The organism is Ornithinibacillus xuwenensis (genome assembly GCF_039614845.1).
Taxonomy (GTDB): Bacteria; Bacillota; Bacilli; order Bacillales; family Amphibacillaceae; genus Ornithinibacillus; species Ornithinibacillus xuwenensis.
The window spans coordinates 1-115,343 of sequence record NZ_JBDIML010000005.1; the positions used below are offsets into that span (position 1 = coordinate 1).

General features: G+C 36.6%; 117 protein-coding genes, 5 riboswitches and 1 other annotated feature (1 of these 123 running past the window's edge). Of the genes, 37 read left to right on the forward strand and 80 right to left on the reverse strand.

Translation table 11 applies throughout. From position 1 onward, the window contains the following. On the forward strand, positions 1–181 hold a 181-nt coding region (locus tag ABC228_RS14100), incomplete at its 5' end, for a hypothetical protein (RefSeq protein WP_345825797.1). 319 nt (positions 182–500) lie between these two features. After that, positions 501–1,262 (forward strand): hypothetical protein, encoded by a 762-nt coding sequence (locus tag ABC228_RS14105; RefSeq protein WP_345825798.1) that lies wholly within the window; start codon positions 501–503, stop codon positions 1,260–1,262. A gap of 42 nt (positions 1,263–1,304) precedes the next feature. Here ABC228_RS14105 and leuS read toward each other — a convergent pair whose 3' ends face one another. Then, complete coding sequence (gene leuS / locus ABC228_RS14110) at positions 1,305–3,716, reverse strand: leucine--tRNA ligase (protein ID WP_345825799.1); 2,412 nt, start codon at positions 3,714–3,716, stop codon at positions 1,305–1,307. A gap of 50 nt (positions 3,717–3,766) precedes the next feature. Beyond that, positions 3,767–3,978, reverse strand: a binding site (T-box leader). Between the two features lie 183 nt (positions 3,979–4,161). Here leuS and mnmM point away from each other — a divergent pair. Together mnmM and ABC228_RS14120 are read left to right on the forward strand one after the other, a co-directional pair. After that, positions 4,162–4,725 (forward strand): tRNA 5-(aminomethyl)-2-thiouridylate-methyltransferase MnmM, encoded by a 564-nt coding sequence (mnmM, locus tag ABC228_RS14115; RefSeq protein WP_345825800.1) that lies wholly within the window; start codon positions 4,162–4,164, stop codon positions 4,723–4,725. A gap of 28 nt (positions 4,726–4,753) precedes the next feature. Further along, the gene (locus tag ABC228_RS14120; protein WP_345825801.1) at positions 4,754–5,278 is read left to right on the forward strand and encodes a gamma carbonic anhydrase; all 525 of its coding nucleotides are present in this window, start codon (positions 4,754–4,756) and stop codon (positions 5,276–5,278) included. 50 nt (positions 5,279–5,328) lie between these two features. On the opposite strand, the gene metK is transcribed toward ABC228_RS14120, so the two are convergent. Next, positions 5,329–6,531: a methionine adenosyltransferase gene (metK, locus tag ABC228_RS14125; RefSeq protein WP_345825802.1), complete on the reverse strand. Its 1,203-nt coding sequence runs from the start codon at positions 6,529–6,531 to the stop codon at positions 5,329–5,331. A gap of 118 nt (positions 6,532–6,649) precedes the next feature. Beyond that, positions 6,650–6,757, reverse strand: a riboswitch (SAM riboswitch). Between the two features lie 214 nt (positions 6,758–6,971). Between metK and pckA the strand changes: the two genes are divergently transcribed. The 4 genes from pckA to ABC228_RS14145 all read left to right on the forward strand — a co-directional run bounded on the left by pckA (position 6,972) and on the right by ABC228_RS14145 (position 11,397). Next, entirely contained in the window at positions 6,972–8,564 is a 1,593-nt protein-coding gene (gene pckA, locus ABC228_RS14130; protein WP_345825803.1) for a phosphoenolpyruvate carboxykinase (ATP), read from the forward strand. A 217-nt stretch (positions 8,565–8,781) separates the two neighbouring features. After that, a complete protein-coding gene (locus tag ABC228_RS14135; RefSeq protein WP_345825804.1) occupies positions 8,782–9,774 on the forward strand; it encodes an ABC transporter substrate-binding protein in 993 nt (330 codons plus the stop codon). 12 nt (positions 9,775–9,786) lie between these two features. Then, the gene (locus ABC228_RS14140; RefSeq protein WP_345825805.1) at positions 9,787–10,563 is read left to right on the forward strand and encodes an ABC transporter ATP-binding protein; all 777 of its coding nucleotides are present in this window, start codon (positions 9,787–9,789) and stop codon (positions 10,561–10,563) included. 27 nt (positions 10,564–10,590) lie between these two features. Further along, on the forward strand, positions 10,591–11,397 hold the full coding sequence (locus ABC228_RS14145) for an ABC transporter permease (protein ID WP_345825806.1): 807 nt from the start codon (positions 10,591–10,593) through the stop codon (positions 11,395–11,397). A gap of 114 nt (positions 11,398–11,511) precedes the next feature. Here the strand turns inward: ABC228_RS14145 and ABC228_RS14150 are convergent, their stop codons facing one another. From ABC228_RS14150 to ABC228_RS14190, 9 genes are all read right to left on the reverse strand, one after another. Then, a complete protein-coding gene (locus tag ABC228_RS14150; protein ID WP_345825807.1) occupies positions 11,512–12,525 on the reverse strand; it encodes a DUF3231 family protein in 1,014 nt (337 codons plus the stop codon). A 152-nt stretch (positions 12,526–12,677) separates the two neighbouring features. Continuing rightward, positions 12,678–13,148 (reverse strand): RNA deprotection pyrophosphohydrolase, encoded by a 471-nt coding sequence (gene ytkD / locus ABC228_RS14155; RefSeq protein ID WP_345825808.1) that lies wholly within the window; start codon positions 13,146–13,148, stop codon positions 12,678–12,680. 30 nt (positions 13,149–13,178) lie between these two features. Next, complete coding sequence (locus tag ABC228_RS14160; RefSeq protein ID WP_345825809.1) at positions 13,179–13,730, reverse strand: hypothetical protein; 552 nt, start codon at positions 13,728–13,730, stop codon at positions 13,179–13,181. A gap of 105 nt (positions 13,731–13,835) precedes the next feature. Then, entirely contained in the window at positions 13,836–14,156 is a 321-nt protein-coding gene (locus ABC228_RS14165; RefSeq protein ID WP_345825810.1) for a hydrolase, read from the reverse strand. A 110-nt stretch (positions 14,157–14,266) separates the two neighbouring features. Then, complete coding sequence (locus ABC228_RS14170; protein ID WP_345825811.1) at positions 14,267–15,721, reverse strand: o-succinylbenzoate--CoA ligase; 1,455 nt, start codon at positions 15,719–15,721, stop codon at positions 14,267–14,269. A gap of 96 nt (positions 15,722–15,817) precedes the next feature. Next, on the reverse strand, positions 15,818–16,636 hold the full coding sequence (menB, locus tag ABC228_RS14175; RefSeq protein ID WP_345825812.1) for a 1,4-dihydroxy-2-naphthoyl-CoA synthase: 819 nt from the start codon (positions 16,634–16,636) through the stop codon (positions 15,818–15,820). A 17-nt stretch (positions 16,637–16,653) separates the two neighbouring features. After that, positions 16,654–17,463 (reverse strand): 2-succinyl-6-hydroxy-2,4-cyclohexadiene-1-carboxylate synthase, encoded by an 810-nt coding sequence (gene menH, locus ABC228_RS14180; protein ID WP_345825813.1) that lies wholly within the window; start codon positions 17,461–17,463, stop codon positions 16,654–16,656. Next, positions 17,454–19,205 (reverse strand): 2-succinyl-5-enolpyruvyl-6-hydroxy-3-cyclohexene-1-carboxylic-acid synthase, encoded by a 1,752-nt coding sequence (menD, locus tag ABC228_RS14185; protein WP_345825814.1) that lies wholly within the window; start codon positions 19,203–19,205, stop codon positions 17,454–17,456. The genes menH and menD overlap by 10 nt, the downstream gene beginning before the upstream one ends. 4 nt (positions 19,206–19,209) lie before the next feature. Beyond that, positions 19,210–20,592 carry an isochorismate synthase gene (locus ABC228_RS14190; RefSeq protein WP_345825815.1) on the reverse strand — a complete coding sequence of 461 codons (1,383 nt, stop codon included), beginning with the start codon at positions 20,590–20,592 and terminating at the stop codon, positions 19,210–19,212. 206 nt (positions 20,593–20,798) lie between these two features. Here ABC228_RS14190 and ABC228_RS14195 point away from each other — a divergent pair, with 206 nt between their 5' ends. Both ABC228_RS14195 and ABC228_RS14200 read left to right on the forward strand, forming a co-directional pair. Then, positions 20,799–21,734: a 1,4-dihydroxy-2-naphthoate polyprenyltransferase gene (locus ABC228_RS14195; protein ID WP_345825816.1), complete on the forward strand. Its 936-nt coding sequence runs from the start codon at positions 20,799–20,801 to the stop codon at positions 21,732–21,734. A gap of 41 nt (positions 21,735–21,775) precedes the next feature. Then, complete coding sequence (locus ABC228_RS14200) at positions 21,776–22,162, forward strand: PaaI family thioesterase (RefSeq protein WP_345825817.1); 387 nt, start codon at positions 21,776–21,778, stop codon at positions 22,160–22,162. A 35-nt stretch (positions 22,163–22,197) separates the two neighbouring features. Here ABC228_RS14200 and ABC228_RS14205 read toward each other — a convergent pair whose 3' ends face one another. From ABC228_RS14205 to ABC228_RS14215, 3 genes are all read right to left on the reverse strand, one after another. Beyond that, positions 22,198–22,785 carry an ECF transporter S component gene (locus ABC228_RS14205; protein WP_345826014.1) on the reverse strand — a complete coding sequence of 196 codons (588 nt, stop codon included), beginning with the start codon at positions 22,783–22,785 and terminating at the stop codon, positions 22,198–22,200. Between the two features lie 158 nt (positions 22,786–22,943). Then, a riboswitch (FMN riboswitch) is annotated at positions 22,944–23,088 on the reverse strand. A 119-nt stretch (positions 23,089–23,207) separates the two neighbouring features. Beyond that, positions 23,208–27,584 carry a S8 family serine peptidase gene (locus ABC228_RS14210; protein ID WP_345825818.1) on the reverse strand — a complete coding sequence of 1,459 codons (4,377 nt, stop codon included), beginning with the start codon at positions 27,582–27,584 and terminating at the stop codon, positions 23,208–23,210. A 590-nt stretch (positions 27,585–28,174) separates the two neighbouring features. Then, positions 28,175–29,233, reverse strand: a complete 1,059-nt coding sequence (locus ABC228_RS14215) for a M20/M25/M40 family metallo-hydrolase (protein WP_345825819.1) — start codon at positions 29,231–29,233, stop codon at positions 28,175–28,177. Positions 29,234–29,363: 130 nt separating this feature from the next. On the opposite strand from ABC228_RS14215, the gene ABC228_RS14220 reads away from it, so the two are divergent. The 4 genes from ABC228_RS14220 to ABC228_RS14235 all read left to right on the forward strand — a co-directional run bounded on the left by ABC228_RS14220 (position 29,364) and on the right by ABC228_RS14235 (position 33,041). Then, positions 29,364–29,918 carry a thioredoxin family protein gene (locus tag ABC228_RS14220; RefSeq protein ID WP_345825820.1) on the forward strand — a complete coding sequence of 185 codons (555 nt, stop codon included), beginning with the start codon at positions 29,364–29,366 and terminating at the stop codon, positions 29,916–29,918. Positions 29,919–30,017: 99 nt separating this feature from the next. Beyond that, on the forward strand, positions 30,018–31,013 hold the full coding sequence (locus tag ABC228_RS14225; RefSeq protein WP_345825821.1) for a potassium channel family protein: 996 nt from the start codon (positions 30,018–30,020) through the stop codon (positions 31,011–31,013). An 84-nt stretch (positions 31,014–31,097) separates the two neighbouring features. Continuing rightward, positions 31,098–31,481, forward strand: coding sequence for a S1 domain-containing post-transcriptional regulator GSP13 (yugI, locus tag ABC228_RS14230; protein ID WP_345825822.1), 384 nt, complete (start codon positions 31,098–31,100; stop codon positions 31,479–31,481). 210 nt (positions 31,482–31,691) lie between these two features. Further along, entirely contained in the window at positions 31,692–33,041 is a 1,350-nt protein-coding gene (locus ABC228_RS14235; protein ID WP_345825823.1) for a glucose-6-phosphate isomerase, read from the forward strand. Between the two features lie 48 nt (positions 33,042–33,089). Here the strand turns inward: ABC228_RS14235 and ABC228_RS14240 are convergent, their stop codons facing one another. Continuing rightward, a complete protein-coding gene (locus tag ABC228_RS14240) occupies positions 33,090–34,694 on the reverse strand; it encodes a hypothetical protein (RefSeq protein WP_345825824.1) in 1,605 nt (534 codons plus the stop codon). Further along, positions 34,672–35,238, reverse strand: coding sequence for an RNA polymerase sigma factor (locus ABC228_RS14245; RefSeq protein WP_345825825.1), 567 nt, complete (start codon positions 35,236–35,238; stop codon positions 34,672–34,674). Before ABC228_RS14245 ends, ABC228_RS14240 begins: the two co-directional genes overlap by 23 nt. Before the next feature lie 244 nt (positions 35,239–35,482). Here ABC228_RS14245 and ABC228_RS14250 point away from each other — a divergent pair, with 244 nt between their 5' ends. After that, entirely contained in the window at positions 35,483–36,649 is a 1,167-nt protein-coding gene (locus ABC228_RS14250) for a MalY/PatB family protein (RefSeq protein ID WP_345825826.1), read from the forward strand. Between the two features lie 46 nt (positions 36,650–36,695). Here ABC228_RS14250 and ABC228_RS14255 read toward each other — a convergent pair whose 3' ends face one another. Next, on the reverse strand, positions 36,696–37,274 hold the full coding sequence (locus ABC228_RS14255) for a superoxide dismutase family protein (RefSeq protein ID WP_345825827.1): 579 nt from the start codon (positions 37,272–37,274) through the stop codon (positions 36,696–36,698). A 152-nt stretch (positions 37,275–37,426) separates the two neighbouring features. Beyond that, positions 37,427–37,618 carry a hypothetical protein gene (locus ABC228_RS14260; protein ID WP_345825828.1) on the reverse strand — a complete coding sequence of 64 codons (192 nt, stop codon included), beginning with the start codon at positions 37,616–37,618 and terminating at the stop codon, positions 37,427–37,429. A 122-nt stretch (positions 37,619–37,740) separates the two neighbouring features. On the opposite strand from ABC228_RS14260, the gene kapB reads away from it, so the two are divergent. Further along, positions 37,741–38,136, forward strand: a complete 396-nt coding sequence (gene kapB, locus ABC228_RS14265; protein ID WP_345825829.1) for a kinase-associated lipoprotein KapB — start codon at positions 37,741–37,743, stop codon at positions 38,134–38,136. 68 nt (positions 38,137–38,204) lie between these two features. Here the strand turns inward: kapB and ABC228_RS14270 are convergent, their stop codons facing one another. Then, entirely contained in the window at positions 38,205–38,468 is a 264-nt protein-coding gene (locus ABC228_RS14270) for a phosphocarrier protein HPr (protein ID WP_345825830.1), read from the reverse strand. Between the two features lie 211 nt (positions 38,469–38,679). Here ABC228_RS14270 and deoD point away from each other — a divergent pair, with 211 nt between their 5' ends. The 3 genes from deoD (at position 38,680) to ABC228_RS14285 (ending at position 40,757) form a co-directional block, all read left to right on the forward strand. Continuing rightward, a complete protein-coding gene (gene deoD, locus ABC228_RS14275) occupies positions 38,680–39,387 on the forward strand; it encodes a purine-nucleoside phosphorylase (protein WP_345825831.1) in 708 nt (235 codons plus the stop codon). A 154-nt stretch (positions 39,388–39,541) separates the two neighbouring features. After that, a complete protein-coding gene (locus ABC228_RS14280; RefSeq protein WP_345825832.1) occupies positions 39,542–40,138 on the forward strand; it encodes a biotin transporter BioY in 597 nt (198 codons plus the stop codon). Between the two features lie 145 nt (positions 40,139–40,283). Further along, entirely contained in the window at positions 40,284–40,757 is a 474-nt protein-coding gene (locus ABC228_RS14285) for a divergent PAP2 family protein (protein ID WP_345825833.1), read from the forward strand. A 33-nt stretch (positions 40,758–40,790) separates the two neighbouring features. On the opposite strand, the gene ABC228_RS14290 is transcribed toward ABC228_RS14285, so the two are convergent. The 3 genes from ABC228_RS14290 to ABC228_RS14300 form a co-directional block, all read right to left on the reverse strand. Then, positions 40,791–41,483: a 3D domain-containing protein gene (locus ABC228_RS14290; RefSeq protein WP_345825834.1), complete on the reverse strand. Its 693-nt coding sequence runs from the start codon at positions 41,481–41,483 to the stop codon at positions 40,791–40,793. Between the two features lie 88 nt (positions 41,484–41,571). Beyond that, positions 41,572–41,883, reverse strand: coding sequence for a YuiB family protein (locus ABC228_RS14295; RefSeq protein WP_345825835.1), 312 nt, complete (start codon positions 41,881–41,883; stop codon positions 41,572–41,574). Between the two features lie 128 nt (positions 41,884–42,011). Then, on the reverse strand, positions 42,012–43,232 hold the full coding sequence (locus ABC228_RS14300; protein WP_345825836.1) for an NAD(P)/FAD-dependent oxidoreductase: 1,221 nt from the start codon (positions 43,230–43,232) through the stop codon (positions 42,012–42,014). Positions 43,233–43,518: 286 nt separating this feature from the next. Here ABC228_RS14300 and ABC228_RS14305 point away from each other — a divergent pair, with 286 nt between their 5' ends. Further along, positions 43,519–44,505 (forward strand): NAD(P)/FAD-dependent oxidoreductase, encoded by a 987-nt coding sequence (locus ABC228_RS14305; RefSeq protein WP_345825837.1) that lies wholly within the window; start codon positions 43,519–43,521, stop codon positions 44,503–44,505. A gap of 84 nt (positions 44,506–44,589) precedes the next feature. On the opposite strand, the gene ABC228_RS14310 is transcribed toward ABC228_RS14305, so the two are convergent. The 3 genes from ABC228_RS14310 to ABC228_RS14320 form a co-directional block, all read right to left on the reverse strand. Next, positions 44,590–44,946 carry a HesB/IscA family protein gene (locus tag ABC228_RS14310; protein ID WP_345825838.1) on the reverse strand — a complete coding sequence of 119 codons (357 nt, stop codon included), beginning with the start codon at positions 44,944–44,946 and terminating at the stop codon, positions 44,590–44,592. Between the two features lie 78 nt (positions 44,947–45,024). Beyond that, the gene (gene dapF, locus ABC228_RS14315; protein WP_345825839.1) at positions 45,025–45,882 is read right to left on the reverse strand and encodes a diaminopimelate epimerase; all 858 of its coding nucleotides are present in this window, start codon (positions 45,880–45,882) and stop codon (positions 45,025–45,027) included. 9 nt (positions 45,883–45,891) lie between these two features. Beyond that, positions 45,892–46,230 (reverse strand): YuzD family protein, encoded by a 339-nt coding sequence (locus ABC228_RS14320; RefSeq protein ID WP_345825840.1) that lies wholly within the window; start codon positions 46,228–46,230, stop codon positions 45,892–45,894. 242 nt (positions 46,231–46,472) lie between these two features. Between ABC228_RS14320 and ABC228_RS14325 the strand changes: the two genes are divergently transcribed. Then, on the forward strand, positions 46,473–46,697 hold the full coding sequence (locus tag ABC228_RS14325) for a NifU family protein (RefSeq protein WP_212922088.1): 225 nt from the start codon (positions 46,473–46,475) through the stop codon (positions 46,695–46,697). Positions 46,698–46,741: 44 nt separating this feature from the next. Here ABC228_RS14325 and ABC228_RS14330 read toward each other — a convergent pair whose 3' ends face one another. Continuing rightward, positions 46,742–47,722 carry a protein kinase family protein gene (locus ABC228_RS14330; protein ID WP_345825841.1) on the reverse strand — a complete coding sequence of 327 codons (981 nt, stop codon included), beginning with the start codon at positions 47,720–47,722 and terminating at the stop codon, positions 46,742–46,744. Between the two features lie 85 nt (positions 47,723–47,807). Between ABC228_RS14330 and ABC228_RS14335 the strand changes: the two genes are divergently transcribed. Continuing rightward, positions 47,808–48,308 carry a phosphatidylglycerophosphatase A family protein gene (locus ABC228_RS14335; RefSeq protein ID WP_345825842.1) on the forward strand — a complete coding sequence of 167 codons (501 nt, stop codon included), beginning with the start codon at positions 47,808–47,810 and terminating at the stop codon, positions 48,306–48,308. A gap of 44 nt (positions 48,309–48,352) precedes the next feature. On the opposite strand, the gene ABC228_RS14340 is transcribed toward ABC228_RS14335, so the two are convergent. From ABC228_RS14340 to hepT, 3 genes are read right to left on the reverse strand one after another with little or no spacing between them, the layout of a single operon-like run. Further along, positions 48,353–49,120: a TIGR01457 family HAD-type hydrolase gene (locus ABC228_RS14340; RefSeq protein WP_345825843.1), complete on the reverse strand. Its 768-nt coding sequence runs from the start codon at positions 49,118–49,120 to the stop codon at positions 48,353–48,355. 35 nt (positions 49,121–49,155) lie between these two features. After that, positions 49,156–49,782, reverse strand: a complete 627-nt coding sequence (locus tag ABC228_RS14345) for a helix-turn-helix transcriptional regulator (protein WP_345825844.1) — start codon at positions 49,780–49,782, stop codon at positions 49,156–49,158. 21 nt (positions 49,783–49,803) lie between these two features. Next, positions 49,804–50,244 carry a type VII toxin-antitoxin system HepT family RNase toxin gene (gene hepT, locus ABC228_RS14350; protein ID WP_345825845.1) on the reverse strand — a complete coding sequence of 147 codons (441 nt, stop codon included), beginning with the start codon at positions 50,242–50,244 and terminating at the stop codon, positions 49,804–49,806. 206 nt (positions 50,245–50,450) lie between these two features. Here hepT and ABC228_RS14355 point away from each other — a divergent pair, with 206 nt between their 5' ends. Further along, positions 50,451–50,732 (forward strand): hypothetical protein, encoded by a 282-nt coding sequence (locus tag ABC228_RS14355; RefSeq protein ID WP_345825846.1) that lies wholly within the window; start codon positions 50,451–50,453, stop codon positions 50,730–50,732. Between the two features lie 26 nt (positions 50,733–50,758). Here the strand turns inward: ABC228_RS14355 and ABC228_RS14360 are convergent, their stop codons facing one another. Next, positions 50,759–51,031, reverse strand: a complete 273-nt coding sequence (locus ABC228_RS14360) for a YutD family protein (RefSeq protein WP_345825847.1) — start codon at positions 51,029–51,031, stop codon at positions 50,759–50,761. A gap of 144 nt (positions 51,032–51,175) precedes the next feature. Here ABC228_RS14360 and ABC228_RS14365 point away from each other — a divergent pair, with 144 nt between their 5' ends. Further along, the gene (locus tag ABC228_RS14365; protein ID WP_345825848.1) at positions 51,176–51,745 is read left to right on the forward strand and encodes a YhcN/YlaJ family sporulation lipoprotein; all 570 of its coding nucleotides are present in this window, start codon (positions 51,176–51,178) and stop codon (positions 51,743–51,745) included. A gap of 40 nt (positions 51,746–51,785) precedes the next feature. Next, positions 51,786–52,754, forward strand: coding sequence for a M23 family metallopeptidase (locus tag ABC228_RS14370; RefSeq protein WP_345825849.1), 969 nt, complete (start codon positions 51,786–51,788; stop codon positions 52,752–52,754). Between the two features lie 46 nt (positions 52,755–52,800). Here ABC228_RS14370 and ABC228_RS14375 read toward each other — a convergent pair whose 3' ends face one another. The 16 genes from ABC228_RS14375 to ABC228_RS14450 form a co-directional block, all read right to left on the reverse strand. Further along, positions 52,801–52,902, reverse strand: coding sequence for a methionine/alanine import family NSS transporter small subunit (locus tag ABC228_RS14375; protein WP_345825850.1), 102 nt, complete (start codon positions 52,900–52,902; stop codon positions 52,801–52,803). 1 nt (position 52,903) lies between these two features. Further along, positions 52,904–54,448 (reverse strand): sodium-dependent transporter, encoded by a 1,545-nt coding sequence (locus ABC228_RS14380; RefSeq protein ID WP_345825851.1) that lies wholly within the window; start codon positions 54,446–54,448, stop codon positions 52,904–52,906. A 245-nt stretch (positions 54,449–54,693) separates the two neighbouring features. Further along, positions 54,694–56,229 (reverse strand): Na+/H+ antiporter NhaC family protein, encoded by a 1,536-nt coding sequence (locus ABC228_RS14385; RefSeq protein ID WP_345825852.1) that lies wholly within the window; start codon positions 56,227–56,229, stop codon positions 54,694–54,696. 139 nt (positions 56,230–56,368) lie between these two features. Next, positions 56,369–56,544: riboswitch (Lysine riboswitch) on the reverse strand. A gap of 48 nt (positions 56,545–56,592) precedes the next feature. Next, a complete protein-coding gene (yunB, locus tag ABC228_RS14390; protein ID WP_345825853.1) occupies positions 56,593–57,369 on the reverse strand; it encodes a sporulation protein YunB in 777 nt (258 codons plus the stop codon). A gap of 66 nt (positions 57,370–57,435) precedes the next feature. Next, positions 57,436–58,521, reverse strand: a complete 1,086-nt coding sequence (locus ABC228_RS14395) for an HD domain-containing phosphohydrolase (protein ID WP_345825854.1) — start codon at positions 58,519–58,521, stop codon at positions 57,436–57,438. Positions 58,522–58,677: 156 nt separating this feature from the next. After that, the gene (locus ABC228_RS14400) at positions 58,678–58,980 is read right to left on the reverse strand and encodes a YunC family protein (protein WP_345825855.1); all 303 of its coding nucleotides are present in this window, start codon (positions 58,978–58,980) and stop codon (positions 58,678–58,680) included. 76 nt (positions 58,981–59,056) lie between these two features. Then, positions 59,057–60,466 carry a bifunctional metallophosphatase/5'-nucleotidase gene (locus tag ABC228_RS14405; RefSeq protein WP_345825856.1) on the reverse strand — a complete coding sequence of 470 codons (1,410 nt, stop codon included), beginning with the start codon at positions 60,464–60,466 and terminating at the stop codon, positions 59,057–59,059. A gap of 12 nt (positions 60,467–60,478) precedes the next feature. Then, positions 60,479–61,294 carry a sulfite exporter TauE/SafE family protein gene (locus ABC228_RS14410; RefSeq protein WP_345825857.1) on the reverse strand — a complete coding sequence of 272 codons (816 nt, stop codon included), beginning with the start codon at positions 61,292–61,294 and terminating at the stop codon, positions 60,479–60,481. 236 nt (positions 61,295–61,530) lie between these two features. After that, positions 61,531–62,532: a DoxX family membrane protein gene (locus ABC228_RS14415; RefSeq protein ID WP_345825858.1), complete on the reverse strand. Its 1,002-nt coding sequence runs from the start codon at positions 62,530–62,532 to the stop codon at positions 61,531–61,533. A gap of 222 nt (positions 62,533–62,754) precedes the next feature. Next, positions 62,755–64,152, reverse strand: a complete 1,398-nt coding sequence (gene sufB, locus ABC228_RS14420; RefSeq protein WP_345825859.1) for a Fe-S cluster assembly protein SufB — start codon at positions 64,150–64,152, stop codon at positions 62,755–62,757. Positions 64,153–64,193: 41 nt separating this feature from the next. Further along, positions 64,194–64,625: a Fe-S cluster assembly sulfur transfer protein SufU gene (gene sufU / locus ABC228_RS14425; protein ID WP_345825860.1), complete on the reverse strand. Its 432-nt coding sequence runs from the start codon at positions 64,623–64,625 to the stop codon at positions 64,194–64,196. After that, positions 64,615–65,835, reverse strand: a complete 1,221-nt coding sequence (locus ABC228_RS14430) for a cysteine desulfurase (protein WP_345825861.1) — start codon at positions 65,833–65,835, stop codon at positions 64,615–64,617. Before ABC228_RS14430 ends, sufU begins: the two co-directional genes overlap by 11 nt. Beyond that, the gene (sufD, locus tag ABC228_RS14435) at positions 65,835–67,142 is read right to left on the reverse strand and encodes a Fe-S cluster assembly protein SufD (RefSeq protein ID WP_345825862.1); all 1,308 of its coding nucleotides are present in this window, start codon (positions 67,140–67,142) and stop codon (positions 65,835–65,837) included. Before sufD ends, ABC228_RS14430 begins: the two co-directional genes overlap by 1 nt. Before the next feature lie 17 nt (positions 67,143–67,159). Then, positions 67,160–67,945 (reverse strand): Fe-S cluster assembly ATPase SufC, encoded by a 786-nt coding sequence (sufC, locus tag ABC228_RS14440; RefSeq protein ID WP_345825863.1) that lies wholly within the window; start codon positions 67,943–67,945, stop codon positions 67,160–67,162. A gap of 218 nt (positions 67,946–68,163) precedes the next feature. Further along, positions 68,164–68,334 carry a YuzK family famiily protein gene (locus tag ABC228_RS14445; RefSeq protein WP_345825864.1) on the reverse strand — a complete coding sequence of 57 codons (171 nt, stop codon included), beginning with the start codon at positions 68,332–68,334 and terminating at the stop codon, positions 68,164–68,166. A gap of 292 nt (positions 68,335–68,626) precedes the next feature. Next, on the reverse strand, positions 68,627–71,743 hold the full coding sequence (locus tag ABC228_RS14450) for an OmpL47-type beta-barrel domain-containing protein (RefSeq protein WP_345825865.1): 3,117 nt from the start codon (positions 71,741–71,743) through the stop codon (positions 68,627–68,629). A 212-nt stretch (positions 71,744–71,955) separates the two neighbouring features. Between ABC228_RS14450 and ABC228_RS14455 the strand changes: the two genes are divergently transcribed. Further along, on the forward strand, positions 71,956–73,530 hold the full coding sequence (locus ABC228_RS14455; RefSeq protein ID WP_345825866.1) for an alpha/beta hydrolase: 1,575 nt from the start codon (positions 71,956–71,958) through the stop codon (positions 73,528–73,530). A gap of 108 nt (positions 73,531–73,638) precedes the next feature. Here the strand turns inward: ABC228_RS14455 and ABC228_RS14460 are convergent, their stop codons facing one another. From ABC228_RS14460 to ABC228_RS14490, 7 genes are all read right to left on the reverse strand, one after another. Then, positions 73,639–74,454: a MetQ/NlpA family ABC transporter substrate-binding protein gene (locus ABC228_RS14460; RefSeq protein WP_345825867.1), complete on the reverse strand. Its 816-nt coding sequence runs from the start codon at positions 74,452–74,454 to the stop codon at positions 73,639–73,641. Between the two features lie 90 nt (positions 74,455–74,544). After that, the gene (locus tag ABC228_RS14465) at positions 74,545–75,213 is read right to left on the reverse strand and encodes a methionine ABC transporter permease (protein WP_345825868.1); all 669 of its coding nucleotides are present in this window, start codon (positions 75,211–75,213) and stop codon (positions 74,545–74,547) included. After that, a complete protein-coding gene (locus ABC228_RS14470) occupies positions 75,206–76,228 on the reverse strand; it encodes a methionine ABC transporter ATP-binding protein (RefSeq protein ID WP_345825869.1) in 1,023 nt (340 codons plus the stop codon). The genes ABC228_RS14465 and ABC228_RS14470 overlap by 8 nt, the downstream gene beginning before the upstream one ends. Before the next feature lie 97 nt (positions 76,229–76,325). Next, a riboswitch (SAM riboswitch) is annotated at positions 76,326–76,438 on the reverse strand. Between the two features lie 80 nt (positions 76,439–76,518). Continuing rightward, positions 76,519–76,833, reverse strand: a complete 315-nt coding sequence (locus ABC228_RS14475; RefSeq protein WP_345825870.1) for a thioredoxin family protein — start codon at positions 76,831–76,833, stop codon at positions 76,519–76,521. Between the two features lie 19 nt (positions 76,834–76,852). Further along, complete coding sequence (locus tag ABC228_RS14480) at positions 76,853–77,206, reverse strand: toprim domain-containing protein (protein ID WP_345825871.1); 354 nt, start codon at positions 77,204–77,206, stop codon at positions 76,853–76,855. 138 nt (positions 77,207–77,344) lie between these two features. Continuing rightward, positions 77,345–77,728 (reverse strand): glycine cleavage system protein GcvH, encoded by a 384-nt coding sequence (gcvH, locus tag ABC228_RS14485; RefSeq protein WP_345825872.1) that lies wholly within the window; start codon positions 77,726–77,728, stop codon positions 77,345–77,347. Between the two features lie 70 nt (positions 77,729–77,798). After that, positions 77,799–78,161 carry an arsenate reductase family protein gene (locus ABC228_RS14490; RefSeq protein ID WP_345825873.1) on the reverse strand — a complete coding sequence of 121 codons (363 nt, stop codon included), beginning with the start codon at positions 78,159–78,161 and terminating at the stop codon, positions 77,799–77,801. A gap of 135 nt (positions 78,162–78,296) precedes the next feature. On the opposite strand from ABC228_RS14490, the gene ABC228_RS14495 reads away from it, so the two are divergent. Next, on the forward strand, positions 78,297–78,842 hold the full coding sequence (locus ABC228_RS14495) for a VanZ family protein (RefSeq protein ID WP_345825874.1): 546 nt from the start codon (positions 78,297–78,299) through the stop codon (positions 78,840–78,842). A 39-nt stretch (positions 78,843–78,881) separates the two neighbouring features. Here the strand turns inward: ABC228_RS14495 and ABC228_RS14500 are convergent, their stop codons facing one another. The 3 genes from ABC228_RS14500 to ABC228_RS14510 are packed head-to-tail and all read right to left on the reverse strand — an operon-like array spanning position 78,882 to position 84,312. Continuing rightward, positions 78,882–80,666 (reverse strand): acyl-CoA dehydrogenase family protein, encoded by a 1,785-nt coding sequence (locus ABC228_RS14500; RefSeq protein ID WP_345825875.1) that lies wholly within the window; start codon positions 80,664–80,666, stop codon positions 78,882–78,884. 52 nt (positions 80,667–80,718) lie between these two features. Further along, positions 80,719–81,894 (reverse strand): acetyl-CoA C-acetyltransferase, encoded by a 1,176-nt coding sequence (locus ABC228_RS14505; RefSeq protein WP_345825876.1) that lies wholly within the window; start codon positions 81,892–81,894, stop codon positions 80,719–80,721. An 18-nt stretch (positions 81,895–81,912) separates the two neighbouring features. Further along, positions 81,913–84,312, reverse strand: coding sequence for a 3-hydroxyacyl-CoA dehydrogenase/enoyl-CoA hydratase family protein (locus tag ABC228_RS14510; RefSeq protein ID WP_345825877.1), 2,400 nt, complete (start codon positions 84,310–84,312; stop codon positions 81,913–81,915). Positions 84,313–84,828: 516 nt separating this feature from the next. Here ABC228_RS14510 and ABC228_RS14515 point away from each other — a divergent pair. Genes ABC228_RS14515 through crcB form a run of 5 tightly spaced genes read left to right on the forward strand, consistent with a single transcriptional unit; the run spans position 84,829 to position 87,594 of the window. Then, complete coding sequence (locus ABC228_RS14515; RefSeq protein ID WP_345825878.1) at positions 84,829–85,587, forward strand: metal ABC transporter ATP-binding protein; 759 nt, start codon at positions 84,829–84,831, stop codon at positions 85,585–85,587. Positions 85,588–85,602: 15 nt separating this feature from the next. After that, on the forward strand, positions 85,603–86,454 hold the full coding sequence (locus tag ABC228_RS14520) for a metal ABC transporter permease (protein ID WP_345825879.1): 852 nt from the start codon (positions 85,603–85,605) through the stop codon (positions 86,452–86,454). Next, a complete protein-coding gene (locus tag ABC228_RS14525) occupies positions 86,451–86,864 on the forward strand; it encodes a Fur family transcriptional regulator (RefSeq protein WP_345825881.1) in 414 nt (137 codons plus the stop codon). The genes ABC228_RS14520 and ABC228_RS14525 overlap by 4 nt, the downstream gene beginning before the upstream one ends. Beyond that, on the forward strand, positions 86,849–87,247 hold the full coding sequence (locus tag ABC228_RS14530; protein ID WP_345825882.1) for a fluoride efflux transporter FluC: 399 nt from the start codon (positions 86,849–86,851) through the stop codon (positions 87,245–87,247). Before ABC228_RS14525 ends, ABC228_RS14530 begins: the two co-directional genes overlap by 16 nt. After that, positions 87,244–87,594: a fluoride efflux transporter CrcB gene (gene crcB, locus ABC228_RS14535; protein WP_345825883.1), complete on the forward strand. Its 351-nt coding sequence runs from the start codon at positions 87,244–87,246 to the stop codon at positions 87,592–87,594. The genes ABC228_RS14530 and crcB overlap by 4 nt, the downstream gene beginning before the upstream one ends. On the opposite strand, the gene ABC228_RS14540 is transcribed toward crcB, so the two are convergent. The 8 genes from ABC228_RS14540 to ABC228_RS14575 all read right to left on the reverse strand — a co-directional run bounded on the left by ABC228_RS14540 (position 87,583) and on the right by ABC228_RS14575 (position 95,988). Next, positions 87,583–87,897: a DMT family transporter gene (locus tag ABC228_RS14540; RefSeq protein WP_345825884.1), complete on the reverse strand. Its 315-nt coding sequence runs from the start codon at positions 87,895–87,897 to the stop codon at positions 87,583–87,585. The two genes, crcB and ABC228_RS14540, sit on opposite strands and share 12 nt — an antisense overlap. Further along, a complete protein-coding gene (locus tag ABC228_RS14545; protein WP_345825885.1) occupies positions 87,897–88,238 on the reverse strand; it encodes a DMT family transporter in 342 nt (113 codons plus the stop codon). Before ABC228_RS14545 ends, ABC228_RS14540 begins: the two co-directional genes overlap by 1 nt. A 53-nt stretch (positions 88,239–88,291) precedes the next feature. Continuing rightward, positions 88,292–88,381, reverse strand: a riboswitch (guanidine-I (ykkC/yxkD leader). A gap of 43 nt (positions 88,382–88,424) precedes the next feature. After that, positions 88,425–89,594: a hypothetical protein gene (locus ABC228_RS14550; RefSeq protein ID WP_345825886.1), complete on the reverse strand. Its 1,170-nt coding sequence runs from the start codon at positions 89,592–89,594 to the stop codon at positions 88,425–88,427. A gap of 55 nt (positions 89,595–89,649) precedes the next feature. Further along, the gene (locus ABC228_RS14555) at positions 89,650–90,849 is read right to left on the reverse strand and encodes a hypothetical protein (protein ID WP_345825887.1); all 1,200 of its coding nucleotides are present in this window, start codon (positions 90,847–90,849) and stop codon (positions 89,650–89,652) included. A 22-nt stretch (positions 90,850–90,871) separates the two neighbouring features. Then, the gene (locus ABC228_RS14560; RefSeq protein WP_345825888.1) at positions 90,872–92,071 is read right to left on the reverse strand and encodes a hypothetical protein; all 1,200 of its coding nucleotides are present in this window, start codon (positions 92,069–92,071) and stop codon (positions 90,872–90,874) included. Beyond that, positions 92,061–93,281: a DUF58 domain-containing protein gene (locus ABC228_RS14565; RefSeq protein ID WP_345825889.1), complete on the reverse strand. Its 1,221-nt coding sequence runs from the start codon at positions 93,279–93,281 to the stop codon at positions 92,061–92,063. Before ABC228_RS14565 ends, ABC228_RS14560 begins: the two co-directional genes overlap by 11 nt. Further along, a complete protein-coding gene (locus ABC228_RS14570) occupies positions 93,278–94,222 on the reverse strand; it encodes an AAA family ATPase (RefSeq protein WP_345825890.1) in 945 nt (314 codons plus the stop codon). Before ABC228_RS14570 ends, ABC228_RS14565 begins: the two co-directional genes overlap by 4 nt. A gap of 482 nt (positions 94,223–94,704) precedes the next feature. After that, positions 94,705–95,988: a hemolysin family protein gene (locus ABC228_RS14575; RefSeq protein WP_345825891.1), complete on the reverse strand. Its 1,284-nt coding sequence runs from the start codon at positions 95,986–95,988 to the stop codon at positions 94,705–94,707. Positions 95,989–96,295: 307 nt separating this feature from the next. Between ABC228_RS14575 and ABC228_RS14580 the strand changes: the two genes are divergently transcribed. Further along, on the forward strand, positions 96,296–96,883 hold the full coding sequence (locus tag ABC228_RS14580) for a YitT family protein (RefSeq protein WP_345825892.1): 588 nt from the start codon (positions 96,296–96,298) through the stop codon (positions 96,881–96,883). An 11-nt stretch (positions 96,884–96,894) separates the two neighbouring features. Here ABC228_RS14580 and ABC228_RS14585 read toward each other — a convergent pair whose 3' ends face one another. Then, positions 96,895–98,403: a BCCT family transporter gene (locus tag ABC228_RS14585; RefSeq protein WP_345825893.1), complete on the reverse strand. Its 1,509-nt coding sequence runs from the start codon at positions 98,401–98,403 to the stop codon at positions 96,895–96,897. Between the two features lie 238 nt (positions 98,404–98,641). On the opposite strand from ABC228_RS14585, the gene ABC228_RS14590 reads away from it, so the two are divergent. Then, entirely contained in the window at positions 98,642–99,394 is a 753-nt protein-coding gene (locus tag ABC228_RS14590) for an SAM-dependent methyltransferase (protein WP_345825894.1), read from the forward strand. 39 nt (positions 99,395–99,433) lie between these two features. Here the strand turns inward: ABC228_RS14590 and ABC228_RS14595 are convergent, their stop codons facing one another. The 4 genes from ABC228_RS14595 to aceB all read right to left on the reverse strand — a co-directional run bounded on the left by ABC228_RS14595 (position 99,434) and on the right by aceB (position 104,521). Beyond that, positions 99,434–100,021 carry a nitroreductase family protein gene (locus ABC228_RS14595; protein ID WP_345825895.1) on the reverse strand — a complete coding sequence of 196 codons (588 nt, stop codon included), beginning with the start codon at positions 100,019–100,021 and terminating at the stop codon, positions 99,434–99,436. A gap of 173 nt (positions 100,022–100,194) precedes the next feature. Further along, complete coding sequence (locus ABC228_RS14600; RefSeq protein ID WP_345825896.1) at positions 100,195–101,397, reverse strand: C40 family peptidase; 1,203 nt, start codon at positions 101,395–101,397, stop codon at positions 100,195–100,197. Positions 101,398–101,639: 242 nt separating this feature from the next. Next, a complete protein-coding gene (gene aceA, locus ABC228_RS14605) occupies positions 101,640–102,917 on the reverse strand; it encodes an isocitrate lyase (protein WP_345825897.1) in 1,278 nt (425 codons plus the stop codon). A gap of 2 nt (positions 102,918–102,919) precedes the next feature. Further along, on the reverse strand, positions 102,920–104,521 hold the full coding sequence (aceB, locus tag ABC228_RS14610) for a malate synthase A (RefSeq protein WP_345825898.1): 1,602 nt from the start codon (positions 104,519–104,521) through the stop codon (positions 102,920–102,922). Positions 104,522–104,860: 339 nt separating this feature from the next. Between aceB and ABC228_RS14615 the strand changes: the two genes are divergently transcribed. Continuing rightward, complete coding sequence (locus ABC228_RS14615; RefSeq protein ID WP_345825899.1) at positions 104,861–105,889, forward strand: aromatic acid exporter family protein; 1,029 nt, start codon at positions 104,861–104,863, stop codon at positions 105,887–105,889. Between the two features lie 27 nt (positions 105,890–105,916). Here ABC228_RS14615 and ABC228_RS14620 read toward each other — a convergent pair whose 3' ends face one another. The 5 genes from ABC228_RS14620 to ABC228_RS14640 form a co-directional block, all read right to left on the reverse strand. Continuing rightward, positions 105,917–106,750, reverse strand: a complete 834-nt coding sequence (locus tag ABC228_RS14620) for an undecaprenyl-diphosphate phosphatase (RefSeq protein WP_345825900.1) — start codon at positions 106,748–106,750, stop codon at positions 105,917–105,919. A gap of 15 nt (positions 106,751–106,765) precedes the next feature. Then, positions 106,766–107,374: a DedA family protein gene (locus ABC228_RS14625; protein WP_345825901.1), complete on the reverse strand. Its 609-nt coding sequence runs from the start codon at positions 107,372–107,374 to the stop codon at positions 106,766–106,768. A gap of 162 nt (positions 107,375–107,536) precedes the next feature. After that, entirely contained in the window at positions 107,537–107,902 is a 366-nt protein-coding gene (locus ABC228_RS14630; protein WP_345825902.1) for a PilZ domain-containing protein, read from the reverse strand. A gap of 128 nt (positions 107,903–108,030) precedes the next feature. Next, positions 108,031–109,020: an LLM class flavin-dependent oxidoreductase gene (locus ABC228_RS14635; RefSeq protein ID WP_345825903.1), complete on the reverse strand. Its 990-nt coding sequence runs from the start codon at positions 109,018–109,020 to the stop codon at positions 108,031–108,033. Between the two features lie 45 nt (positions 109,021–109,065). Further along, positions 109,066–109,644: a DUF1836 domain-containing protein gene (locus ABC228_RS14640; protein WP_345825904.1), complete on the reverse strand. Its 579-nt coding sequence runs from the start codon at positions 109,642–109,644 to the stop codon at positions 109,066–109,068. Positions 109,645–109,771: 127 nt separating this feature from the next. Here ABC228_RS14640 and trhA point away from each other — a divergent pair, with 127 nt between their 5' ends. Beyond that, complete coding sequence (gene trhA / locus ABC228_RS14645; protein ID WP_345825905.1) at positions 109,772–110,419, forward strand: PAQR family membrane homeostasis protein TrhA; 648 nt, start codon at positions 109,772–109,774, stop codon at positions 110,417–110,419. A gap of 95 nt (positions 110,420–110,514) precedes the next feature. Here trhA and ABC228_RS14650 read toward each other — a convergent pair whose 3' ends face one another. The 5 genes from ABC228_RS14650 to ABC228_RS14670 form a co-directional block, all read right to left on the reverse strand. Then, positions 110,515–111,069, reverse strand: a complete 555-nt coding sequence (locus ABC228_RS14650; RefSeq protein ID WP_345825906.1) for a DUF3231 family protein — start codon at positions 111,067–111,069, stop codon at positions 110,515–110,517. A 169-nt stretch (positions 111,070–111,238) separates the two neighbouring features. Next, complete coding sequence (locus tag ABC228_RS14655; protein ID WP_345825907.1) at positions 111,239–112,084, reverse strand: AraC family transcriptional regulator; 846 nt, start codon at positions 112,082–112,084, stop codon at positions 111,239–111,241. A 258-nt stretch (positions 112,085–112,342) separates the two neighbouring features. Then, a complete protein-coding gene (locus ABC228_RS14660; RefSeq protein ID WP_345825908.1) occupies positions 112,343–113,398 on the reverse strand; it encodes a M42 family metallopeptidase in 1,056 nt (351 codons plus the stop codon). A 108-nt stretch (positions 113,399–113,506) separates the two neighbouring features. Then, on the reverse strand, positions 113,507–113,896 hold the full coding sequence (locus ABC228_RS14665; RefSeq protein ID WP_345825909.1) for a rhodanese-like domain-containing protein: 390 nt from the start codon (positions 113,894–113,896) through the stop codon (positions 113,507–113,509). Positions 113,897–113,927: 31 nt separating this feature from the next. After that, the gene (locus ABC228_RS14670; RefSeq protein ID WP_345825910.1) at positions 113,928–114,233 is read right to left on the reverse strand and encodes a rhodanese-like domain-containing protein; all 306 of its coding nucleotides are present in this window, start codon (positions 114,231–114,233) and stop codon (positions 113,928–113,930) included. A gap of 196 nt (positions 114,234–114,429) precedes the next feature. Between ABC228_RS14670 and ABC228_RS14675 the strand changes: the two genes are divergently transcribed. Further along, positions 114,430–114,819: a DUF1259 domain-containing protein gene (locus ABC228_RS14675; protein ID WP_345825911.1), complete on the forward strand. Its 390-nt coding sequence runs from the start codon at positions 114,430–114,432 to the stop codon at positions 114,817–114,819. Between the two features lie 61 nt (positions 114,820–114,880). Here ABC228_RS14675 and ABC228_RS14680 read toward each other — a convergent pair whose 3' ends face one another. Then, positions 114,881–115,343, reverse strand: partial view of a hypothetical protein gene (locus tag ABC228_RS14680; protein ID WP_345825912.1) — the final stretch only. Its footprint extends 476 nt past the window's final position; 463 of the gene's 939 nt are visible here — the last part of the coding sequence; its start codon lies off the right edge, out of view — the gene reads right to left on this strand; its stop codon occupies positions 114,881–114,883.

Here is a 115,343-nt window from a genome sequence, read left to right on the forward strand (position 1 = left end):
GTTGTTTCTTAGCAAAGAAGCGCTAGCTTCTGTATTTCTTTTATCGAAAAAACAGGGTATGTTTTTTCTTGACATACTGGTTGTTTTGTTCAGTTTTCAAGGAGCAAAATCTTCATTGTTGTTTTTTGCGACAACTTTTATATCATATCACGCTGTCTGCATTATGTCAACAATTATTTAGTGAAATATTAATCTTTTAAATCAGCTGACGTATCAGCGACATCTATTAATATAACATGTACACATGATTATGTCAACCGAAATTAATCTTATCTGTTGCAGACAAAATGTAATTGCTGAACAGCAAAATCCATATTACACTCCTCATCCATAATAGTCAATAGGATTAGCAGCGGTTCCTTTTTCCATTATATCCACTTTAATCCAGTTTCCGCTTTAGTATATTCCATGTTGCTAAAACTGTTACTACAACAATACTTGTATAGCTTTTCTGTTTACGGCACAACCTATCCATAATAACAAGAAAAAGAGGAGATTTCATGAAAAAAGTAACCTTTTCAACGCTTATAGCATTTCTTTTCATTAGCTTTGGTACGTTTTCTATTTATGCATTAGAAAAGGAGCAAAACTCGGAGCTGCAAGTCATTAAAACATATGAAGAGGATGTTACTGGAGATGGATTAAAAGAAGTGATAGAACTAAAAGGAGTCCTCTTCTCGCCTGACTCAACCTACTATCGTGATATAGTTGCTGTCATCACATCCTCTGAAAACCAGATCTGGGAAATTCCATATATGGGGGGATATGAACCAACGTTAACGTTTATTGATTTAAACCATGACAAAGTAAATGATATATTCTTTCAAAGCGCCACTGGCGGAAGTGGTGGATTATATCAATATCACTTGCATACCTTAATTCAAAATAAGTTATCAGAAATTCCTTTGCCTGAGCAACCATTTGTAAAAGGAAAATTCCTTGATGACTTTAAGGTGGAGGTAACTATATCACCTGATATGGAACCATCCATCGTTGATGTTTCCAATCGAGCAGATGATTATGTCCGCTTAGGTATTTATAGTAAAGACGGAAAATTACTTAAAGAAACCTCTGCAATGGTAGATCCTATAGCTTTTTTTGAACCAAAATTGATTAGCAAAAGTAAAGGCTATGGTCTAAAAAGTTATCAACAGGTTAGTGGTGCTTATCACGCAGACCAATTAGGAACAGTAGAATCAATCTGGTATTTCGACCGTGATAAATGGATTCTTCTCCAAACGAGATGGATGCCAAGCAATTAATAATATAGAAAAGAAGGAATCCTGATCAGGATTCCTTCTATATTAATTAGCAACGATATTAACTAGCTTGCCTGGAACTACAACCACTTTCCGTACTGTCTTACCTTCGATCCATTCCTGTACAGAATCTTCTTCGAGTGCCATCTTTTCCAATTCTTCTTTTGAAATATCCTTTGCCACAGTTAGTTTGGCTCGGACTTTACCCATTACTTGCACAACAATCTCAACTTCATCTTCCACCAATTTTGACGCATCATAGGTTGGCCATTCTGTATAACTAATCGTTTCACCATACCCTAGACGACTCCACAATTCTTCTGCGATATGTGGTGCAACAGGAGAAAGTAACTTCACGAATCCTTCCACATATTCTTTTGGTAACTTCTCAGCTTTATACCCTTCATTTATAAATACCATCATTTGTGAAATACCCGTATTAAAATGAAGCTGTTCAAAATCCTCTGATACTTTTTTCACTGTCTCATGATAAACCTTTTCAAGAGCATTATCATTATCAGAAGTAATTTTATCTGACAGACTTCCATCTTCATTTACAAATAGTCGCCATACACGATCAAGGAAACGTCGTGCACCGTCTAATCCATTTGTCGACCAAGCTACAGATGCATCCAATGGTCCCATAAACATTTCGTATAGACGAAGTGTGTCCGCTCCATGAGAAGCAATGATATCATCAGGATTTACTACATTCCCTTTTGATTTACTCATTTTTTCATTACCTTCACCAAGAATCATCCCTTGATTGAAAAGCTTCATAAACGGCTCTTTTGTAGGAACAACTCCAATATCATACAAGAACTTATGCCAGAACCTTGCATATAGCAAGTGAAGTACTGCATGCTCTGCTCCACCGATATAAATATCAATTGGAAGCCATTTTTCAAGCAATGCAGAATCTGCTAATTTCTCAGTATTCTTTGGATCAATATAGCGCAAGAAATACCAGCAACTCCCTGCCCATTGTGGCATTGTGTTTGTTTCACGTCGACCTTTTTTACCTGTCACTGGATCACTGATATTAACCCAATCACTATTTGCTAGTGGTGATTCACCGGTACCGGATGGTTTAATTTCCGTCATGATTGGTAGCTCAAGTGGTAGTTCATTCTCCGGAACAGCGGTCATCGACCCATCTTCCCAATGAATTACAGGAATTGGTTCTCCCCAATAACGTTGTCTTGAGAATAGCCAGTCGCGCAAACGATAGGTCACTTTCTTCCTACCTCTTCCATTTTCCTCAAGCCACACAATCATTTTTGTAATTGCTTCTTCTTTATTAAAACCATTTAGAAAATCAGAATTCACATGCTCGCCATCACCTGTATAAGCCTCTTTCGATACATCTCCGCCAGCAACTACTTCGATAATTGGCAATTCGAATTTTGTTGCAAACTCATAATCTCTTTCATCATGTGCTGGAACTGCCATAATAGAACCTGTACCGTAGGACATTAATACATAATCAGCAATCCAGATTGACATTTTCTCTTTTGTAACAGGGTTGATTGCATAGGAACCACTAAAAACTCCTGTTTTATCCTTCGCCAGATCCGTTCGCTCTAAATCTGATTTGGTTTGCACTTCATCAAGATACTTTTCTACCGCTTCTTTTTGCTCTGGCGTCACTATTTTCTCAACTAGTGGATGCTCTGGAGCAAGAACAGCGTAAGTTGCACCAAATAGTGTATCTGGTCTTGTTGTAAACACAGTAAATTTCTCGTCATGACCATCAATATTGAAGACTACTTCTGCACCTTCAGAACGTCCAATCCAATTGCGTTGCATATCCTTAATACTTTCAGGCCAATCCAACTCTTCCAAATCATCAAGTAATCTATCTGCGTAAGCAGTAATTTTCAACATCCATTGTTTCATTGGCTTACGAACAACCGGGTGCCCACCACGCTCACTTTTACCATCAATTACTTCCTCGTTAGCCAATACAGTGCCAAGAGCTGGGCACCAGTTAACAGCCACTTCATCAATATAAGCTAATCCTTTTTCATATAGCTTGGTAAAAATCCATTGGGTCCATTTATAGTAATTTGGATCAGTCGTATTGATTTCTCGATCCCAGTCATATGAAAAACCTAGCTCTTGGATTTGTCTCTTAAATGTATTGATATTTTTTTGGGTAAACTCACTCGGACTGTTTCCTGTGTCTAACGCATACTGTTCAGCAGGAAGCCCGAATGCGTCCCACCCGATTGGGTGTAGCACTTCATATCCTTGCATTCTTTTCATACGGGAGAGAATGTCTGTTGCTGTATATCCTTCTGGGTGACCAACATGAAGTCCTGCTCCAGATGGATATGGAAACATATCCAACGCATAAAATTTCTTCTTATCTGAAGAAGTATCGGTCTTGAATGTTTTATTCTCAAGCCAGTGTTTTTGCCACTTCTTTTCAATTTCATCATGTTTAAAACTCATGATTATTCCTCCTTTTCAAAAGTTAAAATAAAAAAAGCCTCTCATCCCAATGAAGGGACGAGAAGCTGTATTTCCCGCGGTACCACCCAAATTAACGATTATTCGTTCACTTGTATCCTTAACGCGGATTAACGACAAGGACTACTTTCGTTCACCCTTGTAACTTAAAGGCGAGTTCGCAACTGACCAGGGGCAATTCTCACCAACCATTGCCTCTCTTAGCCTGTGTCCAGTAACTACTACTCCTTCGCATCGCTTTTCGATTATTTAAATTGAATTGTAATGAATACTACTAGCTTTGTCAAGATATTCCTGCTTTATAATATAAATTGGTTCTTCTTATCAGATAATGCTTTAAACATAATGACCATCACTTTTAAGTTCCGTAATCTGTTTTAACATGCTATCCTTAAAAAAGATTGAATTTGTCTAAGGAGAAACTCACATGAAAAGTATATTAAAATATTCCCATCATTTATTAGAAGAAATTGTTAAACCCGGTGAAACCGTTATTGATGCAACATGTGGAAATGGCAATGATACATTATTTTTAAGTAAACTTGTTGGGGAACAAGGAGAAGTCCTTGCTTTCGATATTCAAGAACAAGCAATTGATCATACAGATCAACTGTTAATGGAAAATAATTGTACGAATGTTTCGCTTGTTCTAGATAGTCATGCAAATCTCGAAAATTATTTATCAGCTGATTTAGAAGGAAAAATTGGTGGTGCGATTTTCAATCTAGGTTATCTTCCTAAAAGTGATAAATCTATTATTACTAAGGGAAATTCTACTATAGCTGCCATTCATGCAATTTTAAAATACTTAAAACCAAATGGTCGAATCATCCTTGTTGTTTATTATGGGCACGAAGGTGGAGATGTAGAAAGAAATGACATAATGAAGCATGTAATCTCACTTGACCAAAAGAAATACAGTGTTTTGCAGTACGGTTTTATTAATCAAAAAAATAATCCCCCATTTATTATTGCAATTCATAAAAAATAATTTCGATTACTTTTTAGGAGGAGTATACATGATACATCATTATAAAAATGTTTCTCCATCTATTCATCCAACGGCTTTCATAGCAAAAGATGCGGTCATTGTTGGTGACGTTACGATTGGAGAAGAATCTAGTATTTGGTTTAAGACGGTCATTCGGGGTGATGTTGCACCAACTCGAATTGGAAAAAGAGTAAGTATTCAAGACTTATCCATGCTTCACCAAAGCCCGAGTAACACACTTCTTATTGAAGACGATGTGACAGTTGGGCATCAAGTGACCCTACATTCCGCCATTGTTCGAAAAAATGCATTAGTCGGAATGGGATCGATTATTTTGGACGGTGCAGAAATAGGTGAGTCTGCATTCGTTGGTGCTGGCAGTCTTGTTCCTCCAGGCAAAAAAATCCCACCACATACATTGGCTATTGGGCGTCCTGCAAAGGTAGTAAGAGAATTAACTGATGAGGATTATAAAGAGATGGAGCGCGTACGGAAATCCTATGTTGATAAAGGCCAGTATTATAAAAAACACACAAGTCTCGGGATAGAATAAAACTTATTCAACAAAAAAAGTCACGATTTTTTATCTCGTGACTTTTTAATTTACTTTTGATTTGTAAATGATAATAGTTCATTAACTTTATCGGTTTTTTCCCACGGGAATTCTACATCCGTTCTACCAAAATGACCATAAGCAGCAGTTTCTTTATAAATCGGACGTTGTAAATCTAACATGCGAATGATTCCGGCTGGCCTTAAATCAAAAATATCGCGGACAGCTTTTACTAACGCTTCTTCATTTACAACACCGGTACCAAATGTGTTAATGGAAATAGAAACTGGCTCCGCAACGCCAATCGCATAAGCGAGCTGTACCTCACAAGAGTCTGCTAGTTTTGCTGCTACAATGTTTTTCGCAACGTAACGGGCCGCATACGCAGCTGAACGGTCTACTTTAGTTGCATCCTTACCACTGAATGCACCCCCACCATGACGAGCATATCCACCATAGGTATCCACAATGATTTTTCTACCGGTTAAACCAGCATCGCCTTGTGGGCCACCTATCACAAATCGACCTGTTGGATTAATAAAATACTTTGTCTCTTCATCCAATAGGTTTGTAGGAACAACTGGTTTTATCACATGTTCCAATAAGTCTTTCTCAATTTGTTCTAATGTTATATCTTGATGATGCTGGGTTGAGATTACAATCGTATCCACACGAACTGGTTGATCCTGTTCGTCATATTCAATCGTAACCTGTGTTTTTCCATCTGGGCGAAGATATGCAAGTGTTTCATCTTTTCTTACATCTGCCAATCGCTTCGAAAGTTTATGTGCTAATGATATTGGTAAAGGCATTAACTCTTTTGTTTCATTACAAGCAAATCCAAACATCAAGCCTTGGTCACCAGCACCAATCGCATCAATCTCTCCCTCGGTCAATTTTCCTTGACGGGCTTCTAATGCTTGATTCACCCCACCAGCAATATCCGGTGATTGTTCATCAATTGCTGTTAAAACTGCACAAGTATCAGCATCAAAGCCATATTTTGCACGGGTATACCCAATGTCCTTTATGGTCTGTCTCACAACTGCAGGAATATCAACATAAGTTGACGTGGTGATTTCACCAGCAACTAATACCAGTCCTGTTGTTACAGTTGTTTCACAAGCAACACGTGCTGCTGGATCCTTTGATAAGATTTCATCTAAAATTGCATCGGAAATTTGGTCGCAAATTTTGTCCGGATGCCCTTCTGTTACTGACTCCGAAGTAAATAATCGTCGATTTTTAGCCATTAGGCTAAATCCTCCCTTTATATAGTGGTACGGAACTCCATATCTATCAGTATTATATCCCAATCAACAAAAAAAAGCCTTTCCTTCGTTCCTGAGGAAAGGGGTTTTCAGCCTTTCGCTCTTATTGTTCAAGGAATTTTCCTTGCATCAGGTTAGCACCTTTTCACATGGTGTGATGGTTGCCGGGCTTCATTGGGTCTGTCCCTCCGCCGACTCTGAATAAGAGAGTATCCGCTCATAGTTTAGGTTAACCGAATTAATTGTCCAATGTCAACTCATATTATCGCTGTCACATATAGTAAAAAAGATAATAAAATAAAAAATAATAATTAGTATACACCATTATTTTAAATGTGTTATACTAATGGAAGATTTCAGATGCTTTTGTTATGGAAAGGAAGTCTTTCCTAAATATTCCATCATAAAGGAAGGTAATTATAATGAATACGGTAATGAAAACTTCATTATTAGAAGAGCTTTTATCACAACAAAATATTCAAAACAATTTATCTGTTGCTAGTTTAGTTGAGAAAATTCTATCGAGAAAAGAAGGAACTTTAACTGATACCGGAGCTGTTCTTGCGACAACCGGAAAATATACTGGTCGTTCTCCAAAGGACAAATTTATTATCAGAGATTCTATATCCGAAGATAAAGTTGATTGGGGAAATGTAAACCAACCAATCGATGAAGCAGTATTTGAAAAATTATATGCAAAAGTTATCGCTCACTTAAAGGAAAAAGATGAGGTCTTTGTTTTTAATGGTTTCGCTGGTGCTGATAAAAACTACCGATTACCAATTCAAGTTATCAATGAGTTTGCTTGGCATAATTTATTTGCCCGACAATTATTTATTCGTCCTACTGAAGAAGAGTTAACAGCTCATCAACCATCATTTACAGTAATTTCTGCTCCTTCGTTTAAGGCAGAACCAAGTATCGATGGGACAAATTCAGAAGCCTTCATACTTGTTTCATTTAAACATAAAGTAATATTAATTGGTGGTACAGAATACGCTGGAGAAATTAAGAAATCCATATTCTCGATTATGAACTACTTATTACCTGAACAAAACATTCTTTCCATGCATTGCTCAGCAAACGTTGGAAATGAAGGAGATGTAGCATTATTTTTTGGACTATCAGGTACGGGTAAAACCACCTTATCAGCAGATCCATATCGCCGGCTAGTTGGTGATGACGAGCATGCATGGAGTTCTAGAGGTGTATTTAATATAGAGGGCGGCTGCTATGCTAAATGTATTAATTTATCAGAAGAGAAAGAGCCACAAATCTTTAATGCCATCAGATTTGGTTCAGTACTAGAAAATGTTGTGATGGACGATAAATCTCGTATTCCAAACTATGAAAATACATCTTTAACCGAAAATACGAGAGCTGCCTATCCATTAGAGCATATCGATAATATTGTAAACCCAAGTATCGCGGGACATCCGAATACGATTATTTTTCTTACAGCAGACGCATCTGGTACATTACCACCAATTAGTAAGTTAACCAGAGAGCAAGCAATGTACCACTTCCTTAGCGGATATACAAGTAAACTTGCTGGAACAGAAAGAGGAGTAACAGAACCTGAAGCTACTTTCTCAGCCTGCTTCGGTGCACCATTCCTTCCATTAGCACCGGCTACGTATGCGAAAATGCTTGGAGAAAAAATTGACCAGTACGATACAAATGTTTTCTTGATCAATACCGGATGGACTGGCGGTTCTTATGGTATTGGAAGTCGTATTAAGCTTTCTTATACAAGAGCAATGGTCCACGCAGCACTTGAAGGAGAGCTGAACCATGTTGAAACAACCAAAGATGAGATCTTCGGATTAGACATACCTACTCAAGTAGCAGGGGTACCTGATGAAATATTAGTTCCTAAAAATACATGGCGTGACAAACAGGCTTATGAAGAGCAAGCAAAGGAACTTGCACTTAAGTTCCATGAGAATTTCAAGAAATTTTCAGATGCCAGCGCGGAAATTGCTAAAGCTGGTCCAACCTATCAAAATCGATAAGCTACCATTATCATGTCCTCATCCCAAGAGGGTTTATATATTAAATGCAGCAACAATTAGCTGCCATCAATAGTTGAATTTTCAACACCCGACCTATTATTAGGTCGGTTTTTTTATATTCCACCCTTCACCCTATCTTAAACTAGGCATTCACACATTTTTTCACATTGCATAAAATGTTTAGACAAAATATCTGATATTGAAAGGATCGAGCATCATGAGAAAAATAAAACATCTTTCGTTTGTATCATGTGTTGTGCTTATTTTTCTATCCGCATGTGGATCTAGTGAAAATACAACCATTAAAGTAGGAGAAGTAACACGTTCCTTATTTTATGCACCACAATATGTTGCAATAGAGAAAGGCTTCTTTGAAGAAGAAGGTTTAGATGTTGAACTTCAAACGACTTGGGGCGGAGATAAAACGATGACAGCTTTGTTATCAGACGGCGTTGACGTTGCACTAGTTGGATCAGAAACGTCTATCTATGTTTATGCACAGGATTCTAATGATTTCGCAGTGAATTTTGCTCAGCTTACCCAGACTGACGGTACATTTCTAGTTGCAAAGGAGCCTCATCCCAATTTTGAATGGGAGGATTTAGCAGGAACAAATTTCCTTGGCCAACGAAAAGGCGGTATGCCTCAAATGGTTGGTGAGTATGTACTAAAACAACACGGTATTAATCCCCAAAATGATTTAAGCCTACACCAAAATATTGAATTCGCGAATATTCCAGGAGCATTTTTATCTGGTGATTATGAGTATGTACAATTATTTGAACCAACTGCCAGCGTTTTTGAAAAAGAAGGAAATGGGCATGTTGTCGCATCATTTGGTGAAGAGTCTGGCCATGTTCCATATACCGTATTTATGTCAAAGCAAAGCTATCTTGAAGCTAACAAAGAAAATATTGAAAAGTTCACAAGCGCGATTTACAAAGCCCAGCAATGGGTTCAAGAGACCGATTCTGCTGAAATAGCAGAAACCATTCAAGGCTATTTTGAAGATGTTGATTTGGATATTTTGACATCATCAATTGAGCGATACAAAAGCCAAGGCTCCTTTGCCACCGACCCAATTCTAGATGAGGAAGAATGGAATAACTTAAAAGCAATCATGGAGGAAGCCGGAGAATTGCCTGAGGGAAACATTTCCTATGATGAATTAGTAAATACAGAGATAGCTGAAGATGTCATCAATAACTAAGGAGGGAAAACATTGTCATTTCTAACCTTAGAGAACGTCACCCATCATTATTTTTCAAAAAACAGTTATACAAAAGCATTGGATGACATTTCCTTCTCCGTTAAGGAAGGAGAATTCATTGCATTACTTGGTCCAAGTGGTTGCGGGAAATCAACGATTCTCTCCATTGTATCTGGTATTATGAAGCAAACCTCTGGTAGTGTGTTGCTAAACGATAATCCAATTGAAAAATCTGGTATAGGGATTGGCTATATGCTACAGCAAGATTACCTATTCCCCTGGAAAACGATATTAGATAATGTATTAATTGGCCCTACCATTCAAGATACGCTAAGTGCTGAAATAAGAGAAAAGGCAATTGAGCTTTTAGAGGAAGTTGGTCTTCAGAAAGTAGCTAAACAATATCCAAGTTCCCTCTCTGGTGGTATGCGACAACGAGTTGCACTTGTTCGTACACTCATTACAGATCCGAAAATTCTATTATTAGATGAACCATTTTCAGCACTTGATTACCAGACAAAATTAAAACTAGAGGATCTAGTGTTCAAACTACTTCATGCATACCATAAAACCGCGATTTTAGTTACCCATGATATCGGAGAGGCAATCGCTATGAGTGATCGTATTATTGTAATGAGCGCTAACCCTGGCGCCATTGCAAAATCATTCGAAGTTCCTATTGAGCTACGAAACGAAATGCCTTTTCTCGTTCGCAGACATCCAAAATACCAATCAATTTTTGATAAGGTCTGGGAGGAATTAAATAAAAATGAAACCACATTTGTATAAATTTTTCTCGGGGAAGGGGGAGTTGCAATGTCCGGAAAAGAAGACCACTTTTTATTGGAAGCGCATAAGCGAAAGTTAAAACGAGAAAAACGAATTGTTTGGATATGGCAGGTAGTTATTTTAGTAGCTTTTTTCGGAATATGGGAATTGGCAAGCAAGCTGAACTGGGTTGATCCATTACTATTTAGCTCCCCTTCCAAAGTATACAATGTACTAATTGATAAATTGTCAGACGGATCGATCCTTTCCCATGCACAGATAACCTTATTCGAAACAGTTCTCGGGTTCATTATAGGTACAATCTTAGGGATTATCATTGCCTCTATCCTATGGTCATCCACCAGACTCTCAAATATAATGGATCCTTATCTTGTCATTCTTAATGCAATGCCTAAAGTTGCACTAGGGCCAATTATTATTGTGGCATTAGGTCCAGGTTATATTTCTATCATTGCAATGGGAGCTATCATTTCGGTCATTATCACAACCATTGTCGTATACACAGGGTTTAGGGAAGTGGACCCTAATTATGAGAAGGTATTAAAAAGCTTTGGTGCTACTAGATGGCAACGTTTTAAATCTGCCGTCTTTCCAGCTACACTCCCTGTTATGATTTCAACTTTAAAGGTTAATGTTGGATTATCCTGGGTAGGTGTCATCGTAGGAGAGTTTTTGGTTTCAAAAGAGGGATTGGGTTATTTAATTGTATATGGATTCCAGGTATTTGACTTCACATTAGTCATGGCTAGCCTAATTCTAATCGCATTATTTGCTGCTGTTATGTACAAAATTGTCGAGCAAATCGAAGGATGGTTAATTCGCCATACCACTTAATGAATTAATCTTTAAAGTAATATCCTTACCTTTCAATCAAAATCAAATATAAACACGTACAGTTTCATAGCATAACTCCTGTACGTGTTTTTTAGTTGTATTATCTCTCGAATTTTAACCTTTTGCCAATTTTTTATGATTCGGAATTTGTGGGGGCTGTTCAAGCCATCGATTCTTGATCATGATATTTACACCGTCACTTGAATATTGTGCCACCTCAGCAGCTAAACGAACATAATCCGTTTGAATATCGGTCCGTAAGCTTGCAGCTGAACCAGTAGCATAATTTGAAATACTTGATGCTATCAGTAAGGATGAATGAAACATGATTAGTTTATCCGAAAAGGGCGCAATTGTAGAATCTGTAATATCAAGAGCCCAAGGCATTGGAGAAGGCAGGTCATCATCTGTCAATAATGTAGCAAATAGCTTAATATGTTTTTTAGCAATATCCTTGCCTGTCGTACAATAGTTACGTACTTTTTTAGACTTCGCAACCTGGGCAAAACCTGCTAATAGAGCATTTCCTAATGCATTAGTCTCTATATTCGCCTCAACATGGGTAATTTCTATAACATTTAATGGTCTCTTATTATTGTTTAGCTTCATGATTCCTTTAAGGTACTTTTTCTCATCAATTACATCCACTGATTTTACAGGTGAAACGTAGGGGGGTCTTACAAATATCCCCAATGATAATAATAAATTAGCTGATTTATTATATAAATCCGTGGAACCCTGAATGGCTTGGCTTAAAAAATTACGCACCTCTGAATTTGCAGCAGTTGATAGTGCCACACCATAAATAGATAATCCGATTTTTGCCATGTTTTTGAGGTAATATAAATAAAATTCATCAGAAAATAATCGAGGAGCAGTAGGACTAACATCTTCATCTGTTAACCCAATAGGAATTGGTTGATTATCCTTTTTTAAAATATCTTTGCTCCATTGCAAATTTTTTTCAGATGATGCAAGTGCGTAATCAACTACTGATTTAATGTCTGCGTTATTTACGTTCGCAGCAAAATATTTTAGAACACATACTGCCATAGAATTATTCTGATAGCTACTCCAAACTACTGATAATTCAGAGGAAGTTAGCCTAGTATTGTGGTTCTCTTCCATAGATGCTCCTCCTAATCATTGTTACTATTAATATTCACACTACTAGGAAATCTATTCTAATTCTTCATTCTGCTATTAACTTCATGCTGAATTTTAATTTTAAAAATCAAATAAAACACTTCAAATCTGAAGTGTTTTATTAGTCTCTATACCTATTCTATTATTTCCTTGACCCTTGCTAGACTATGGACTAGAACATCATCCTTCATAATAAAACTAAATCGTTTATTATGCTTCACGTTCTTTGGTATTTCTTCTAATAATATTGGTCCATTTGTCTCAAAATAAGTATCTTGCTTCTCTATCATTTGAATGTCTGCAAAATAAACATTTTTTACAACGTGACTAGCCTTTCCCGCAACATGATATTGCCCAACATAGCGAATCGTTTCAATCACGGCACCGGTCTCTTCCATTACTTCACGATGAGCCGCTTGTTCAGCACTTTCTCCCTCTTCGACTTTTCCACCTGGAAATTCGATCCCACGATCCTTGTGTTTGGTTAAAAGCCATCTATCCTTATACCGACAAATAACCCAAACATGCCTTGGATCCTTTGAGAAAGGATGATTGCTGTAGGAGAATGTAATTTCATTATGATAATAATCTCGAAATATAAACATGTGTCAGCTACCTTTAATTCTATTTCTACATCATTGATGTGATATCTCCGTTATTTTCCATGCTTGGTCATCAAAAGTAAATTCTAATCCAATTGTATAATGACCATATGGACCAGATTTATTTTCTTGCGTAACCAAGACTTTATTCCTATCTAATTGTACCACATCATAGTCATTCTGTTTAATAAACCAAGGGGGCGTTTCCGTAGGGACAATATAAAGCCCGTCATTTTCTTCATAAAAATAGTAATCAACATAAGGTTTAGCAACCTTTTTTGTCGTAATTTTTTCAAACTCATGAAATAAAGACTCTTTTGAAGAATGATTTTCCACCCGATAATTCATATCAATATCCTGTAAGATGGTATTCATGAAGGCATCTGTTAATTGCACTATCTCTTGTTGCGTAATCTTTCTCTCAACTTTTTCTTGGGTGGTATCATCAGACACATCTACACTCACTTGTTGAACCTGCTGCTCCTTAGCAAGCGTATTATGTTCCGCTGGAGAGGGTAGTATAAGTGCAAAAAACATGTAAGATCCAACTAATAATAGAACAAGCCAACTAATCATCGACTTCATGTTATTCTACCTCCTAGTTACTTCTATTAATACTATTCCCTCTACTCTACTATTACTAAACCAAATAAAAAGGAATAAGATATATTATCCTATTCCAAAAGATTCTTACATATGATTATCTCCTAAAATTCCAATGCTATTGATAAATTGCTTTGTGGTTTCGTCACCTAATTCATGCAAAATTCTGTATGCCTCTACCATTTCAGCATCATAATCATCATTGGATTTGTCATTATGATAGGGCATAATTGGCACATGAGAACGAAAAAAAGTTCGATTCGCATCAACAGCCATATTATCTAGTTTAGCACGTAGCATCACAACCTCATCATCGGTTGCATAAATGGTAAAGCTATCGTTATTATCATACTTTATCTGAGATATTTCACCGCTACCGACATTTACATAATATTTTTTTCTTTCCATAACACACCTCCTATCTTTAATTTGTCTAAAAATAGTAAAAGAATGTATGGTTGAACCATTTGAGATAAAGTACAAAAAAAGCTTCAGCCGGAGTTAGCTGAAGTTTTCTCTTATCTATGGATATAATCTAGAAGCTTACTTCGAACAAGCTTATTAGAAGCATTTCTCGGTAAACTACTGACAAAGTATATTTCCTTTGGCAGCTTATATTTTGCAAGTTTTCCCTTGGCATATTCGATAATAGCAGCTTTGGTAATAGCCTCTTCATTAACTACTACGAAGGCAGCTGGAACTTGTCCCCAAACTTTATCCTCGATTCCAATAACCGCGACCTCCTGTAGGCCAACAAATCCAGATAAAACACTTTCTATTTCGGATGGATATATGTTCTCACCACCAGATATTATCAGATCCTTCCGCCGATCGACAACATATAAGAATCCTTCCTCATCTACATAACCAAGGTCTCCTGTATACAGCCAACCATCTTTAAAAGCATTCTTTGTTGCTTTTTGGTTATTATAATATCCACCTGTTACCATTGGTCCCTTTACAGTGATCTCACCAATTTCATTTGGCACGTTTCCGCTGATTCGTAATTGAGCAGGGAATAATGGTTTTCCAGCAGAGCCAATTTTCACTAAGGCATCAGAAGGACTCAGTGTAACGATTTGAGAAGAAGTTTCCGTCATGCCATATGATTGAAAAACTGGAATATGCTTCTCATTCGCTTTTTCTAATAGTGGCTTTGGTGCAGGTCCTCCTCCAAGCAGCATGCATCGGAAGTAACCAGGGAAACGATTCTCCCCTAATAGATTTATCAATCGTTGCATCATGACCGTTACAACAGATGCAATCGTAACCCCTCTATTTAGTATGGCGTCTAATACGACTTGTTCATTAAATTTCTCAACTATATATACCGGCATTCCATAAATTACACTTTTTAAAAAGATGGATAAGCCTCCAACATGAAAATAGGGCAACACAGCTAACCACTTATCCTTTTCAGAAAGTCCTAGGTTTAATGCCGAGCTAATAGCGCTCCACCAATGATTTCCATATGTATGGATTACCCCTTTTGGAAAGCCTGTCGTACCTGAAGTGTAAATAATAGTAATTGGATCGTCCAAGTCAAATTCCGATAAAAGGGCAATATCTTGTCTACTCTCTTCTTCAACCTCTTGAAAACTCTTGACGATATTTACTTTTAAGTCTTTCGCAGAGTCTAATAAGTCATCTGCTGTAATCAGAACCTCTACTTCTGCATCATGAAGCTGATAATTAATTTCATCAGAGGTTAACCTTGTATTAAATAATACAGCTACAGCACCTAGATAACTTAATGCATGAATCGCTACAATCATACTCGAATTATTATTCGATAGTATACCTACATGGCTCCCTTTCCTAATTCCATAAGAAGCGAGTCTTTGAGCAAATTCTTGACTTCTATTCTTCAGTTCAAGAAATGTTATTACCGTACCATCGACCTGTTCGATTGCAGGTTTATTTGGAGCAAGAAAGGCTTGCTTTGATAACCAATGTGGAATAATTTCTGCCACGAAAACACCTCACTGTTGCATCATAAAATCTATCTAATCAAAACGATAAAACCTTTGCTCAAAAAAAGCAAAGGTTTTATCTTCAAGCTATGCAAATCACGGAAAACGCGGGAATTGATCGAAGTCTGGCTTTCTTTTTTCTTTGAAAGCATCTCTACCTTCTTTTGCTTCATCTGTTGTGTAGTAAAGAAGTGTAGCATCTCCACCCATTTGTTGCAGGCCAGCAAGTCCATCTGTATCCGCATTAAAGGAAGCCTTTAGGAAACGAAGTGCAGTAGGAGATTTTTCTAAGATTTCCTCACACCATTGAAGTGTTTCTGCCTCTAGTTGATCCAGTGGTACAACTTTGTTAACCAAGCCCATTTCATAAGCTTCATCAGCATTATATTGGCGACATAAGAACCAGATTTCACGGGCACGTTTATGACCAATAATTCTAGCTAAATAACCTGCTCCATAGCCAGCATCAAAGCTACCCACTTTCGGGCCAGTTTGTCCAAAAATCGCATTATCTGCTGCAATCGTTAAATCGCATACGACATGAAGAACATGTCCCCCACCAATTGCATAACCAGATACCATCGCAATTACAGGTTTTGGTATTGTACGAATTAATCGTTGTAGATCTAAAACATTTAAACGAGGGATTTGGTCATTCCCAACATAGCCACCATGTCCACGAACAGATTGGTCACCACCAGAACAAAATGCTTTGTCACCAGCACCAGCTAAAACAATTACACCAACAGATGAATCGTCACGCGCATCAGCAAATGCATCGATCATTTCATTTACAGTTAATGGCGTAAACGCATTCCGTTTTTCTGGTCTATTAATGGTCACCTTTGCGATACCATTATATTTTTCATAAATAATTTCTTCGTAGTCTCGAACTTTTTCCCATTGTACAGTCATGGAAATCCTCCTTTAATCTATGTATTGGAAACTTCTAAAATAAACTCCTCTACCATTTTACCAAAAATCTCAGTTTGTTCCACATGAATTGCATGGCCTGTGTTCGAAATAATCTTCAGCGTACTATTCTGAAGACGCTTCTGCATCCGTTTATTAATCGCTACAAACTTTTGATCTAGTTCTCCAACAAGTAATAAGACTGGAGTATTTAGGTTCGATAGCTTCGCCCACCAGCTAGGCTGACTCCCCGTCCCCATCGATCGTAAGGAGAGTGCTAACCCTTCTTCTGTTTGGGATAATCTTTCCTTGCGTATACGCTCCTGTATAGAAGGTTGTAACTGCTTTTGTGATGTGAATAACGGAATGTTCTCCCAATAGTCAATAAACAGTTCAAGTCCTTCTTGTTCAATTTTAGTTGCTAGTAGCTCATCTTGCTTTATTCTTTCCTCTCGCTCCTCCACCAACTCTAATCCCGGAGAGGCGCTTTCTAATACTAATGATTGTAGCTGATGTTGATAGAGCATCGCGTAGGTTAATGCTATTCTCCCTCCCATGGAGTAGCCCACTAAATGGAAGGTTTCAACCTGGTTCTCCGCTAAGATAGCATGTATATCCTCACAGCATTGCTCCATAGTGATCGGTGATCCTGTAACTGTTTTTCCATGACCTGGCAAATCAATTAATATAATCTTGAATGTTGATTGATATTGTTGTAAATAATGTGACCAAGTATCCGTACTCCCAGTAAATCCATGTAATAATACGATGGTTTCCCCTTCGCCATATATTTCATACCAATAGTCTATATTACTTCGCTTTATTCGCAATGCATCACCGTCTTTACGATTTCTGCTTCAATTGCTTCCCAAAGCTCACGATGCCATTGTAGATTTTCGTTTCGGTCTGTTTTCACTTCAATAACCGATAATCCCTCTTCCTGATAGCATTCCAATAACACATCATTCAAATCATCAGCCTGTTGAGGAGTGTGGTAGGAACCACCATACATTTCTATCGCTTTTTGAAAATCAATATTTAGCGGCGTTCCAAATAGCGCCTCAAAATGCTTTTCACTTGTAGCTTGTGGTAGGAATGAAAAAATTCCTCCACCATTATTATTAATCACTAAAATGGTAATATTGATATGATAATGCTTAGCAGCTAGTAATCCGTTTAAATCATGGAAAAAAGACAGATCACCAAGCAATAATGTCACAGGAATACCGGAGGAAGCAGCTCCAATACCACTGGAGACCATTCCATCAATTCCGTTAGCACCACGATTTGCTAATAACTTAATGGATTTGGAAGTAGATAGCAGAAATGTGTCTACATCCCGAATCGCCATACTATTTCCCACATAGAGACTACTCTTATCCGGGATCACTTCTAGTAATCGCCTGACAGCTTCCCCTTCTGTTAGCGTTGTATCTGATGCATGTAATGTGTACTGTTTAGCAATGCTATTTAGCTTATTCCATAATGGTAGCCATTCACCATCCCTAATGGTATCTGTTGCACTAGCTTCAATTAGATCAGAGCATAATAAGATAGGATCAGCAAAAATAAATTCAGTAGAATTGCCCACTGGCTCCCGGTATCCTAAATGATTTTCCACAACATATTGCTGTGCACCTGGATTCTCTTTCACATAAAATAAATATGCTTTGGAAACCGGCATTGCACCAAATCGGATGATATAATCAGGCTTTAATAAATTCCTTATCTCTTGATTACGTAAAAAAGCATCATAGCCCTCTATTATATTAGCTTTAGAATGACTTCCAGTTCGAATCTGTGAAAGTGGATCAGCTAAAATTGGCAAGCCCCATTTCTCAGCTAAGAGTGTGATAACCTCTCCTAATTCTTCATCAATTTGTGGACCACAAACAATGACACCCTTTTTAGTTGATTGTAATTTTTCCGATAACTGCTTCACAAGCGCCTCTGGCAATTTCTTTCTTCCATCATGCCAAACATGATAAGGGTCAGCGAGAGGTTCACCCCAAAGATTCTCAATTGAGAAATCAGGGATCAACGGCTCTCGAAAAGGGAAGTTCAAGTGAACAGGACCAGAATTCCCTGACATCGCTTCATGTATAGCTCTTGCAGCCTTTGTTCTCACATAGTTTATCATTGTTCCGGTTGACTCCGGTAAAGCCATTTCGTGAAAATCCTTTACATAATCACCATAAAGCTTTAGTTGATCAATAGCCTGTGGAGCACCAACATCTCTTAGCTCATGAGGCCGATCAGCTGTTAACGCAATTAATGGAACTCTGCTTTGATAGGCTTCGATAATTGCCGGAAAATAATTAGCTGCGGCCGTACCGGAAGAGCATACAAGCGCAACTGGTCGATTGGTTTGCTTCGCCAATCCAAGCCCAAAAAATCCTGCTGATCGCTCATCAATAATAACCCATTCTTTAATATCTGGATGCTCAGCAAATGTCATTGCCAGTGGTGTTGATCTTGATCCAGGAGAGATAACAACATCGGTTAATCCGCTTTTGGCAAGCTCGTCCACAAAGTTTGCAATATATCTAGTAAGTGCTTCAGTGTGATTCATACATTTATCCCCCTAGAACAGTTAGCATCGGTAAGAATTTTAAGCTTGTTTCTTCATATTCTTCTTCAGGATCAGAGTCTTTTACGACACCACATCCAGCAAAAAGCGACGCTTCATTGCCTTGAAGTAAGCCTGATCGAATTGCTACAGCAAACTCTCCATTTTGATTGCTATCTAACCACCCTATTGGCGCACCATACCAACCTCTATCTAGCAACTCATTTTCACGAATAAAGGAAACTGCTTTTTCGCGTGGCTCTCCACCGAGCGCAGGCGTTGGATGTAACTTCTCGATTACATTAAAAATACTATAATCATCTTTTAATATACCGTGAACTGGTGTATATAAATGCTGTAGGTTCCTGAGCTTATATAAGACAGGAGTTTCCGGAATTTGTATACTGCTACAAAGTGATTGAATGGATCCCTTTATCATTTGCACAACATAATTGTGTTCCTCTAAATTTTTCTTATCATGTAATAATTGATAACCGAATTTCTCATCTTCGGTTTGATTTAGCCCTCTTGGCGCAGTTCCTGCAAGACATGTTGAAAGTAATTGGCTTTCTTCAACCTTCACTAGTCGCTCAGGTGTTGCACCAATAAAACAATCTCCAGCTTGTTCATACGCAAATACATAGCTTGTTGGTTGGCTTTCCATCAAGCTTGCTAAAACCGCTGTAACATTAGCTTCTTCCGTAAGCTTTAGACGTAATTCTCTTGCAAGAACAATCTTATCTGCCTTCCCAGAAGATATATACTGTGTAGCCTTGCCGACCGTATTTTTCCATTGGTGTGGTTGAATTTCTTCTCTCGCCTTCACCTGTATATCATGTAACGTAGTGTCTGCATGAGATAGAAGAATTTCTTCTTTTTCTAATATATAACGAGCTATTTCACTCGGATTATCCACTTTGTTGACCATTACAGTGTACGTAATATAGGCTTGCTCTCTATCTTGAACTAATGTAAATTCAGGAATTCTAAGCTCACTCTTAGAGAATTTCTTCCATAAAGGGGTCCGTGCCTTTAATGGATCAAAGGCCATCCCTCCCATTGCTGTAACACCAGTACCTGGTGTCTGATAGTTATTATTAATAATTGCATTATGTAATAGAGCATTCCATTTTTTATGAATGGTTTGTAAATTCACTTCTTCATCAGCTATCAAATAGGCACTTCCAAGTCCAACCATCGTAAAGTTATCGATTGTACTAGACCAAAAAGATCGATTGGTTTTTAAGTGCTTCCCTGCTTCGAAAAATTGAAGTGCATCAACTTCATCTATTTTTTTCGTAAAGCTTACAAGTCTTGATTCAGAGGACTCTATACTATTTACTGCCATTTCTAGAGTTGATTCAAGTGTTTCCTCTCTCACCTTTATCATCAGGTAAACCTCCATAACGTACTATAACTCAATTATATTCTATTCTCTTTTTCATAGTTTCTCAAGGAATCAACCATCTATTATGAAATTCTCATGAATTGTCTTATCGTATTTACGATTATTTCTCGGAATTGACACTCCTAGCCTTTTTCCCTAAACTTAATATGATATACACTGAGATTGATGTATCAGGGGGATAATGTATTATGGTTACAACCAATAAGGATTCAATAAAAAAAGCTCTAAATGAGCGCGACGGCTTTCAAATTTGGTGGCGATTATTACGACCACATACTTTAACCGCTTCTTTCATTCCGGTTTTTGTGGGTACAATGATTGCATTAAATGATAATAGCATTCATATATTCGTATTTATAGCAATGCTAATCGCTTCCATGTTAATTCAATCCGCAACGAATATGTTCAATGAATATTATGATTATGTTCGAGGAGTTGATACGGAAAATTCTGTTGGAATTGGTGGCACAATTGTACGAGATGGGATAAAACCAAAAACAGTATTAAGATTAGCACTAATATTTTACGCTATTTCAGTACTACTTGGTGTCTACATCTGTATCGCTTCTAATTGGTGGATTGCTGTAATTGGCTTAGTTTGTATGTTATTAGGGTATTTCTATACCGGAGGGCCACTTCCTATTTCCGCTACCCCACTTGGAGAGATTTTCTCTGGGTTTTTTATGGGAACAGTCATTATCGGTATCAGCTACTATATCCAAACCGGTTCTCTAACTAGTCAAGTAATTTGGATTTCTATTCCAGTTGCAATCTTCATTGGTTGCATTATGCTTTCCAATAACATTCGTGATTTAGATGGTGATAAAGAAAGCGGCAGAAAGACTCTTGCGATCTTGCTTGGGAGGCCAAATGCAATTCGATTCTTAGGACTATTATTCATTCTAGCTTTTGGTCTTACTGTTCTTTATGTAATCTTAGGAATCCTACCATTGTGGTCTTTAATCACTTTACTTGCAGCTGTTTTGGCAATTAAGGTTGTGAGAAACTTCCAAGGAAAAACTCAGCCACTAGAAATGATGCCTGCAATGATGATGACAGGAAAGACGAATACCATTTATGGATTTTTACTAGGTATTTCTTTATTAACAAACTATTTCATCTAAGATATCGACAGAACCAATCATTTTATTAGGGGGAGAGTTAGATGGAATTTAAAAATACATTAATGGAATCACTTGGAATTGAGGTAGTCTCACTCGATAAAAATCGAGTTGAAATGACGATGCCGGTCGATGGACGCACGCATCAGCCATTAGGTTTCCTTCATGGAGGCGCAAGCATTGCACTAGCTGAATCGGCTGCTAGTATTGGAGCATGCTTACATGTTGACCTTGAAAGCTATCATGTTTTTGGTATTGAAATCAATGCTAACCATGTAAAAAGTAAACGAGATGGGACGGTAACTGCAATTGCAAAACCTATCCACGTTGGTAAAACTACAATGGTATGGGAAGTAACCATTCAAGACGAGGAAAGTAATCTTATTTGCATATCCAGATGTACAATAGGTGTAGTTCCAAAAAAAAGCTAATCCAACTATTTTTGGATTAGCTTTTTTCATATGCGCTATGCAAATTTTGCCTGTTGTTGTTCGATCCAGCGGCGCATTTTAATAAAGATAGGAATAAATAGTAAACCAACAATGATTCCTTTTACAACATTAAACGGTAAAATCCCAACCCAAACGAGTCCTAATTTCGCCGCATGATTCATATCTCCCCAGCCCATCATTAAAGAATATGCTGGCAATAATACGAAATAATTGAATATCCCCATTCCAATAGCCATTAAAATCGTCCCTGTCACAAGCCCTGAAACGATGCTTTTAACACCTTTTCGATACCTATGGTACAGAATCCCAACTGGTACAACAAACATAATACCAGCTAAAAAGTTAGCTGTTACCCCTACAATTTCTCCTCCACCGATTGCTAGGTAAAGAACATTTTTAATCGCCACTACGATGACACCTGCTAATGGTGAAAAAATTAACGATGCCATCAACGCCGGTACATCACTAAAGTCAATCTTCAAATAACTTGGTAGAAGTGGCAATGGAAAGTTAATAAAAAATAATAATAAAGAAACTGCTCCTAGCAGAGATAAAATAATGAGTCTTGCTAGGTTTGATGATTGCATATTTCTTGCTTGCATCATCGTTCTCCTCCTTCATCTGTTATCGATTCCCATCTCGTGATGAAGGATAAGCTTCTCCCACAAAAAATCAAAACCCTAAAAGCACGACCTAGTGGGGGCTTTTAGGGTTCTATAATCATAGGAAATAAGGCGCAAAATAGCACCAATGTTCAGCTCGACATCTTCTCCCATCCAGACTTTAACTGTCGGTCCTGGACTTACACCAGGTCAACCATTTGAAATATTTCAAACAGTTCACGGACTTTGAACACAGCGTTCATTACCGTCGGTCGGGAATTTCACCCTGCCCCGAAGATGGAATCGATATTTTATTGTCACTTATTATTATACATTCCACTGTTTCGTTTGAAAAGAGGTTTGCTTAAAGGAAATAATAAAAGGTGTAGAAGCAATGCTTCTACACCTTTTTAGCTCAAGGATTAATTTTTCCAATTGCCTTTTAGCTTCCCTTGAACTTGACTATTACTTCCATTATCACCTTCACCAGTGTTAATGAATAGTTTTCCTTCTGCTTGCTGACGAGCCTCGTTTCCAAAGTCATCCTTAACAATTACTTCAATAACAGCACCTTCAGCCATTACATTGCTAGTTGCAGTCCAATAACCTACATAATGTCCATCAGATGTTTCCATCATCGGAAGCTCTGTTGGGTTAGAGAATGTCGCCATTGCGCCGCCTAAATTTGTAAGTGGCATATGAATGACATAAGTTGCTCTTAAGTCTGCTTCACTATCAAATTCAATCTTGACACTTTCTCCAGCTTCCAAATAATGATCCTCTGTAGGTGTCAAATTCGTAATTTCTGGCAACGTATAATCAGCAGTTATTGTAACGGATTCAGTTGAAGTGTTTCCAGCTAAATCTTGAGCAACTACTTCAATCGTATTTTCACCTTCGTCAAGCAAAATACGTTTAGAATAGTTTCCATCTTCGTCAACCGTTGCTGCTTGACCATTCACCTTAACAAAGTCAAGGTTTTCGTCATCTACAGTTCCCTCTACAGTTACTGTTTCACGGTTTGTTTCGTCACCATCTGCTGGGTTATCGATGGTAAGCTCTGGTGCATTCGTATCTAAATTAACCGTAACAGCTTCAGATACGCCTGCTTCCTCACCATTTACAATTGAAGCTGCTGTAAATACGTTTTCACCTTCTGTTAGCTCTGTATCGAATGAGAATGTTCCATCTTCACCGACTTCAACGCTTCCGACTTCTTCTCCATTATTCGATAAGGTTACAGTTGTTGTCGGAGAAGCATTTCCTTCAACTGTTACATTAGCTTCATTTGTGTATAAATTATCAGCAGGTGACGTAATTACCGGAGCTTCGACTTCATATGCAATTCGAGCACGAATCATATAGTTACCTTCATCGGCTGGTGCTTCACTCCATGCACCACCAACTAATTGATAGCTTCTTCCAGCATTTGCACTGCTTTCATCTGTTGCTAAACCTGGAGTATTTGGATTCGGATCTGTCTGGATATAAACCATATAGAAGTCGCCATTTACTTGGATATTATGCTCGCGTAAATCAACTACTGTCCATTCATCCAAGCTTCTAATAGCTTCTGCATCAATTGGTCCTGCTAGTTTTTCACCTGGCAATCCATCTTCTCCTGAAGCATCCCAGACTTCAACCGCAAAGTTTGTTCCGCCTGGGGTTGGCCAATCTGTTCCATGGAACTGGAATACACCATCTGTTACAAGTGCACTTTCTTGACCTTCTGGTAAGGACATTTTAACAGCCCAGCCATTACCGGCATCATAGAATGCACGAGCATTTTCTGCCGTTCCATCATCATAACCAATTTCTCCACCAGGGTATGTGAAGTATGGTTCTAGTTCAATGTTTAATTCCTTATCGGAATCAAACGTCACTTCTAATTCCTGACCATGGTAGTCTCTTGCAATTACTTTTAATGTGTACGTTCCTTCATATGCTGTAATAGAATAGTTACCATTTTCATCTGTCATAACAGGCTGAACATTCGCATCCTCTACCAATAATACAGTAGCACCTTCAATCGGATTACCCGATTTTTGGCTTGTTATTGTACCGGATACGGTAGCCTTTGGTAGCTCTTCTAAATTAAAGTTAGCTGTTACTGTTGCATCAGGATCCAATGAAATTGTCTGCTGTTCAGAGCGGAAACCATAAGTTTCTGCTACTACAGTAAATTCACCCGCAGGATGTGTCATAGAATATGATCCATCAGCAGGGTTTGTCATAACGGAACGACCACTTTCAAGTACACTTACTTGTGCAGCAAGTGGTAATGACATTGGAGTAGCTTTTTCAACTACTGTGTCTTCTTCTTTAGCAACGGAATCAGCTGCTTTGTTAAGCTCAACTTTTTTCGCAGATTCATCTGCTTTCAAGTTATTTTCTTGTGTAATTTCACTACCCTTATCTTTTGCTAAGCCTAAAGATGTTTCGGATAGTGCTACATCGTCAATATACCATCCTTCTCTTACAACACTTCCATCTGAAGTGTATTTAAAGCCAAGGTATACGCGCTGACCACTGTATTCAGATAAGTCAACTTCTGCACTTTCCCAGCCATCCGTGTCACCACTATATTCCACTAGTTCGGTCCAGTTTTCACCATCTGTTGAGATAACAACATAACCGAAATCATAGGCAGTACCTGAATCATACATTTCAAGATTATGCCATTGTTGGAATTGCAAATATGCTGAACCTTCTGGTAGATCCACTGGTGGAAGCATCAATGTCGAATCTGCACCACTTTCATACGTATCATCTAAATCTGTACCATAGACCTTCGCTCCAGAGTATGCTTCTCCAGGACCTGATACCGGCTCTCCCCACTCCCATTCACCATTACCAAATGCAGACCATCCTGCTGGTGTTGTTTCAAAGTCTTGGAAGTAACCAGTTGTAATTCCAGCATTCACAGCGATAGAGAATACATCACTTTCCACTGGATTATTACCGAAATCGGTCACTGTAAATTTATAATTTAATGTACCGACTTCAATTTCCTCACCTGGAATCGTTGCAACAAACTCACCTGATGCATGATCACCAGAAGATTGAGTTGCTTCAACAGTTTGCCATTCGCCATCGTTATTTTGATAGCTTAATTCTACTGATACTATACCTACATTATCAGATACATTTGCTGATAGATCTAAGTCCATTCCAGCAAATGTTTCACTTGGACCGCTATGCTCTAATACAGGATCTTCTGTATCTTCACCATCCATTGTGACTTGACCTTCAATCGTACCAAGACCATTCATCACAGAGGAAACAGCGTCATAAGCATTCACTAATCCGTGTCCAAAACCATTATTAGGTGATTCTGGATATTCACTATTTGTTAACGGGATTGCAGTGTCCGTTAAAATTTGTTCAATATCATCAACAGATAAGCTTGAGTTGGCTTGTAATAATAATGCAACTACAGCTGAAACAGCTGGACCAGCCATAGAAGTACCATTCCATCCACCTTCATATGCTCCGCCAGGAACAGATGAACGAATATTAACACCAGGAGCTGAAATCTCAGGCTTTATTTCTCCATAAGGTGATGGCCCTTCTAATGAGAAGCTTGCAAGATTATTATTGATGTCAGTCGCACCTGTTGCAAATGACTCTGGATAGTTGGCAGGAACTGCAATAGAACCTGGACCACCTGGGTTAAATAAATCTGTATTACCAGCAGAGAACTCTGGGAATATACCGGCTGCACGCCATGCAATAACTACATCACGATACCATTCATCTAGACCTGATCCGCCACCCCAAGAGTTATTAATTACATCTGGAGCCATTGATACATCGCCACCTGGAGCTAGCATCCATTCACCAGCTGCTAGGATTGGTGCATCAGTACCACTTCCACTTGCATCAAAAATTCTAGCTGAAATAAATTTAGCACCAGGAGCAACACCGATTTGGTTAGAACCATCTGGCTCACTTCCAACCATTGTTCCAGTTACGTGTGTACCATGACCATGATCATCGTATGGTTCTGTTACACCATCAATAGCATCAAAGAAGCTATAGGTATGGTCTACTTCACCTGTTGCAGCATTGTAACCACGATACTTTTCCTGTAAAGCTGGGTGGTCCCACTGAACACCACTATCGAGACTTGCTACAACAATACCAGAACCATCAATTCCCATATTCCATACCTGTGGAGCACCAACACGCTCAACGTTCCACTCAACATTTGCAATTTCAGCTTCAGTTGGCTGTGCTTTTTCATCCACAGTTACTTCAAATAGATGACGTGTTTCATCTTTAAGTATCTTTTCAACTTCAGGGAAATTTGCTATTTTCTCAGCAACTTCCTTCGTTGCAGTAACCGCAATACCATTAACAATATGGTATGGTCTTACATTTTCTGCATTTCCCTTTGAAACCTCTTGCTCTAGAAATTTCATAACATTCTTCTGTGATTCAGTAGCAGTTGCTTTTAATTCAGAAATAACAGCTGAACGCTGCGCAATTTCTGCGTTAAATGCAGATAGACTAGCTTTTTTAGCATTTGCTTTTGCCTTGCTAGCTGCTTTCTCAACATCTGCTTTTTCCTTAAATTTAACAATAAACGTGACTTTCTCATTATCTTTAAAGTCACTAACCAATCGTTCGCTTACTTTTGTAGCACTTACACTTGCTTTGGACGAGCCATTCAAGCTTACACTCGTACCAGAAAGAGACTCTGCTGTAGCCATTACTGGCGTAATTAAACTAAGCACCATCAGCACTATTCCAAATAGACTAAATGCTCTTACTTGATTACGTCTTTTTCTCCTCATTTTCTATCCTCCCATTTTTTTATTTCCTTGGTAAAGCGGCAACTAACTCTTTATCCCTCCTTTGCTAAAAAATTGCAATATTGCGAAAAAACTAGTTGCTATGTTTTGGAGGAATCTAGTTGTTATATTAAATATAGAGGATAAAAAGAGTGGATGGTGTCGAAATTAGTCTATAAAAATCTGAATATTCCAAATTAATTAAATAGTACTATTTATTGAATAAGTTTTTTAGGTATAAAGCATTGAAAGTTATACGATAGACGGTACATAAAATAGCCCCCTATCACTACTAAATAAAACTTCTCTTTGTACTTTCCTATCACATGAAAGAAATTTAATCATTTCGACCTAAATATTCTAGTAATTTTACGCTATCCTGCGTAAAAAAATTTTGATGTCTATTAAATAAGCCCTTTATCCGAAGAATGACCTATAAAAATATTGTACAACTCATGACTAAATACCTTTTCCATTGATGTACATTGGATAATCTATGGCGAAATAAAGAGTAATTCATGGTATTTTATCTGTCAGCATTCGACATTAAAAGACCTTGAATCGACATTTGATTCAAGGCCTTTTGCAATTGACTAATCTTCTAATGGATTTAAACTCTCATTTCCATTTAAACTTGCTATCATAGACACTAACAATTCAATCTCTTGATCGATATCTATAAGACTCGCCGTTTCAACAGGTGAATGCATATACCGCAAAGGTAACGAAACTAAGGAAACCGGTACTCCCTTACCTGTATATCGCATTTTATCTGCATCTGTCCCAGTGCTACGAGGTGTTAATTCGTACTGTACTTCCATGTTCAGATTCTTCGCAGTCTTTTCAAGTAGCTGATTTATTTTACGATTAATTGGAGCACCTTTGGCAAGAACTGGACCCTTCTCAAGTTTTACATCTCCATACTTATTTTTATTGACTCCGGGGTAATCAGTTGCAAAGGTTACATCACAAGCAATTGCCATTGTTGGTTCAATACCAGCAGCTGCAAAGTAAGCACCACCCATATTTGTTTCCTCATTGACTGTGCTAGCAGCATAGACACCCACTGCACAGCCTCTTTGTTTCAATTTTCGTAATACCTCTGCAACAATAAATGCTCCTGTTCGATTATCAAGACCTCTGCCAGAAACATACCGATCCATTAAGATTTCTGGCTCCGTTTTATAAACCACTAGGTCCCCAATCTGAACATAATTTTCAGCTTCTTCCTTTGTTTGAAATCCACAATCTATAAATAAATCTTCCAAGTCAAAATCATTTTTCAAGCCACCATGATGTTGTGCATTTACACCGATTATACCAGTAAGGGTCTTTCTATAGCCATGTACGGTTGTCTTCATCCCTACAGCTGCCTTCGGATTTATACCACCCATTTTGTCAAAATGTAGGAATCCATTCTCATCGATCCGATTTATCACTAATGCTATCTCATCACAATGTCCGGCTAACAAGACTTTAAAGGGTGATTGGGGATTTAAAACACCAATTACATTTCCAGCATTATCCGTTAAGACATCATCAGCAAACCCCTTATAATATGCCATCATTTTCTTTTGTATTTCTACCTCATCACTTGACGGAGATGGCGTTTTTAGTAGCTCAAGCAAAAAATCTCTATTCGTTTTCTCCATAGCGAACAACTCCTTCATATGTATAATTTGTAATCCTATCATATCAAATAACATTCTGATAAGCACTTTTATTTACGAGGGACTTTTTAAAGACTAAACTGTCATTATAAATATAGAAGGAGGTAATTGGATGACGTTAAAGGAATGGTTTGAAAAAGCGATGTCACACGAGAAATATATCGACTTGATGGAAACACATAAAGAAAATTTACTACATGTTTACAATACTTTTGCGATACCAGAGGATTCCGAGTTTTTTTCCATGTTAAAGCACAAGAACTTGCGTGTTATCGTGCTTACGGAGGATTGGTGTGGCGACGCCATGATGAATGTGCCAATACTTCTTCGTCTTGCCGAAAAAACTGGAGTGGAAGTACGCATGTTACTCCGAGACCAAAACCTAGAATTAATGGATCAATATTTAACGAATGGAAAATCTCGTTCCATCCCAATCTTTATATTCATTGATGAAACTGGAAATGAAGTTGCAAAATGGGGACCGCGTGCAGATGACGTCCAACAGTTTGTAGATGAATTAAGAGCAACGCTTCCTGATAAAGAAGCAGACGAATATAAAGAGAAGTTTAATGAAATGATTAACACATTAACAGACACATATAAATCCAATGAAAAGCTATGGAATGAAGTATATTCTAGCTTAAAAAATACATTAGTAACCATCTAACTTAAACCAAGTGAACCTATTTGATATAGGTTCTTTTTTCATATGCTCTATGATGTTGCACATACTACAAAGATAAGAGAACGATTATAGGGTGAGTATATGAATCTTGAGATTTTTAAGCATGTCTACTTTCGACTACCAACATTAATCCGCTTAATCATAACCGTTATTTTTGTCATGATAGTATTCGGGACAGTCATCCATATCATCGAACCACAACAATTCCCAACGATATTCGACGGGATATGGTGGGCGGTAGTCACTGGTTCAACCGTTGGATATGGCGATTATGTACCGTTATCAAACCTAGGTAGAATAATTGCAATGCTATTAATTCTAACTGGAGGAGGATTAATAACCTTTTACATAACTGCATTCGCTGCTTCTACGGTTCAGCACGAACGAGATTTATCAGAAGGAAAGGTTGCATATAAAGGAAACCATCATATTATTTTTGTAGGATGGAATGAACGTACGAGAATCCTAATTGATCGTACATTAAAGCACAATCCGAAGACCGAAATTGTTTTAATTGATCAGACCCTTGCTCATATGTCCTATCAACATTATCCAGTACATTTTATTCACGGTGATCCAACTGACGATTATTATTTACATAAAGCAAATATTCATCAAGCGACAAATGTAATCATTACTGCAGATAATCAAAGAGATGAAAAGCAGGCAGATAATCATGCAATTTTGACTACGGTTGCGGTAAGAGGGAATAATAAAATGATTCCAATTATCGTTGAAATCCTTTCTTCAAATCAAATTGAGAATGCAAGACGAGCAGGTGCCAATACAATCCTCCGGCCAAATGACTTTATGAGTGCCTTGTTATTCCATGAAATCTATAAGAATAAGTCGAAGCCCTTTGAATCGGTAATACACCTATTAAACGATCAGCAGATTCGACATTTCACATTGCCTGAAGAGTTTTTGAATAAACCCTTCATAGATGTCCTACATGATTTAAAAATGAATGAACATCTATTGATAGGAATCATACGTGATGGTAAATGGATGCTTAATCCAAATAAGGAAACTGTTCTTATAAAAGATGATATCCTTATTACAATCATTCGTTGGTAACAAGAATATTTTTGCCTCAATCCAAATTGTATGTTAAAATTATAAATTGCGTGACAAGAAACGAAGGTATAGGAGATGTTCAGCATGACAGATAAGTTTGAAACTGGTCAAGTTATTGAAGGAAAAGTAACGGGAATTCAACCTTATGGTGCATTTGTTGCACTTAATGAAGAGGTTCAAGGATTGGTTCACATTTCAGAAGTAACACATGGATATGTAAAGGATATAAATGATCATCTAACAGTAGGTGATGAGGTAACTGTTAAAGTTATTAGTATCGATGAAGAGAAAAATAAAGTATCACTTTCCATCCGTGCTACAGAAGAACCACCAAAGAAACATTCAAAACCACAGCAACAAAAGAAAACAGTTAAATTAGAAGAAAACACTTCAGGATTCAATACTTTAAAGGAAAAGCTTGAAGAGTGGATTGAACAATCTGAAGATCGTGGATCATTTAAAAACTAAATTTAATTCCTTGTAGAGGCTTCTCCCATCAACATTATCCTTGAATGTTAATATTGATGGGAGAAGCCTCTTGAATTATGTCATTTTAGTTTGTACATGTTTCGCCCTACACATAAGATAATAGATAATCTATCTTGATTTTGTATCACCGCTTCAGTTAAAGTAAAAAATGAAATAAAAGAATAACTTTCTCATAATAAGGAGGACAAAATGACACATATACAATTTTCCTATAAAAACGCACTCGATTTTCTAAAGGAAGATGAACTAGAAAATTTATCTGGGTTTGTACAGGTTGCCCATGAAGCAATACATAATAAAACTGGTGCTGGAAACGACTTTCTTGGATGGGTAGATCTACCCCAGGAATACGACAAAAATGAATACAGCCGTATTAAAGCCGCTGCTGAAAAAATTAAGAATAACTCCAATATTTTACTTGTGATTGGAATTGGCGGCTCGTACTTAGGAGCCAAAGCTGCACTTGAAATGTTAAATCATAGTTTTCAATCGATGCTTTCAAAAAAGCAACGAAACGCACCACAAATTATTTTTGTTGGCCATCATATGAGTTCTACCTATATGAAAGAACTATTTGATGTATTAGAAGGCAAAGACTTCTCCATTAATATTATTTCGAAAAGTGGAACGACAACGGAACCTGCTATTGCATTTCGCATCTTTAAAAAATACTTAGAAGAAAAGTATGGGAAAGAGGAAGCAAAATCCCGAATATTTGCAACAACTGATAAAGCTAGAGGTGCATTAAAGGGAGTGGCTGACGAGGAAGGCTATGAAACATTTGTTATTCCCGATGATGTAGGCGGAAGATTCTCCGTATTAACTGCAGTTGGATTACTACCCATCGCTGTTAGTGGTATTAATACGGACGAAATTCTTAAAGGCGCTCAAGCAGCTTTAAAGGATTTCAATAACCCATCATTAGAAAAAAATATTGCCTACCAATATGCCGCCTTACGAAATGTTTTATACAACAAAGGGAAAACAATAGAAATGCTTGTTAATTACGAGCCAGGATTACAGTACTTTTCAGAATGGTGGAAGCAATTATTCGGTGAGAGTGAAGGAAAGGATCTAAAAGGAATTTTCCCAACCTCAGCAAACTTCTCCACTGACCTTCATTCACTGGGGCAATATATTCAAGAAGGACGACGTGATCTTTTTGAAACGGTTATCCATGTAGGGAAATCTAAGTTCGATTTAACACTTAGTGAAGATGAAAAAGATTCTGATGGACTTAACTATTTAGCTGGTAAGACCATTCATGAAATAAACGATAAGGCGTATCAAGGAACATTATTAGCGCATACGGATGGCGGTGTGCCAAACTTGGTTATCAACGTTCCATCACTAGATGCTTTCACTTTCGGATACTTAGTTTATTTCTTTGAAAAAGCATGTGCATTAAGTGGCTATCTCTTAGGGGTTAATCCATTTAACCAACCAGGTGTGGAGGCATATAAGAAAAATATGTTCGCATTATTAGGAAAACCTGGATTTGAAGCCGAAAAGGCAGAATTAGAGAAACGATTGAAATAAGCAAAAATAGGCAACCTTGCTCGTAAGCAGGTGTTGCCTATTTTTTGTTTATTCTCTCGAGATGCTTGATATCTTCCACAATCCATTGGTATGCTTCAATTGAACGGTTACCGCTATTTTGGAATCTTCTTCCCACTGATATTCTACTAGATAAATCGTCGCTTGATTATCTGTTGGATAATCCATTACTAGGAATTGAATTTCATTCTTCAGACTCCACCAATTAATTTCTTGTAATTCACTGCTAGTAACGGTTAATGAAGAATACGTCTTTACGTCATCTTTTTGAAAAGCATACGTATAAAGTGAAAGAATATCTATCGGACTTTTGTCTGTTAATAAAGCTTGGTCTATACGATCTTTATAGGAATCATATAACTCCACTGTCTGAATCGTGAATGGCCAACTATCTACTCGGACTATATCCTGATAATGAACATGTCGAAAACGCTCATCAAACAAAAATTCCAATTGATCAGGATTAACCACGCCACTATAATTCATCCAATTGCTTTTTTCCCACTCCTGAACAGCTACGTTTATAATATCCCAAAAGACTGAGTCTTCATGCTCTTCGAGAAACTGTTTGAATTCTTGCTTACTCTCCTCCGTGAGCGGACGCGTTTCATCTGGTCCCATAAGGTAAATATCTAAGAAGAAATAAGCATCATAAATTAGATTCTCTTTAAAAAATCTAGAATAATCCTGACCATATTCCATAAGTAATGCTTCCAATTCAAGCAAATAATCTGCTCTCGCCTCCCAAGCGCTATCCGATCCCATCGCATAACTGAAAGTATTAGTTCGTTTTGCATAGTCAACATATTTAACATAGCCTTCACTAAAACCTGCCTGGATAATCTGTTGCTTTAAGTTATCATAATTAACTTGAACCGATATATAATTGGTTTTGGAATCCATGCTTAAGGAATAACCTTGCTCCTTTAGAATTGTTAAAAACTTTCTTATTTCATCTGAACCAGAGCCAGTAAAGGTTTCTGGGTTTTCCTGTGCAGCAATAATTTCAGGGTATTCCGGAATTTTAATTTGATTGTCTATTAATAGCTCACCTAAATATTCCTGTAGGTTGCTTTGGAACATCGCTACAACATTCATTAACATTAATAATTGTTCATCTTCTTCTGTATGGTTCAACTCCTTGAATGCCATCGATGGAGTAGTTAATACAGAATCTATGTATTCTTTTGTTTGGTCGATCTCATCACCAACTCCAGAATCAGAATATTGCTTTAAATCCTTAATAGTTTGTTCAATCATTGCTACATGAGAGAAGTTACTAATATCCTCAAGACCTATTTCTTTCTTAAAATCTTCAATAGCATTTGCTAGGTATTCCTTTAATTCAGGATCAATTTCATTGCTCTCGACTAAAGCAGATTCCTCAAGTTCATCTTCTGTTTGTTCTGCTTCACTGGCACGTTTCTTATCCCAATCCAAATAAGTCAATGAAATAATTGTAAATAAGATTACACCTAAAACAGCTATAACGGAGGGTAAAAACTTTTTAGCAGCGTGAAGACGTCTTCTAGGCTCTGTTCGGTGGATTAGCTCTTCTTTATCCATAAATTCCGGTAATCGTTCATAATCATATTTCATCTCATGAAGGATTTCATCCAATTGTTTTTCTTCCATGAGGATATCCCCCCTTTGCTTCTGTCTGTTCAAAGCTTTTCTTTAACAGCTTTTTTCCATGAAGCATTCTTGTTGTAACAGTAGAGGTTTTACATTTTAATATCGTTGCTATTTCTTCATAGGTTTTGTCATGGAAATAATAGAGGATAAGTGGCAATTTATAGTTAGTGTTCAATCCCTGCATACATTCATGCAGCATCATATGGTCTTGCTTATCAAAATAATACCCATACCGCTGACTTACTTTTTGCTCCTGATAGGATTGATTCATTAGCTTTTGTTCTCTTTTTTGTTTACGATGATAGGCTTTAGCTGTATTAATGGTAATTTGATATACCCGGACTGATAATATCTCATGACGAAAACGGTCCATTTTTTGCAATATCGTTGAAAATATATCTTGTACAATATCAGCAATATCCTTCGGGTTCACACCTACTTGAAAAGATAGACGCTCCACAATAGGTTTATATTTCTCTACGAATTTCGTAATTGCTGCATGATCGTTTTCTTTGACAAGCTGAATGACTTCTTCCTCGTTCATTTGCTATCCCCCTATATTGTGGCTACTCCTATATGTAACGTCTGGGGAAGTAAAAATGTTTCAGTAGCCAAAAAAAATTTAAAAAGAATGTTTAATATTATTGTAACAGGGTATAACTAGTATTGTAAGACTTTCTCGTATTCCCCCTGTAGGCAAGGCGTAGTTTAAACGCTTTGCTTTTTTTTGTTCTTTTTTAGACTAGTTCGTTATAATGACTGTAATGGAATTATGGGAGGTTATTATAATGGGAATATTTGAGAAAGTTTATGACCGGAAAAATACACGTTCTGTCAAATGGGATATGCTAGATGCAGTTTTCCAATCGGAGGATGTCCTACCAATGTGGGTTGCAGACATGGATTTCAAGGCACCTGAGGCTGTCAATAATGCCATTACTTCAAGAGCTCAGCACGGTATTTATGGTTACACCGTTGTTGACGATGATGTCAAAAATGCAATCGTTCATTGGGTGTCCAAAAGACATAGTTGGACTATTAAACCACAATGGCTTTCATTTAGTCCAGGGGTTGTAACAACCTTACATATGGCAATCCAAGCACTAACTGAACCGAAAGACTCTATATTAATCCAAACACCTGTTTATACCCCGTTTTATCAGGTTATTGAAGCTCATGACCGTAATATTATAAAAAATCCATTAGTACGGAAAGATAATACGTATGTTATTGACTTTAATGATTTAGAAAGTAAGTTTCAACAAGGAGTAAAAGCATTCATTTTATGCAACCCGCACAATCCTGTTGGAAAGGTTTGGAACAAAGAAGAACTAGAAGAGATTGCAAGATTATGTCTAAAATACAATGTTCTTATTCTGTCAGATGAAATTCATTGTGATCTAACCTTTCCAAATCATAATCATATACCTATTGCTTCCTTATCGGAAGAAATTGCTAACTGTACAATTACCTGCATGGCTCCATCTAAAACTTTTAACCTAGCAGGTCTTCAAGCATCCTATGCCATTACAGCAAACAAAGAATACCGAAGAATGCTTGAGAAACAATTTTCCATCCAAGGCTTCCATGGACTAAATATAATGGGGAACATGGCACTTGAAGCTGCCTACCAATATGGTGAAGCTTGGTTAGATGAACTACGTATCCTATTAGAGGATCATCGAAATTATGTTATCCAAGAACTGGAATCCCATACAGATTTACGGGTCATCCGTTCAGAGGGTACTTACTTACTATGGATAGACTGTCAATCCCTTAACATGGATTCAAAAGCATTAAAGAAATTCTTTGTTGAAAAAGCTCGTGTTGGACTAAATAACGGGGTTGACTATGGTGATGATGGCGATCAATACATGAGAATGAATATTGGTTGCCCAAGAGAAACATTAGAAGAAGGCGTTAAACGAATAATTGATGCTATAAATAATCAGTAATAAACTTAGTAGCGCGGCATTGTGATATGCACGCGCTACTTTTTTATTACTCTTCTTGTTTTTCATTAAATTCGGTTGGGTCGGTTGGAGATTCTGTTGAAGCTTCTTTATCTCCTGAATTAATTTTGCCACAAATAATTCTCGAACCTGAATTACCACTCGGTTGCGATACGCCATCATCCTGTGAATCAGTAACAATTAAGGAAGTACCTTCTCCTCTTAACAGAGACATTTTACCTTCCTTTAATGTTGCACGTGGAAGCATTAGCTCTGCATCAACTAATCCTCCTCCATCTGCTTCGATATTGGGCAAATCTCCTAAATGAGAGCCCTTCGGATGCATGAGACCATGCTCTTTACCTTCTGGATCCAAGTGATTTCCAGCACTTTTAAAGTCTGGCCCTTCACACTTTGCATACTCATGGACATGAATACCATGAAAACCTGGGGTTAACCCTTCTAGCTTAAGCTTAATCTGGACCCCATCAGGCTGCTCTAATAGCTGTGCTGTTCCAACCATATCTCCTGAAGCATTATACATGTCTACTGATTTCGATGTCTCTGCTTTACTCTGACATGAAACCAAAAATACGATAGATAATAGGAATACAAGTACTAATCGCATATTCACTGCCCCTTTTTTCGGTCCTTGTCGCTTAGTATTTGCAAAATTTATTAGCATAAACATTTGAACTCAAAATTGTAAAGGTTCAGTCGAGATTCGTAAGCAGCGTATAAAAAAAGCACCTGCCTAATTAGACAAGGTACTTTCTAGCATTATAACGTCTCATTATTATCTTGCTTACCAAGATTTTCTTCATATTGTTGATTGAATTTCTTTTCTTGTTTTTTGGAATGCTTATAAAGCAAGTACATAGCTACAACCGCTCCAATAGCAAATATTGCCAGAGTTATGACAGCAGGTATATACTCTGATTTATCCTCAGGAAAATATAAAAATGGCATCATGTTTACATCACGTCCTTCTTCACCATTAGTATAACAAATATTAATGAAGTGCAACATGCATGAACATAATTGTTCGATATTTTGTTAAAAATTTGGCACAATGAAGAAAAGGAGGATGACGTATGCTTAATTTTGCGATAGGAGATTATGTACAAGTACCATACAAGTCCGGGATTTATATTGGTGAGCTTATTGAAGACCGAAATGATAAATATCTTGTCAAAGTGTTAGCAGTAATAAAGCACCCATTACAAGGTGATCTTCACCACCCTAAACAGGTTGAAGGGGTCCTCTTTCACGAACGAAAAGCACTTGCCCAGTACGAGAAGGTAACTATTTTAAAGGACGTCATAACGAAATATACGGATACATTACCTGATTATGGACAGTCTTTAAAAACTGCAGTAGAAAAATCAAGAGAACAATTATCCTTAAAAGAAAATGCATATAATCAAGAAGCCTTAAAAGCATTAAAAACCGTGGAGGAAAGCTATTATATCGGCCGACATTACTCGTAAAGTCATGACATCGATTACTACTAAATTACTTCTAAGAAAAAAGCCAGAGCATGGGCTCTGGCCTTTACTTATTCACCTAAATTTTCTTTAATTACTTCTGCAATTCCTTGAATTGCTTCTTCTTCATCACTACCATTTGCAGTAATTTTGATTTCAGCACCCTTTGGAATACCAAGTGACATAACACCCATGATTGATTTTAGATTAACGGTTTTCTCATTGTAAGTCATTTCAACCTCTGACTGATATTGTCCCGCTTTATTAACTAATAGTGTCGCAGGGCGAGCATGCACACCTGTTTCTGCTGTAATTGTAAATGTTTGTTCTTTCATTATTCTTCATCCTTCCAACGTAAGATTCGCATGTACAAATTTTATGTACTTTTTCCCCAATTATTCAAGTATTCTTTCGTGAATAATTGAACTTACTTGTATTATATACAATTTCGTTCCTGAATGAAACTAAAAAGAATATAATTGTTTGTCTTTATGAAATGGTTATGATAACTTTATTTTAAGTAAGCGTTTTTAGGAGGAATAGAACATGAGTGTACACATAGGAGCTAAAAATGGTGAAATTGCTGATAAAATATTATTACCCGGTGATCCACTAAGAGCAAAATACATTGCAGAAACATTTCTTGAGGATGTATCGCAATACAATGAAGTAAGAGGTATGTATGGATTCACAGGTACATATAAAGGAGAACGAGTTTCTGTTCAAGGAACTGGTATGGGAGTCCCTTCCATTTCAATCTATGTAAACGAATTAATCCAAAGCTATGATGTTCAAAAATTAATTCGTGTCGGAACTTGTGGAGCAATTCAAAAGGATGTTAAAGTACGTGATGTTATACTAGCACAAGGTGCTACAACAGACTCACAAGTTAATCGCATGGTATTTAAGGGGATTGATTATGCTCCTCTTGCTGATTTTGATTTATTGAAAGCAGCATATGATGTAGGAGTTGCTAAAGGAATGAATCTTCGTGTGGGGAATGTTTTCACGAGTGACACCTTTTATCGTGAGAATGCAGCAGAGATTAATGAATTACTAGCGAGATATAAAGTCTTAGCAATTGAAATGGAAACAACAGCTTTATATACACTAGCAGCAAAATATGACCGTCAAGCCCTTTCTGTGTTAACTGTCTCAGACCATATTATAACTGGTGAAGAAACAAGTGCAGAGGAAAGACAAACAACGTTTAACGAAATGATGGAAATAGCTCTAGAGGCAGCTATTAAATAATCATTATACACCCATACTAGTTTTACAAGGATTAACAGTCTTCCATATAGGGAGGACTGTTTTTTTAACCCTCTATTGTCAACCTATTATTTTATTGGTTGACAATAGGGGGAAATATTATTATGCTTAGATTATTCAGAGAGGAGCAAAACAAATGAAAAATATTCGTTCGATGGAAATAACAGTCGGAGCGTTATTTGTATGTCTGATGGCGATTGGCGCTAACATAGCTGTATGGTTTCCAATTCTTGCAGTACCAATTGGCGGGACATCTGTCCCTTTGTCCTTACAAACTTTTTTTGCTATTCTAGCGGGACTGATGCTCGGTAAACGCTTAGGAAGTCTTGCTATGATTACATATGTATTAGTAGGGGTAGCCGGTGTTCCAGTATTTGCAGGAATGAGTGCTGGCCCAATGCAGCTGATTACACCAACCGGTGGATTTATTATTTCCTTTATCGTTGTTGCGTTCATGACTGGCCTTGTAGTAGAAAAATCTACATCTCCTTCCATTACTCGATATGTACTCGCATCGTTACTGGGACTTGCAATGAATTACTTAATTGGTGTATCCTTCATATATCTTTCGATGAATACTTGGTTAGACCTATCAATCAGCTATTCAACGGCATGGATTGGTATGATACCATTCTTAATTAAGGATATCGCTCTATCCTGCTTAGCGGCGGTGTTTACTGTAAGAGTTGCAAATCGTATCCCAATGAAATGGAAAGCTGTAAAAGTATCTTGATCCAAAGGAGGTAGAAATATTGCCTCCTTTTTTATTTGATATTTAGCAAATTCTTTGTTGAACCCTTTTGTTATGTTAAAATAGCAAGAAAATAGAATGATTCGCATTACTATCTAGAACTTTCATAACTGAAGGGAATGTCCGGATGCAACTATTTTCTAATTATCCGCTTACTGCAGCTTTGACGGCAATCGTTTTTGCTCAAGTGATTAAAATTCCAATTCGCTTTATTGCAACAAGGGAATTTATTCCTGGCCTCGCATTTAGTACAGGCGGAATGCCTAGTAGTCACTCGGCCGCAGTCACGGCATTATCGACATCAGTAGGATTAGTAGAGGGATTTAGCTCCACATTATTTGCTCTTGCAGCTGTGTTTAGTATTATTACGATGTTTGATGCTTCAGGAGTAAGAAGACATGCTGGAGAGCATGCGACCGTATTGAATCGGTTAGTAAAGGATTTCCAAATACTGATTGATGGTGCAAAGAATTGGGAAAAAAAGGGAGAATATCAAAAAAAAGAAGATTTAAAGGAATTATTAGGCCACGAACCAATTGAAGTATTCTTTGGAGCAATTTCTGGCATTGTTGTAGCATCATTTCTCTTTAACTTCTATTAATAACGCAACTTCAAAACTGAAGTTGCGTTTTCGTTAGCTTTTATTAATTTGTTCGCGAAATACTTGCAGAGCCTCTGTCTCATTTAATTGCTGTAATACTTCTTCTGAGAGCACTCCACTACCATGCTGTATAATGTAAACTTCAACTTCCCGCTTTCCCCACTCAGAATAAACATCTTCAACAGAATCAAAATATAAGTCAATTTTATTACCATTAATGGCACCGCCTTTATCTGCAACAACGCCAAAACCATAGTCAGGTATCCACATAATTGTGCCAATAGGGAATACATCTAAATCAGCTGCAATAGTAGAGTACAAATCTCTTTTCACTTGTACACCAGAATACGTAATACCATATTGTGGGTGATCGGGTGTTTTACCTGTTGATTCTATACCAGCTGTATATCCAGTAGCGACAACAGAGGCTTTCGGATATTTTTCAATATTAATTGCCTCTTCTAAGGTTGCTGGAGCTTCGATTTGCTCACTTGAAATATACCGCGGTTGTTCGCTAACTCGCAATAAGTTTTTTTCCTGTAAAGCTATCTTTCTATGTTCAGCATGCTGGGCATGATAAATAGTTGACGAAACAGCATGGTCGTGCTTCATCAAGACAGCAATATCTGCGTACGTTACATTTGAAATACTGGACAATGTTGTCCAAAACGCTAACAGAAACAGACCTATCATACCTACTCTTCGTAAAATTTTACTGATTTTCAAAAATAACACCTCTCTGGATGTCATCATTTCCAATCTAGTAAGATTTTATTCATGTTGAATAGAAAGCTCAAAATCACATAGAATACTATTAAAACATTTGGTAGCCATTTTTTCGTAAGAATTTAATGACAAAACCGGAGGCTATTGTACCTATTAGGCCAGCGGATAAAATAACAACATCCACTCCCGTAATAGACATTAATTCTGAAAAACCAGTTGAGAATGCCTTTTTAGGTGAACTAAAATACTCTCCTATAGAAATTTTATCAACAATAAACAAAACGATAAACGGATAGATAAATGCCATTAACCAAGTTCTTCTCAATAGCATATTTAGGATAAAAGCAATTCCAAAGAATATCACAAAAAATAACACAACGGAAACAATTAATTGTATCAATTTATATTTTCTCCTTTTCTAGTACAATTAGCTTTCGTACAAAACCAATTTTATAAGGAATTCAATAAAAAAGCAAAGACGAATGAACCGTCTTTGCTTAATTGATTCTTACGAGCTAGTAGTTGTGCTTAATAAAAGAAATTAAATTTTCCTTTTTTAAGAACTAAACCAATACCGCCTAATTTTAGAAGGTAACGATTATCACTCATTTTCTTCATGAAAGTAGCTTTCCATCCGAATAGCTTTTTGTTACCAAATACAACACCCATACCATCATTATGACCAAGTGATGCTAGTGTACCAAGTGGTTTATATTCGAAGCTTTCTAGTTCGCTATGTCCTTTCGCTAGTGCAGCAACATTATGTGCCACTGTAGCAGATTGCTGAATAGCAATTTGTGCAGTTGGTGGGAAAGGTCGTCCACTCTCTTCGTTCATGATTAATGCACAATCTCCAATTACAAATACATTATCATATTCTGGAGCACGCATGTCGTCACGCACTTGAACTTTTCCGCGATTATTTTCAAATCCAGATTTTTCTACTATTGAATTTGCTTTAACTCCTGCCGCCCAAACAGTCGTTAGCGTTGGAATTTCAACAAGCTTACCATCTTTCTCATATACAACACTTTCAGGCTTACTTTCTTTTAGTATTGCACCAGTAATAAATTCCACTCCACGAGCTTCTAGTGAATTCATTGCATATTCAACTAATTCCGGATCAAATCCAGGTAATACAGTTGGTGCACCTTCAAGATTAATAATGCGAACTTGTGATTTATCAATGTCATATTCTTTACATAATTCAGGAACACGATTTGCTAATTCACCAACATACTCAATTCCAGTGAATCCGCCACCACCGACAACAATATTTAAACGTGCAGGATTCTTTTCTTTTTCGTTATGATATTGCGCAAAGTTATAGTCTAGGTGCTCTCTTATTAGACGAGAACTATTAATATCATTAATCATGAATGCATTTTCTTCAAGTCCTGGAATTCCAAAAGTTGCTGGTTCAAAGCCTAAGCCAATAACAAGATAGTCGTAATCTAGTTCACCATTTTCAAGTTTTACCTTGTTTTCTTCTGGCTTAATTTCTACAACAGTATCTTGTACAAAATTTACTTTATGTTGATTAACAACATCTTTAATTGCAATTCTAGCTTGATCTTGATGAACGGTTCCAGCAGAAACCTCGTGTAACCATGTTGTTTGGTAGTGATAGTCATTCTTGTTCACTAATGTAATATTTGCTTCATTTCTTCCTAGTGACTTCTGTAACTTTACAGTAGTCATAATTCCACCGTAGCCGGCACCTAAAACAACAATATTAGGCTTCTTCATTCATAATCACATCCATTTTTTATTGTTATCTATTACTTTGTTTGTATGTGACAAATTTCACGTATTAACACAAAAAAATAAATAAAACCAAAATTTCAACTGTCACATATTCGTAATATATTATCCAACCTATATGATAGACCTTTTACCTATATTTTTCAACCCTTAATATTTATTTTTGAAAGAGTTACCAATAAAAGGTTCAATCCATTACAAGTAATTCATATTTATGGTACGATGTTAGTGTTATTTTGTTTATATTGGAGTTAAAAAGGAGGCTATATAGATGTCAGATAAATTGTTTGACGTTACGATAATAGGCGCTGGCCCTGTTGGTTTATTTACTGCATTTTATGGTGGAATGCGCCAAGCAAGTGTTAAAATAATTGAAAGTTTACCACATACTGGTGGGCAATTATCAGCCCTTTATCCAGAGAAGTATATATATGATATCGCAGGTTTTCCAAAGGTACGTGCACAGGACCTGGTTGACAATTTAGAAAAGCAAGCTAGTTTATTCGACCCCACAATTGTACTTGGACAATCTATTGAAAAAATTGAGAAACTAGAAGATGAGTCCTTAAAGCTTACTTCTAACACTGGTGAGGTTCATCACACGAAAACCATGATTATTACAGCTGGGAATGGTGCTTTCCAACCTCGTCGCCTCAAAATTCGTAACTCTGAAGACTTTGAAGGCAAAAATCTTCATTATTACATAAAAGATATGAATCGTTTTAAAGATAAACGTGTAGCGATTCTTGGTGGAGGAGATTCAGCAGTTGACTGGGCATTAATGTTAGAACCAATCGCGGAAAAGGTCTCTTTAGTTCATCGCCGTAATGAGTTCAGAGCGCATGAACATAGTGTGGAACAATTGATGAAATCAAAGGTAGAGGTACTAACTCCGTATACTCCTAGCGATATCGTAACTTCTAATAAAATCGATAAAGTTTTATTAGAAGAAGTAAAAGGCGAGAAAAAAGTCGAACTAGAAGTTGATGAGGTTATCTGCAACTATGGTTTTATATCTACTCTTGGTCCTATTAAGGACTGGGGTCTAGAAATCGAAAAAAATAGTATTGTTGTGAATACAAAAATGGAAACGAATTTCCCTGGTATATATGCAGCTGGCGATATTTGTACTTATCCAGGTAAAGTTAAATTAATTGCAACAGGATTTGGTGAAGGTCCAACTGCAATTAATAATGCGAAACAGTATATTGATCCAAAAGCACGTGTTCAGCCAAAACATTCAACGAGCATGTTTTAATTTACGGCATGAAGGATTTTTATCCTTTTCCTGCTTTTTAATAACAAAAAAATGCTAGAACATTTATCTGTTCTAGCATTTTCTTTAGCATTTCTCTGGGGAACCTTCACGTTCTTTCGCACGGAAGGATGAGCCACATCCACATGAGATAATCGCATTTGGATTATCGATGCTAAATCCTCCACCCATCATATTCTGCTTAAAATCGATTTTTGTGCCTTCTATGATAGGGATATCTTGTTTAAATATCGTCACGGGTATACCGTTTATTTCTTCTACGAGGTCTAATTCATCATTAACTTCATCGTCAAACCCGAGTGAATAAGATAATCCGCTGCAACCTCCGCCTTTTACTCCAAACCGTAAACGAACACTATCGGACTCGCTTTTCATCATATCTTTAATCTGGTGACTTGCACTCTCTGTTAGCGAAATAACCATCTTAGCCCCTCCTAAAATATAGCTTAAGTTAAGTATACAAACTTTAAGTAACTATTTTCAAATATAAAGTTTTTCCAATCATGACTTGTAATGATACTCCCCTCTAGCAATCACATCCGCACCGCCAGACATCCATATATAACCACCTTCATCCCACTTTATATCTAAATCTCCTCCTTGAAGATGTACGGTTATCGTCTTATTCTTCGGAATAAAATTATTTAACGATGCAGCAACTACTGCAGCACATGCTCCTGTTCCACAAGCCTGTGTCACACCTGAACCACGCTCCCAGACTCGAAAATTGAGTTCCGTCTCATTCACTACTTCAACAAATTCAACATTTACGCCATCAGGAAAGCGAGCGTCCTTCTCGATTATCTCCCCTAACTCATATAATGGAGCATCTTGAATATGATCAACGAAAAATACAGCATGAGGGTTTCCCATGGATACCGCTGTAATCTTTAATTCCTTATCATCCACCATAAACGTCTCATTCACTACTTGCTGCTGCTCTTCACCAACCATTGGGATGATTGAGCGTTTCAATCTTGGCTGCCCCATGTTTATCGTTATATTCTTCACAATTCCATTTGACACCTCTACCACAGCATCAACAATGCCCGCCTTTGTTTCAATTTGAAATTTTTTTTCATTCACTAACCCGTTTTCATAGGCATACTTTGCAGTGCATCGAAGTCCATTGCCACAGCTTTTCCCTTCAGATCCATCCTTATTGAATATTCGCATTCCTACTGGAGCAATGCTGCTGGGGTGGATTAATATTAGTCCATCCGAACCAACTCCGGTACTGACATTTGATACTTTTTGCGCAACATCTGAAAGAATTTCTTCCGGAAGGTCAACTTTAAATAAATCCAAATAAATATAATTATTTCCTAATCCATGCATTTTTGTAAACGGTATATCCATGTTCAAGCCTCATTTCAACTCTTCTTTTGGTTTAATATCATTTTGCTGAAGTGCTTCATAAATTGTTTTTAATCTTGGAATTCCTTCTGCGACCATTTCATCATTCACAAAGACAATTGGATAATATAAATCCTCATCCACTATTCTTTCCACAAAATCACGATGTTTCTTTACTTGTTGTGTTTCATTAATATCGATATATTCGTAACGAATTGCATCATCTACGTATTTTCTTGCAATTGCTGCTTGTAACCATTCATAAGTATCCTTTGAACCTGGAGCACCTACACAGCTTGCACAAATCTGATTGGAGCCATAAACCGTAATCACAACTTTTTTCCCGTCCAATGCGTTTCCCCCTTATCTTTTCATTCACTAGTTTCTTTTATTTTACAAAATCTTGATATAAAGATAAAATAATAATGATTACAATGTAAGAAAATCAGATGGTAATATGGAGAAGAACCCATAAGATTAGAAGGATTAGACTTCTCGGTAAGACCTAGCTTTTTAATAAGGTGGAATAAATTAAAGATAGATTTTTTCAACTAACCGCTTTATAATGATAATAGGAAAGGAGAAGATGGATAATGCGTGAACAAGTTCAGGAAGTATTAAATAAATTACGCCCATTTTTACTTCGAGATGGTGGAGATGTGGAGTTAATTGATGTAGATGAAAATGGCATTGTACTTCTTCGTCTCATGGGTGCATGTGGGAACTGCCCAAGCTCTACAATTACGTTAAAAGCTGGTATTGAACGAGCATTAATGGCTGAAGTACCAGGCGTAAAGGAAATCGAACAAGTATTTTAATGATAAAATATCAGAAGCAGACAACGTTTTGTTGTCTGCTTTTTTTATTTAGATAACCATTCTAGTACAGGGACATCATAGCTTTTGTATGGAACATGCATTAAGTCGTATAAATTAGCTAATCGCTTTTCATATACGACTTGCTTTTTTATCAGGCGGTTTAGCTCAGCTGTGTTATGGTCATCACTTCCCCCTTTAAAGCAATCCTCCATTAAATCAAATATATGAATTGGATATATAAGCCTTGCATATAATAATCTCCAACTAAAAATGGAAAGTGGTCTAACAGCTTGATAATCGGTCATGAATGAAACAACCTCTTTCATAGCGTACTCGTCTTCCTCTAGCAACTTCCACCGGATATACTCTGCGAGATCTCTAGTGGGATGATCATATACAAGGTCATCGGTCCATATGACGGATTCATTGACATGATTTTTATAACGTCGAAAACAAAAAACTCCCTGATCGCCATAATGATATCGTTTGTCAGTCTCACTTTCCTGCATATACTGGATAGCATTTTCACTTATCCCGATAATATATGGAAAAACATCCACTAATCTTCTGTAGTAGTTCGACGAATTAGCTGTTGACTCATGGTTTAGTTTATTTTCAAATGCTGTAAGCTTTTTAATCCACAAGTCCTTCCACAAACCGTAACTTGAAATTTCTTTCGGTTCATACGTATATGCTGCCGTTGTCTCATGAAAATTTGCTAATAATGTTCCATGAGATTCTCTAGAACTATCCTGAAGCTCTTCAACCCTTAAGACAATATAGCGATTATTTCCGTGATCGACAAACCAACTATTATCTACTGTTGGTATTGGTAATGCCGTATGTTTAAAGCCATTTTCGGCAAGATAATAAGATAGAGCCGCTTGTTCTAAATGGATTGTTTCCTTGTTGGCAGAGGAAATGATAAAATATAAATAATCATGGTCCCGGAACCCTTCCCTTCCACACACGCGCACATGTTCATTAACATGAATACTATAATTCGTTAAAAGTAACTCTTTCATCACAAGTCCCTCCCACATACCATTACTATAAATGTATGAAAGATTTAGCCAATCTTAACCATTAAAAGGAGAATCGAGATTAATTATGGATAAAAATTTAAACCAATCTAGATTAGAACAAAAGGCTAGAGCATTGTTAGAGGAAAGAGGTGTTACATTAAAAGACATTGCAGAGCTAGTTTATTATTTGCAGTCCAATTATCATGAAGCGTTGAGCATGGATGATTGCCTTTATAATGTAGACCGAGTCTTAGAAAAACGAGAAGTACAAAATGCAATTCTTACTGGCATACAATTAGATAAGCTCGCGGAGCAAAAAATGTTAGAAGAGCCTTTACAAACAACCATTGCTATCGATGAAAGTCTGTATGGAATTGATGAAGTAATTGCCTTATCCATTGTTAACGTATACGGTTCCATTGGTTTTACAAACTATGGTTATATTGACAAACAAAAACCAGGAATTCTAAAAAAATTGAATGATAAATCTAGTGGAGAATGTCATACATTTTTAGATGATATTATCGGAGCAATTGCTGCAGCGGCGTCAAGTAGGCTTGCCCATGCAAGTGCAGATAGTGAGTAATTAAATTACATGCAGATCACATCGATGATCTGCATGTTTAATTTTTATAATGTCCATTCACTCAAATTGTTTATATAATAAGTTGGTTTAATTGGTAATGTTTCTAACTGCTCTAGAGGTGTCACTCCTGTGAAAACCATTAACGTATCCATACCAGCCTGTATCCCTGCACGGATATCGGTATTGTAATTATCCCCAACTAAGATGGTATCATCTACCTCTGTACCTAATACGGTCAATGCTTCTTTTACAATTATCGCTTCAGGTTTCCCGATATAGGTTGGTTGTTTTCCAGTACTTACTGCTATCACGGATGTAAAGGCACCATTTCCAGGAAGTAGTCCTCTTTCAGTTGGTAAAGCATTGTCACTGTTCGTTGAGAAGAAAGCTGCTCCATTACGCACAGCAATACAAGCCTTTGCCAATTTTTCATACGTGATATTTCGGTCAATCCCAACAACTACTGCATCACAATCCTCTTGATCGGTTATGTGGATACCTTCACGATGTAAAGCCTCCATTAGTCCAACCTCACCGATAACATAGCAACGAGCATTTGGAGAAGTCTGCTTAAGGTATTTTGCAGTTGCCATACTACTGGTAAATACTTCTTCAGGATGTGCTTCAACACCTAGCTTGTTTAGTTTATCAGTAACCTGATCTTGCGTTTTAGAGGAATTATTTGTTAGAAACAAATAAGGTATCCCTCTAGCCTTAAGATCTTTAATAAAAGCAGGAGCTTCTTTGATAACTTCATTTCCACGATACATGGTACCATCTAGATCAATTAAATAACCATTGTACTTCTTCAAAATACTTAACTCCTTCTAAGCTGCTTTTTTAAAATTTATTTATCTTTTGGATTTCGAATCGTCCAATTACAATAGTGATCCCCGCTCGTCATACAAGCTACACAGTTAACATAGCTATCCGAAAACACAGCATTAAACACCTTGTGTTCATTTTTACATACTTGTTGATAAGCATTTGCCAGATTAGCAATTGGGCAATTAAAATGTCTCATCTCATAACTGCCATCAGGCTTTTGCTCAAGCTCAACCATATATCCCCGGTCTTCTTGAAGCTCTGCAACTTTGGCAACTTTTTCATCAAAGTCTATTGGTATATTATTGGAATGGAAGAAGTCCACTTCTTTTTCCATTCGTCTTTCTAATAGAGAATAAACAGCATCTAATCCTTGTAATTCTTCTAAATCCTTTAATAAATCTACTGATAATGACTCATAGTGATTAGGAAATACTCGATTCCCTGCTTGAGTTAATTCATATTCATAAGCCGGACGCCCAATATTTTTTTTAATAGCGTTTTTACGAATTAATCCTTGGTTTTCAAGCTCATGAATATGCTTTCGAACAGCGATGTCAGAAATGGTAAAGAACTCCATCATCCCTTCGATTGTCATCACATGATTTCGCTTTAAAATTGTCAGTAGCTTTTGTTTAGTTCGAGCCATTTTCACCTTAGATCACCTTCGCTACGCTTCATTTGAGAACGCATTCGCTACACCTAATTCATTATTCAAGTAAGTCCTTATATTGGTTGTAAATTGCTCAATAATGATGTAATGCTTGTTTATTACCTCATTCAACCTTTCATGACTAACATTCAAATAATCCTTTACCAGCATTTTGCGAAGCCCGACTAATTCCTTGTAAGCTCCACTTTCTGAAGAAGGAATTACTTTTTCATCAACCAATATATCAATAATGTCTTCATAACTACCTGGATCTCTCATAATAAACCCGTCAATCATCATATTTCCAACATCAATAATGGATTCAATTAATAGTTGAACAAGTCTTTCTAATGCGAGTTTTTCTTGATAAGAATCTGACTTTAAGGATTTTTGCTCATGTAACAAAGCTTCTATAAATTGCAAAGTGGCATCTACTTTTTTTCGATCAACAAAATACATCGTATTACCTCCAGATACTTCTATTATTTTTATCATATCATATTGGATACGTGAATAAATTAACAGTTTTATGAAGAAAAAGTTTACTTTTCTATTCTGATTCTAGGAAAACCTCTCCACTCATGACTTAGCGATACACTCCCAACAAATGGAATACTAAAACACAGTTATTCGTCAAAAATATAGCTAAAGAAGGGATGAGGAAAATGGGAAAAAAGGATAAAAAGCAGTTCTCTGACTTTTCAAATGTAAGAAATCAGCGAAATAACTTAATACCTGAAGAATTTCCAGAGGGGTCATTTGGCTCTAGTATTAATAAGCACGATCCAGTATTTAGTAAATCAACTCCATGGAAAGAAGGGCAACGAAGAGAAAGTGCTTTTGTCTATCCATATAAAGAGCTTCACGAGGACTTACCAAGACAAATCGATGGGTCCCACCCAATTCATGACCATCCAGATGATGTAGGACCGGAACAAGAAGAATAGCAGTAGTTCCCATGAACTACTGCTATCTATTCCACTCTCTTTAAAACAAAATATGCACAGCCAAAATTACAGTATTCATACAAGTAATCATCCAATGAACTTATCTTCGAGTCTTCTGTTGCTTTAGAATTATGATCATGATAAAACCCTTTAAGTCTTAATTGCTCATATCCCCAATCGCCAACAATATAATCATACTTCTTTAAAATATCTGAATAACGCTCTTCGAGTACTTCTTTTTGAAAACCTTCTTTTACGTTTTCAATTAGTTTGTAATTTTTTCCAAATAGCTCTATCAACAAACTCACCCCTCTTGCATTGACTATAGTTTACCACACTTTCACTATTATCAGCCATTCCTGTTTTTCATTGCATGAATTCCTTAATAAACAACAAACTAATAATAATTCTACTTGATGTATTGAATTAGGAGGAATAATGACATGATGAGAATACTACTATTGAGTATTATTTTGGTTGGACTGATCCTGACAGGTTGTGCACATACCGACAGTTCTTCAGGAGAAAGAGAACAAATGCTAGACGAATTAGATCCAAATCGTGAGAACAAAAATGCAAACGACATGAACGACAAGCTCGGTTATGTAAATTACACTAAGGATCAAATAAATCAAGACAATGAAGAACATCACTCGGCAACGATAAATAGAAGAGAAATGGCGGATATGATTGCTCGAATGATTCTAAGAAATGAGGGCTTTGAAAGAGTGTCTACGTTAGTAACAGACGAAGAAGTGCTAATAGCTTATGAAAAGAATGAAGCATTAGAGGAAGTGGAAGCGGCAGACATTGCAAGTAAAACAGCGGTTAGTGTAATGCCAGGATATTTCGATGTTTATGTTTCCGATAACGATGTATTGATTCAAGATATTCAAAGTCTGCATAATTCTTCAGCAAATAATAAGGACTATGACAATACACTAGATCAAATTATTACAGAAATGAAAAAATCTCCACAAGGAATTAAACATAAAGAGGATATTATGGACTAACAATTGTTAGTCCAACTCCCTTTAATAGGAAGAGGTGAAAATGTTGTATTTAAAAAGCACTCATTCATTCATACTCCTCATCATCTTAACAAGCTGTTTTTTCTCGCTACAGATTGCAGCTGAAGAGGAGGATAGTATTTATGAGAAGAGAATGGCTTTATACAAAAAAACGGAAGCCTTAACACAAATTCCATGGTATTATATTGCAGCAGTTGATCAGTATGAAAGACAAATCTATAAAGACATTGAAGATAATCAAGTTATTTCCATACGAATCGAACCAACGCTATGGTTTGGAGCCGGAAATGATTCCAATACCTTGAATGCAATTGAATTATTTAATGGGATTGGTAAAGATGGAAATGGAGATCATAAGGCTAACCTTAAAGATGGTGAAGATGTCCTACTAACAATGGCATCTTACTTGCAAGAATTTGGGCATACCGAAGAGGATATTAAAATCGGCTTATGGAATTATTACAAGCGAGATTTAACTGTACAAACCATTAAAAATACTGCCCGAGTATTTAAGAAGTATAATGACATCTATTTGACTGATAGAGATTTCCCAGTAGCTATTAACTACAACTACAGTTATCGAAATACTTGGGGAGATCGTAGAGGCTTTGGTGGGAATCGAATCCATGAAGGTACAGACATTTTTGCTGATTATGGAACACCGGTAAAGTCAACAACATATGGAGTTGTTGAATTAAAAGGATGGAATTTATATGGTGGCTGGAGAATTGGTATCCGTGACATTTATAATATCTATCATTATTATGCACATTTAAGTGGATATGAAGAAGGTGTAAAAGTAGGACAAATTGTTAAACCAGGTGATGTAATAGGAAGTGTTGGTTCTACAGGCTATGGACCACCAGGAACTTCAGGGAAATTCCCTCCACACCTACATTATGGAATGTATAAGGATAATGGGTATAGCGAGTGGTCATTTGATCCATATCCATATTTAAGAAAATGGGAACGAATGGCAAAAAGTAATTAAAAAGAAAGACTGCCTTAGCTATAAACTAAGACAGTCTTTCTCTGTTTTATTCTACCTCTTTTGATTTTTTAACTGCATGCATAATGCTCGCAGCTAGGCCTCCCCATACAATAACGATAGATAAAATCATGAATATAATCCAACTCATGCTATTGTGCCTCCTTTTTCAGTTCTTCTTCCTCAACCGCTGAAGGCTTCTTCCATTTCGTTAGAGCCAAGATAATACCGACAACTAGTGCTCCAATTGCTACTGCCCATCCACCCCATAGGATAAATGTATCTGTGTAGCCTTCATAGTTACCAGTTGTATTGTTCTCTCCAACAAATTCTCTCAATATGTTTAATTTAAATAATTTAAACATCATATAGCCTAATACAATTGGCGTAATGACAGATAAACAAACTGTCCACCATGCACCTAACTTGATATCTGAAATACCATTTGCATGTTCTTTTAGATTTTTTAGTTCTCTTAGGATCCATGCGATTAATACAACTTCAATTAATCCCATTAAAGCAACACCGAATTGGTTAATAAAGTAGTCTGCTACATCTAAGAAGTATAATCCACCTTGCGTAGCAAACAACAAGGAGATTAATGCAGCAACTCCACCACCGAATAATACAGCTTTCGTACGAGTAATATTAAACTTATCTACCAAACCAGCTACATATGTTTCGGTAATAGACATTAATGAAGTTAAGCCGGCTAATACAAGGGAAGCAAAGAATAGGAATCCAAATAAAGCATTCATACCAGGGAACTGATTAATAATTTCTGGGAATACAATAAAGGCTAACCCTACACCACTTTCGACTACTTCACTGACAGGCAGACCAGATTGCATAGCCATAAATCCTAAGATTCCAAATACCCCAATACCAGCCAAGATTTCAAAACTTGAGTTACCAAAACCTGTAATAAATGCATTATTTGTAATATCAGATTTTTTAGGTAAATAACTAGAATACGTAATCATGATTGCAAAGGCAATCGATAAACTAAAGAAAATTTGTCCATATGCAGCTACCCAAACCTCAGGGTCTCCTATCTTACTGAAATCAGGCGTAAAGAAGGCTTCTAACCCATCAATCGCTCCAGGTAACGTAATCGCACGAATAACGATAATAAGGAAAATAATAACCAATGCAGGGATAAAGATTCGGTTAGCAATTTCGATACCTTTTTTAACCCCTTTGAATAATACACCTAACACAATAATCCATACTAATAGTAATGGAATTAATACCCCGGGAACAAAGTTTCCAATTTGACCTGGCTCTACTGTTCTTTGCAAGTAGTCGCCAATTAAGAAATCACCAGTACTCGATCCCCAATTTAAATTAAATGAAAATACTGAATAAGACATTGCCCAGGCAATAATAACGGAATAGTAGGTTGAAATGACAAATGCAATGATGACAGCCCACCAACCAACAAATTCTGTTTTCTTATTCATTCTTCGATAAGAGAGTGGTGCTGATCCACGATACTTATGACCGATTGTAAACTCTAAAATCAACAACGGAATACCAGCTGTTAACAATGCAAACAAGTATGGGATAAGGAAAGCACCCCCACCGTTTTCATATGCTACTGTCGGAAATCGCCAAATGTTTCCAAGGCCTACTGCGGATCCTACTGCAGCCAAAATAAAACCTGCTCTTGTTCCCCACTGAGAACGAGTTTCCATTAAAAGACCTCCTTCTATTATTTTTTCTTATTACATTATGTAATGTGTAATAAGTACATAATCAGTAAAACCAGCTACTTTATTAATATTTAATTTTTCTGAAATTACTGAACTTGTCTGTATTATAACGGTACTTTTTTACTGTGTCAAAGTATTTTTAAAATTTTTTATATAGTAAAATATTCTAATTTACGTGTGTAAAAAAAGACCCGCCAGCATTTAGCTGAAGGGCCTGAATAGAACAGTTATTTTTGTTTAGTTAACGCCGAAAAGATAATTGCAATAATGACAATTAGTACAAGTGTCACAAGTAAACCAATGATTAGTTGATTCGTTAATCCTATCAAAATATACCCAATACTAGATGCAATAGCAACGATTATGGCATAAGGAATCTGTGTCATAACGTGATCAATATGATTTGATCCAGCACCAGTTGATGACAGAACTGTTGTATCTGAAATTGGCGATACATGATCTCCAAACACTGCACCTGCCAATACTGCAGCTAGTGATGGTATGATAAGTGTTACATCAGCAATTGCCATTACCTCTGCAGCAATTGGTAGCATAATACCAAATGTTCCCCAAGATGTTCCGGTTGCCAATGCCATAAATCCAGAGAAAATAAAGAAGATAAATGGTAATAGATTTGAACTTATATTAGCAGATTCAACCAGATGTGCTAGGTACTCTCCTGTTTGAAGAGTTGAGATAATTGAACCAATCATCCAAGCTAATAGCAAAATATAAATTGCTGGAAGCATCGCTTTAATACCTTCAACAAAAACTTGGCCTGATGTTGCATGGTTTGTGCCTTGTGCAATATACATGATAAATGCAACGACGACAGACGCTATACCACCAACAAATAACGAAAAGTTTACATTCGTGTTTTCAAAAATAGATAGAATCGTGACCGTATCTCCGCTAGCATTTGCTCCAGTAATCACCATGGATACCACTGTTGCAATTAACAATACAACAATCGGAACTAATAAATGAAATACCTTTCCTCGTTCACTTGGCTTAAATGTGCTCGATAAATCACCTGGAACCTTAGCATCACTTGGAATTACTTCCCCAGTACGCTCTGCATGAGTCTCATGCTTTCTCATGGGACCAATGTTAATATTGAAGATTGCCACTAAGAACACTAGAAGCAGCGCACCGATTGCGTATAAATTATATGGGATCATCTTTACAAAGGCTTCTAGTGGTTGAAGATCAGTCATCACTACTAACCCACCAACGAGTCCAATCAAATAGGCTCCCCAACTAGATATTGGTGAAATAACAGTTACAGGGGCAGATGTCGAGTCAATGAAATATGCCAACTTCGCACGGGAAATATTATGTCGATCTGTTAATGGTCGCGCAATTTGTCCAACTGCTAGTGCATTAAAATAATCATCAATAAAAATGATAATACCAAGTATTGGTGCCATCAATTGTGCACTTCTACGAGTTTTTATTCTACTAATCATCCAATCTCCAAATGCTCTGCTTCCACCTGAAGCTTGAAGAAATGCAGTCATAATTCCTAATAATAATAGGAAGCCAATTAATTGAAGGTCTCCTGTATTTAGCGCTCCTTCCGATATAAAGATACCGAAAAATACAGCCCAAATTTCTTTTAAACCTTCTAAAACTTTGAAATCATGAATAAATAGTGCTCCAATAACGATACCTATTCCTAGTGACAATAACACTTTTCGGGTTAATAAAACTAAAATAAGCATCATAATTGCTGGAATAATTGAATAAATTGTTCCTTCCATTAAAGTATACCTCCAATATTTTTTTGTAATCTATGCTGTTCGTACATGGAGATACGCTTAGAAAATTCCTTTTTCTACGCAAAAAAACAATGACAGAAAATAACCTATCATTGTTTTACGATATACGTTATCCTCCAAATTGATCAGTAGTTCTCCATGCGTACGTTCAGCATGACAGTTTGCCTCTTGTTCAAAGACAACCCAGCAATAATAAGTCTGACCCTTATTACGCTTCGGCAATCAAGCCTTTCATCAATAATCATCGTTGTCATTCTCCTATTGACTACTAATCTTGTTTGCGCCTCTACCTCACCGATCTGATAAGGTCTCTTATTTAATTACGTTAATTACTATACTAGAATTTTAATTGTTTGGCAAGTCATCTCCTGGGACTGCTATGGAAGGTCCCTCTCCTCCACCACCATAGAATTCAGGAATTTCACCCATTACTAGAGATTTGTCAATTAATATTTTCGTACTTACCGTTGTTTCGTCTGTTACAAACGGTACAACGATTTGGACATCCGCCTGTACTTCCACATAGAGGGAAACATATACATTATTAATACCATATGAGGATATTTCCTCCACTAACTCGGTTTTTACACTTCCAACAAGCTCAAGATTAACTGGAACCCTTGGTCCTAAGTTAGCTAGTACAGAATTTCCCGTAGCCTGGCCAATTGGAATTTCGATAACAGTCGGATCTCGATCCACAAGCTCTTCAACTGTATCGCCATATGCTTCTGGCTCTCCAAGTGGATCACTATATTGAGGAGTAGTTCCACGATTCATACTGTGGAAAAATTCTTCCACACGATCAGTTGCTGCACGATTAATTTTGTTTACCACTGACGCGTCCCAGCCAACGATTGAAATATAGCCAGCATCATTTTTCTCTGTAATTGCAATATCTTCAAACGTATATTCCTCAGCAAATTTCACAGCTGCATTAATCCCTCTTGTCGCAAATTCATCCGTCTTCGTTTCGGCAACTTCCATTAATGTTGGTGTTATTTCCTTATCAATAAATTGCAAACTAAAATATGTAATGACAATGCATAAGACAAACGAAATTAATAAAACATGCCTTGATGGAGGCGGTGTTCTTCTTCCTTTAAAGCCCATTCGACGTCTCATAGCAAAAACCCCCTCAAAACAATCTATGCTTGTTTTGAGGGGGTTAGAATTTAGAAATCAGGAATATCAACTTAAATTACATTTTGTAATAGTAATATTCAGTTCCTTTGATAAATCTATCGTGTAAGGCGTAACATCTATACCATATTCATCTTGAATAATTCGCACAATAGGTCTATCACATAAATGCTTATTTTGTTTTAAGACAACACCATACCTATTATCATTTAATTCAACTGTCATACCATTTGGATAAACCGCAACACTATTCTTAAATGCGTTGATAATTCGGCTATCAAATTGGTCGACAGCTGCACTATATAATAGTTCTAAGCCTTCATGAGGAAGCATCGCCTTTCGATAAACACGATTACTCGTAACAGCATCAAAAACATCTGCCACACCAATTATTTGAGCGAAAAGATGAATAGATTCACCAACCAATCCTCTAGGATACCCTGTACCATTTAATCGTTCATGATGCTGATAGGCACAATGAGCAACAACTGATGAATAACTATGATTCTTTCGTAATAGCTCATATCCTAGTGTCGTATGCGTCTTCATTGTTTCATATTCATCATCCAAAAGCCTATCAGGCTTCTGTAGAATATCCTGACTAATAAATATCTTGCCGATATCGTGAAGTATCGCACCTTTCCCCAGTTCAGATAATTCTTTTGCATTCAATTTTAATTCCGTACCAATGGCAAGGGCATAAATGGTAACATTTAACGAATGCTGAAAAATATAATCATCCGTTAAATAAATATCCCCTAGTAATGTGATTGATTCTTGATGGTTATTAATTTCATCCATAATTCGTTGGATAATATCCATTAAGCTTTTTTCTTCCTTATCCAGAATAAACGAATTGGATAATAAATTACTTTTTTGAACATCGGTAAAAAGCTTCTTCATAGAAGTGGTTGCATCTTGCCGCAATCTTTCTGAAATAGCCGGCTGCACAACAATATCTTTTGTTAACTCATCCTCTATGTATACATAAGTAATTCCTTGATTTTCTAGTCGCTTTACTAGTCTATCTGTTAACTTCATCCCGCGTTGAAGTAAGACAGTTCCGTTGTCTCGGTAGATTGTTTGACCAAGTGTAGCTCCCGATTGAATAGATGCTGTACTAACTAATCTCATTATGTTCTCCTAACCCCAGCCTTCATGAAAACGGCAATTTTCGACAACTAATCTAAAAAAATAGTATCAAATTCAAACAAAAAAAGCTATTCATAGTTTCGAAGTAGCTTTAAAACAGTGTCTAAAAAAATGCCTCCTGAAAAGGAGACATTTTGTTTAAGATATTCTTTTCAAGGCATCTCTTCCAATCATACCTTCCTGCCAACCATACTGTTTTGAAGCGTCTGTAATCTTCTCAAGCGGTGCATCTAATAAATCATCGATCGTCCGCACACCTACCGCTCTTCCCGCAATTACATGTCGATCCTTTAATTTCTCATTGAGTAAGTCAACATCAAGTGCTCCACACATGATATAGCCTATTTCATTAGAAATCATTAGTAAATTTGTTTTTGGTAGCTCAACTCGAACCGCCGTAAAAACAATACCCTCTACTTCAAGGGGGTTTATGGTTATCATAAAGCGTTATGCCTCCTTCGCAATGTACACTATATGTCTATGCAATAAGGAGGATTGGTGTCACGTTAACTGCGTTTTATTGCTGAAACCTTTTCCCGTAGTGCACTTGCAAGGTTTCCGCTAAGAAATCGCGAATGAATTTGGGTAATACATATGATTTATAGGTTGATTTTGCTACCTCAGGAAGTATGCGCCCAAAGGTAAAGGTATCTGCCGTTACCACTTTGTATACTTGATCAACAACAAGCGGTTTATCATCAAAATAGACATGTAGAACATATTCCTGTCCATTTGGATGATAATCAGTTATGACATCTAGGCCTGAGAAAACCATTTTCCCAAGAATTTTCCCCCGAAAGCCAAACCCCTTTAACTCTAAATCAATAAATTCTTTTGTATAGGTTGCCCGTATAACTTCCATTAGCTCTGCTCCGGTTAATTCAACAATACATGGATTAATTGGATGTGGGCATGCCCGGTGAATATCACCATATGTAATATCTCCTGTAGGAAAATTATCTAACAGCAATCCAGCGTTAAACATTGCACAATCAGCTGCTGTGTTCGCTAGGATATAGTCCGTTAAATGCTGCATAATAGTAGAGTTTGTATACCAATCAATAGAAATAGATTCATCAATTGTAATAACTCGTTTCGCTAGAATTTGGTCTGCTTCTGTTTGTAAGGCAACTAGCTTCTCAGCTATTTGAGTATCTTCAGCATACTCCGTAATATCGATTGTATAGGCTTCTTTCTTCATTAATTTCTTTTCCTCATGGTCCCATGTAAGAATAACCTCACCAATATGATAGCAATGTTTACCTGCAGCTGTAATAATCGTTTGATTCACTTCTTCACCAGTGCGTAATAGGTGATGTGTATGCCCGCCGATAATGACATCTACATCATCAAATCGTCTTGCAATTTCTTGGTCCTCACTTATTCCTAAATGAGATAAAATCACAATAATATCTGTGGATTTCTTCAACTCAGAAATGTATTTTTCCAAAACGACATATGGGTCAGATACTTCCCATCCTAGCAATTCATAATAATCATTAAACGGAGCAGTTAATCCAATAATTCCTATGTTAATCCCTTGGAAAGACTTAATTTGCACACGTGGATTCAGCCAGTCTGGAAGAATATCGTCTTTACTATGAAGATTGGCACATACAACTTGAAACTCAGCCTTATCATATAAGTGAAACAAATCATCATGTGCTAACGTAATTCCTTCGTTATTACCTAGCGTCACAAAATCGTAGCCTACTTCATTTAGCAGGGCTACATTTTCCTTCCCCATAAAAGCTTCCGAAATAGGATGAACACGGTCCATATGATCCCCTATATCGACAACCCAACAAGACTCATTCGTTGTATTTCTTTTTTCTTTTACATCATTTATATACTTAGCTACACGTGGCCATTGTGAAAAATTACTGTGTAAGTCATTCGTATAGTAAAAATATATTTTTTCCTTCATTCAAATAACTCCCTATGCCAACCCATTCATAATCATGCGTAAGCCAATCAGAATTAATGTAAATCGCAATATCCATTCAAGTGTATTTCCCTTCAACACTTGACTAACCATTGCTCCTAACTTTCCTCCAATCCATGCTCCAGGAATAAAGAATGCAACATATTCCCAAACGATATGCCCCAATACAATATGTGTCGTCGCACCGATTATACTGACAAAAAATATCATGAACATAGACGTAGCCGTTGCAATATGAACTGGAAAACCAAATAATAATATCATTGCAGGTACCATAATGGATCCGCCACCTATACCGAATAGTCCAGATAGCACACCAACTAAAAGTGAAAGTGAACAAGCTAAAGGGACTGATACGGAATATTCATAAGTCGTTTCTCCGATTTGGAACTGCCTACTATTTTTCTTTTTGAATTCATCTGCCTTCTGAGGCTTTCGTTTTAAGAAAAACAAAACGGAAATCAGAATGACAAGTATTCCAAAGTATAGTAAGAATTGCTCTGTTGCAATAAACTGGTTTAGCCATGATCCAATAACACCACCAGGTATACTTCCTGTAAGAAATAATAAGCCTGTTTTATAATCTACTCTTCCTTTTTTATAGTAAGTGATGGTTGAAGATAATGAAGTAAATATCATCGTGATTAAGGAAATGCCCACTATAGCTTGAGGTGTTGCCCAGGAAAAGCCTGGCAAATATTGATGCAACATTAACAAACTTGGTATTAAAATAACTCCCCCACCAAGTCCAACTAAGCTACCAAGAAAAGCAGTACCGATACCAATAATCATACAAATTATAAATACCACGTAAAATAACCTCAAGTCTTTCTATGTAATGTTTATTAAGATAATTTTACCATTGTTTCATTAAGATTCCTACCAACTGCTTTGTTAATTTTCATTCATATCAATCGATACTCCAGGAATATTCATGATGGAAAACTTTTCTTGTAAAAAAGAATTCTAAACCAGCCAGTCTAGTTTAGAATTCCCTTTCCAGTGAACATTCCACTGATGATAAGCCATAAATTTTCACATGAAACCTAAGCAAATCGATAATATATTAAGATAAACGTTGCAAGAACAAAAATAAAGTTTAAGAATACAAAGACAACCTGATCAACAATTGTTTTATGGATCCGAATAGGCGGATTATAAAATGAAACCCCCTCAATAATAAAAATTATTAAGACAATATGAATCATGAAATGTCCGATAATCTCTGTATAACCAAACAGCATCGTAGTCGAAATAAATATTAGAGTCAACACAAAGGCTAATATCCTATTTAAGACTCCCACAACTAATAAGTATCCTACGACAAATTCAATAAATGCTGCTAGTACGATAAATGCCTCTGGTGCGAATCCAAATGTAGGAACACCATGATTCTGAATGATATCGATACTCATAGATGGGTACACCCACTTCTCAACAGCTACCCAACAGAGCGAAAGCCCTGTTCCTAAATAAAGAAATGGAAATCCCCAATTTTCTAATTTTGTTTTCCCGATAAACAATACAAATATTATGGCTACATAAAACCCATAATCAAGCATGTGGAAGATTCCCACATCAGATAGGACATTCACAAAAAGGATTAACATTAACAATGCCCCTACTTTTGTTGCGTAGTGAATTGGAATTAATAAACAGATGATGGTAATCCATACCAAAATAGTTTCCCATGATTCTTCCAGTTCGAATTCTGGAGCAAATAGTGTTTGAGAAAAAAACTGAATGATTAAGGCTAGTGCCGTGCCATACTTTAAGATATACCTTGAAAATTTTCTGTATTGGTCTAGCTTTTCATCGATTTTATTAGCTACCGGAATTTCCATTAGCTTTGGAAGGAATTGCGGTAGAATTGCCAAAATAATCGCAGAAATTAATGCCACTGACAAAAATAATGGCGAGAGGATATTTTCAATTGACTCTTTATGTGGCTCAACTTCTGTAAACCACTTTACATGCGCCTCTGCTTCAAATGGATTTAGCATGATAAGAAATATAATTAAGACTGGTAACGTCCACTTTTTCTTCATTATTAGCCCTCCATCTTAATCTGCTTTTTTATAGCTTTTGCGAGAAGGTAACAACTATACGAAATAATAAATCTGGAGATATTGACAGATTAACAACAACCTATTCTTTATCAAAAAAAGAAGGAGACGAACTGCAAACGTTCGCCTCCTTCCTAGAGATTCTAGAGATAAGAACCCTTGCCGGAATCTTTGTCTCTATATCATTTTTCAATAAGTTTCCTATTATCCGATAGAACCTTCCATCTCGAACTTAATCAGACGGTTCATTTCAACAGCATATTCCATTGGCAGTTCTTTTGTAAATGGCTCAATGAAGCCCATTACGATCATTTCTGTTGCCTCTTCTTCCGTCAAACCTCTACTCATCAGGTAGAATAACTGTTCTTCAGATACTTTAGACACCTTTGCTTCGTGCTCTAATGAGATATTGTCATTTAAAATCTCATTATAAGGAATTGTATCTGATTTTGATTCATTATCTAAGATTAACGTATCACATTCGATGTTAGCACGTGCTCCATCTGCTTTACGTCCAAAGTGAACCAATCCACGATAGGTTACATTACCGCCCTGCTTAGAGAACGATTTCGAAACAATTGTTGAAGAGGTATTTGGTGCTAAGTGATGCATTTTTGCTCCAGCATCCTGTACTTGGCCTTTACCAGCAATTGCGATCGAGATTGTATTACCACGAGCACCTTCACCTTTAAGAAGAATAGCAGGATATTTCATGGTTAATTTCGAGCCGATATTTCCATCAATCCATTCCATCGTCGCATTCGCGTCACACACTGCACGCTTCGTAACGAGGTTATATACATTGTTCGCCCAGTTTTGAATTGTTGTATAACGGCAATAGGCATCTTTCTTAACGATGATTTCAACTACCGCACTATGAAGTGAGTTTGTTGTGTAAACTGGCGCTGTACATCCTTCAACATAGTGAACAGATGCACCTTCATCAACAATAATTAATGTTCTCTCAAACTGCCCCATATTCTCAGAATTAATACGGAAGTATGCTTGAAGTGGCGTATTCGTTTTTACACCTTTTGGAACATAGATAAATGATCCACCAGACCAAACTGCAGAGTTTAGAGCAGAGAATTTATTGTCAGAGTATGGAATAACTGTTCCAAAATACTCTTTGAATAATTCTTCATTTTCTTTTAGTGCCGTATCCGTATCTTTAAATACAATACCTTGCTCCTCTAAATCTTCTTTTAAGCTGTGGTATACAACCTCAGATTCATATTGAGCAGAAACCCCAGCAAGGTACTTTTGTTCTGCTTCAGGGATACCTAATTTATCAAATGTTTGTTTGATTTCATCTGGTACTTCATCCCAAGTTCTTCCTTGTTTTTCAGAAGGCTTAACATAGTAAACAATTTCATCAAAATCAAGGCCGGTTAGATCTCCACCCCATTGTGGCATTGGACGCTCATAGAAATGCTCCAATGCTTTAAGACGGTAATCTAACATCCATTGCGGTTCTTCTTTCATTTTAGAAATTTCTTCAACGACTCTTCGTGTTAAACCACGTTCTGTACGGAAAATAGAAACGTCTTTATCACGAAAGCCATATTTATACTCTTCTATTTCAGGCGCTTTCTTAGCCATTCATAAACCCTCCTTTTAGTACTGGTACAAACGTTACACGATTACTTATCGTTAACTCCCTTTTCCATAGCCTTCCATGCAAGGGTTGCACATTTTATTCTAGCTGGAAACTGTGAAACACCACTTAGTGCTTCAGCATCTCCTAAATCTAATTCCGTATCAATTTCCTCCCCAAGCATCAAATCCGAAAAGATTTTTGACATTTGGAGTGCATCTGCAACCTTTTGTCCCTTTATTGCCTGAGTCATCATCGATGCAGATGACATACTAATAGAACAACCTTCCCCTTCAAACTTGGCGTCTTTGACAACTCCATCTTCAATTTGTAGCTGAAGTTGAATTCGATCACCACATGTTGGGTTATTCATATCCACCGTTAAGGCATCTCCTTGAATAGCACCATGATTACGGGGATTTTTATAGTGATCCATAATAACTTGTCTGTAAAGTGTTTCCAAGTTGTTAAAAGACATGACCGAAAAACTCCTTCGTTTTCAAGAGTCCGTCAATTAATTTTTCCACATCTTCTTCTGTATTATATAGGTAAAAACTTGCTCTGGCTGTTGCTGTAACATTCAACCATTTCATTAATGGTTGTGCACAGTGGTGACCAGCTCGAACAGCAATACCGTATGAATCTAATGCGGTCGCAACATCATGTGGATGAACATCTCCTAAATTAAAGGTTACAAGAGCCGCTCTATGCTCTGGTCCGTATACTTTAATCCCATCGACTGTTTGTAAACGATCCATAACATAATCTGCTAGCTTTTGTTCATGTTCTAGAATAGCATCCATTCCGATATCTTCTAAGAAGTCAATAGCAGCTGCCAGACCAATCGCACCGCCAATAATTGGCGTACCACCTTCAAATTTCCAAGGAAGCTCTTTCCAAGTAGATTCTTGTAGGGAAACAAAATCAATCATTTCTCCTCCAAATTCTACTGGCTCCATGTTCTCTAGTAATTCTCTTTTTCCATAAAGAACTCCAATTCCAGTTGGCGCACACATTTTATGACCTGAAAAAGCATAAAAGTCACAGTCTAAATCTTGAACATCAACCTTCATGTGTGGGGCACCTTGGGCACCATCCACAACTAGAACAGCACCTTTCGCATGTGCTATTTTAGCAATTTCTTTAATTGGGTTTATTGTTCCCAATACATTGGAAACATGCGCAATCGCAACAACCTTCGTATTATCGGTAACAAGATTTTGAATATCTTCTATTGCTACAGTACCGTCATCTTGTAAAGGAACATATTTTAATGTTGCACCAGTAGCTTTTACTGCTTGCTGCCATGGAATGATATTACTATGATGCTCCATTGGCGTAATCAGAATTTCATCTCCAGGCTCAAGATTAGCACGTGCGTAACTATAAGCAACCGTGTTAATTGACGTGGAAGTACCTCGAGTAAAAATAACCTCACCTGTACTTCTAGCATTAATAAATCGACGAACCTTCTCACGTGCACCTTCATATTGATCAGTTGCGCGTGAACCTAATGTATGAACTCCACGATGGACGTTAGCATTATCAAAACGGTAATAGTTTTCAACAGCTTCAATAACCGAAATTGGTTTTTGAGATGTTGCTGATGAATCCAGATAAACTAATGGATGCCCATTTACTTCCTGATCAAGAATCGGAAACATTTGCCTAATGGCTTTCACATCCATTAGTCAACTTTCCTTTCAATTACTTGTTTCAATTGTTTTTGAACAGCAGCAATTGGTAATTCTCTTACTACTGGATCAAGGAATCCATGAATGATTAAACGTTCCGCTTCTTCTTTCGTAATCCCGCGACTCATTAAATAATAAAGTTGCATAGGATCAACACGTCCAACCGATGCAGCGTGACCTGCTGTAACATCATCTTCTTCAATTAATAGAATAGGGTTCGCATCACCACGAGACTTTTCACTTAACATCAGAACACGAGAAGTTTGTTCACTATTTGCACCAGAGGCACCATGTTCAATTTTTCCAACAGCATTAAAGATGGAAGATGCACCTTCCTTCATAACGCCACGTTGTAAAATTTGTCCATCTGTGTTCTTACCAAATTGTACAATCTTTGCAGTAAAGTTTTGGATCTGCTTACCACGCCCAACTGTTACAGCATTAGCATTTGAAACTCCGCCATCACCGACTAAATGTGTCACGTTTTCAGATACCGTATTACCATCATTCATTTGGCCTAATGCCCAATCAATTGTTGCATCTCTGTATCCAACTCCACGACGATTCACATATGTCGTTGTACCAGCAGCAAAGTTATCTACCGCACCAAAGGAAATTTTTGCATTGTCCTGAGCAATTACTTCCGTAACAATATTTGCTACTGTAGAATCCTCAACATTATTAGAGATATAGTTTTCCACGTAAGTAAGTTCACTGTTTTCATCTGCTACAACTAACACATGATTAACTAGTGCTACTTCCGGGTCTTCTTGCCAAAATACAGCTTGAAGAGGTTCTTGGATTTGTACGTTCTTTGGAACATAAACAAATACTCCACCGTTCATTAATGCAGCATGAAGTGCTGTTAGTTTATGTTCATCAACAGATACAGCATCCTTCATGTAATAACGTTTTACCAATTCTTCATGCTCTTTTAGTGCTGTGAAAATATCAGTAAAAATAACACCTTTGTCAACCAATTCTTGGTTTAACTTTGCAAAAGCTACAGTTTGATTACGTTGAATTACAAGATTCTCAGGTAGATTCTCTACATCAAAGAAGTCTTGAATCTCTTTTGGTAAATCTGATAATGAAGATATAGTTTCTCCTGTAGCTACATGCTTGAAACGAGTAAAATTCCATTTACCGATCTTTGTTTTATCTGGTTTTGGTAATTCTAGTGATTCAGCTTGTTCCAATGCGTTAAGACGTAATTCTTTCATCCATTGTGGTTCATTACGCTCATTGGAAAACTGTTCGATATAATTTCTATCATAAGGTAGCTTTGTGTCAACAGTCATATTACCCCTCCTAACGTTTAAGCGTTTTGCCCTACTGTTTCGTCTTCAATACCTAACTCTTCTTTAATCCAGTCATATCCTTCTGCTTCCAAGCGTTGAGCTAACTCAGGACCACCAGATTTAACAACACGACCTTGCATCATAACGTGTACATGGTCAGGAGTAATATAATTTAATAGACGTTGATAGTGTGTAATAATCAAGCATCCGAAATTCTCACTACGCATTTTGTTAATACCTTTTGATACGACTTTTAATGCATCGATATCTAGACCAGAGTCGATTTCATCAAGAATTGCAATATCAGGCTTGATTTGCATCAACTGAAGAATTTCATTACGCTTCTTTTCTCCTCCAGAGAAGCCTTCATTTAGATATCTTGTCGCCATGTTTTGATCAATTTCTAAAAAGTCTAGATCTGCGTCTAAGCCTTTAATAAATTTCATTAATGGAATTTCATCGCCTTCTTCACGACGAGCATTGATAGCTGAACGTAAGAAGTCAGAAGTTGTTACACCACTGATTTCACTTGGGTATTGCATTGCAAGAAATAGACCTGCGCGTGCGCGCTCATCAACTTCCATTTCTAGTACATCTTCGCCATCTAATAAAACACTACCTTCTGTAACTTCATACTTCGGATGTCCCATAATTGCAGAAGCAAGTGTAGATTTACCAGTACCGTTTGGTCCCATAACTGCGTGGAACTCTCCACCTTTAATTGTTAGGTTCACACCTTTTAATATTTCTTTACCTTCAATTGAAACATGAAGATTCTTAATTTCTAATGTAGATCCTGCCATATTGATACCTCCATATATTAATATGTTTTTTTTAAAAGTTGAATAGAATTAAATCCATTCTCAATTTATTCTCATTACAATCTTATAGCATTTCGAATTTATAATCAACTCTTTTAGATTGTACAACTATGTACGTTTTATATAGGAAAATTCAGGGTTTAGATTTGTATTAAACCACAAAACTGGTACCCCAAGGATGGAGTACCAGCAATTCCATATCATTTATGAATTTGATTATCAATTTCAGCTAAAATGTGCTTACACTTATCATGATCTGCCTGACGTCTTTTCTCTACCTTCATACGGTTTTCTAACTTACGACAGTAATCCGCATACCCCATGTGATGGGTATTCTGCATTGCCTTTTCCATTTCAGGCGTGTAATTCATTTTAATCTCACTATTAATAGTGAATCATCCCTTTCATTTATTTAACAATACAAAGCTTAACACGAAGACAACATCTATGACAAAGCGCATATTTCACCTTACTTTCGAAAGTGACTTTATTAAAAGTCAATACGATAATATATCCAATCATCACTAGAACATTTAGCGAATTCCTTGCGTATACTTAATAATACTCCAAATTTGTTTTTTTACTTACTCAAACTACATAAAAAGCAACCTCTCTAGTCAGTGCCATGACAAGAGAGGTTGCTTCTATTTTCATGCTACTTAATTACCTTCTCATTCTATACCATATAGATAATGTAGCTATGGAAATTAGTAGCATGGTTCCCACAACCACCTTCCACTCTAAATGTGTAGAGGTATTAGATGGCTGTTCTTTTTCAATTTCATCTTTCTTACTTGGTTGCGCAATATTTTCCATTGCTTTATTTTTTCTATCTTCTACAATTGGAATAGCTGTTAGCGACTCATTATCATTTACATCAGCCAAACCAGCATTTTCTTTTTCATAATCAACTACATTATCTTCGTTTACAGACATATCTATTATATTTATTGATATAGTTGGGGAAATACGCTCTATTCGAAAGTTCGCTTGCGCTTCATTCCCAAGATTCCCCGTACGATCCACTGTTCTCGCATAGATGGTGTACTCTCCAGTAGCTTCTAACTTGATTGGAAACTGATACGTTTTCCAAGTACCTTTTTCACCTATACGATATTCCGTCTTAGCAACACCACTTGGCCCTGGATTTCCTGCCATTATTTTCACTTCCACCGGTTGGTTCGTCCAATCTCGACCTGACAAAGTTATTGTTGGTGCGGACGGAGTTATATTATCTATTTTTACTACAACCTGGGTTTCTTCTCCAACATTTCCGGCAACATCTAAAGTACGTGCATAAATTGTTTGCATGCCACTCTTTTCTATAGTTATAGGGGTATGATAGATTCGCCAAGTGCCATTTTCTCCTATCTTAAACTGAGTTTCAGCTATTCCACTAGGACCTGTGATACCATCTTCTATCATCACAGTTACCCCAGTGGTTGTCCATAGATTATCCGACAAACTAATCTTCGGTATTGTTGGTTTGGTTTTGTCTATTTTCACCACGGAGTGTGACTCTTCTCCTACGTTTCCTGCATTATCTATTGTACGTGCATAAATATTATGCACGCCAGATTCTTCTATGGTAATAGGAGAGTCGTAATTTTGCCATTTTCCTTTTTCTCCTATTCGATACTGTGTTTTATCTAGACCACTTAGACCAGTTTTCCCATCCTCTATTTCTAATTCCACTGGACCATTTGTCCATTCCCTAGAAGGATTCCGGATAATAATTGGCTCTTCTGGATCCATATCTATTTCGAATTTGACATTACCTATTTCATTTGAATATTCACAGCCATTACTTGCTTTCCACTTAAAATCAGTAATGCCACTCCAAGCATGCGGTGGCATAAACATCAGTTCATCTATATCTGCAAAAGGAATGGACTGGTTCACCGTCACTTCCTCTCCTTTAAAAATAAGTAAACCATATTCTGGTAGACTTTCAATTTTTATAGCATCAATCTCAGTGTTATCTTCATTTATATAATGAAAATCTTGTTTTTGAAAATAATAAGGCTGCTCAATCCACCCAGAAATCAGATGATCTTTTGGTGCAGGTAGCGACTTATAAGTAATTGTTTGCTCATAATCACTAATATTTCCAGCAAGATCACGAAGTTGCATATAAACTGTCTTTTGATTATTTCCCTCCTCAGTCAAATTCCACGATTTCGATTCTACAAAATCCTCCCAATCACTCCATGTTTGATAGTCATTACTAAAGCGCATCTGAACATGGTCCGAACCACCAGTATCCTGTGCCGTTACATGTAATAAGACTGTTGTACTATTTGAATAGCTGTCTCCTCCATTTATGTTAATAGTTCCCACAGGCGCATCCTTATCAATCAAAAATGTAAGAAAGGACTTCTCATCACGTAAGGTTATTATCTCAAGTGTAATTTTTCCTGTTTGTACAAACTTCAACTGATAAGGCTCCGTATCGCGATATCCTCTAAGCATTATAGGTATCCCATTCATATTGATTGCTTTAACCCTTGGTGCGACTATTGTTGTTATATCTGTATTATAAACCCCTCCATCTATGACCCCATCTATAAGCGGATAAAGCACTAAATCTATACTGTCAGAAAAGGTGTCACTAATGTTTCCCGCCTTATCCTTTAAACGGATATAAACTGTCTTTTCTTCTTCAATAGTCGGTGCTGCTACTGTCCAATTAATGTTATTTGAGAACGGCAACCACTCATTTGGCCATTCATTTTTCTTATTCGAAATCTGCATTTCTGCTAAATTAGTATCATCGCCCTCAATTAGTAAGGCAACAGTAGGATTCTTGGTATCGGAATCTCCGTTATTGATGACAAGATTTCCTGTTGGCATCACTGTGTCCAAAATGATATTTGCTTCATAGATAGTTGGCTTAACACCATGCTGGTTGCGGAGTTGCAAATACACGGTTTTATTTCCATCATATTCGGGTATCATCCAATCCATTGTTGCGTTATAAGGAATCCAGCCAGTCACCCAACTGTCTTTATTATTTCCAAGTCTCATTTCAATTGGTCCACCATCCAAGGAACTTGCATCAATCTGCAAGTTCACATTCTTTGAATTCGTATAACCATTGCCTAGAATTGTTATCTTTCCACTTGGACGAGGGTCTGGCTTATATTTTACAATCAGCTTGGGTTCTTTGCCTGTATTTTTATAATTAAATAATACAAAATTCCGATTTTCTGTAGGATTGTCTGGGTCTATAGATTCAGTCGGTCCTCCAAAAACAAAAGCAGCTTTCTGGTGTGGAAGCTGAGACAGAATGAATGATGTAACATCAAAAGATAACGTGTTAGTGGCGTTAGTAATAGGAATCTGGTCTGCGATTTTCACGCTTTTATCTCGCTTAAACGCATCAGAAATAATGTAATTTTCAAGCCCCCAAACGTCTAAGTAAGGAGAATTTTCTACAGTATATGGTGCTTTTTGAACTTCTAATGTTATGGACTCGATTTCTCGACTTTGGTCAATATTCTCTAAAGAGAAATGAAATAAAGGTTCTTGATACACTTTATTTCCAGAACTAATCCAATAGGAATAACCCACAGCACTATACATTGTGTCTGGGCTATAACCCCAATTATATGCTTCGTCAATACCTACTTTCTCAGCATCTATACTAAAGTTTAAGCTTCTATCGGATAATATGATTTCATATATATCTTCCTCCGCTATCACTTCACTTGGGAAAATAGACTCTATAAACGACATGATTAATATGATTATAAGAAAAAGTGCTATATTTCTTTTCATTCTTTATCCTTTCCGATACCCAAAATGTACCTTTTACTTTATACTAATGGTTGAAATCGACTTAATTCACCATAATTCTTCAAGCCGAGTTAGTATATCAAAGGGAGCGTTACACGAACATAACACCAGATTGGACATTAGCACTCTCATAGATAAGAAAAGTCTATTATACTTATTAAACTGTATAAATTAGCTTGCAAAGGAGGGGACATATGCCTTTTATTAGTGTAGATAATAGAAACGTACATTATCAGTTTCAAGAGTCTCAATCAACATCCAAAATAAATGAAACACTTATTCTCATTCATTCAAATGCAGTTGATTTACGTGTCTTTGATACACTACTCAAACATTTAGATTATAAAGGTTCTATTCTTCGGTACGACTTAAGAGGGTATGGGAAAAGCGAAAATGATATGTCAATTAAAAACCTAACTATCATGCGCTTTATTGAAGATTTACACGAACTGATAGAGGAGCTAGAACTTCAATCTGTACACCTTGTTGGTTGGCAGATGGGGGCATTAATTAGCATAGGCTATGCTTCACAATTTACAAGCAAAATAAAATCAATAACATTAATGTCAATGCCTTGTCACCCTCCTCATATGATTCAAAGTATACGAACCCATCGAAAGGAATTATCTGGAGGTAAACAGGAAATCCCCTTTGATTATTTAGAAGCAATGGCATCAACTTTGCCTAAGGGACATCCGGAGCTTGAAAAACTAAAGATGTATGCAAAAGGGATTGAGTTTAATTTATACGCTAAAGTGATGGATCTTACTGTTAGCGCTGATCCGATTACGCAAATTAAACATGTGTCCTGCCCTATCCTTATACTATCTGGTGCAAAGGAGGTTTTATTTCCTTTTCACTATCTGAAACTACATACTGTTCATTTGAGAAAATGTCAGCATTTAGTAATTCCAAATGCCTCTAGTCTTATCGTGCTGGATCAACCAAAACTGATAGCCCAAATTGTCAATGACTTTGTCACAGAGCAACATGATTCACCTGCTGTAACGGATACCTTCATCCGTGAAGTAGATGAATCAATGCTAGCATATGTAAGCCAAATTCAAAACGAATGGCTGCATCAGCTGCAAGCTCACAAGCAGTTACAAGTAAAAATGCTAGAACATTTTCATGTAAGCATTCAAGGTAAACCAAGTGGAAATGGTTGGAACAAAAGATTTGCAAAACAATTATTGTTTTTCCTTTTAATAAATCGATCTACAACGAGGGAGCATATTTGTGAGGCACTATGGCCAGAACTACCAATACAACAAGCCAAGGGAAATTTACGTGTATATCTATCCCATCTACGGAAACTATTAACCATTCCTGAAAGTAACTACTCATTTTTAGTGGTAAACGGCTCACATGTCTATCTTCAAGGAGAAATTAAATGTGATGCGACTACCTTGATCGAACAAATTCAAGAAGCACAGCATGAATTTACCCCTCAAAAACGGCAGAATCTTATTGATCAAATCATTCTTTCGCTTCCAAAGCGGCTTTTTGAAGAATCCCATGCCACCGACTGGTTCTTAGAATTATGTACTCAAATAGAAGAAGATTTAATTGATCTTATACTGTGGAATGTTCTTCATTATAAAAGACTAAATCAAGATATGGTTGCTATTCATCAATTAAAAAAAGCTATTCAAGTAATACCAGACATTGAACTTTATGAATGTTTAATCGAGATTTACGAAAAAGTAGGGAAAGAAGAACAGGCCTTGAAGTGGCAGAAGAGAATGCTGGAATTCGATCGTACTTGAAAAATGTTTGAATTGCTAAGCGTACAAATATGTAAATAATTTCTTTCATGTTCTCTAATCTAAAAAAACCAGTAAACGTGGATACATTTACTGGTTTTTCTACTTGCTTTAGTTATTACCACCTACAGGCACAACTGCTCCATCATAATTCTCCTTGATAAAGTTTTGAATTTCCTCTGATTGAAGTACTTCTACAATTTTCTTTAATTCCTCATTATCTTTATCCTCTGAACGTGCAGCAATAATGTTTACATAATTAGACTCTGCACCTTCGATAAATAAAGCATCCTCAAGAGGGGATAAGCCACCCTCAATTGCGTAATTGGTATTGATTGCAACAAGTGTATTTTCTTCAGAATTATAAGCTTCAATTAAAAATTCTGGGCTAACTTCACCAAATAGAAATTTAAGGTTTAATGGATTATCAACAATAACATCTTCTGTGATATTGGTTTCATCAATATCATCAGCTAAGGTAATTAATCCTTCTGCTTCAAACAATGATAAGATACGAAGATGATCTGGAACATTTCGGCTAATAATTACTTCAGTACCCTCTGGAATTTCATCAACACTAGTAATACCTTTTGAATAAATCCCCATTGGTTCTACATGAATACCACCTAAGTTAACTAAATCATATGCTTTGTCAGGATCAGTTGTTTCATCTTCAAAAAATGGAATATGTTGGAAATAATTTGCGTCGATAGTACCTTCATTTAAGTCAAGATTTGGTAAGCTATAATCGGAATACTCTTCAATTTCAATTTTTATACCTTCTTCTTCAAGAATTGGCTTAGCTTCTTCTAAAATTTCTGCATGGGGCGTACTTGTTGCACCAATTTTTATTACTTCCTCTTCATCACCACAAGCGGCCAATAAACCTACAAACAATATAGATAATACAAATAATAATTTCTTCATGAATAATATCTCCCTTTTTTTAGTTTTTGTGTCTAGCTATAAAGCGTTCAATCATTTGGAATTGCAAATGGACACTTACCTCTTTCTTTATTATCTTTTATCCATCTTATTCGTTATGAAATCACCAATAAATTGGAATATAAAAACAATAATCACAATTAGTACGGTACAAACAAATACGACATCAAAATCACGACGCATAAAACCATGGAAATAAGCAAAATCCCCTAGTCCACCTGCCCCGATAACTCCTGCAACAGCTGTATATCCTATTAAAGCAATGGCTGTGACGGTTATTCCGGAGACAAGGGCCGGCATCGATTCCGGCAACAAAACTTTAAAAATAATTGTTTTTGTTTTTGCCCCCATGGATTGCGCTGCTTCAATTACACCTTTATTTACTTCACGTAAACCTATCTCTACTAACCTCGCATAAAAAGGTGCTGAACCTATAATCAATGCTGGTAAGGCAGCATTCGGACCTCTAATTGTACCAATTAGCATCTTGGTGAATGGAATTAATAACAGAATTAATACGATAAACGGTATTGCTCTAAAAATATTTACTACGGAAGCAACAATAAGATTTACTCCTTTGTTTTGCCAAAGACCACCATTTGAAGTTAGGTATAGTAATAGTCCTAGTAATACACCAAAAATCACAGTTCCTACCAGAGCCAATAACGTCATATAGAACGTTTCTCCAGTTGCTACGATTAAATCCTCCAAAACGACATTTGGAAATAATTCCTTAAGCATGTGTCAAAACCTCCACTTCAACTGAGGTTTCTTCTTTAATAAAGCCAATGGTATTGTTTATTTCATTAGGCTCACCGTTGATTTGAACAATCAACGTACCATAAGCTCCAAGCTTGGTTTGTGTAATCTTTCCTTGTAAGATATTGACTTCTATTTGAAACTCCCTAGAAATCTTACTGATTAGTGCTTGGTTTGCAGACTCACCAACAAAATGTAATCGAACTACCAGACCACTTGAATAAACCTCTAATAACTGATTATGATCACCATCAGGATCTCCCATTACTTGCTCAACGAATTTTCTCGTAACAGGCTTATTCGGTTTTAAGAAAACATCTAATACTTCACCTTGCTCGACAACTTTTCCGTTCTCCATAACCGCAACACGATTACAAATTTTTCGAATTACATGCATTTCATGTGTAATGAGAATAATAGTCAAGCCTAATCGTTCGTTGATATCGACGAGTAAATCTAATATGGAATCCGTGGTTTCTGGGTCTAGAGCAGAGGTTGCTTCGTCACACAATAGTACCTTCGGATTATTCGCCAAAGCCCTCGCAATACCAACTCGTTGCTTCTGACCTCCGCTAAGCTGGGCAGGATAAGCATTCTCTCTTCCTTTTAACCCAACTAAATCAACTAATTCACTAACCCGTTTCTTTCTTTCTTCCATCGGTACGCCTGCGATTTCAAGTGGAAAAGCAATATTTTCACTTACCGTCCTAGACCAAAGTAAATTAAAATGCTGGAAAATCATTCCTATATCTTGCCTAGCAATTCGAAGTTTTTTTTTACTCATGGCTGTTATCTCTTCGCCATGGATCGTTATTTTACCATTCGTCGGTTCTTCTAACCGATTCAATAGCCTAATAAATGTACTCTTTCCAGCTCCACTATAACCAATTACCCCAAATATATCGCCATCATGTATGGTTAAGCTCATGTCATCTACAGCAGTAATATTTTTTTGCTTAAGCCGAAATACTTTCGAAAGTCCTTCTATCGATATCACAAACATCCCTCCTCTACCTATAATGTGTACAAAAACCAATAAAAAAACGCCTTTCTGTAAGAGAACAGAAAGACGTAATAAATTATATCTTCACGTTCTCTCATCTTTCAAAGCAAAATGCTTTGTAGGACTTGGCACCTTTTTCAAACTAAAAGTTTGAAGGTTGCCGCGGTATCATAGGGCCTTTCCCTCCACCGCTCTGGATAAGAGTTAATCATTATTCGATTTTTGATAAAACTAACTATAGCATCGTGCACTTTTTGTGTCAATACCATTCTATAAATTATTTATTATTTTTCGTTAAACAATTCAGGTTGATAGTTAAATAGATAACGATAAATATTTGGTATCGAGTGAAATGCATATACCTTCTCCTGAACTTTATTCTCCTTTTTGATGAGGAGACACGGGACACTTTCAATCTTATTATCTCGCATAAAATCAGGATACAGGGATGCATTCATCCTATAAAAAATATCCTGTTTATGTACCGATTCTATCTTATCAAGCATTGTCTTAGCCACCTGACAAGTGCCACAAAATGGTGTGTATATATAGATTAAATATTCTCGCTCTTGTAATGTATCCGTTGTAACTTCTTGCAAAAAATCACCTACTTGTAAGCTAAACTAAATAGAGAGGGTTAACAGCAATTTGCTTCCCAAGTAGCAGCATTGCTAAAATACGTTCCGGAGTTGCTGCTACCTCACGATATTCACTACTCACATAAATGTGTTCAGCATGAGGAAGCTCTAATGCAAGCTGTTTACGGAGCTTCATTCCAGAATGATCCTCGTCCACTAAAATATAAACGTCTTTTTCATCCAATTGATAGGACTCTAGCAATTCATCAAAACGCTCCACATCGAACGTTCCATTAGTACAAATAATGGTAACTTGATCGTCAATAACCTTCTCTAGTTGTTTTTTATCTGTTAATCCTTCAACTATTATCACTCGATCATTAAGATGTTTCATGATAGATCCCCCTCAGTGGTTAGAAAATAGGCGGCCGAAGGAAGAGATTGCCCGTTTTTAGCATAGCTATACATTCTCATCTGCAAATAAAGCTGACTTTAATCCTGAAAAGGTTAAAGCCAGCTTTCATGATATTTGTTAGTCTTGCTCAATAAGATTTTTATATGCTTCTGGTGAAAGTAATTTTTCAAGCTCAGATTCATCCGAAAGTTCTAATACAATCATCCAGGCATTTTCGTATGGAGATTCATTTACTGATTCAGGACTATCTTCAAGCTCGCTATTTACTTCAACAATTTTACCACTAACAGGAGCATATAACTCAGAAACTGTTTTTACAGATTCAACACTACCAAATGGTTCATCAGCTTTTATCTCTTCTCCTACTTCTGGTAGTTCGACAAACACGATATCTCCTAGCTCATCCTGTGCAAAATCTGTAATTCCAATACGCACAGTATTACCTTCTTTTTTTACCCATTCATGTTCTTGTGAATATAATAGATCGTTTGGTAAGCTCATTAATATCCCTCCGTATTTGATTGTAAATTAACTATACAAGCTAAGCTTGTATTATGCTAGTATTTTAGCTTTATTTAGTTGACCAATACTTCTGAAAGTCTTCCTCTCTAAATCCGACCGTTACTTTATTTCCATCTGTTACAATTGGTCGTTTAATGAGCATCCCATCACTTGCTAATAACGCAGCCATCTCTTCCGTAGTAGCATCCTGTATTTTCTCTTTAATATTCAATTCTCGATACTTTTTTCCACTCGTATTAAAAAATTTCTTAGCAGGAAGTTCACTCTGATTTATTAATGTTTCTAACATTTCTTTGGAAGGTGTTTCTTCCACAATATGTATGCTGTTATAGTCGACGTTATGCTCATCGAACCATTTCTTTGCTTTTTTACATGTACCACAGTTTGGATACCAGTAAAATGTAAGTGCCATAGCCACCCCTCCTTATTCACAACTATTTTACCATGATTTGTTGTGAAATATAAGATAATTAGGAGTAATTTGTCGTCTATCTAAAATTATTTTTATATACTATTGATAAGTCATATCTGGTGTTAAGGAGTCATAATGAAATACATTAATGAAATCCCTGTGTTTTTTATACTTATTTCAATAGCATGTTATGTATGGATACGTCTTATCTATTATAGGAAAAAGCCATTTAAAATCTATAAATTACGAGAGCTAGCGTTCATTATCCTAATAGCCTATGTGGAGAGCCTTCTTTATCTAACCATCTTCCCATCCACTAATATGGTATCTCAAAGTCTGGCTTCTATTAATGTTGTACCCTTTGACACAATCAATCTATATTTAAACTTCACTGGGGACAAGTCTCTATCATTCATTAATCTATTGGGAAATGTTATTGTGTTTGTTCCAATAGGGATTTTTCCTTTCCTATTTTGGAAGCGTGTTTCATTCATTCAGATAATCGTTCTCGGCTTAGGGAGTACTTTTTTCATTGAAATGATGCAGTTAATTCTATCCATAAATGGAATCATTTCGAGGAGCTTTGATGTAGATGACCTCATTCTAAACACTCTTGGTGTTATTATTGGATATTTTTTCGGGTTATTGGTAAAAGGAATCTATTACCAATTAAGAAATTAACCCCTTTACAATTTGCTGTAAAGGGGTTTTCCATTTCATTTAAACCGTATATTTCTCTGTTTCAATAATTTCAGCTGCAATTTCTCGTTTCTTCGCAATTACATTTGTAGGTGTATGTCGTGTTAATTTACGTAATGAAGAAAGCATCATACGCAAGTTGTCTCCGTCTTCCACTGCAATAAGAGTTTCTTTTGCATCCGCTTCGATACGGTTAAACGCTTCCTGTACATAAACCTGTGTATATAATAATTTTTGTTTATTTTTGTCTACACCAGATTTAGTTAGGGCCTTTTCGGTACGAAGAATTGCACTTTCCATGTTGTATACCTCTGCAACCATATCAGCAAGATTGACTAAAATTTCCTGTTCATTATCAATTTTTTGCATGTATTTTTGTGCAGCTAATCCAGCTCCTAATAGAACAATCTTTTTAGCGTTTCTTAGTAGATACTTTTCTTGTTCTAGCGGCTCTGTGCCAGGTTCCTCTGGCATAAGCATCATCAATTCTTCCTGTAAACTCATTGCCTTTTGGAATAAAGGTAGCTCTCCCTTCATGGCTTTCTTTAGAAGCGTTCCAGGAACTAATAAACGATTAATCTCGTTTGTTCCTTCAAAGATACGATTAATACGAGAGTCACGATAAATTCGCTCTACTTCGTATTCTTGCATGAAACCATATCCGCCATGCATTTGCACTGCCTCATCTGCTGCATGATCTAAAAGTTCAGTAGCCGTGTATTTATTCATAGAACACTCAATTTGATACTCGGCAATTGCACGAGCGATTTCACGACCATCTTTCAATTGTTCATCTGTTAGTGCACCCATACGCTGTTCAAAAAGACCAACTGTACGATATACAGCACTTTCATTAGCATATATTTCGGATGCAATCGTAGCCAGTTTTTCTTGTGTCAATGAAAACTTAGAAATTGGTGTATTAAACTGCTTACGTTGGTTAACATACTGTGTTGCAACTTCTAGAGCACGTTTTGCTCCACCTACACCACCGATGGCAAGCTTATAACGCCCAACGTTTAAGATGTTAAAGGCAATCACATGACCTCTGCCTTTTTCACCTAATAGATTATCTACTGGAACTTCAGCATCCTCTAGGATTAGTGTACGAGTAGAAGAAGCCTTTATCCCCATTTTCTTCTCTTCAGGTCCAGTAGAAACTCCTGGATAGTCACGTTCTACAATAAATGCAGAGAAATGCTCCCCATCAATTTTAGCGTAAACAACAAACACGTCAGCAAATGCTGAGTTTGTAATCCATTGTTTTTCACCATTTAATATATAATGAGTTCCTGCTTCATTTAACCTTGCAGTTGTCTTAGCACCTAGGGCATCTGATCCAGAACCTGGTTCTGTAAGCGCATAGGCAGCAATTAGTTCCCCAGTTGCAAGCTTTGGTAAGTATTTTTCTTTTTGTGCTTCAGTTCCAAAGAACACAATTGGAAGTGAGCCAATTCCGACGTGAGCTCCGTGTGTTATTGAAAAACCACCAGCACGTGAGAATTTTTCAGTAATTAGGGAAGAACTTATTTTATCAAGCGCAAGACCACCGTATTCTTCTGGTACATCGGCTCCTAAGAGACCAAGCTCGCCTGCTTTTTTCAATAGGGCAACAGAATGCTCAAATTCATGATTCTCTAACTTCTCCGCTACTGGCAGAACTTCACCAACAACAAAATCCTCTGTTGTTTTTGCAATCATCTTATGTTCATCAGTAAAATCTTCCGGTGTAATGATATCTTCACCTGTTAAATCTTCTACTAAAAACGAGCCACCCTTGAACAATTTTTCTTTTGTTTCACTCACAGTTAACATCCTCTCTTTTTTTAGGTTTTCATCTAATTAGCAGATTGCTAGATTACAAGAGTTCAAAAACCCCTGCTGCTCCCATTCCACCGCCAATACACATGGTGACAACACCAAATTGAACATTACGACGCTTCATCTCATAAGCTAGACTTAGTGTTAATTTTGTTCCGGTCATTCCTAGCGGATGACCAAGAGCTATTGCTCCACCATTTACGTTTACAATATTTGTATCTAAGTCAAGTGCTTGGATCACTCGAACTGATTGGGAAGCAAACGCTTCGTTTAGCTCGAATAAACCAACATCTGATATGCTTAAACCAGCAATTTCAAGTGCTTTTGGAATTGCTTTAACAGGTCCTACTCCCATGATTTCCGGTTCCACCCCTGCAACTGCAAAGGAGCGGAATTTAACTAAAGGAGTTAATCCTTCTGCTATTGCCTTTTCTCGATCCATTACTAGTACCGTTGCTGCACCATCACTCATTTGTGATGAATTTCCTGCTGTAACGGAACCTTGCACATGGAATGCTGGGCGAAGCTTGGCAAGAACTTCTAGAGATGTTTCTGCCCTTACCCCTTCATCTGTGTCAAACATAAATGATTTCTCTTCTACTTTGTTATTTTTACCGATAACTCGTTCCGTTACTTCAACTGGAACAATTTCGTCTTTGAATTTCCCTTCTGCAATAGCTTTCGCAGCACGTTGGTGACTTTGGACTGCAAAAGCATCCTGATCCGCACGAGAGATTTCAAAGCGCTTCGCAACCTCTTCAGCCGTGTGCCCCATCCCCATATAATAACCAGGCGCATCTGCTACGAGAGTAGGGTTTGGTTTAATAACATGACCTGGCATTGGTACAAGACTCATCGATTCTGCTCCACCAGCAATAATGGTGTTACTAGCACCAAGCATGATTCTCTCTGATGCATATGCAATACTTTGTAAACCAGATGAGCAATAGCGATTGATGGTAATGCCTGGAACATCATGCTTTAGTCCAGCAAGTCCGGCAATATTTCTTGCCATGTTCATTCCTTGTTCTGCTTCTGGTATTGCACAACCGATAATGACATCATCGATATTTCCAGCATAGTTTCCAGCACGTTTCAGTGTCTCTTTAATGGTTAGTGCTGCTACATCATCCGGTCTAGTATTACGTAAAGATCCTTTTTTAGCTTTTCCTACAGGGGTTCTAGCACCTGCGACAATAACTGCTTCCTTCACATTTTTTCCCCCTCTTCTTTAATTTCTTAATGGTTTTCCTTTTAGTAGCATGTGTTGCATACGAGCTTGCGTTTTCGGCTCAGCAATTAAACTTAAAAATGCCTCTCGTTCTAAATCAAGCATGACCTGCTCATCTATTAAAGAACCTTCTTTAATACGTCCTCCTGATAATACATATGCTAGCTTTTCAGCGATTTTCACATCATGGTCAGATGCATAGCCTCCAAATTGTAGTGTCTTCGCACCTAATAGCATCGCTGCATAGCCTGCTTCACCAACAACTGGAATTTTCTCACGTTTTGGAGCACGGTACCCTGCTTTCGCAAGCTCTAATACACGTTGCTTCGCATCATAAATTAAATGATCAGGATTAACACTAATTCGGTCATTAGCATTTAAAAATCCGTTTTCTCTTGCTTCTGCTGCAGAGGTAGAAACCTTTGCCATGGCAACCTTTTCAAATACATCGTTGGCAACCTTTGTCAAGTCAAAGTCAATTCCCTTTGGTAAATTACGAAGCTGTTTTAGATATAACTCCTTCGTACCACCGCCACCAGGAATTAGTCCAACACCAAACTCAACAAGCCCCATATAGGTCTCAGCAGATGCTTGTAGTGCTGCTGCCGGTAACGATACCTCTGTACCCCCGCCTAGTGTCATATTAAATGGCGCGACAACTACCGGTTTTTCAGAGTACTTGATGGTAGTACCCATATCCTGGAACATTTTAACCACCATATCAAGCTCGAAAAAGTTGTCATCCTGTGCTTCCATAAGCATTAACGCTAAGTTAGCTCCGACACAGAAGTTCTTTCCTTGGTTACCGATAACGAGCCCTTCATAGTTTTTACCTACTTCTTCAATCGCAAAGTTAACCATTTGAATAATGTCTAAACCTATTGCATTACTCTTGGAGTGGAACTCTAATAATGCAACACCATCTCCAATATCGATTAAACTTGCTCCGGTATTCTTTTTAATAACACCATTTACTTCTTTTAGGCGCTTAATATTAATTTCTTTTGGATTAAATTCCTGTTCTTTATATTCACCTTGATTAACATAATATACGGTGCCATTATCCGTTCGGTAGAAGGAATCTTTGCCAGATTCAATTAATTCAAGGACCCAGCTCGGTACTGTTTCTCCTTCTTGCTGCATGCGTTCGACAGAAGACTTCAATCCAATAGCATCCCATGTTTCAAATGGACCAATCTCCCAGCCAAATCCCCATTTCATCGCCTGGTCGATTGCAACAATATCATCAGCAATTTCACCAACTAGCTCTGCAGAGTAGAGCAGTGCAGGCTTTAAAATGGACCAAATTAAAGCTCCGGCACGATCCCCTTTTGCGGATACAAGCGCTTTCAATTTGTTGCGTGAGCCTTTTGCCTGCTTTGCCATTTCTATAGCCGGTGATTTTAGTTTTTTACGTTTTTCATATTCTAACGTATCTGGATTTAGTTCTATGATTGTACTTCCTTCTTTTCCTTTTTGCTTTAGGAAGAATCCTTGGCCACTTTTAGCACCTAGCCATCCATTTTCCTGCATTTTCAACATAAATTCCGGTATATCAAATACTTCTTTTTCAGCACCATCCACTTGGTCGTACACATTTCGTGCGACATGAATGAACGTATCTAACCCTACTACATCTAACGTTCTGAAGGTTGCGCTTTTGGGTCTCCCAATAAGTGGACCAGTTACAGAATCAACCTCTCCAACACTATAGCCACCCTTAAGCATTTCTCTAACAGTTACTAATAATCCATACGTACCAATTCGATTAGCGATGAAGTTTGGCGTGTCTTTCGCTTCTACAACACCTTTTCCAAGTACATCCTCACCAAATTGCTTCATAAATGCTAATACTTCGGTGTCTGTATGCTTCGTCGGAATAACTTCTAGTAATTTCAAATAACGAGGTGGGTTAAAGAAGTGCGTTCCTAAGAAATGCTTTTGAAAATCACTAGAACGTCCTTCAACCATCGCTTCAACTGAAATTCCTGACGTATTTGAACTAATGATTGAACCCTCTTTACGATATTGATCTACTTTTTCAAATACACTTTTCTTAACATCTAGACGCTCAACCACTACCTCAATGATCCAATCTACATCCGCCAATCTTTCCATATCATCATCCAAGTTACCGATTTCAATTAACTCTAAGCTAGTTTTTGATGTAATTGGTGATGGCTTTTGCTTCAATAATGCTTGCTTACTTTGTGCTGCGATTCGGTTTCTTACCACCTTTTCCTCTAGTGTGAGACCTTTCTTCTCCTCTTGCTCCGTTAGGGCTCTAGGCACAATGTCAAGCATTAAGGTTGGAATACCGATATTAGCCAAGTGAGCAGCAATTCCGGAACCCATGACTCCTGAACCTAAGACTGCAGCACGCTTGATTGTTCGCTTCATGTTTTGTCCCCCAATCATTTTTTGAATGAATACTCATTCATTTTACTGTAAAAAATTAAGGACAGTGTCCCATCCATCTAAATTAACTATAAAATAAATTCTGATATTTCGCAATAAAAATTGCAGAAGAAAATAGAATACATTGATAAATTTTCATATTTTAACAGGATAGATATAAGTTTCCTATTATACTTACTGTCGAATAAACAAGCGCTAAAATGGTCATTTATGAAAGATACCCTTACATAATCATTCTTGTTTACAAATCGTAATGATTACGATAATATAACTATCATGATGTATTACATGTTAATCACAATAAACAGGCTCTGTTTGTTCATACTACCTATAGGAAATAGGCAGTAAAATGTGGCAAGCAAATCCACAGTACATGATAAATGATATATAATTTTATTTCACTTACAGAGAAACTTAAAAACATATTGGTGCTGGAACAGGATTTTCTTTCTCAGACGACCTACTAAAGCTACCAATTAGCAGAAAGGAAACATACTGATGCGTGATTCCATTATATCCATACAAGATGTTAGTTTTAACTATGAACATAAAAATGTCTTAGACCATGTAAATTTTGAGATACCCTATGGCTCATTCATGGGACTTATTGGTCCTAACGGAGGAGGCAAAACCACATTAATTAAGTTACTTTTAGGAGAACTAAAACCAGTTACCGGTACCATTAAATTGTTTAATACACCAATCACACAATTTAAAGACTGGAATAAAATTGGGTTCGTTTCTCAGAAATCGAATTCCTTTAACAAAGATTTTCCAGCAACCGTCTTTGAAGTTGTATCTATGGGTTTAACGTCGAAAGTTGGCTATTTCAAATTTTTCAACCAAAAACATAAAGCGAAAATACGACAAGCAATAGATTTAGTAGGAATGCGTGAATATACCTACGAGAATATTGGAAATTTGTCAGGTGGTCAGCAGCAGCGGGTCTTTATTGCTCGATCACTCGTTAGTGACCCAACCTTATTAATCCTCGATGAACCAACTGTTGGAGTGGATTCGGAGAATGTACAGCGCTTCTATGAATTACTTCATAATTTAAACAAAGAGCAAGGGATTACACTGTTACTCGTCACACATGATACAGGTACCATGACAGAATATGCTACCGACATTGCTTGCCTGAATAAAACCTTACATTTCCACGGAAAACCAGGAGAATATGAAAACCTGTCTGATAGGGAAATTTCAGAGGTTTATGGTCACCCTGTTAGCCTTATCACGCATGATCATAATTAGTTGGAGGAACATTTAATGTTAGCTGATCTTTTTGAATTTGATTTTTTACGCAATACCTTTTTAACCGGAATCCTTATTGGTGTAATTGCACCATTACTAGGGACATTTATTGTCGTTAGGCGACTATCATTAATTGCTGATGCGCTTTCCCATGTAACATTAGCTGGAATTGCCTTTGGCTTATTTTTGGAAAAGAAATTTGCATTCACGCTACTCCCACCCTTATATAGTGGCATGGCTTTTTCTGTGTTAGGATCTATTTTTATTGAAAAGCTTCGCGGTGTGTATAAATCCTATCAAGAAATCGCTATACCCATTATTTTATCTGGTGGTGTAGGACTCAGTGTTATATTTATTGCACTTGCAGATGGCTTTAACACAGAGTTAATGAATTATCTCTTCGGTTCTGTGTCAGCAGTTAGTCAAGGAGATTTTATTTCTATCTTATGTATCTCCATCGTTGTCGTTCTTATCATTATGTTATTCTATAAAGAATTATTTACCCTATCGTTTGATGAAGAGCATGCGAGAGTATCAGGAATTCACGCAAAACCTATTCACTTACTTTTTATTGTATTAACTGCATTAGTTATTGCAGCATCTATTCGGATCGTTGGGGTTTTATTAGTTTCGGCTCTTATGACCTTGCCGGTAGCAGCAAGCATGCGCATTGCCAAAGGTTTTAAACAGATGATGTTTTTATCTATTGCTTTCGGAGAAATAGCTGTTATGATAGGATTAATATCAGGATATTATTTAAATATTCCACCTGGTGGTACGATCGTAGTTGTTTCGATTATCATCTTACTTATTTCCATAAGTATCAAACGAATCCGTTTTGGTAAAAAAGTGAGGGTTAGTTCATGAATACGTCTGATGCTATTGAGATTTTAAAAAACAAAGGCTATAAAACTACGGGAAAACGAAAAGATATCTTATCATTTTTTGAGAAAGCTGACGGCTACCGTACAGCAAAAGATTTAATTCAGTTTTTAGAAGAAACTTACGAGGGAATTAGCTTTGATACTATATACCGAAATCTTCATCTATATAATGAAGTCGGAATACTTGAAGCAACCGAATTAAATGGTGAAAAGCATTTTCGTATGAATTGTACAAGTCATCACCATCATCATTTTATCTGTAAGGATTGCGGGAAAACAAAGGAAATCGAAGTATGTCCGATGGATGAAGTGCAAAAGTCATTAGTTAACTATGAAATAGAAGACCACAAATTTGAAATTTACGGGTTATGTCCAGCATGTCAGAGCATCTAAAGCAGCTCAAGATCTTCTTAGCAATTGGTATCGGTGGAATGATTGGGGCAGCATCCCGTTATGGAATTTCAATTGGCTTCCCCGTAACAAATAAGTTACCAATTGAAACGTTAATAGCCAATTTGATTGGCTGTTTTTTATTAAGTTATCTATTACATGTTCCATTCATGAAAAATACATTTTCTAAGGAGTCTCGCATAGGAATTACTACTGGTATTTTGGGTGCGTTCACAACATTTTCAACCTTTGCTGTTGAAACAGTTGTACTTGGAGAAGTTAGTATTTTGCTAGCTACAGGCTATGTAATCATTAGTCTGATTGGTGGAATAACTTTATGTTTTTGTGGTTATTGGATGGCAAATCGAAGGCGGGAAAGCATATGAATTTACTTGCAGTTACGATAGGAGGATTCATCGGAAGTATCCTCCGTTATTTTTTATCTATCAGCATGAATAAGCGCTTAATTGGTACGTGGATAGCGAACATAACTGGATCTGTCTTCCTTGCGATATTATTTTATTTCCATTCCATTCATATGCTTTCTGACTTCGCATGGCTATTTTTAGGGGTTGGATTATGCGGTGCATACACCACATTTTCCACATTTGGAAATGAAACAATCCAGCTTATCCTACAAAAGCGTTATAAGCATGCCACTTCATATGTTTTTCTTTCAGTATCCATATCTCTTATTGCGGTTATCTTCACACTTCATTTATTAGGATATTAGCTTTAATCCAACTGCTGAAGAAATAACCATTCCGATAAAAAGAATGCGCCAACCACTTTTAGGTTCATTATAGAAGAACATCCCCACTAAGACGCTCCCCACCGTACCGATGCCTGTCCAAACAGCGTAAGCAGTACCCATTGAGATAGTTTGCATAGCGAAAGATAGGAACAAAAAACTAGTCATAAATCCACCAATTAAAAAAACAAAATTTCCAACTGTCTTTTTCTGGTTAATTTTATTTATTCCCGTCACTCCAACTAATTCCCCAAACCCAGCAATCACCAAGAAAATCCAATCCATTACCCTTGCTCTCCTTTCTGTACGGAGTGTTTCGTTACAGTTTTTAGTCCAATTACTCCCGTTAGAAGCAACATTATTAACAATACCTTTATACCATTGAATGGTTCTTTGAACACAATCATTTCCATCAATACAGTTCCAGCAGTACCTAATCCTGTAAACACAGCATAGGTTGTTCCAACTGGCAAGCGATTAGAAGCAACCAGTAATGCGTGCATACTAATATAAATTGCTACGATTGTTAGTACCCATGTCCACCAACTATTTGCATGCTTTAAGCCAATAACCCAACCGATTTCAAATACTACACCAATCCATACCATATTCCAATCTCGTCTCATCTAAATCACTCCTAACATGGAAAAGCCCGGAAAGATATCATTATCACTCGATATCCTCCCGGGCTTTTCTCCCTCCGTGTACACTTCCGTACGTTTTCTCTCGGACCAGACCAATTATATGCGGAACCCTAGAAAACCTATTATGAAATTACTAGTATTATACCATAAAAACTATCCACCATGTTATCATGATTTGAAGTCTTCCTCAATTTTCTGTAATTCTTTACGTAACGTGAAAATTTCCTGCTCCTTAACATTTTTTTCTCCATAGCGTACCCGCTGATACACCTCTAGATTCGTTTGAAAACCAATGCGCCGCAACCAATCTTCAACGGTTTCAGACTTTTCTCTACCCTTTTGATATTTTGTTGCACGCCGCTCAAATTTATAAACCATTTGGCGCACAGGATTTGCTCTTTTGAAGGAAAAATTTTGTATGATTTTTTTTAATAAACGATGCTTTTCCTTACGATTATTCGTTATTATATTAGCAACCCTCTTACTCACGCTTTCTCCTAAGGGACTATAGTCATTTGAATAAATTTGTATAATATATATAAGTCCAATAACACTCAGTACAAAACCAGAAATCATGAAGAGCGTATATCCAGGCAGTAGGAAATCTAAAAACGCAGTACCGTTTTCTAAAGACTCTTCTCTACTTCCCATTCTTCTTGATTGTAACCAGTTAGCGAATTCTATATCTTCTACAAATTGAAAGAGGTTTACAATTCTGCCTATCACCAGAAAAATAGCATAACTAATCGTATCCCATAATCGAGTTAACATATCCTGCTTCGCAATGTAATAGGATAACATACCACCAATACATAAGAACATCGCAAAGGTTACACTCAACATACGATTGGACCTATGCTGCGTACGAATAGAAGTCACTGAGATGTGACTAACAAACGATCCAATTACGATAACCATACATTGAAAAAACAAGTAAATGATTACCTCTACTTCACGAATGAGTAAGGTCATAATTAAAGTCAAAAGCCCTGTCATGACCATATTCCTTATCTCTTGTCTCATTATTAATTCACTACGTATTCGAACGTACCGCCATATTAAGACAATGGAGATTAATATACTCACATAAAATGGATAACCACAAAGAAGAAATAATAATACTAGGAATGGAGAAGAAATGAAGTATGGATAATAGCTCGTTGTTTTTTTTGCTATAACAGAAAATCCTATTGTAATCATACTTATTAGCAACAAGTAACTCCAATATGGTACCCAATTATAGTAAAAATGGAATACCGGTATTAAAAGTAAGAATAAGATGATGGCTTCATTAATAAAATGATAGCCATATGATATATATGGGTTTTTTGGTACCATGCCGATCAACCACCCCTAATGTAGTAGCCACCCTTATTTGTAAGAATGGCTACTATCACGTACTGTTTTGACTTATATGCAATAACTTATCTTCTAATTCCCTCAGTGTATACCTTAAATCCTTTTCTTCTAATGTCGTTACTTCTTGCTCACCATACCGAACCTTCTGATAGATATCAATATTTCCTTCTAAGCCGACTCGATTAAACCAATTTTCAATAGATTCATAGCTTCTTCTACCTAGTTCTAACGATGCCGCTTTTTGTTCAAATTCATAGACTAGCTTTCGGATAGGATGTTTTATTCTTACTTTTCTACGCTTGAATGGACGACTTAACATTCTTTTTGGACGTTTTAATTTTTCTTCAGTTTTCATGAAATCTACTGCGTCAGAATGATTTTCTTCTTTTGGCTTCGATTTCAATACTCTATAAATGATAACGAGAAGGAAAATAAGCATGACGGTAACGACTATCGCAAAAAATATGTCAAAATTCCCATCATGGTTTTCAAATTCAGGCAAAGGTGTTTGCTCTTGACTCATACCAATTTCTTCAGACTGCTGTTCCTCATTTTCGGGATGAAAAAGATCATTAATATTCAAAAACTCCAATACCTTTGCCACACCACTTACCAATAAGGTTAAGGTATTTCCAAAGAACTCCCAAACCCCTTTTGTAAAAATAGTTGCTGTATCGGCTAAGGAAAGTATCAGGATTGTAATAATGGAAAAGAAGCTTCCCCATTTCAACCATACTGAACGATTAACTTGCCTGCGCTCTTCTTTTTCAATAACAACTAAGTTACTAACTGTAAAGCCAATTAATATCGTAAAAATCTGAACGAATAGAAATAAAATGACGTAAAACTCCTTTAAGATAAATAGACCGAGTAAAGTAAGGAGAAAGGTAATGATTAAATAATTAGCTTCATTACTCAAAAATGCTTTACTTCGTATTGCAACATATCGCCAGACTAATACACCAGTAAAGAGTATAGATAAAGACAATGTGTATCCTATTAAATAAAAGCTTAGGATAATCACTGGAATTACCACGATATATGGTAGATTACTTTTGGTAAGATTTGAGAATAATAAAAATAACAAGCAGGTTCCCGCTAATAGCAAGAGATAATTCCATCCAGGCACAGCATCATAGTAATAAAACATGAATGGAAGTACGATTAAATATAGAATTATTCCTTCACTTATGAAGTGATAGGCGTTTGTAATAGGAGTATGTTGATTCTGCATATCATCATCCTTTTATTATCGGTTAATTGGCTGTAATAATCTCTTCCATTTTTTTCAGCTGTTCCTTTAGGGTGTTTTTTTCGTCATCACTTACATTTAATTCTCCATATCGTACTCGCTGGTAGATTTCTATGTTTGCATTTAAACCAATTCTATTAAACCAGTCCTCTACTGTTTCAAAAGGTTTTCTTCCTTTTTGTTTCTTGTTAGCTTTCCGTTCGAATTGTAATAACATTTTACGAATAGGGTGTTCAGGTGGTTTGAAAAACCGTTTAATCCCAAATATAGAACGATTTTCACGTGGAGTCTCTAGTGATACTTCCGTCACGTTTATTGTTACCTCATCCCTCTGTTCAACACCACTTAACCTTTTCACAATACGTTTTTTAACTACCCATAATAAGATGATGATGATTGCACATAACAAGACTGCTGTTACTCCTAAGACCAATAACCCGGTTAACTGATCTACAATACTTGGCTCCTCAATGACTTGTCCAGCGTTTTCCGGATTAAACTCGTGCCCATCGGAATTATCCTGTTCTGGCCAGCCCCTTTGTTCTACTTCCAAGAAGCTTAGCATATTCGAAATGCCGATTAGTGCACCAGAAGCACCATCTAAGAGTCCTTTCCATAAAGTAACCGTAACCGTTCGGAACCCTTCAAATAAAATAAAAAATAAAAATGCTCCTACACTAAGTATCCCGACAAAATAAACAGGAATCTTATAATCAATTCGCTTTCTATCCTGCTTGGATACATAGATAAAATGACTGAAAACAAATCCGATAAACAAGATACTAAATTGTAAAAATGGATATAACATAATTTGACTATCATGAACTAAAATACTGACGAAGATCGTCAAGATGATCGTCATAAGAATATAAATGCTTTCTCTTTTTACTGTTTCTTGATTCCGAATATTAATATAACGCCATGTAAGCAGAATTGAAAATAGTACTGAGAAAATAATCGGATAATCCAGTAAATGAAAAGCAACAAACAAAATCGGTGTAACCATAATATAAACATAAATGTTGTCTGTAAGCTTTGTTAGAGTTGTATACAAGATACTAGCTCCTATAACAACCATTAAATAGCTTCCATATGGCTCAAAAAAGAAACGATGGTGTAAGATAGGTAGAGCAATTAAAAAAAGAAGAATTGCCTCTGAAAAAAAATGATAAGCATAGGCTATAAGCGGATGATTATGTTGCATCGCGTATAGCCCCCTTCACTACCAAAGGCTTTATACTTGCTCCTTCATCAGAATCAACGACTTGATACGTACTGTTTTGCACCTGATTCCATGTATTCATCATTCCAATTGCATTAGCCGGAACATCCCCAATAAAAATAATCGTTTTTGGCTTAATAAATTGTTTACCAATTTGATGAAGCATTTTATTGAACGGTTGAATTGGTGATTGCTTATGGACTCTAGCAAGCATTTCTAGGGCATGCATGTAATGTGTTTTTCCTTCCCCCTCATGTAAATGAATATACGAAACCTTCCCAGGCTTACGAGCATTGATAAAGATTTCAAAGGGCACATGCATTTTTGTTGCGTATTCACTTAGGTAAGCCGTATAGGACAATAAATTCTCTAAATTTTTATTAAAGCTAACCATATTCTTATCGTTCTCTGTCCCTAGATTAATAATAAATACAAACGAACGGTCTACTACCTTTTCGTAAATATTAGTTTGAAGTTTCTGGGTTTTAACCGACGCTTTCCAATTAATCTTATGGAATGGATCACTATAGCTGTAGTCCCTTGTTCCAAGCGGGCTTTGAATATCTTCAAATGGAGAGTAATTTAACCGACTCTCTCCTTGCATCATATGGAATACAGCATTTGCACCTTGAACAGGTAGTAGTCTTGGATAAACGATATATTCAGTCTTATAAAAACCTGTATACCGTAAACGAAGCATACTAAAATTCAAAAGATGAGGAAAATAATAGGAAATATTCTTCACTCTTGATACCCCACGTTGCTCAGCGACTATTGGAAATTCTACAATGGTATTTTTCCGTTGAATAATCGATAACGGAAGCTTAAGCTCCCTCCAATAATTCTCGTCTTGCTTTACCAATGTATAGGCTTTAATCGCTGACCCAAGCTGAAAGCCAAATTCACCATTTATTAAAGGAAACATCGACTGATTCTTGATTTCAAATTTCAACGTCGCCTCTTCTCCTGGAAATAGCTTCACAGTAGTTGGTTCATTTTTCATTACTAAGCTTCTACCAATACTTTTATCGTAAATTTTATATGCAATTAAATATGCTGCAAAAATACCCACACCAATAAAAACAATAGCAGACCGAAAAATAACTCCAATTAGAAAGAATGTGATAAAGGCTATAAGGATATAATCATAGCTATTCGAATCCTCAGAACCTACTTCCTTTCTCCACATCATTGGCTAACTGCTCCTTCTTCAACAGGTACCGGGACTGCTTGTAAAATTTCATTCACAAGTTGCTCTGGAGTCTTCTTAATAGATCCTTCCATTGTTAATATTAATCGATGCTCAAATACATATGGTGTCAGGGTTTTGATATCATCTGGTGTCACATACTCTCTCGCTTGTAAAAATGCCCTTGCTTGTGCAGCACGCATTAACGCTAACATTCCACGTGGGCTAATACCAAGCTCGACCTCGTGATGCTCTCTAGATGCATGTACTAAATTTAATAAATAATCATAAACAACTTCTGATAGTTTAACTTGCTTTATTTCCTGTTGAATCTTTCGAATCTCTTCTAAGGATAATACTGCCTTAATTTCTTCATATGGATCATGATTTCGGTATGTAGTAAGAATTTGTTTCTCTTCTTCCTTTGAAGGGTATCCAATATCAACCTTAAATAAGAATCGGTCTAATTGTGCTTCTGGCAACGGGAATGTTCCATAATTACTCTCAACTGGATTTTGCGTTGCAATAACGATAAATGGTGCTTCAACTTTAATTGTTTCCCCATCAATTGTAGATTGGTATTCTTCCATCACTTCTAACAAGCTGGACTGTGTTTTAGGAGTTGCACGGTTAATCTCATCTGCTAGCAGTACATTTGAAACCACTGGTCCCACGCGTAATTCAAATTCCTGTGTTTTGGGATTAAAGAAACGAATGCCAGTAACATCACTTGGTAATACATCAGGCGTAAATTGAACACGATTAAAGTCGCCATTCATTATTTTAGCAAAGCTCTTAGCTAGTTTTGTTTTACCAGTTCCTGGAACACTTTCTAATAGTACATGCCCCTGTGCAAATAAAGCTGTAAATAATAGATCTACAACTTCTTCTTTTCCATAGATAACATTATTTAATGCGTTTTTTGCTAGTTTAATATTTTCCATCTATTATTCCCCCAATTATATTAAAAGTTAGATAATTAGTATTATTATAACATGTTAATCTTTTTTACGTTATTATTTCAAAATGGTTTCAAAAAGTTGGAAAAACACTGAAAACTTTATAGCTATTTAGTTGTCTATGTACTAAATATCATGTTAACTATCACTATGCAGTAGACGCTGATTGGTTCTAATTCGTGCACAAGGTCTAACTTCATCCTCCATGACATGAAACCATTATTAATAATTAAACGAAACACATTATTCCACCTATCTTCCGTAAATAGTCCGTCATCCTGTTTCAATTGCAACATTTTTATTTTTAAATGTTATCATGCTATTATTTAGATGAACAAACAAAAAAGGGTAAATCTATTTTTAGATTTACCCTTTTTTGGGTTAGCGCTTCTAGCCCTATGTTTAACCTATTATGTTGCTTTCTAGATTTTTAGCTTTTTAGCTTTTTAGCCAAACCTTTAGCCTGTTTAGGCTCTTACTATTTTTACTTTCTTAATCTGGTAGCCATCATTTTCTTCGACAACAAACTGGTAACCATCATGTTCAACTGTTGTACCTTTTTTGGCTTCCACATTATTATTAATAATCCATCCAGCAATTGTATCAACTTCTTCTTCGTCAAGCTCAGTACCTAGATATTCATTTAGCTCATATAACAGTAATTTTCCATCAACCATTATTGCTCCATTTTCCAATTCTTCAATCATTGGAGTTTCATGAGCATCAAATTCATCTCGTATCTCACCGACGATTTCCTCTAAAATATCCTCAACTGTGATAAGACCGGCAGTTCCCCCATACTCATCAACTACGATTGCCATATGAATACGTTCCTTCTGCATTCGTAATAATACCTGTTTGATAGGAGTGGACTCCGATACATGCAGAATAGGTCGGATATGTGGTTCAATCGATTCCTTTTCACTAGAAATATGACCCGTGAAAAGCTCTTTAATATTCACAAGACCCAAAATATGATCTTTATCGCCATCGGCAACAGGATATCGGGTGTATTGCCCTTCACGAATCAAATTAATATTCGTTTCATAGCTATCTTCTTTAAAAAAGCAAACCATTTCTGTACGTGGTACCATAATCTCTCTTGCGACACGCTCATCAAAATCAAAGATATTATTCACATACATCATTTCTGCTTTGTTTATTTCACCATTTTTATAGCTTTCAGAAAGTATCAGACGAAGTTCTTCTTCTGAATGAGCATTTTCAATTTCATGCATTGGCTTAAAGCCAAATAAGCGAACCAATAATTTTGCAGTTCCATTTAATAGGAACGTTAGTGGATACAATATCACACGAAGAACTAGCAAAGGCTTCGCTAAATTCAAGGCCATTGCTTCCGCTTTTTGCGTAGCAATTGCCTTTGGTACCAACTCCCCGAATACAACTCTTAAGAACATAATGATTAGAAAGGCAATAACAAAGGAAAAGAAATCGCCAGTTGATTGACTAAGCTCCATTTTATCAAATATCGGAAGAAACGCTGTTTCCACTGAGCTTTTTCCTAACCAACCTAGACCTAATGCTGTCATGGTTATTCCAATCTGACAAACATTGATATAGGAATCCATACTATCCGTTATCTTCTTCAAACTCACTGCCTTACTGTTATTCTCTTCAATCAATTGGTCTATTCGAGAAGAACGGACCTTTACAATGGCAAATTCGGTTGCTACAAAGAATGCCGTCAGCATTATCAATGCAACAACCCAAAGTAAGTTAACTATATCCAATTAGTATCCTTGTATCATGAGATACAAGGACTTCACCTCCTGATTTTTCAACTAGAATATATGTTATAAATCCGACCATTTTGTAGATGATTCAACGCATGGGGCATCGAAACATCTACAAAACAGAATAAATCTTTTATTAGGTTTACCTTCCCATCAGAATCACCTACCTCCCTAGCATAATTATATTCTATCTAAAACATTCAGTCTACAAAAATATTTTTATATTAATTGTAGTTATTTTCATGATTATCTACATCCTTTCATACAATAGGATGTACGATTTTGGACAAGGTGGTTACTGTGTATGATTCAGAAGGCAATTGCCATTGTAACTGGTAGTATATTCATTGCTATTGGAATAAATTTTTTTGTGATTCCACATCATTTACTTGACGGTGGAATTATTGGGATAGGGTTGATTGGTAAATATGCTTTTGGCTTTATTCCTGGATTAACCATTATTATACTAAGTTTGCCATTGTATGTGATTGCTTATTTTTATTATAAAAGCTATTTTTACAATGGTATACATGGCTTGTTGGTTACCTCTTTTTTTATTGATCTTCTGCGTCCCATCGCCCATTATTCCTCTACACCAATATTCATGAGTTCACTAATTGGTGGACTATTAATTGGAATTGGTGTCAGCATCTTACTAACGAATAATATTAGTACAGGTGGGTCCGATTTATTAGCTTTAATTCTTGCTAGACTTTCTTCTATTAATGTGGGAGTAATCATTCTGATTTTTGATAGCTTGGTCATTTTGACTGGTTCCATCGTCATTCCACAAACAAACATTCTATATTCAACTGTCTTAGTGTCTATGGTCGGTATAACGACCTTTCTCATCACCGGATACTTTAATCCAACAAAAAGGAGCAGCTACTGAGTAGCGTGCTCCTATTTCTCACCTTTTTCCTTCTTCAACGTTTGGCTATTCTTTAACAGTCTTAAAAAGGCAATTACAATAAGGATTAATATTATCGTAAAAGGTAAAGCAGAAATAAGCGATGCTGTTTGTAATGCATCTAAACCACCTGCTAGGAGGAGTACAACCGCAATTGCCGTTATTAATACACCCCAGATTACTTTCACAAACAACACTGGGTTTAAGCTCCCTTTAGAAGTCATACTACTTAAAATATACGTTGCAGAATCTGCTGAGGTCACTAAAAATGTAAATATCAATAAAATCGACAAAATGGAAAGTACATCCGTTAAAGGCAAAGCGTTAAATGTTTCGAATAATGCTACTGCGACATCTTCATGTACAGCATCAGCTATACCTGTTCCACTATTTAGATCGTGATATAATGCAGTTCCTCCAAAGGAAGCAATCCACAAGCAGGCAATTGCTGGAGGCACAATTAAGACACCAAAAACAAATTCTCGAATTGTTCTACCACGTGATACTCTTGCAACAAATGCACCTACAAAAGGAGACCATGCAATTGCCCACGCCCAGTAGAAAATAGTCCAATCACGTACCCAGCTCCCCCCTTGATATGGCGTCAACCGTAAGCTGTATTCAATAAAATTGGTGAGATAGTCCCCTAATCCGAGCACGAATGAATTCAAAATAAAAATTGTCGGACCACTAAAAAAGACAAATAACAACAACACTAAGCATAGTCCTAGGTTAATATTACTTAGCCATTTAATCCCTTTATTTAAGCCCGTACTAGAGGATAACAAATATAGTACCAGCATGACAATTGCTATTATCAACTGTATTATAATCGAATTAGGTAATCCAAATGTACTTTTTAATCCACCATTCATTTGAAGTATACCAAGACCTAAAGAGGTAGCCACTCCCATGACGGTAGCAATAACCGCAAGGGAATCAATTGTCCCCCCTACAAATTTGCTTTTGCCAATAACTGGTTTTATTGCTGTAGATATTAATCCATTCTTCTCTTTGCGGAATTGATTATAAGCAATTATTAAGCCGACAACAGCAAAAACAGACCATTGACTAACACCCCAGTGAAAAAAAGAATAACCCATCGCAATCCTGGCGGCCTCTTCTGTTTTTGGTTCTAATTCCGTAAATGGCGTAGTAAAGAAATGAGACATTGGCTCTGCTACACCCCAAAATACTAGGCCAGCTCCAAATCCTGCTGAAAACAGCATTCCTATCCAAGTGAAAAATGAATATTCCGGTCTAGAATTCTGTGGACCAAGTCGTACCTTCCCATACTTACTCATAGAAATTCCTATTAAAAACAAAACAAAGACAAAGACCGCCAATAGGTATAACCAACCAAAACTAACCGTTGTAAAATTAAAAAGCATTTCTGCTATTTGCCCAAATTTTCCAGGGAAAAATGCACCATAAATTACAAGAATAAGGATAACAAAAGCAGAAATAAAGAATATAGGGTTTTTATAGGAATGTTTATTCATAATGTCTATATAGTCCTTTCCTTCTAAAATTGCTTTGCTTACCAACATTATTTTTTATCGATAGCTTCTTATTATTCACCTCGTTTAGTGAAAATATATCGGTAGCATACAAGGTGCTATTTTGTGATACTATTAAAAGAATAGTAAATACTGGAGGCTAGCCATGTTATGTTACTTTATAATTAATAAAATCGACACTACCTTATATCAATGATATGTCCTTAAGGAGTGGAGATAATTGAAATGGGTTCAATCGTTTTATGAAAAACAATATAAACTGATACACCATGATGGGAATATACAAATTTCTGAAAACCATGTGAAATTGCTGAAAAAAATGGAAAGCATGGTCAATAAGGACTTTTCATCTATTCTTGAGTTAGGTGCTGGTATGGGTGAGTTTGCAATTACAGCTGCAAAAAATGGCTATCATGTGACCGCTATTGAAATTATTAGTTCAGCAGCAAAGCATATAAGGGAAATGGCAAGTCAACTATCGATTGATGGAAGACTACAGGTTATTACAGATGATTTTTATCACGTCCCTATTTCTCAATCTTTTGATGTGGTTTGCTATTTAGATGGATTCGGAATTGGTGGGGATCAGGACCAACGTGAATTACTTCGAAAAATACATGATTGGCTACAACCCAGTGGCTGTGCAATAATTGATATTTACACACCCTGGTACTGGTTATCTACTAATGGGCAGGAAATGTCATTTTCCAACTTTAAGCGAAAATACGGCTTTGATGCAAATAGCTGCAGAATGCTTGATACATGGTACGATCTAAAGGAGCCAAGCGAGATCTATACACAATCGCTTCGTTGTTACTCACCTGAAGACTTACGATTATTACTTAATGGTACTGGTCTTGTACTAACAGAAATATATCCAGGAGGAGCATTGGATTATGCCAACTGGCAATACTATGAGGAAGTGTCATTAATTAAAGCAATGTCTTATACTGCCATTTTGAAGAAAGAATAGTTTAAAAGAGCGGGTACCGATAATCGGTACCCGCTCTTCTTATTCCCCAAGAAATACACCTTCAAACGTAAAATCTTCAACCGGTCTTCTACCAGAAGGCTTCTCTCTATTTTGATTCGCTTCATTTAAACTATCTTTACTTCCTTGATAACCTACAGCAATGATTGCATGAATTTCATAATCATTTGGTACGTTCAAAGCTTCTCTGGCAAGATTTTTATTAAATCCACCCATTGCATGAGTAATTAAACCTTTTCTAGTTGCCTCTAAGGCAAAAAATCCCCATGCTGCTCCTACATCAAATGCATGTGAAGGGTTTTTACCTCCAAACCGCTCTTCAGCTACTTTCGAAACAACTGCTACGAATACAGGCGCATTCGAGCACCAAGTTGTATTTCCTTCATTGATAAAAGCTAAAAATCGTTTCCGATCCTCTTCTTTTTTGGCCACAATAAATCGCCATGGTTGTACATTTGCTGCTGAAGGAGCCCATCTAGCCGCTTCAAATAAGCTATACAATATATCATCTGGTATCACCTTGTCTAAAAAAGATCTTGGAGACCAGCGTTTTAAATAAATCAAATCAATATCATAATCCGCTCTTCTCGCTTCCGTAATATCTGTCATATGTAGCAGTCCCTTCTGTGTATTAGTCCAAATTATTTAACTATTTACGCATAAATACAGTATAGCAAAAAAGACTATCCCCTTCTACAAATGATGCTCCCGAAAAGATAACATTTGCTATCTTTTCGGGAGCATTAGAAAGTTTGGATAGTCTATTCGTTTTTATCTTCTAATTAATTTACTACTCTTCTTACGTGACCACTAAAATGATTTGCCCAATAACCTGAAGTCATATTTGCAACGGCTAAGCCTGTTGTATTTTGTGCCCCAATGAAATTACCATTTCCAATGTAAATTCCAACATGACCATTCGTTTTATACGTATCAAAGAATACGATATCTCCTGGTTGGATGTTGCTGTAAGATACTTTCGTTCCAGAGTATTGCATTGCTGCAGTACTAGATGGAAGGTAAACACCAGCTTGTCCATATGCCCAAGATACAAAACCAGAGCAATCAAAACCACCAGGTCCCTTACCTGCCCAAACATATGGAGTACCTAAGTGTGGATAGCCAGCATTAATAGCAGTTTGAATAACATCACTACTTACAGTTGGTGCGTTACTTTCACTCTTACTTAACGTTGTTAAATCACCGCCAGAAGATGAGCTACCATTACTTCCTGCAGAAGCAACTGGATTTGATGTTGTACGTTTTGCTGCTAACTGACGGTTAACTTCAGATTCAATAGCAGCCAAAGCACTCTCTTCGATTTGTAAATCATCAATTTTTGCTTGAAGCGAGTTCTCTTTTTCACTTAATTCTGTCTTCTTTGCTTCATTTTCTTCTTTTTGAACTAGGATTGTTTCTTGCATTCCTTGAAGCTCTGTTTTTAAGTTCGAAAGCTCAGCAAGTTTATCTGCCACTTCCGCTTTATCCGTTTCAAGCTGTTCTACTAATTCAGCATCAGAAGATGTGATTTTATTAATGGCTGTTACACGACTAATAAAATCAGTGAAACTTTTTGAACCGAAGATTACATCTAAGAAACCAATATTCCCACCATTTTTTTGGTATGTAACCATTCTGTCACTTAAAATTTCTTCACGCTTGTCGATTTCAACTTCTAGTTCATCGATTTCAGCTTCAGTTGTGGTAATTTGTTCATTTGTATCATCAATCATATCTTGATTTGACTTTAATGCTGCTTCAACTTCTTTAATTTCCTCATTTAACTCTTCTAACTCTAGTAAAACATCGGCAACCTCTGCTTCTGCATCAGATAATTTTGCTTGAATATCTGAACGCTCACTTTGTACTTGTGATTGCTTGTTCTGCAGCTCGCTTGTTGTCTCAGCATAAACAGAATCAACTATTAAATTACTTGATAAACCTACTACAACGACTGTAGCAATTGTTACGATAGACTTCCTCACTTTTACTTCCCCGCTTTCCAAACATATCTACTAATCTCATCTATATATTTCTATTAACTCTATTATTTAGGTAATTAGAAGTATAGCATGATTAAGTTTCATGAGTATTATTGTTGTGTTACAAAAACATTTCAAAACTTATTACTTAGTACTAATATGTAACAATAGTAGGATATTTTTTGCGAGGAAAAAGCTAGCTCAATGCTGATAATAGTATTAACATTGTGCTAGCTTAATAGAATTTAGTTGGAAAACTGTTCCTCTTCTGTTGACCCTCGTAAGGCTACAGTTGAAGAAGAACCGCCAGAAATGACTTGTGCTACTTCATCAAAATATCCAGTCCCTACTTCCCATTGATGCTTCGTTGCTGTATAACCAAATATCTCACTGGAAAATTCATTTTGTTGTAGCTCTGAATAAGCTGTCATACCAAATCGTTGATATTTCCTAGCCAGTTCAAACATACTATAATTTAGTGCATGAAATCCTGCTAAGGTTACAAATTGAAACTTATATCCCATTTTGGCAAGCTCATCTTGAAAGATTGCAATCTCTAGCTCCGTTAACTTTTGCTGCCAATTAAAGGACGGAGAACAATTATATGCTAATAATTTCCCAGGATATTTTGCATGAATTGCATCTGCGAAATGCTTAGCTTCCTCTAAATTTGGTTCAGATGTTTCACACCAAATTAAATCTGCATATGGTGCATAGGATAAGCCTCTAGCAATCGCTTGTTGAATACCTGCATTCGTTCTAAAAAATCCCTCTGGCGTCCTTTCCCCAGTAATAAAACCTGAGTCCATGGGATCAACATCACTAGTAATCAAATCTGCTGCGTTTGCATCAGTTCTTGCAATAATGATAGTGGATGTCCCCATCACGTCTGCTGCAAACCTAGCTGCAATAAGATTTCGAACAGCGGTTTGGGTTGGTAACAATACCTTTCCACCCAAATGTCCACACTTCTTTTCAGAAGATAGCTGATCTTCAAAATGTACAGCTGATGCTCCAGACTCAATCATTGCTTTCATCAATTCAAAAGCATTCAATTGTCCTCCAAATCCAGCTTCTGCATCTGCAACTATAGGGACAAACCAATCAACATCTACTTTTCCTTCTGCATAATGAATTTGATCAGCACGCTGTAATGCCTGATTTATACGTTTGACAACATTTGGGACGCTATTGACAGGATAAAGACTCTGATCAGGATACATATGCCCAGCTGCATTTGCATCCGCGGCTACTTGCCAACCACTCAAGTATATTGCCTTCAGTCCTGCTTTTACTTGTTGTACTGCTTGATTTCCTGTTAACGCACCTAGAGCCTTCACATATGGTTCTTTTTGGAGTATATGCCAAAGCTTTTCTGCCCCCCTTCTTGCAAGCGTATAATCGATATCTACTGATCCACGTAATCGTATAACATCTTCAGCAGAATATGGTCTTTCAACTCCTTCCCACCTATCGTTCTCCTTCCAATTCTTTATTAATTCTAGTGCACGTGTCCTCCCCACACTTACCCTCTCCCATCTTTTATTAATTCTTGATATGCAGGAATTGTAAGAAACTCGATAAATTCATCACTTGTTACTAACCGCAAAAATATGTCAGCTGATTTTTGATAATTTTCGTATAGATTTATATCTATTTCTGTATTTTCATGTAATCGTTCCATTTCTTCTCCAATAATTCGCTTAACGAAAGGTAAATTAATATCGCTACCATCTTCCAATTTCCCTTGAGGGTGTCGAATCCATTGCCATATTTGAGCGCGTGAAATTTCTGCAGTTGCAGCATCCTCCATCAAATGGTTAATAGGCACTGCACCTCGTCCTTGTAGCCAAGCAGCAATATATTCTATTCCGACACTAATATTCGTTCGAACCCCATCTAACGTAATGATACCAGTCGGATTTTCTAATAAATCCATGCTCGTTATCTCGATGTGTTCTAGCTTTCTATTAATCTGATTTGATGATGGCATTTCTTTATCAAATACATCCTTTACTAACTGCACCATACCTGGATGAGCTACCCATGTACCATCGTGTCCATCCCGTACTTCTCTTTCCTTATCTGCTCGAACTTTTTCATAAGCTATACGATTTTTGTTTTCATCGCCTTTTACTGGAATTTGTGCTGCCATCCCCCCAATCGCAGGTGCATTACGCTTGTGACAGGTTTTAATTGCTAATAACGAATAGGCACGCATGAATGGCGTTTCCATCGTTACAGTAGAGCGATCTGGTAGAATAATCGCTGGATGCTTTTGAAATCTCTTAATATAGCTAAAGATATAATCCCATCGTCCACAATTTAACCCTGCTGAATGCTCCTTGAGCTCAAATAAGATTTCTTCCATTTCAAATGCAGCACAAATTGTTTCAATTAAGACAGTGGCTTTTATCGTACCTAAAGGGATTGCTAATGTTTGCTGCGAAAAGATAAACACATCATTCCACAGCCTTGCCTCCAAGTGATTTTCCAGCTTAGGTAGATAGAAATATGGTCCCGTACCATTTTCCATTAAACGTTTAGCATTATGGAAAAAATAAAGACCGAAGTCTACTAAGCTGGCAGACATTGGTTCGCCGTCTATCGTTATGTTTTCCTCGTTAAGATGCCATCCTCTAGGCCTAACAACTAAAACTGCAGTTTTTTCATGTAGCTTATAGTACTTACCATTTTCGGATATAAAATCAATTTTATTTCGGATGGCATCTCTTATATTAATCTGACCACTTACAATGTTCTCCCAAGTAGGAGAAGTAGCGTCTTCAAAATCCGCCATAAAGACATTAGCACCAGAATTTAATGCATTAATAACCACTTTTCGATCCACAGGACCAGTAATCTCCACCCTTCGATCCATTAAATCCTCTGGTAAAGGAGTAATTGTCCAAGTCCCCTTGCGAATGTTCACTGTATCTTCAAGAAAGCACAATGTTCCGCCAGCATTTAATTTCTCCTGAAGCTTTATTCTCTCGCCTAGTAATTTCATTCTTCTCTGATTAAACCGTTTATGGAGCTGTTCTAAAAATCGAAGTGCCCCCTCTGTCAAAATCTCTTCTTGCTGTGAGACATAGTAGGAATGTAACTGCGCATTTCCGATAATCATTTAATTCCCCCTCTTTGTTATAAAACATAAGCCACAAATAAAATATTGTTATATAACAATGAAACCAAAAAAATTTACTCTTCCTTTTTTGACAAACAATAATCGCATTCCAGTGTAAATCCAAGATTCTGAACTAAAGTTCCACATTCTGGACATCGCTCTGCTTCGCTTTTCAATTCTGCCCCTCCTTTTATACAACAGTTTATCAATTATCATTATTGTTATGATACAGATTATGTGATATTACCTGAATTGATACTCTTTTAATAAATATTTTGCAAGTGATAATTTTACATCATACAATACGCTATAATGGAATATTGAAGGAAGGGTTTTACAATGAGAAAATATCATTTTGCGGGTAGTCGGGTCATTAAAACTGCAGTTGCCATATTATTAACCGCATTCATCTGCGAACAGTTAAATTGGTCACCAGTTTTTGCAGTAATAACAGCTATTGTTACTGTTGAGCCCACTGTGTCTGAGTCGATAAAGAAAGGGATTATACGTTTTCCTGCATCTGCGATTGGCTCGGGATATGCAGTCCTATTTATTCTACTATTTGGAAGTTCACCTCTAACCTATACACTAGCAGGAACATTGACTATCATAACCTGCTCAAAGCTTCGACTACATGCTGGGCTTTTAGTTGCTACGATTACTTCCGTTGCGATGGTAGACGTCGTTCACGATAATTATTTTCTTAACTTTTTCATTAGACTTGCAACGACCTCAATTGGTTTATTTGTTTCAACTGTAGTGAACATGTTCATGCTACCGCCTAACTATACAAAGGATATTGAATTAGGAATTATGAAAATAAGAAGAAAGGTTGGAGTATCCATTACAGCTGTTTTTACTGAAATTTTACAGAATGAAGAAATGAAGCTTGTAAGAAGTGCTGACTTAATAAGTGATTTAGACAAGAGCCTCCAAAAAGCTGAAACTCTAGTCCGCTTTCAAACAGATGAATCAAAATACCATCCTTTAGTTGGACTAAAAAAGCAAACATTTCTAGCAGCACAAAATCAATTACACACACTTCGATTGATTCATTATCATCTTGAAAACTTACTTGATACACCACTTCATACGATAAGTTGGACTAGCGAGGAAAAGAATCATCTTTTAGAATCAATTTATCTATTAAATAATTGCTTGAATCAAGAGGATAACTTTGACGAGGAGCAACATGAAAATCAGATGAATAAACTTGCTGAAATTTTTTGGGAGGATAATGAACAAATCACCAAGAACAATCACGTACATCCTACTAATTTTCCTCCAGAGTTAATCATCATGTACGAACTATTGTCTATCTACTCACTAATTAAACGCTTCTACCTAAAAGAAGATCATGCTGTGTAAACAGAACAAGCATGATCTTTTTACCTTTTAGAAGAATAAGAAATAAATAATAACAACAAGTACGATTCGATATACCGCAAATGGTAGTAACTTAACCCGATCAATTAATTTCAAGAAGAACTTAATGGAAACAAGTGCAAATATAAAGGCACTAATAAACCCAGCTATAAAGAACGGTAGTGCATCTACAGAAAAATATTGCCAGTTTTTGATTAGTGAAATCCCACTAGCTCCAGCCATAATTGGTACCGCCATAATAAACGTGAAATCAGCAGCAGCCCTATGACTCATTCCCATTAACACACCACCAGAGATTGTGGCTCCAGATCGAGAAAAGCCTGGCCAAAGTGAAAAACATTGAATTACCCCTACACTTAATGCTTGTCTGTACGTAATTTGATCAACAGTTGTTGTATTCGGTACTGAAGAAGCATATTTATCAGCGATAATCATCAATACCGCCCCAAGTAATAGCCCAATTAATACTGTTTCTGTTGAAAATAGATGCTCATCGATAAAGTCTTCAAGAAGTAATCCAAATATCCCTGCAGGAATAAGACCAACGATTACTTGGCTTAATTTCAGGCGTTGTATCGTATTATTTACTTTGCCTCGTATAAACTGATTTAGTCCCAATAAATCTACAAAACGACGCCAAAAAACAACTACTACTGCAAAAATAGATCCAAGCTGGATGACAATCTTAAATGTATTTGCGGGATATCTCCCTAAAAAATCCGCTGATTTTAACCACATATCATCAACTATAATCATATGACCAGTTGAAGATACTGGAGCAAACTCTGTTAACCCTTCCACTAATCCTAGAATAATCGCTTTAATAATTTCCATAATCTCCATAGGATGAACTCCTTACTATTTTTTAAGTCTTTTCTTTATAAATAACACGATAAAGAAAACAATAGCGAAACCAATTAACCCATATGTTACAGTAGCGTACACATCCATGTAACCAACTATTTCTTCCCAGTTCTCCCCTAAGAGAACACCTAATAGGATTAGAATGACATTCCATATCACTGTTCCGATTAAAGTAAAGAATAAAAACAACGTAAAATTCATTTTTGACATGCCAGCAGGAATGGATATTAGGCTTCGTACTAATGGCACCATTCGACAGAATAATACAGTCCAATACCCATATTTATCAAACCATCGATCTGCTTTTCGAATATCTTCTTTATTAACTCGTATGATATGACCCCATCTAGATACAATCCTTTCGATACGATCAATGTCAATTAATGCACCAATACCATAAAGAATAATTGCCCCAAGAGCAGATCCACTTGTAGAGGTAGCTAATACACCTATTACAGTAAGATCTGATGTTGTTGTCAAAAATCCCGCAAAAGGGAGCACTATTTCCGAAGGTATTGGTGGGAATATATTTTCAAGAGCCATCATAACGAATATACCCGTGTACCCAAATTGTTCCATAATATCAATAATCCAACCCTGCATGCTCTAACCTCCAAAATACTGTTAAATGAAGTTTGTCCATCTATATATAATCGTTTATTAGTGAATTTATGCGTATGTAACATATCATAAATCAGTAGATAAGGTCTATTTTTATTTCCATAAAAAAAAAGAATTACACCCCGTGTAATTCCTATTCAAGCGTTAAGCCATTCTTTTACCAATTATCTTTAAATCATCTAGTAACGCATCCTGCGTTTCGGAACTTGTTGTAAACTGAATTCCATAGAAATATTCTGTAAATCGTTGCTTTTTCCAAACAATAATACCTTGTATCGTGTAATTGTTATGATTTAATTGAAACTGAATAGACACCTTAACATTTGATTGTCTATCAATTGGTATGGAAAGAGAAGTACAGATTTTCATACCCCTTAGACTAATATCTAACAAACTGGCCTTTCCATCTGATGTTTCCACATGGCTTCCGTTCATTTCTTCAATTGTAAATACGATTGGTAGAGGTTCTCCAAATTCAAAACGAAATGCTTCATCGCGTCTGTAACGCATTATTATAACCCCCATTTATTAAATCTATTAAGTAAATAATAGATTATTCCATGGGTTTTTACAATAATTTCCTCTAAATTTGTCTAATTTTGTTGTTTTTTGTCTAATCACAAGAAAATTTTCATAGTCTACTTCTCAAGAATAGCATTAGCGATTAATTTAAATGATCTATTTCTTTCTTTATAGGTAGTTGTATTCGTTAATACCATAAATTCATCAACCCCCAAGCTATGTTGTAGGTCAACTAACCTTTCTTTGACATGACTTGGATCACCGATAATCATTTTCTTCTTTCTGGTTAAAAATTCTGCTGATTCTTCTGGTGAAAATGCCCTAATTTTAGGGACTGGATCGAGGTGATGTTTATCTTCCATACTATCAATAGTTGTTAAATAATTCTTTCGAGCAATTAATTCTGCTTCTTGCATGCTATCTGCACAAATTACCTGGACAGCAACAATAATTCTATATCGCTTCATTGGATATTTTTCTTTAAACCATTGTTTATATGCTTGAATAATCGGTTCTGGATCCTGATCACTCATAAAATGACCAAATGCATATGGCATCCCCTTCTCAGCTGCTAATATTGCACTCTTTTCACTTGTTCCAAGTAACCATATATCTGGTGAAATAGCAGGTATCGGAGTTGGCTTAATATTAGCGTACATATGACTCGATTCAAAATCGCTATTTAGGAAATGAAGTAGTTCTTCTAGTAATTCAGGCATTTTCTTAACATTTTCTAAAAAATTGCCCGATAAAGCGATTGACGCTTCAGCAGACCCACCTGGGGATCTTCCAATTCCTAAATCAATTCGGTCGGGGTATAGTGTTGCCAAAAGATTAAATGTTTCAGCTATTTTAAATGGCTTGTAATGAGGTAATAAAACTGCACCAGAGCCAATTCTAATTGATTTTGTATGAGCACCAATAGTTCCCAGCATGACCTCCGGAGCAGGACAAGCTAATCCGTTGAGGTCATGATGCTCAGCAATCCAGTATCGATGGTAACCTAGTCTTTCTCCTAATGCCGCTAACTTTATTGTTTCTCCAAGAGCTTCCTGTGGCGAACCACCTAACTCAATTGGTGCTTGATCTAAAATGCTAAGCTTCACGTCGATCACTCTCCAACTCGTCAAAAATATGCTTCTAAAATCGTTTTAAGATTCGTCCTCATCGTCTAAGGAGTCAACTAATTTTTCCGCTAATCTTCGGTAAAAGTTGCTCATATTCACAACCGAAGCAATGAGCAATAATTGTTCAAGATAAGATGAGTCATCATCTTCCTGTTTGGAAACTTCTGCTTTCACTTCATCTGCACTCTTCTCGATATCTTGGTAAAACCTCTCCACATTACGATTGGATAACTTTATATAACTTTGATAAATATTTTCGACATCTAACTCTTCTTCTATTATTTTCTCATTTAGTTTATCTAATGTTGCCTTTATATCATTAATCGAAAGAGCACCTTTTAACTGGTAGATTAAGCTAATAAGGATTAAATGATTTTTAGAGTATTTTTTATTTTGTATTGGAAAGAATAATTTCCCTTTTGCATAGTTATTTATCATGGTTTTTGTCAAAACTTTATCTTCTTCATTCCGCTTTGACTTTTCTAACTTACTTTCAAAAATTTGGATTATTTGATCCATATATAAATCCAGGTCTGGCATTTCTTCAATTAATAAATGGTTATCTAAATGTAAATCATCAACTATATCTAGCAATTTTTCCATCCTAAAACCTCTTTGTTTTTTACTAATTATACGTTAATACCACATCAAAAGTAAACCTTGACTATATCAAGATGTACATGTATGATTATATGTAGTTATTAAAACTATATGAAGAGGTGTTAGTTACATGAATACATATATTCGTGAACCAATTAACGGATTGACACATTTATTTGGCGCTTTATTATCATTTGTTGGCTTATTAGCTTTAGTGATAAAAGCAGCAATGGAGGCTGGATCTTCCCTAGCGATTGCAGCTGTAATTATTTTTGGCATCAGTTTAATCTTATTATATTCCGCATCAGCAACGTATCATATGGTAATTGCTCGCGATAGTATTATTGCGTTTCTGAGAAAAATTGATCATTCTATGATTTTCGTCTTAATTGCAGGGACATACACACCGATTTGCTTAATTGGTCTAGAAGGAATTACTGGTTGGGTGCTGTTTTCAGTCATTAATGGACTAGCATTACTAGGTGTGTTGTATAAGTTAATTTGGTTTCAAGCACCACGATGGCTATCAACTGCTTTATATGTGATTATGGGCTGGATAATCATATTCTTTAGTTCATCTCTAGTAGATGTATTATCATCTATCGGAATGTGGTTATTAGTATTAGGCGGTGTTTCATATACAGTTGGTGCAGTAATTTACTGGCTTAAGCCAAAATTTCTTGAATTTAAACATATGGGTTTTCATGAGATATTTCATATTTTTATACTTGTTGGTAGTTTTCTCCATTTTTTCTGCATCTATTTCTATGTTTTATAAGGCAAGACTACTTTGAAATTAAAGCAATTAGTTCTACAAAAAACAAAAATAGAGGTAAATTCGATATAAAGAATTCGTTACCTCTATTTTGATTTTCATTGTGTTGGCGAACCAGGTGGATAGTAATATGGTGGAACCTTAAGCCAGCCACGTTTTCGCATTAATGTTTTTAAGGTCGTACCAAACGTTACCCAATCCGAATAAAATTGTAGCCACATCATCCCGACGTCGATACGAATAGCATCTATTTGCCCTTTAGAGCTTGCTTGCATACAATTTACTAACTTAAATGCAACTCCATTCGTAATTTCATCATCTGTTAATTTTACTCCTAAAGGAATTTCCTTGGGATTAGATTTCGGTTTTGCAGAAGTAACCTCAGGTAAAGGGATCCCTTCTTTTTTCATAAAGTTACTGAGCCTTTCGACATGTGATTCACAGATTCGAATCACATCATTTAGCATTTCAATTACTTCATCATCAGCAGACGTATTTAATCCAATCTCTTCATACCGAATAAATTCTTCTACGATCGTCAAATACTTCCACAAGTCCCCAACCTCTATCACATGTAATGGTGCTTTCTGTTCATTCATATTATCAATTGATAATTTAAGTATATTCCAAACGGCTTCAAAAGGATTAGACAATATTTTCACCTCCATACCGTTTATCTTTCCACACTAATGACAAGAAATGTAAAAAATTGTTTAGAATTTATGTTTAGATAATAAGCTTAAGAAAAATAGCGATAAGCCAACTTTAATTAACGCTATTTATTTTAAATCAGCACCATTACTATATTTTTTTAATATTATTTTATTTAGGTAAAACAGGTACCCAAAGCTCATGTCTTGGGTTGTGCTTTGGTCCATAATAGCATTCAATGCACGGTAAATTAGCTAATTCATACCCTGATGTTGGTACCCACTCCGAATACAATCTTTTCCAAGCTTCTACAATATTAGGAAAGACTGCCCAAGTACTTGGTGGAATAAGAAGTGTTTCCATATCATTAGGAGGCTCTCCATCGTAGCGAACACCCATAAAATATACAAATTCGTCATCCATGATTGCGGCTTCTTTTCCACAAATCCCTAAGAGACTCTCAAGTGTACACTTGGGATTTTCCCAAGAAAGGTCAATTAATTCTTGCATAAAGCCATCTTTCTTCGCGGTGTTCCACAGGTTCGGTATCGTTTTAAATGCTCTACTTGTTTTTACTGACTTGCTTTTGCCAATAATCCTCATATCATAGTCTAGTTTTTCAATTCTATAATCCATTTCCGTGTCTCCTTTTATTGATAATTGGAAGGAAATTGTTGGATAGGCTTTCAGTTGAACCCCTTTTTTACGAGCGGTGGATGGCGTTATGCCATGAGTCCTTTTAAAAGCACGGGAAAATGAATCGACAGAATCATACCCATATTTTAAAGCGATATCAAGTATTCGAAGATCACTTTTTTGTATGTCAAATGCTGCAAGTGTTAAACGCCTTCGTCTAATATACTCTGAGAGCGCTATGCCTGAAATAGAAGCAAACATTCTCGAAAAATGGTACTCTGAACTACTTGCAACCTGTGCCATTTTTTTATAATCTATATCTCCATCCAAATTCTGCTCAATGTATTCCAAAACAAGATTCATTCTCTTAAGCCAATCCATACGTTCTATCCCCTTCAGTAATTAATCTAATCGAAGACAACATTTGACGCCCGACTTCTCCTGCCTAAATAAGTCGTTTATCATTGCAACTATTCTATTTCGATTAATCTTCTAGTTTTCCTTCTTTTAACATGAATTAGTTGATAATAATGTAATCATATACACGCCATTTGCAATGTGGCTAACAAAAAAAGCAATCAAGTCGGAACCATTATTCTTTGTTCTACTTCATTGCTTTTATGTTCTTAACTATTTATTTTAGACGGTTATCATCTCGGATAATACATAGTGATAAACTAGCTTTTCTGTATTGATTAACGACTTTTCATGTGTTCTTTCAAATGCATGAGAAGAATCAATACCTGGCCCTATCAATCCATGTACGATATCATGTCCTGACTTTATTGCTGCAGATGCATCAGATCCATAGAATGGATAAATGTCCAACTTATAACCAATTTGATTCTTTTCTGCTAAATCAACTAACCTTTTTCGTAAACCATAATGATATGGTCCAGTTGAATCCTTCACACAAATAGAGACGGTATATTCATCAGTAGATTGTCCATCCCCCATTGCACCCATATCAACAGCCAAATATTCAACTGTTTCAGGCGTTATATTGGAGTTACCACCATAGCCGATTTCTTCATTATTGGATATTAGAAAATGCGTGGTATATGGTAAGGTTACATTTTCCTTCTTTAAACGCTTCATTAATTGCAATAATATAGCAACACTAGCTTTATCATCAAGATGACGTGATTTGATATAACCATTATCGGTAATTTGCACGCGGGGATCAAAGGAAACAAAATCTCCTACTTCAATTCCTAGCTCACGAACTGCTTCTGCATTGTTAACTTCTGCATCAATTCGCACTTCCATATTATCTTGGTTTCTTTCTGCCTTCCCTGCATCTTTATAGACATGGACAGAAGTTTGATGCATTAGTATGGTACCAGTATATACCTTGCCACTGGATGTATGAATCTCACAATATTCACCCTCAATAGAATTATATCGAAACCCACCGATTAAATCTAAGCGAAGACGACCATTAGGCTTTACTTCTTTAACCATTGCTCCTAAAGTATCCACATGCGCAGTCAACATGCGATGTTCATGGTTATTTGTACCGGGTAAAGTCGCAATTAGTCCTCCTTTACGATTTCTTCTCGTTTCAATAGCCAAGTTACTTAAAAACTCCTCTGCAAACTGTATAACATTTGCTGTGAACCCTGTTGGACTAGGAATAGATACTAGTTGTTTAATTAATTCTTTTGTTTCATTCACGTTTGGATATGTACTCATTTTAATTTCTCCTCTCCCACTTACATCATTCTAATTTTCTGTTAAACATTCAGAAAATAGTTCACCATAAACTACTAACCCTTGTTTAAAAAAGAACAGAATGATTCCTCATTCTGCTGTCATTTTCTTTGGTTCCGATTTATTCCAGGCGCTCATACCACCTTTTACATTCGATATTTGGTTGAACCCTCGTTTTTTAAGAACTCTGGATGCTTTAGAGCTTCGAATCCCACTTTGGCAGATAACAACTATTTCTAGTGATTTATTCAATTCATTTGTCCTGCTAGTCAATTCATATAGCGGAATATTTTGAAAAGGTACTTGATGATTTCTCCTATATTCACCCGGAGTACGAACATCTATGAATTGTATGTTATTTTTGCTTAATTTTTCTTTCACTTCTTGAATTGTTATATTCGTAATTCCCTTTACTGGCAGGAAACGTGTCACAATTAACAGGACGATTAACATCACAATAATCCAGTGATTTAATTCCATTATTTCTCCTATCCCCCCAAAATCTAAACGCTTATTCCTCTACTTCAACATCATCTTCCCAAGCAAGCATTCCACCAACCATATTGGTAACATCGAATCCATTCTCAGTAAGGAACTCACATGCTCTTCCGCTTCTTCCGCCTGAACGACAAACCATATAATAATGTTGTGTTTTATCAAAATCATCCAATCGATCCGCAATTTCTCCTAGTGGAATGTGACGTGCACCAGGGATTTTCCCCATTGCTACTTCTTCATCCTCACGTACATCAATAATATTTATTTTGTCGCCATTCTTGAGTTTGGTGGCTAATTCTGTTACAGTAATTTCTTTCATCCGTCTTTACCTCCATCGTAGATTTATTACTTCTATCTATATTTTAGCAGATAAATGATGAAATAAAAAAGTTACACCAACTAGAACAAAATTTGTTGTACTGTTTAAACTAGATTTTAGAACAAGATATGTAGGCATTTCACCAACTTACTACGCGACACATACAGTATAATATCAAAAACTAGAGGATGAGAAGATGTTTACTATTCATCAAGTATGTCAGCAATATGCACAAATTTTGGGGGGAGAAGCTAAAATCAATAATGGCGTCTGTTCAGTTGAATTACATCGAGACCTCCATGTAACAATTCAGGGTCGTCCAAGTAAAGCTGAGCTTCATACAGAACTGATGTTTGAAACTATTGATACACAAGGTAATGCACTTAACTTAGGAGAAACCGTTATCCTTGAAAAAGAAATACCCCTTTTCACTTCAATACTTGTGAAAAATGGAATTATCCTATCAGCACTCCATAATCATTGGTTATTTACAAAACCCACTATCCTATATCTTCACTTCCAGTCTGTCGAGCCTCCCCTTCACTTCGCCCATAAAGTTGCAGAGGCATTACGAACATTAAAATAAGCCTACAAAAAAAGCCAAACACCACTCATATTACTGATGGTGTCTGGCTTTTTTATATCTATTAATACTGTTCAATTAATTTTTGTCTTGCTTTTCTTATGTCGGATAGCTTTATTTCACTATCAGCGAGCACGCTGCTTAAATTTGATACGATTTTCTCTACTTTGTAGTGCTGCAGGTCGGCTTGATCTAAGGAATCTTCAATTCTACCTTGTACCATCCAATCCGTAATGATGCCATCAAAAAAGAAGTCAGCAAACTTTAACAGGTCTGATACATCAATATCAATATGTATCATTTGATCGATATCTAATAGTTCCTTTTGAAAAGCTCTCATTTTACTTTGCGCAATATGAATATGGTCGGATGCCTTATCCAACTTACTATGCTTCATGGCCCCCGATAGCATTCCGCCTCCAAACATGTCCAATGTTCCCCAGTTTCTAGCACCTTCTAAGGAATCTATTGCCTTGTCAAGGGCATCAAGTGCTTGCTCCCCAGCAGACATTGCTTCCCGTAGCTCA

Bases quoted from the DNA above. Each gene is read 5' to 3' on its own strand.
- deoD (WP_345825831.1), top strand. From the start codon at position 38,680: ATGAGTGTACACATAGGAGCTAAAAATGGTGAAATTGCTGATAAAATA.
- ABC228_RS14145 (WP_345825806.1), top strand. From the start codon at position 10,591: ATGTCCGGAAAAGAAGACCACTTTTTATTGGAAGCGCATAAGCGAAAG.
- ABC228_RS14120 (WP_345825801.1), top strand. From the start codon at position 4,754: ATGATACATCATTATAAAAATGTTTCTCCATCTATTCATCCAACGGCT.
- ABC228_RS14305 (WP_345825837.1), top strand. From the start codon at position 43,519: ATGTCAGATAAATTGTTTGACGTTACGATAATAGGCGCTGGCCCTGTT.
- ABC228_RS14675 (WP_345825911.1), top strand. From the start codon at position 114,430: ATGTTTACTATTCATCAAGTATGTCAGCAATATGCACAAATTTTGGGG.
- ABC228_RS14220 (WP_345825820.1), top strand. From the start codon at position 29,364: ATGACGTTAAAGGAATGGTTTGAAAAAGCGATGTCACACGAGAAATAT.
- ABC228_RS14560 (WP_345825888.1), bottom strand. From the start codon at position 92,071: ATGCAACATAATCATCCGCTTATAGCCTATGCTTATCATTTTTTTTCA.
- dapF (WP_345825839.1), bottom strand. From the start codon at position 45,882: ATGGATATACCGTTTACAAAAATGCATGGATTAGGAAATAATTATATT.
- ABC228_RS14300 (WP_345825836.1), bottom strand. From the start codon at position 43,232: ATGAAGAAGCCTAATATTGTTGTTTTAGGTGCCGGCTACGGTGGAATT.
- ABC228_RS14165 (WP_345825810.1), bottom strand. From the start codon at position 14,156: ATGGAAAGAAAAAAATATTATGTAAATGTCGGTAGCGGTGAAATATCT.
- pckA (WP_345825803.1), top strand. From the start codon at position 6,972: ATGAATACGGTAATGAAAACTTCATTATTAGAAGAGCTTTTATCACAA.
- sufD (WP_345825862.1), bottom strand. From the start codon at position 67,142: ATGACTGTTGACACAAAGCTACCTTATGATAGAAATTATATCGAACAG.
- ABC228_RS14330 (WP_345825841.1), bottom strand. From the start codon at position 47,722: ATGAAAGAGTTACTTTTAACGAATTATAGTATTCATGTTAATGAACAT.
- yugI (WP_345825822.1), top strand. From the start codon at position 31,098: ATGACAGATAAGTTTGAAACTGGTCAAGTTATTGAAGGAAAAGTAACG.
- sufU (WP_345825860.1), bottom strand. From the start codon at position 64,625: ATGTCTTTTAACAACTTGGAAACACTTTACAGACAAGTTATTATGGAT.
- ABC228_RS14655 (WP_345825907.1), bottom strand. From the start codon at position 112,084: ATGGATTGGCTTAAGAGAATGAATCTTGTTTTGGAATACATTGAGCAG.
- ABC228_RS14480 (WP_345825871.1), bottom strand. From the start codon at position 77,206: ATGAAACATCTTAATGATCGAGTGATAATAGTTGAAGGATTAACAGAT.
- ABC228_RS14585 (WP_345825893.1), bottom strand. From the start codon at position 98,403: ATGAATAAACATTCCTATAAAAACCCTATATTCTTTATTTCTGCTTTT.
- ABC228_RS14200 (WP_345825817.1), top strand. From the start codon at position 21,776: ATGGAATTTAAAAATACATTAATGGAATCACTTGGAATTGAGGTAGTC.
- trhA (WP_345825905.1), top strand. From the start codon at position 109,772: ATGAATACATATATTCGTGAACCAATTAACGGATTGACACATTTATTT.
- ABC228_RS14570 (WP_345825890.1), bottom strand. From the start codon at position 94,222: ATGGAAAATATTAAACTAGCAAAAAACGCATTAAATAATGTTATCTAT.
- ABC228_RS14660 (WP_345825908.1), bottom strand. From the start codon at position 113,398: ATGAGTACATATCCAAACGTGAATGAAACAAAAGAATTAATTAAACAA.
- metK (WP_345825802.1), bottom strand. From the start codon at position 6,531: ATGGCTAAAAATCGACGATTATTTACTTCGGAGTCAGTAACAGAAGGG.
- ABC228_RS14205 (WP_345826014.1), bottom strand. From the start codon at position 22,785: ATGCAAGCAAGAAATATGCAATCATCAAACCTAGCAAGACTCATTATT.
- ABC228_RS14630 (WP_345825902.1), bottom strand. From the start codon at position 107,902: ATGCGTTACAGACGCGATGAAGCATTTCGTTTTGAATTTGGAGAACCT.
- sufC (WP_345825863.1), bottom strand. From the start codon at position 67,945: ATGGCAGGATCTACATTAGAAATTAAGAATCTTCATGTTTCAATTGAA.
- ABC228_RS14445 (WP_345825864.1), bottom strand. From the start codon at position 68,334: ATGAATTACACGCCTGAAATGGAAAAGGCAATGCAGAATACCCATCAC.
- ABC228_RS14380 (WP_345825851.1), bottom strand. From the start codon at position 54,448: ATGGAAACTCGTTCTCAGTGGGGAACAAGAGCAGGTTTTATTTTGGCT.
- ABC228_RS14335 (WP_345825842.1), top strand. From the start codon at position 47,808: ATGGATAAAAATTTAAACCAATCTAGATTAGAACAAAAGGCTAGAGCA.
- sufB (WP_345825859.1), bottom strand. From the start codon at position 64,152: ATGGCTAAGAAAGCGCCTGAAATAGAAGAGTATAAATATGGCTTTCGT.
- ABC228_RS14460 (WP_345825867.1), bottom strand. From the start codon at position 74,454: ATGAAGAAATTATTATTTGTATTATCTATATTGTTTGTAGGTTTATTG.
- ABC228_RS14215 (WP_345825819.1), bottom strand. From the start codon at position 29,233: ATGGAGAAAACGAATAGAGATTTTTTGCTTGAGCTACTAAAAACGCCA.
- ABC228_RS14280 (WP_345825832.1), top strand. From the start codon at position 39,542: ATGAAAAATATTCGTTCGATGGAAATAACAGTCGGAGCGTTATTTGTA.
- ABC228_RS14365 (WP_345825848.1), top strand. From the start codon at position 51,176: ATGATGAGAATACTACTATTGAGTATTATTTTGGTTGGACTGATCCTG.
- yunB (WP_345825853.1), bottom strand. From the start codon at position 57,369: ATGAGACGTCGAATGGGCTTTAAAGGAAGAAGAACACCGCCTCCATCA.
- mnmM (WP_345825800.1), top strand. From the start codon at position 4,162: ATGAAAAGTATATTAAAATATTCCCATCATTTATTAGAAGAAATTGTT.
- ABC228_RS14105 (WP_345825798.1), top strand. From the start codon at position 501: ATGAAAAAAGTAACCTTTTCAACGCTTATAGCATTTCTTTTCATTAGC.
- ABC228_RS14395 (WP_345825854.1), bottom strand. From the start codon at position 58,521: ATGAGATTAGTTAGTACAGCATCTATTCAATCGGGAGCTACACTTGGT.
- ABC228_RS14515 (WP_345825878.1), top strand. From the start codon at position 84,829: ATGCGTGATTCCATTATATCCATACAAGATGTTAGTTTTAACTATGAA.
- ABC228_RS14345 (WP_345825844.1), bottom strand. From the start codon at position 49,782: ATGGCTCGAACTAAACAAAAGCTACTGACAATTTTAAAGCGAAATCAT.
- ABC228_RS14325 (WP_212922088.1), top strand. From the start codon at position 46,473: ATGCGTGAACAAGTTCAGGAAGTATTAAATAAATTACGCCCATTTTTA.
- ABC228_RS14400 (WP_345825855.1), bottom strand. From the start codon at position 58,980: ATGATAACCATAAACCCCCTTGAAGTAGAGGGTATTGTTTTTACGGCG.
- ABC228_RS14665 (WP_345825909.1), bottom strand. From the start codon at position 113,896: ATGGAATTAAATCACTGGATTATTGTGATGTTAATCGTCCTGTTAATT.
- ABC228_RS14250 (WP_345825826.1), top strand. From the start codon at position 35,483: ATGGGAATATTTGAGAAAGTTTATGACCGGAAAAATACACGTTCTGTC.
- ABC228_RS14375 (WP_345825850.1), bottom strand. From the start codon at position 52,902: ATGAGTTGGATTATATTCATGATTTTATCTATCGTTATTGTATGGGGA.
- ABC228_RS14565 (WP_345825889.1), bottom strand. From the start codon at position 93,281: ATGATGTGGAGAAAGGAAGTAGGTTCTGAGGATTCGAATAGCTATGAT.
- ABC228_RS14510 (WP_345825877.1), bottom strand. From the start codon at position 84,312: ATGAAGCGAACAATCAAGCGTGCTGCAGTCTTAGGTTCAGGAGTCATG.
- ABC228_RS14540 (WP_345825884.1), bottom strand. From the start codon at position 87,897: ATGGATTGGATTTTCTTGGTGATTGCTGGGTTTGGGGAATTAGTTGGA.
- ABC228_RS14465 (WP_345825868.1), bottom strand. From the start codon at position 75,213: ATGCTTAAGGAATTATTTCCAAATGTCGTTTTGGAGGATTTAATCGTA.
- ABC228_RS14150 (WP_345825807.1), bottom strand. From the start codon at position 12,525: ATGGAAGAGAACCACAATACTAGGCTAACTTCCTCTGAATTATCAGTA.
- ABC228_RS14640 (WP_345825904.1), bottom strand. From the start codon at position 109,644: ATGGAAAAATTGCTAGATATAGTTGATGATTTACATTTAGATAACCAT.
- ABC228_RS14525 (WP_345825881.1), top strand. From the start codon at position 86,451: ATGAATACGTCTGATGCTATTGAGATTTTAAAAAACAAAGGCTATAAA.
- ABC228_RS14355 (WP_345825846.1), top strand. From the start codon at position 50,451: ATGGGAAAAAAGGATAAAAAGCAGTTCTCTGACTTTTCAAATGTAAGA.
- ABC228_RS14615 (WP_345825899.1), top strand. From the start codon at position 104,861: ATGAGAAAATATCATTTTGCGGGTAGTCGGGTCATTAAAACTGCAGTT.
- ABC228_RS14245 (WP_345825825.1), bottom strand. From the start codon at position 35,238: ATGAACGAGGAAGAAGTCATTCAGCTTGTCAAAGAAAACGATCATGCA.
- ABC228_RS14620 (WP_345825900.1), bottom strand. From the start codon at position 106,750: ATGGAGATTATGGAAATTATTAAAGCGATTATTCTAGGATTAGTGGAA.
- ABC228_RS14310 (WP_345825838.1), bottom strand. From the start codon at position 44,946: ATGGTTATTTCGCTAACAGAGAGTGCAAGTCACCAGATTAAAGATATG.
- ABC228_RS14670 (WP_345825910.1), bottom strand. From the start codon at position 114,233: ATGAAAGAAATTACTGTAACAGAATTAGCCACCAAACTCAAGAATGGC.
- ABC228_RS14545 (WP_345825885.1), bottom strand. From the start codon at position 88,238: ATGAGACGAGATTGGAATATGGTATGGATTGGTGTAGTATTTGAAATC.
- ytkD (WP_345825808.1), bottom strand. From the start codon at position 13,148: ATGTTTATATTTCGAGATTATTATCATAATGAAATTACATTCTCCTAC.
- menB (WP_345825812.1), bottom strand. From the start codon at position 16,636: ATGACTGTACAATGGGAAAAAGTTCGAGACTACGAAGAAATTATTTAT.
- crcB (WP_345825883.1), top strand. From the start codon at position 87,244: ATGAATTTACTTGCAGTTACGATAGGAGGATTCATCGGAAGTATCCTC.
- ABC228_RS14550 (WP_345825886.1), bottom strand. From the start codon at position 89,594: ATGGTACCAAAAAACCCATATATATCATATGGCTATCATTTTATTAAT.
- ABC228_RS14430 (WP_345825861.1), bottom strand. From the start codon at position 65,835: ATGGATGTGAAAGCCATTAGGCAAATGTTTCCGATTCTTGATCAGGAA.
- ABC228_RS14555 (WP_345825887.1), bottom strand. From the start codon at position 90,849: ATGCAGAATCAACATACTCCTATTACAAACGCCTATCACTTCATAAGT.
- ABC228_RS14260 (WP_345825828.1), bottom strand. From the start codon at position 37,618: ATGATGCCATTTTTATATTTTCCTGAGGATAAATCAGAGTATATACCT.
- ABC228_RS14520 (WP_345825879.1), top strand. From the start codon at position 85,603: ATGTTAGCTGATCTTTTTGAATTTGATTTTTTACGCAATACCTTTTTA.
- ABC228_RS14255 (WP_345825827.1), bottom strand. From the start codon at position 37,274: ATGCGATTAGTACTTGTATTCCTATTATCTATCGTATTTTTGGTTTCA.
- ABC228_RS14530 (WP_345825882.1), top strand. From the start codon at position 86,849: ATGTCAGAGCATCTAAAGCAGCTCAAGATCTTCTTAGCAATTGGTATC.
- kapB (WP_345825829.1), top strand. From the start codon at position 37,741: ATGCTTAATTTTGCGATAGGAGATTATGTACAAGTACCATACAAGTCC.
- gcvH (WP_345825872.1), bottom strand. From the start codon at position 77,728: ATGAGCTTACCAAACGATCTATTATATTCACAAGAACATGAATGGGTA.
- ABC228_RS14270 (WP_345825830.1), bottom strand. From the start codon at position 38,468: ATGAAAGAACAAACATTTACAATTACAGCAGAAACAGGTGTGCATGCT.
- ABC228_RS14495 (WP_345825874.1), top strand. From the start codon at position 78,297: ATGAAATACATTAATGAAATCCCTGTGTTTTTTATACTTATTTCAATA.
- ABC228_RS14415 (WP_345825858.1), bottom strand. From the start codon at position 62,532: ATGAAGAAAAAGTGGACGTTACCAGTCTTAATTATATTTCTTATCATG.
- ABC228_RS14210 (WP_345825818.1), bottom strand. From the start codon at position 27,584: ATGAGGAGAAAAAGACGTAATCAAGTAAGAGCATTTAGTCTATTTGGA.
- ABC228_RS14490 (WP_345825873.1), bottom strand. From the start codon at position 78,161: ATGGCACTTACATTTTACTGGTATCCAAACTGTGGTACATGTAAAAAA.
- hepT (WP_345825845.1), bottom strand. From the start codon at position 50,244: ATGTATTTTGTTGATCGAAAAAAAGTAGATGCCACTTTGCAATTTATA.
- ABC228_RS14225 (WP_345825821.1), top strand. From the start codon at position 30,018: ATGAATCTTGAGATTTTTAAGCATGTCTACTTTCGACTACCAACATTA.
- ABC228_RS14160 (WP_345825809.1), bottom strand. From the start codon at position 13,730: ATGAAGTCGATGATTAGTTGGCTTGTTCTATTATTAGTTGGATCTTAC.
- ABC228_RS14135 (WP_345825804.1), top strand. From the start codon at position 8,782: ATGAGAAAAATAAAACATCTTTCGTTTGTATCATGTGTTGTGCTTATT.
- ABC228_RS14450 (WP_345825865.1), bottom strand. From the start codon at position 71,743: ATGAAAAGAAATATAGCACTTTTTCTTATAATCATATTAATCATGTCG.
- ABC228_RS14285 (WP_345825833.1), top strand. From the start codon at position 40,284: ATGCAACTATTTTCTAATTATCCGCTTACTGCAGCTTTGACGGCAATC.
- ABC228_RS14190 (WP_345825815.1), bottom strand. From the start codon at position 20,592: ATGATAAAGGTGAGAGAGGAAACACTTGAATCAACTCTAGAAATGGCA.
- ABC228_RS14235 (WP_345825823.1), top strand. From the start codon at position 31,692: ATGACACATATACAATTTTCCTATAAAAACGCACTCGATTTTCTAAAG.
- ABC228_RS14405 (WP_345825856.1), bottom strand. From the start codon at position 60,466: ATGAAGGAAAAAATATATTTTTACTATACGAATGACTTACACAGTAAT.
- ABC228_RS14385 (WP_345825852.1), bottom strand. From the start codon at position 56,229: ATGGAAGGAACAATTTATTCAATTATTCCAGCAATTATGATGCTTATT.
- ABC228_RS14455 (WP_345825866.1), top strand. From the start codon at position 71,956: ATGCCTTTTATTAGTGTAGATAATAGAAACGTACATTATCAGTTTCAA.
- ABC228_RS14240 (WP_345825824.1), bottom strand. From the start codon at position 34,694: ATGGAAGAAAAACAATTGGATGAAATCCTTCATGAGATGAAATATGAT.
- menD (WP_345825814.1), bottom strand. From the start codon at position 19,205: ATGAATCACACTGAAGCACTTACTAGATATATTGCAAACTTTGTGGAC.
- ABC228_RS14370 (WP_345825849.1), top strand. From the start codon at position 51,786: ATGTTGTATTTAAAAAGCACTCATTCATTCATACTCCTCATCATCTTA.
- ABC228_RS14195 (WP_345825816.1), top strand. From the start codon at position 20,799: ATGGTTACAACCAATAAGGATTCAATAAAAAAAGCTCTAAATGAGCGC.
- ABC228_RS14625 (WP_345825901.1), bottom strand. From the start codon at position 107,374: ATGCAGGGTTGGATTATTGATATTATGGAACAATTTGGGTACACGGGT.
- ABC228_RS14595 (WP_345825895.1), bottom strand. From the start codon at position 100,021: ATGACAGATATTACGGAAGCGAGAAGAGCGGATTATGATATTGATTTG.
- ABC228_RS14580 (WP_345825892.1), top strand. From the start codon at position 96,296: ATGATTCAGAAGGCAATTGCCATTGTAACTGGTAGTATATTCATTGCT.
- leuS (WP_345825799.1), bottom strand. From the start codon at position 3,716: ATGAGTTTTAAACATGATGAAATTGAAAAGAAGTGGCAAAAACACTGG.
- aceB (WP_345825898.1), bottom strand. From the start codon at position 104,521: ATGATTATCGGAAATGCGCAGTTACATTCCTACTATGTCTCACAGCAA.